The sequence below is a fragment of the Streptomyces sp. NPDC034103 genome (assembly GCF_055575395.1).
On sequence record NZ_JBVISS010000002.1, the window covers coordinates 1 to 111,803 of the forward strand.

General features: G+C 72.4%; 104 protein-coding genes and 4 pseudogenes (1 of these 108 running past the window's edge). 61 read left to right on the forward strand and 47 right to left on the reverse strand.

The window, feature by feature from the left end; all coding sequences use genetic code 11:
* On the reverse strand, positions 1-230 hold a 230-nt coding region (locus tag ACZ56U_RS03080), incomplete at its 3' end, for a cbb3-type cytochrome c oxidase subunit I (protein ID WP_469082284.1).
* Between the two features lie 106 nt (positions 231-336).
* On the opposite strand from ACZ56U_RS03080, the gene ACZ56U_RS03085 reads away from it, so the two are divergent.
* Positions 337-876, forward strand: coding sequence for an RNA polymerase sigma factor (locus ACZ56U_RS03085; RefSeq protein ID WP_469082285.1), 540 nt, complete (start codon positions 337-339; stop codon positions 874-876).
* Entirely contained in the window at positions 869-1,759 is an 891-nt protein-coding gene (locus ACZ56U_RS03090) for a CU044_5270 family protein (RefSeq protein WP_469082286.1), read from the forward strand. Before ACZ56U_RS03085 ends, ACZ56U_RS03090 begins: the two co-directional genes overlap by 8 nt.
* A gap of 196 nt (positions 1,760-1,955) precedes the next feature.
* Here the strand turns inward: ACZ56U_RS03090 and ACZ56U_RS03095 are convergent, their stop codons facing one another.
* A complete protein-coding gene (locus ACZ56U_RS03095) occupies positions 1,956-2,309 on the reverse strand; it encodes a nuclear transport factor 2 family protein (protein ID WP_469082832.1) in 354 nt (117 codons plus the stop codon).
* 169 nt (positions 2,310-2,478) lie between these two features.
* Here ACZ56U_RS03095 and ACZ56U_RS03100 point away from each other — a divergent pair, with 169 nt between their 5' ends.
* From ACZ56U_RS03100 to ACZ56U_RS03130, 7 genes are all read left to right on the forward strand, one after another.
* Entirely contained in the window at positions 2,479-2,775 is a 297-nt protein-coding gene (locus tag ACZ56U_RS03100; protein WP_469082287.1) for a hypothetical protein, read from the forward strand.
* A gap of 132 nt (positions 2,776-2,907) precedes the next feature.
* Positions 2,908-4,368 (forward strand): aldehyde dehydrogenase family protein, encoded by a 1,461-nt coding sequence (locus ACZ56U_RS03105; RefSeq protein ID WP_469082833.1) that lies wholly within the window; start codon positions 2,908-2,910, stop codon positions 4,366-4,368.
* 177 nt (positions 4,369-4,545) lie between these two features.
* On the forward strand, positions 4,546-4,809 hold the full coding sequence (locus ACZ56U_RS03110; protein ID WP_469082288.1) for a hypothetical protein: 264 nt from the start codon (positions 4,546-4,548) through the stop codon (positions 4,807-4,809).
* An 82-nt stretch (positions 4,810-4,891) separates the two neighbouring features.
* Positions 4,892-5,980 carry an S-(hydroxymethyl)mycothiol dehydrogenase gene (locus ACZ56U_RS03115; protein WP_469082289.1) on the forward strand — a complete coding sequence of 363 codons (1,089 nt, stop codon included), beginning with the start codon at positions 4,892-4,894 and terminating at the stop codon, positions 5,978-5,980.
* Positions 5,980-6,609: an MBL fold metallo-hydrolase gene (locus tag ACZ56U_RS03120; RefSeq protein WP_469082290.1), complete on the forward strand. Its 630-nt coding sequence runs from the start codon at positions 5,980-5,982 to the stop codon at positions 6,607-6,609. Before ACZ56U_RS03115 ends, ACZ56U_RS03120 begins: the two co-directional genes overlap by 1 nt.
* Positions 6,599-6,973 carry a DUF4180 domain-containing protein gene (locus ACZ56U_RS03125; protein WP_469082291.1) on the forward strand — a complete coding sequence of 125 codons (375 nt, stop codon included), beginning with the start codon at positions 6,599-6,601 and terminating at the stop codon, positions 6,971-6,973. Before ACZ56U_RS03120 ends, ACZ56U_RS03125 begins: the two co-directional genes overlap by 11 nt.
* 148 nt (positions 6,974-7,121) lie before the next feature.
* Positions 7,122-8,036 carry an SDR family oxidoreductase gene (locus ACZ56U_RS03130; protein ID WP_469082292.1) on the forward strand — a complete coding sequence of 305 codons (915 nt, stop codon included), beginning with the start codon at positions 7,122-7,124 and terminating at the stop codon, positions 8,034-8,036.
* Positions 8,037-8,082: 46 nt separating this feature from the next.
* Here ACZ56U_RS03130 and ACZ56U_RS03135 read toward each other — a convergent pair.
* Positions 8,083-8,529 (reverse strand): annotated as a pseudogene (locus ACZ56U_RS03135) (hypothetical protein); the annotation flags it as partial.
* Between the two features lie 24 nt (positions 8,530-8,553).
* On the opposite strand from ACZ56U_RS03135, the gene ACZ56U_RS03140 reads away from it, so the two are divergent.
* The gene (locus tag ACZ56U_RS03140; protein WP_469082293.1) at positions 8,554-9,342 is read left to right on the forward strand and encodes an SDR family NAD(P)-dependent oxidoreductase; all 789 of its coding nucleotides are present in this window, start codon (positions 8,554-8,556) and stop codon (positions 9,340-9,342) included.
* A 58-nt stretch (positions 9,343-9,400) separates the two neighbouring features.
* The gene (locus tag ACZ56U_RS03145; RefSeq protein ID WP_469082294.1) at positions 9,401-10,708 is read left to right on the forward strand and encodes an MFS transporter; all 1,308 of its coding nucleotides are present in this window, start codon (positions 9,401-9,403) and stop codon (positions 10,706-10,708) included.
* Here the strand turns inward: ACZ56U_RS03145 and ACZ56U_RS03150 are convergent.
* Positions 10,680-12,065: a pyridoxal phosphate-dependent decarboxylase family protein gene (locus ACZ56U_RS03150; protein WP_469082295.1), complete on the reverse strand. Its 1,386-nt coding sequence runs from the start codon at positions 12,063-12,065 to the stop codon at positions 10,680-10,682. The genes ACZ56U_RS03145 and ACZ56U_RS03150 overlap by 29 nt on opposite strands.
* A 62-nt stretch (positions 12,066-12,127) precedes the next feature.
* Here ACZ56U_RS03150 and ACZ56U_RS03155 point away from each other — a divergent pair, with 62 nt between their 5' ends.
* The 3 genes from ACZ56U_RS03155 (at position 12,128) to ACZ56U_RS03165 (ending at position 14,833) form a co-directional block, all read left to right on the forward strand.
* Positions 12,128-13,525: an aminotransferase-like domain-containing protein gene (locus ACZ56U_RS03155; protein WP_469082296.1), complete on the forward strand. Its 1,398-nt coding sequence runs from the start codon at positions 12,128-12,130 to the stop codon at positions 13,523-13,525.
* A gap of 94 nt (positions 13,526-13,619) precedes the next feature.
* A complete protein-coding gene (locus ACZ56U_RS03160) occupies positions 13,620-14,315 on the forward strand; it encodes a L,D-transpeptidase (protein ID WP_469082297.1) in 696 nt (231 codons plus the stop codon).
* Between the two features lie 356 nt (positions 14,316-14,671).
* Positions 14,672-14,833 carry a hypothetical protein gene (locus ACZ56U_RS03165; RefSeq protein WP_469082858.1) on the forward strand — a complete coding sequence of 54 codons (162 nt, stop codon included), beginning with the start codon at positions 14,672-14,674 and terminating at the stop codon, positions 14,831-14,833.
* Positions 14,834-15,011: 178 nt separating this feature from the next.
* Here ACZ56U_RS03165 and ACZ56U_RS03170 read toward each other — a convergent pair whose 3' ends face one another.
* Positions 15,012-16,400 (reverse strand): S1 family peptidase, encoded by a 1,389-nt coding sequence (locus ACZ56U_RS03170; RefSeq protein WP_469082298.1) that lies wholly within the window; start codon positions 16,398-16,400, stop codon positions 15,012-15,014.
* A 97-nt stretch (positions 16,401-16,497) separates the two neighbouring features.
* Positions 16,498-16,899: an SAM-dependent methyltransferase gene (locus ACZ56U_RS03175; protein WP_469082299.1), complete on the reverse strand. Its 402-nt coding sequence runs from the start codon at positions 16,897-16,899 to the stop codon at positions 16,498-16,500.
* A gap of 144 nt (positions 16,900-17,043) precedes the next feature.
* On the opposite strand from ACZ56U_RS03175, the gene ACZ56U_RS03180 reads away from it, so the two are divergent.
* Entirely contained in the window at positions 17,044-17,433 is a 390-nt protein-coding gene (locus tag ACZ56U_RS03180; RefSeq protein ID WP_469082300.1) for a PPOX class F420-dependent oxidoreductase, read from the forward strand.
* Positions 17,434-17,637: 204 nt separating this feature from the next.
* On the opposite strand, the gene ACZ56U_RS03185 is transcribed toward ACZ56U_RS03180, so the two are convergent.
* Positions 17,638-20,406 (reverse strand): hypothetical protein, encoded by a 2,769-nt coding sequence (locus ACZ56U_RS03185; RefSeq protein ID WP_469082301.1) that lies wholly within the window; start codon positions 20,404-20,406, stop codon positions 17,638-17,640.
* A 319-nt stretch (positions 20,407-20,725) separates the two neighbouring features.
* On the opposite strand from ACZ56U_RS03185, the gene ACZ56U_RS03190 reads away from it, so the two are divergent.
* On the forward strand, positions 20,726-21,196 hold the full coding sequence (locus ACZ56U_RS03190; protein ID WP_469082302.1) for a hypothetical protein: 471 nt from the start codon (positions 20,726-20,728) through the stop codon (positions 21,194-21,196).
* Positions 21,197-21,297: 101 nt separating this feature from the next.
* Here the strand turns inward: ACZ56U_RS03190 and ACZ56U_RS03195 are convergent, their stop codons facing one another.
* Together ACZ56U_RS03195 and ACZ56U_RS03200 are read right to left on the reverse strand one after the other, a co-directional pair.
* Positions 21,298-21,708 (reverse strand): Zn-ribbon domain-containing OB-fold protein, encoded by a 411-nt coding sequence (locus tag ACZ56U_RS03195; RefSeq protein WP_469082834.1) that lies wholly within the window; start codon positions 21,706-21,708, stop codon positions 21,298-21,300.
* Positions 21,709-21,887: 179 nt separating this feature from the next.
* Positions 21,888-22,634, reverse strand: a complete 747-nt coding sequence (locus ACZ56U_RS03200) for a TetR family transcriptional regulator (protein WP_469082303.1) — start codon at positions 22,632-22,634, stop codon at positions 21,888-21,890.
* A 220-nt stretch (positions 22,635-22,854) separates the two neighbouring features.
* Between ACZ56U_RS03200 and ACZ56U_RS03205 the strand changes: the two genes are divergently transcribed.
* The 7 genes from ACZ56U_RS03205 to ACZ56U_RS03235 all read left to right on the forward strand — a co-directional run bounded on the left by ACZ56U_RS03205 (position 22,855) and on the right by ACZ56U_RS03235 (position 31,277).
* A complete protein-coding gene (locus ACZ56U_RS03205) occupies positions 22,855-23,946 on the forward strand; it encodes a substrate-binding domain-containing protein (RefSeq protein WP_469082304.1) in 1,092 nt (363 codons plus the stop codon).
* Positions 23,947-24,081: 135 nt separating this feature from the next.
* Positions 24,082-25,389 carry an ABC transporter substrate-binding protein gene (locus ACZ56U_RS03210; RefSeq protein WP_469082305.1) on the forward strand — a complete coding sequence of 436 codons (1,308 nt, stop codon included), beginning with the start codon at positions 24,082-24,084 and terminating at the stop codon, positions 25,387-25,389.
* Between the two features lie 682 nt (positions 25,390-26,071).
* Positions 26,072-26,896: a carbohydrate ABC transporter permease gene (locus ACZ56U_RS03215; protein WP_469082835.1), complete on the forward strand. Its 825-nt coding sequence runs from the start codon at positions 26,072-26,074 to the stop codon at positions 26,894-26,896.
* Positions 26,893-27,816 (forward strand): carbohydrate ABC transporter permease, encoded by a 924-nt coding sequence (locus tag ACZ56U_RS03220; RefSeq protein ID WP_469082306.1) that lies wholly within the window; start codon positions 26,893-26,895, stop codon positions 27,814-27,816. Before ACZ56U_RS03215 ends, ACZ56U_RS03220 begins: the two co-directional genes overlap by 4 nt.
* A 62-nt stretch (positions 27,817-27,878) precedes the next feature.
* Positions 27,879-28,856, forward strand: coding sequence for a hydroxyacid dehydrogenase (locus tag ACZ56U_RS03225; RefSeq protein ID WP_469082307.1), 978 nt, complete (start codon positions 27,879-27,881; stop codon positions 28,854-28,856).
* Between the two features lie 70 nt (positions 28,857-28,926).
* Positions 28,927-30,372 (forward strand): HAD-IA family hydrolase, encoded by a 1,446-nt coding sequence (locus ACZ56U_RS03230; protein WP_469082308.1) that lies wholly within the window; start codon positions 28,927-28,929, stop codon positions 30,370-30,372.
* Between the two features lie 74 nt (positions 30,373-30,446).
* The gene (locus ACZ56U_RS03235) at positions 30,447-31,277 is read left to right on the forward strand and encodes an ATP-grasp domain-containing protein (RefSeq protein ID WP_469082309.1); all 831 of its coding nucleotides are present in this window, start codon (positions 30,447-30,449) and stop codon (positions 31,275-31,277) included.
* Here the strand turns inward: ACZ56U_RS03235 and ACZ56U_RS03240 are convergent.
* Positions 31,258-33,702, reverse strand: coding sequence for a polysaccharide lyase 8 family protein (locus ACZ56U_RS03240; RefSeq protein WP_469082310.1), 2,445 nt, complete (start codon positions 33,700-33,702; stop codon positions 31,258-31,260). The genes ACZ56U_RS03235 and ACZ56U_RS03240 overlap by 20 nt on opposite strands.
* Before the next feature lie 177 nt (positions 33,703-33,879).
* Between ACZ56U_RS03240 and ACZ56U_RS03245 the strand changes: the two genes are divergently transcribed.
* The gene (locus tag ACZ56U_RS03245) at positions 33,880-34,533 is read left to right on the forward strand and encodes a peptidoglycan-binding domain-containing protein (protein WP_469082311.1); all 654 of its coding nucleotides are present in this window, start codon (positions 33,880-33,882) and stop codon (positions 34,531-34,533) included.
* Positions 34,534-34,592: 59 nt separating this feature from the next.
* Here the strand turns inward: ACZ56U_RS03245 and ACZ56U_RS03250 are convergent, their stop codons facing one another.
* The 6 genes from ACZ56U_RS03250 to ACZ56U_RS03275 form a co-directional block, all read right to left on the reverse strand.
* Positions 34,593-36,965 (reverse strand): SpoIIE family protein phosphatase, encoded by a 2,373-nt coding sequence (locus ACZ56U_RS03250; protein WP_469082312.1) that lies wholly within the window; start codon positions 36,963-36,965, stop codon positions 34,593-34,595.
* Between the two features lie 76 nt (positions 36,966-37,041).
* Complete coding sequence (locus ACZ56U_RS03255) at positions 37,042-37,422, reverse strand: hypothetical protein (protein WP_391230680.1); 381 nt, start codon at positions 37,420-37,422, stop codon at positions 37,042-37,044.
* A gap of 441 nt (positions 37,423-37,863) precedes the next feature.
* Positions 37,864-38,787 carry a MurR/RpiR family transcriptional regulator gene (locus tag ACZ56U_RS03260; protein ID WP_469082313.1) on the reverse strand — a complete coding sequence of 308 codons (924 nt, stop codon included), beginning with the start codon at positions 38,785-38,787 and terminating at the stop codon, positions 37,864-37,866.
* A gap of 71 nt (positions 38,788-38,858) precedes the next feature.
* The gene (locus ACZ56U_RS03265) at positions 38,859-40,532 is read right to left on the reverse strand and encodes a phospholipid carrier-dependent glycosyltransferase (protein ID WP_469082314.1); all 1,674 of its coding nucleotides are present in this window, start codon (positions 40,530-40,532) and stop codon (positions 38,859-38,861) included.
* Positions 40,533-40,624: 92 nt separating this feature from the next.
* Entirely contained in the window at positions 40,625-42,559 is a 1,935-nt protein-coding gene (locus ACZ56U_RS03270; protein ID WP_469082315.1) for a phosphatase PAP2 family protein, read from the reverse strand.
* A 171-nt stretch (positions 42,560-42,730) separates the two neighbouring features.
* Positions 42,731-43,630 (reverse strand): N-acetylglucosamine kinase, encoded by a 900-nt coding sequence (locus tag ACZ56U_RS03275; protein WP_469082316.1) that lies wholly within the window; start codon positions 43,628-43,630, stop codon positions 42,731-42,733.
* A gap of 308 nt (positions 43,631-43,938) precedes the next feature.
* Between ACZ56U_RS03275 and ACZ56U_RS03280 the strand changes: the two genes are divergently transcribed.
* The 6 genes from ACZ56U_RS03280 to ACZ56U_RS03305 all read left to right on the forward strand — a co-directional run bounded on the left by ACZ56U_RS03280 (position 43,939) and on the right by ACZ56U_RS03305 (position 52,201).
* On the forward strand, positions 43,939-45,060 hold the full coding sequence (locus tag ACZ56U_RS03280) for an ROK family protein (RefSeq protein WP_469082317.1): 1,122 nt from the start codon (positions 43,939-43,941) through the stop codon (positions 45,058-45,060).
* Positions 45,061-45,334: 274 nt separating this feature from the next.
* Positions 45,335-46,657 carry an extracellular solute-binding protein gene (locus tag ACZ56U_RS03285; RefSeq protein ID WP_469082318.1) on the forward strand — a complete coding sequence of 441 codons (1,323 nt, stop codon included), beginning with the start codon at positions 45,335-45,337 and terminating at the stop codon, positions 46,655-46,657.
* A 124-nt stretch (positions 46,658-46,781) separates the two neighbouring features.
* A complete protein-coding gene (locus ACZ56U_RS03290; RefSeq protein WP_469082319.1) occupies positions 46,782-47,702 on the forward strand; it encodes a carbohydrate ABC transporter permease in 921 nt (306 codons plus the stop codon).
* Positions 47,699-48,601, forward strand: coding sequence for a carbohydrate ABC transporter permease (locus ACZ56U_RS03295; RefSeq protein WP_469082320.1), 903 nt, complete (start codon positions 47,699-47,701; stop codon positions 48,599-48,601). The genes ACZ56U_RS03290 and ACZ56U_RS03295 overlap by 4 nt, the downstream gene beginning before the upstream one ends.
* A gap of 2 nt (positions 48,602-48,603) precedes the next feature.
* Complete coding sequence (locus tag ACZ56U_RS03300) at positions 48,604-50,322, forward strand: hypothetical protein (protein WP_469082321.1); 1,719 nt, start codon at positions 48,604-48,606, stop codon at positions 50,320-50,322.
* Positions 50,323-50,371: 49 nt separating this feature from the next.
* Entirely contained in the window at positions 50,372-52,201 is a 1,830-nt protein-coding gene (locus ACZ56U_RS03305; RefSeq protein ID WP_469082322.1) for a hypothetical protein, read from the forward strand.
* Positions 52,202-52,236: 35 nt separating this feature from the next.
* Here ACZ56U_RS03305 and ACZ56U_RS03310 read toward each other — a convergent pair whose 3' ends face one another.
* Positions 52,237-53,082, reverse strand: a complete 846-nt coding sequence (locus tag ACZ56U_RS03310; protein ID WP_469082323.1) for an SDR family oxidoreductase — start codon at positions 53,080-53,082, stop codon at positions 52,237-52,239.
* 103 nt (positions 53,083-53,185) lie between these two features.
* Here ACZ56U_RS03310 and ACZ56U_RS03315 point away from each other — a divergent pair, with 103 nt between their 5' ends.
* A complete protein-coding gene (locus tag ACZ56U_RS03315; protein WP_469082324.1) occupies positions 53,186-53,554 on the forward strand; it encodes a winged helix-turn-helix transcriptional regulator in 369 nt (122 codons plus the stop codon).
* Here ACZ56U_RS03315 and ACZ56U_RS03320 read toward each other — a convergent pair.
* Positions 53,539-54,207 carry a nucleoside/nucleotide kinase family protein gene (locus ACZ56U_RS03320; protein WP_469082325.1) on the reverse strand — a complete coding sequence of 223 codons (669 nt, stop codon included), beginning with the start codon at positions 54,205-54,207 and terminating at the stop codon, positions 53,539-53,541. The genes ACZ56U_RS03315 and ACZ56U_RS03320 overlap by 16 nt on opposite strands.
* Positions 54,208-54,289: 82 nt before the next feature.
* On the opposite strand from ACZ56U_RS03320, the gene ACZ56U_RS03325 reads away from it, so the two are divergent.
* The 4 genes and pseudogenes from ACZ56U_RS03325 to ACZ56U_RS03340 all read left to right on the forward strand — a co-directional run.
* Positions 54,290-54,685 carry a YybH family protein gene (locus ACZ56U_RS03325; protein WP_469082326.1) on the forward strand — a complete coding sequence of 132 codons (396 nt, stop codon included), beginning with the start codon at positions 54,290-54,292 and terminating at the stop codon, positions 54,683-54,685.
* A 164-nt stretch (positions 54,686-54,849) separates the two neighbouring features.
* Positions 54,850-56,310: a hypothetical protein gene (locus ACZ56U_RS03330; RefSeq protein ID WP_469082327.1), complete on the forward strand. Its 1,461-nt coding sequence runs from the start codon at positions 54,850-54,852 to the stop codon at positions 56,308-56,310.
* 5 nt (positions 56,311-56,315) lie between these two features.
* On the forward strand, positions 56,316-57,251 hold the full coding sequence (locus ACZ56U_RS03335) for a lysylphosphatidylglycerol synthase transmembrane domain-containing protein (protein WP_469082328.1): 936 nt from the start codon (positions 56,316-56,318) through the stop codon (positions 57,249-57,251).
* Positions 57,252-57,261: 10 nt separating this feature from the next.
* Positions 57,262-57,555, forward strand: a pseudogene (locus ACZ56U_RS03340) (proteasome subunit beta); the annotation flags it as partial.
* Between the two features lie 114 nt (positions 57,556-57,669).
* Here ACZ56U_RS03340 and ACZ56U_RS03345 read toward each other — a convergent pair.
* The 5 genes from ACZ56U_RS03345 to ACZ56U_RS03365 form a co-directional block, all read right to left on the reverse strand.
* Positions 57,670-58,629 carry a hypothetical protein gene (locus ACZ56U_RS03345; RefSeq protein WP_469082329.1) on the reverse strand — a complete coding sequence of 320 codons (960 nt, stop codon included), beginning with the start codon at positions 58,627-58,629 and terminating at the stop codon, positions 57,670-57,672.
* An 11-nt stretch (positions 58,630-58,640) separates the two neighbouring features.
* Positions 58,641-60,113 (reverse strand): APC family permease, encoded by a 1,473-nt coding sequence (locus tag ACZ56U_RS03350; protein ID WP_469082330.1) that lies wholly within the window; start codon positions 60,111-60,113, stop codon positions 58,641-58,643.
* A 359-nt stretch (positions 60,114-60,472) separates the two neighbouring features.
* On the reverse strand, positions 60,473-61,876 hold the full coding sequence (sthA, locus tag ACZ56U_RS03355) for a Si-specific NAD(P)(+) transhydrogenase (protein WP_469082331.1): 1,404 nt from the start codon (positions 61,874-61,876) through the stop codon (positions 60,473-60,475).
* A 406-nt stretch (positions 61,877-62,282) separates the two neighbouring features.
* Positions 62,283-62,489 carry a hypothetical protein gene (locus ACZ56U_RS03360; RefSeq protein WP_469082332.1) on the reverse strand — a complete coding sequence of 69 codons (207 nt, stop codon included), beginning with the start codon at positions 62,487-62,489 and terminating at the stop codon, positions 62,283-62,285.
* Positions 62,490-62,741: 252 nt separating this feature from the next.
* Complete coding sequence (locus ACZ56U_RS03365) at positions 62,742-63,857, reverse strand: PP2C family protein-serine/threonine phosphatase (protein ID WP_469082333.1); 1,116 nt, start codon at positions 63,855-63,857, stop codon at positions 62,742-62,744.
* Positions 63,858-64,077: 220 nt separating this feature from the next.
* On the opposite strand from ACZ56U_RS03365, the gene ACZ56U_RS03370 reads away from it, so the two are divergent.
* From ACZ56U_RS03370 to ACZ56U_RS03380, 3 genes and pseudogenes are all read left to right on the forward strand, one after another.
* Positions 64,078-64,977, forward strand: a complete 900-nt coding sequence (locus tag ACZ56U_RS03370; RefSeq protein WP_469082334.1) for a GNAT family N-acetyltransferase — start codon at positions 64,078-64,080, stop codon at positions 64,975-64,977.
* A gap of 90 nt (positions 64,978-65,067) precedes the next feature.
* A complete protein-coding gene (locus ACZ56U_RS03375) occupies positions 65,068-65,436 on the forward strand; it encodes a hypothetical protein (protein WP_469082335.1) in 369 nt (122 codons plus the stop codon).
* Positions 65,436-66,416, forward strand: a pseudogene (locus ACZ56U_RS03380) (phosphotransferase enzyme family protein). The gene ACZ56U_RS03375 and the pseudogene ACZ56U_RS03380 overlap by 1 nt, the downstream one beginning before the upstream one ends.
* A gap of 6 nt (positions 66,417-66,422) precedes the next feature.
* Here the strand turns inward: ACZ56U_RS03380 and ACZ56U_RS03385 are convergent.
* Positions 66,423-67,316 (reverse strand): Gfo/Idh/MocA family protein, encoded by an 894-nt coding sequence (locus ACZ56U_RS03385; protein WP_469082336.1) that lies wholly within the window; start codon positions 67,314-67,316, stop codon positions 66,423-66,425.
* A 323-nt stretch (positions 67,317-67,639) separates the two neighbouring features.
* On the opposite strand from ACZ56U_RS03385, the gene ACZ56U_RS03390 reads away from it, so the two are divergent.
* Both ACZ56U_RS03390 and ACZ56U_RS03395 read left to right on the forward strand, forming a co-directional pair.
* Positions 67,640-68,497, forward strand: a complete 858-nt coding sequence (locus tag ACZ56U_RS03390) for an aldo/keto reductase (RefSeq protein ID WP_469082337.1) — start codon at positions 67,640-67,642, stop codon at positions 68,495-68,497.
* A 73-nt stretch (positions 68,498-68,570) separates the two neighbouring features.
* Positions 68,571-70,343, forward strand: coding sequence for an ABC transporter ATP-binding protein (locus tag ACZ56U_RS03395; protein ID WP_469082338.1), 1,773 nt, complete (start codon positions 68,571-68,573; stop codon positions 70,341-70,343).
* Between the two features lie 13 nt (positions 70,344-70,356).
* Here the strand turns inward: ACZ56U_RS03395 and ACZ56U_RS03400 are convergent, their stop codons facing one another.
* On the reverse strand, positions 70,357-70,689 hold the full coding sequence (locus ACZ56U_RS03400; protein ID WP_469082339.1) for a hypothetical protein: 333 nt from the start codon (positions 70,687-70,689) through the stop codon (positions 70,357-70,359).
* A gap of 256 nt (positions 70,690-70,945) precedes the next feature.
* On the opposite strand from ACZ56U_RS03400, the gene ACZ56U_RS03405 reads away from it, so the two are divergent.
* Complete coding sequence (locus tag ACZ56U_RS03405; protein WP_469082340.1) at positions 70,946-71,200, forward strand: DUF5133 domain-containing protein; 255 nt, start codon at positions 70,946-70,948, stop codon at positions 71,198-71,200.
* A gap of 26 nt (positions 71,201-71,226) precedes the next feature.
* Here ACZ56U_RS03405 and ACZ56U_RS03410 read toward each other — a convergent pair whose 3' ends face one another.
* Complete coding sequence (locus ACZ56U_RS03410; RefSeq protein ID WP_469082341.1) at positions 71,227-72,198, reverse strand: GlxA family transcriptional regulator; 972 nt, start codon at positions 72,196-72,198, stop codon at positions 71,227-71,229.
* A 178-nt stretch (positions 72,199-72,376) separates the two neighbouring features.
* Between ACZ56U_RS03410 and ACZ56U_RS03415 the strand changes: the two genes are divergently transcribed.
* Together ACZ56U_RS03415 and ACZ56U_RS03420 are read left to right on the forward strand one after the other, a co-directional pair.
* Positions 72,377-72,835, forward strand: a complete 459-nt coding sequence (locus ACZ56U_RS03415) for a DUF2269 family protein (protein ID WP_469082342.1) — start codon at positions 72,377-72,379, stop codon at positions 72,833-72,835.
* 102 nt (positions 72,836-72,937) lie between these two features.
* The gene (locus ACZ56U_RS03420) at positions 72,938-73,153 is read left to right on the forward strand and encodes a hypothetical protein (protein ID WP_391230713.1); all 216 of its coding nucleotides are present in this window, start codon (positions 72,938-72,940) and stop codon (positions 73,151-73,153) included.
* A gap of 3 nt (positions 73,154-73,156) precedes the next feature.
* On the opposite strand, the gene tgmB is transcribed toward ACZ56U_RS03420, so the two are convergent.
* From tgmB to ACZ56U_RS03435, 3 genes are all read right to left on the reverse strand, one after another.
* The gene (tgmB, locus tag ACZ56U_RS03425; protein ID WP_469082343.1) at positions 73,157-74,131 is read right to left on the reverse strand and encodes an ATP-grasp ribosomal peptide maturase; all 975 of its coding nucleotides are present in this window, start codon (positions 74,129-74,131) and stop codon (positions 73,157-73,159) included.
* A 16-nt stretch (positions 74,132-74,147) separates the two neighbouring features.
* Positions 74,148-74,339, reverse strand: coding sequence for a putative ATP-grasp-modified RiPP (gene tgmA / locus ACZ56U_RS03430; RefSeq protein ID WP_391230716.1), 192 nt, complete (start codon positions 74,337-74,339; stop codon positions 74,148-74,150).
* A gap of 178 nt (positions 74,340-74,517) precedes the next feature.
* Complete coding sequence (locus tag ACZ56U_RS03435; protein WP_469082344.1) at positions 74,518-74,793, reverse strand: YkvA family protein; 276 nt, start codon at positions 74,791-74,793, stop codon at positions 74,518-74,520.
* Positions 74,794-75,055: 262 nt separating this feature from the next.
* Between ACZ56U_RS03435 and ACZ56U_RS03440 the strand changes: the two genes are divergently transcribed.
* Positions 75,056-76,078, forward strand: coding sequence for a hypothetical protein (locus ACZ56U_RS03440; protein ID WP_469082345.1), 1,023 nt, complete (start codon positions 75,056-75,058; stop codon positions 76,076-76,078).
* 119 nt (positions 76,079-76,197) lie between these two features.
* Here the strand turns inward: ACZ56U_RS03440 and ACZ56U_RS03445 are convergent, their stop codons facing one another.
* On the reverse strand, positions 76,198-77,292 hold the full coding sequence (locus ACZ56U_RS03445) for a hypothetical protein (protein ID WP_469082346.1): 1,095 nt from the start codon (positions 77,290-77,292) through the stop codon (positions 76,198-76,200).
* A 439-nt stretch (positions 77,293-77,731) separates the two neighbouring features.
* On the opposite strand from ACZ56U_RS03445, the gene ACZ56U_RS03450 reads away from it, so the two are divergent.
* Both ACZ56U_RS03450 and ACZ56U_RS03455 read left to right on the forward strand, forming a co-directional pair.
* Complete coding sequence (locus ACZ56U_RS03450; RefSeq protein WP_469082836.1) at positions 77,732-78,094, forward strand: PadR family transcriptional regulator; 363 nt, start codon at positions 77,732-77,734, stop codon at positions 78,092-78,094.
* Entirely contained in the window at positions 78,091-79,092 is a 1,002-nt protein-coding gene (locus tag ACZ56U_RS03455) for a hypothetical protein (protein WP_469082347.1), read from the forward strand. The genes ACZ56U_RS03450 and ACZ56U_RS03455 overlap by 4 nt, the downstream gene beginning before the upstream one ends.
* Positions 79,093-79,136: 44 nt before the next feature.
* Here ACZ56U_RS03455 and ACZ56U_RS03460 read toward each other — a convergent pair whose 3' ends face one another.
* Positions 79,137-80,102 (reverse strand): DUF1152 domain-containing protein, encoded by a 966-nt coding sequence (locus ACZ56U_RS03460; RefSeq protein ID WP_469082348.1) that lies wholly within the window; start codon positions 80,100-80,102, stop codon positions 79,137-79,139.
* A gap of 89 nt (positions 80,103-80,191) precedes the next feature.
* Here ACZ56U_RS03460 and ACZ56U_RS03465 point away from each other — a divergent pair, with 89 nt between their 5' ends.
* A complete protein-coding gene (locus tag ACZ56U_RS03465; protein ID WP_469082349.1) occupies positions 80,192-80,824 on the forward strand; it encodes a GNAT family N-acetyltransferase in 633 nt (210 codons plus the stop codon).
* A gap of 112 nt (positions 80,825-80,936) precedes the next feature.
* Positions 80,937-81,935: a zinc-dependent alcohol dehydrogenase family protein gene (locus tag ACZ56U_RS03470; protein ID WP_469082350.1), complete on the forward strand. Its 999-nt coding sequence runs from the start codon at positions 80,937-80,939 to the stop codon at positions 81,933-81,935.
* A gap of 77 nt (positions 81,936-82,012) precedes the next feature.
* Here the strand turns inward: ACZ56U_RS03470 and ACZ56U_RS03475 are convergent, their stop codons facing one another.
* Positions 82,013-83,377: an FAD-dependent oxidoreductase gene (locus ACZ56U_RS03475; RefSeq protein ID WP_469082351.1), complete on the reverse strand. Its 1,365-nt coding sequence runs from the start codon at positions 83,375-83,377 to the stop codon at positions 82,013-82,015.
* Between the two features lie 210 nt (positions 83,378-83,587).
* Between ACZ56U_RS03475 and ACZ56U_RS03480 the strand changes: the two genes are divergently transcribed.
* Together ACZ56U_RS03480 and ACZ56U_RS03485 are read left to right on the forward strand one after the other, a co-directional pair.
* Positions 83,588-84,238, forward strand: a complete 651-nt coding sequence (locus ACZ56U_RS03480; RefSeq protein ID WP_469082352.1) for an RNA polymerase sigma factor — start codon at positions 83,588-83,590, stop codon at positions 84,236-84,238.
* On the forward strand, positions 84,231-85,229 hold the full coding sequence (locus tag ACZ56U_RS03485; protein WP_469082353.1) for a CU044_5270 family protein: 999 nt from the start codon (positions 84,231-84,233) through the stop codon (positions 85,227-85,229). The genes ACZ56U_RS03480 and ACZ56U_RS03485 overlap by 8 nt, the downstream gene beginning before the upstream one ends.
* Positions 85,230-85,254: 25 nt before the next feature.
* Here the strand turns inward: ACZ56U_RS03485 and ACZ56U_RS03490 are convergent, their stop codons facing one another.
* The 4 genes and pseudogenes from ACZ56U_RS03490 to ACZ56U_RS03505 form a co-directional block, all read right to left on the reverse strand.
* Complete coding sequence (locus tag ACZ56U_RS03490; RefSeq protein WP_469082837.1) at positions 85,255-86,055, reverse strand: chitosanase; 801 nt, start codon at positions 86,053-86,055, stop codon at positions 85,255-85,257.
* Between the two features lie 141 nt (positions 86,056-86,196).
* Complete coding sequence (locus ACZ56U_RS03495; protein ID WP_469082354.1) at positions 86,197-88,875, reverse strand: SpoIIE family protein phosphatase; 2,679 nt, start codon at positions 88,873-88,875, stop codon at positions 86,197-86,199.
* A gap of 72 nt (positions 88,876-88,947) precedes the next feature.
* Positions 88,948-91,407 (reverse strand): SpoIIE family protein phosphatase, encoded by a 2,460-nt coding sequence (locus ACZ56U_RS03500; RefSeq protein WP_469082355.1) that lies wholly within the window; start codon positions 91,405-91,407, stop codon positions 88,948-88,950.
* Between the two features lie 139 nt (positions 91,408-91,546).
* Positions 91,547-92,005 (reverse strand): annotated as a pseudogene (locus ACZ56U_RS03505) (serine hydrolase domain-containing protein); the annotation flags it as partial.
* Between ACZ56U_RS03505 and ACZ56U_RS03510 the strand changes: the two are divergent.
* Positions 91,991-93,220, forward strand: a complete 1,230-nt coding sequence (locus ACZ56U_RS03510) for a PP2C family protein-serine/threonine phosphatase (RefSeq protein ID WP_469082356.1) — start codon at positions 91,991-91,993, stop codon at positions 93,218-93,220. The pseudogene ACZ56U_RS03505 and the gene ACZ56U_RS03510 overlap by 15 nt on opposite strands.
* A gap of 109 nt (positions 93,221-93,329) precedes the next feature.
* Here the strand turns inward: ACZ56U_RS03510 and ACZ56U_RS03515 are convergent, their stop codons facing one another.
* Positions 93,330-94,532 carry an MFS transporter gene (locus ACZ56U_RS03515; RefSeq protein ID WP_469082357.1) on the reverse strand — a complete coding sequence of 401 codons (1,203 nt, stop codon included), beginning with the start codon at positions 94,530-94,532 and terminating at the stop codon, positions 93,330-93,332.
* Between the two features lie 112 nt (positions 94,533-94,644).
* Between ACZ56U_RS03515 and ACZ56U_RS03520 the strand changes: the two genes are divergently transcribed.
* Positions 94,645-95,574, forward strand: coding sequence for a LysR family transcriptional regulator (locus tag ACZ56U_RS03520; protein ID WP_469082358.1), 930 nt, complete (start codon positions 94,645-94,647; stop codon positions 95,572-95,574).
* Positions 95,575-95,588: 14 nt separating this feature from the next.
* On the opposite strand, the gene ACZ56U_RS03525 is transcribed toward ACZ56U_RS03520, so the two are convergent.
* Entirely contained in the window at positions 95,589-96,014 is a 426-nt protein-coding gene (locus ACZ56U_RS03525; protein ID WP_469082359.1) for an arsenate reductase ArsC, read from the reverse strand.
* Positions 96,015-96,075: 61 nt separating this feature from the next.
* Between ACZ56U_RS03525 and ACZ56U_RS03530 the strand changes: the two genes are divergently transcribed.
* Positions 96,076-96,390 carry an ArsR/SmtB family transcription factor gene (locus ACZ56U_RS03530; RefSeq protein ID WP_469082360.1) on the forward strand — a complete coding sequence of 105 codons (315 nt, stop codon included), beginning with the start codon at positions 96,076-96,078 and terminating at the stop codon, positions 96,388-96,390.
* Positions 96,391-96,417: 27 nt separating this feature from the next.
* Entirely contained in the window at positions 96,418-97,161 is a 744-nt protein-coding gene (locus ACZ56U_RS03535) for an aquaporin (protein ID WP_469082361.1), read from the forward strand.
* Between the two features lie 9 nt (positions 97,162-97,170).
* Here the strand turns inward: ACZ56U_RS03535 and ACZ56U_RS03540 are convergent, their stop codons facing one another.
* Complete coding sequence (locus ACZ56U_RS03540; RefSeq protein WP_469082362.1) at positions 97,171-97,506, reverse strand: hypothetical protein; 336 nt, start codon at positions 97,504-97,506, stop codon at positions 97,171-97,173.
* A gap of 132 nt (positions 97,507-97,638) precedes the next feature.
* Here ACZ56U_RS03540 and ACZ56U_RS03545 point away from each other — a divergent pair, with 132 nt between their 5' ends.
* Complete coding sequence (locus tag ACZ56U_RS03545; protein ID WP_469082363.1) at positions 97,639-98,805, forward strand: barstar family protein; 1,167 nt, start codon at positions 97,639-97,641, stop codon at positions 98,803-98,805.
* Positions 98,806-98,902: 97 nt separating this feature from the next.
* Here the strand turns inward: ACZ56U_RS03545 and ACZ56U_RS03550 are convergent, their stop codons facing one another.
* From ACZ56U_RS03550 to ACZ56U_RS03565, 4 genes are all read right to left on the reverse strand, one after another.
* A complete protein-coding gene (locus ACZ56U_RS03550) occupies positions 98,903-99,874 on the reverse strand; it encodes an NAD(P)-dependent alcohol dehydrogenase (RefSeq protein ID WP_469082364.1) in 972 nt (323 codons plus the stop codon).
* A 273-nt stretch (positions 99,875-100,147) separates the two neighbouring features.
* A complete protein-coding gene (locus ACZ56U_RS03555; protein ID WP_469082365.1) occupies positions 100,148-100,873 on the reverse strand; it encodes a DUF1775 domain-containing protein in 726 nt (241 codons plus the stop codon).
* A 121-nt stretch (positions 100,874-100,994) separates the two neighbouring features.
* Entirely contained in the window at positions 100,995-101,648 is a 654-nt protein-coding gene (locus tag ACZ56U_RS03560) for a hypothetical protein (RefSeq protein WP_469082366.1), read from the reverse strand.
* A 114-nt stretch (positions 101,649-101,762) separates the two neighbouring features.
* Complete coding sequence (locus tag ACZ56U_RS03565; RefSeq protein WP_469082367.1) at positions 101,763-102,488, reverse strand: carbonic anhydrase; 726 nt, start codon at positions 102,486-102,488, stop codon at positions 101,763-101,765.
* 327 nt (positions 102,489-102,815) lie between these two features.
* On the opposite strand from ACZ56U_RS03565, the gene ACZ56U_RS03570 reads away from it, so the two are divergent.
* From ACZ56U_RS03570 to ACZ56U_RS03585, 4 genes are all read left to right on the forward strand, one after another.
* Positions 102,816-103,475, forward strand: coding sequence for a YceI family protein (locus ACZ56U_RS03570; RefSeq protein WP_469082368.1), 660 nt, complete (start codon positions 102,816-102,818; stop codon positions 103,473-103,475).
* A gap of 240 nt (positions 103,476-103,715) precedes the next feature.
* The gene (locus tag ACZ56U_RS03575; protein WP_469082369.1) at positions 103,716-105,920 is read left to right on the forward strand and encodes an MMPL family transporter; all 2,205 of its coding nucleotides are present in this window, start codon (positions 103,716-103,718) and stop codon (positions 105,918-105,920) included.
* 96 nt (positions 105,921-106,016) lie between these two features.
* The gene (locus ACZ56U_RS03580) at positions 106,017-107,228 is read left to right on the forward strand and encodes a sensor histidine kinase (RefSeq protein WP_469082370.1); all 1,212 of its coding nucleotides are present in this window, start codon (positions 106,017-106,019) and stop codon (positions 107,226-107,228) included.
* A complete protein-coding gene (locus ACZ56U_RS03585; protein WP_469082371.1) occupies positions 107,225-107,902 on the forward strand; it encodes a response regulator transcription factor in 678 nt (225 codons plus the stop codon). Before ACZ56U_RS03580 ends, ACZ56U_RS03585 begins: the two co-directional genes overlap by 4 nt.
* A gap of 99 nt (positions 107,903-108,001) precedes the next feature.
* Here ACZ56U_RS03585 and ACZ56U_RS03590 read toward each other — a convergent pair whose 3' ends face one another.
* Together ACZ56U_RS03590 and ACZ56U_RS03595 are read right to left on the reverse strand one after the other, a co-directional pair.
* Positions 108,002-108,256: an EF-hand domain-containing protein gene (locus tag ACZ56U_RS03590; RefSeq protein WP_469082372.1), complete on the reverse strand. Its 255-nt coding sequence runs from the start codon at positions 108,254-108,256 to the stop codon at positions 108,002-108,004.
* 120 nt (positions 108,257-108,376) lie between these two features.
* Positions 108,377-109,312 (reverse strand): NAD(P)-dependent oxidoreductase, encoded by a 936-nt coding sequence (locus ACZ56U_RS03595; RefSeq protein WP_469082373.1) that lies wholly within the window; start codon positions 109,310-109,312, stop codon positions 108,377-108,379.
* A gap of 131 nt (positions 109,313-109,443) precedes the next feature.
* Between ACZ56U_RS03595 and ACZ56U_RS03600 the strand changes: the two genes are divergently transcribed.
* Positions 109,444-110,031, forward strand: a complete 588-nt coding sequence (locus ACZ56U_RS03600) for a TetR/AcrR family transcriptional regulator (RefSeq protein ID WP_469082374.1) — start codon at positions 109,444-109,446, stop codon at positions 110,029-110,031.
* A gap of 96 nt (positions 110,032-110,127) precedes the next feature.
* Here ACZ56U_RS03600 and ACZ56U_RS03605 read toward each other — a convergent pair whose 3' ends face one another.
* Entirely contained in the window at positions 110,128-110,880 is a 753-nt protein-coding gene (locus ACZ56U_RS03605; RefSeq protein WP_469082375.1) for a hypothetical protein, read from the reverse strand.
* A gap of 237 nt (positions 110,881-111,117) precedes the next feature.
* On the opposite strand from ACZ56U_RS03605, the gene ACZ56U_RS03610 reads away from it, so the two are divergent.
* A complete protein-coding gene (locus ACZ56U_RS03610) occupies positions 111,118-111,381 on the forward strand; it encodes a GlsB/YeaQ/YmgE family stress response membrane protein (RefSeq protein ID WP_469082376.1) in 264 nt (87 codons plus the stop codon).
* Positions 111,382-111,716: 335 nt separating this feature from the next.
* On the opposite strand, the gene ACZ56U_RS03615 is transcribed toward ACZ56U_RS03610, so the two are convergent.
* A protein-coding gene (locus ACZ56U_RS03615; protein WP_469082377.1) for a zinc-dependent alcohol dehydrogenase crosses the window boundary here: on the reverse strand, positions 111,717-111,803 show its 3' portion. The gene runs 945 nt beyond the window's last position; only the last 87 of its 1,032 coding nucleotides appear in the window; its start codon lies off the right edge, out of view; its stop codon occupies positions 111,717-111,719.

Below are 111,803 nucleotides of genomic sequence, written 5' to 3' on the forward strand. Positions count from 1 at the left end.
AAGCCCGCGAACAGCGGCGTCGCGAACATCAGCAGCATGATCGTGCCGTGCATCGTGAACGCCTGGTTGAACTGCTCGTTCGACATGATCTGCAGCCCCGGCCGGGCCAGCTCGGCGCGCATGAACAGCGCCAGCAGACCACCGATGCAGAAGAACGCGAAGGACGTGACCAGATACAGCGTCCCGATCGTCTTGTGGTCAGTGGTCGTCAGCCACTTGAGGTGCCTCATGCCCCGCCTGTGTCCGCGCCTGGCCGGGACGTCACACTTCAGGGACGCGACGAGAATCACGGAAGACGGCTGTGACGATCCCGAGGGTGCCGGACACGAACGGAACATGAGCGACGACGACAACTTCGCCGCTGCCTATCGCGAGCACTACTGGGCGGTCAGCCGCTATGTCGCGCGGCGACTGGACGGACGTACGAGCGAGGTCGAGGAAGTGGTGGCGGAGGTGTTCACCGTTGCCTGGCGCCGCCGGGCCGACCTCCCGGAGGCGCCCCTGCCCTGGCTGTACGGGGTGGCACGGAAGTGCCTGGCCAACGCGGTCCGCGGGCAGGGGCGCCGGCGGCGGCTGGTGCACCGGCTGGGCAACGACGACACCGCCCACGGGCGGCACATCGAGGCGGGCCCCGACGCGGAGACCCCCGGCGCGTGGGTGCACGAGGCGCTCGCCCGGCTGTCCCCGGCCGACCAGGAGGTGCTGCGGCTGACGGCCTGGGAGGAACTCGGCATCGACGAGATGGCGGTCGCCCTCGGCTGCGGCACCCGTGCCGCGGCGATGCGCCTGCACCGGGCGCGGCGCCGGCTCAGAGCCGAGATCGACCGCATGGGCCCCCCGATCACCGCCGCCCTGAAGGAGAACGGCCATGGCTGACGAACTCGAACTCCTGCGCCGCGCCAACCCGGTGCCCACCGACGGCCCCCACTTCGGCGACGGCCCCCTGGACCACCACGCCGAGCGGCGACTGAACCAGCTGATGCGGCACCGGCCCACCCGCCGCCCCCGGCTGCTGTGGGGGCTGGCGGCCACGGCGGTCGTGGGCGGGCTGGTCACGGCGCTGCTGTTCACCGGTCAGACGACCACGCCGGCCGCCGCCGCACCCCGCCCGCTGGTCGTACGCGCCGACTCCACCCCCGTGCCCCTGGCGACCCTGGCGCAGCGGGCGCGCGCGGTCGACAGCGCGCTCGGCCTCCGCAGGGGCACCCATGTGCGGACGTGGAGCCTGGGCATGAGCGAGGACAAGCCGCCGATCACGTTCCCCGAGGAGCGCGTCGTGCGGTGGAACGCCGACGCCAGCCACACGGAGACCGTCGACGACGGCCACGTCCGGACCACCCGGACCTACCCGCCCAGCTGGAGCGACGCTCCGCCCCAGTCGCCGCCCCCGCACGACACCGCCCGTCTGCGCGCCTACCTCCAGGAGGCCCTGCACATCGACTCCGCCCCGGACACCGGCGAACTCCTCGACGGTGTCAGGGTGCTCCTCGACCACTGGACCCTGGGTGCCCGGGAGGCGGCGACGCTCGTGCGGCTGCTGGCGGACGCCGAGGGGCTGCGGCCCGTCGGACAGGTCACCGACCGGCTCGGGCGCGGCGGACAGGCGTACGTGTACGAGCGGTCCGGCACCCGCCGGATGCTGATCATGGATCCGGCGACCGGGGCCGTCCTCGGCCTGGAGACCACCTTCACGAAGGCGGAGCCCGAGTACGGCGTCAAGGCCGGGGACGTCATGGACTACAGCGCCTGGACGCGCTGATCAGACCCCGAGTTGCCGGGCTGCCGGGGCCACCGTCTGCCGGCCCCGGCGAGGAAGTCCGCCGCCTGCGGGTGCACGGGACCGGGGCCGGCCACCTCCGGCCAGCGGGCGACCTGCCGCGCGGGCCCGTCGTGCCGCCCGTGCCGAGAAGGTCCAGCTCAGGTGGGTCGTGATCTGGACCTTCGGCGGCATCCTCCTACTCGTCCCATGCCTGGATCATGATCTGCTCGGCGATCTTCCCGTCGCGCAGTGTGATCATCGACTCGGACAGGACGCGCATCCCGTCCGCGTACTGACAGCTCTCGCTGAACGCGGCGTTGTCACCCTCCACGACGCAGTGCTCCACCTTGTGCGTCATGTCGCGGCTGTAGACGTCCTCGAGGACCTCGGCGATCTCGTCGCGGCCGTGCAGGACCCTCGGGTTGCTGGGCTGGGAGTTGCGGTCCACGACGCGCAGTTCGGCGTCGTCCGCGTAGAGCGACAGCAGATGCGCCGCCGTGTCTCCCTCGATGCTCCGACGCAGGGTCTCGGTGCTGAAAGCGGTGCCCATGATGACCTCCGGCGAGGCCCGCGGCCGTGGGGAGCGGGCCGCGTGGGCCTCTTTCACGAGCCTCCTCCGCCCTGTCGGGCTCGGCAAGTCCAGCGGCGGCACTGACCCTGACGGGTGAGCGGGACCCCGCGCCCGTGTCCGCCACGGGCCCGTCGGCGTTGCTGAAAACATGATCTCCACTCGACGTATCGCCGCTGTCGTCGGCCTCGCCGCCGGTGTCACCGGTCTCGCCGCCCCGATGGCGAGCGCGGCTCCCCTGGGCGGTCTCGACACGACCGCGCTGAGCCCGATCGCCACGCTCGACTCGCTGTCGGTCACGGACATGCCCGCGCAGTACAAGGGCGTCATCCCGCGCCCCTCCGAGCAGTTGGCACAGCTCAACCGGCTGAACGACCTGAACCAGGTGAGCCAGGTGACCGATCTGGCCGCCCCCGTCACCCAGCTGCTGCCGGGCATCCAGTACTGATTCACGCGCGTTTACGTCCACACCGAGGGCCGTCCGGGATTCCGGGCGGCCCTTGACATTGTTGTCGGCTAAACAGAGCATGCGGCTAAGAAATGAATCTTGGTTCACGTGGCGAACAAAGAGGTCCGCATCATGCCCATCACCCGCGAACTGTTCATCGGCGGCAAGGACGTACCCGCCGCCTCCGGCCGCACCACGGAGGACCTCGATCCCTACACCGGCGAGGTGTACGCGACCGTCGCGGCCGCGGGCCCTGAGGACGTACGGCGGGCGGTGGACGCGGCGGAGGCGGCGTTCCCGGGGTGGGCCGAGCTGGCACCCTTCGCCCGGCGTGCCATCCTGCTGAAGGCCGCCGACCTCCTCGACGGCAAGGGCGATGAGGTCGCCGAGTTGATGGCCCGCGAGGCGGGCGGCACCCGGCCCTGGGCGCACTTCAACGTCTACCTCGCCGCGAACATGCTGCGCGAGGCGGCCGCCGCCGTGACCGCCCCACGCGGCGAGGTGCTCACCGCCCAGGAACAGGGCGCGCTCGGCCTCGCGGTACGCGAACCGGTGGGCGTGGTCGCGGCGTTCGCGCCGTGGAACGCGCCGGTCATCCTCGGCGTACGGGCTGTCGCCGCACCGCTGGCCGCCGGGAACACGGTCGTCGTCAAGGCGAGCGAGGACGCGCCGATCGCCTGCGCCCTGTTCGTCGCCGACGTCCTGCGCGAGGCCGGACTGCCGGACGGCGTGCTCAACGTCGTCACCAACGCCCGTGAGGACGCCGCCGAGATCGCCGAGGCGCTCATAGCCGACGAGCGGGTGCGGGCGGTGAACTTCACCGGTTCCACCGGCGTGGGCCGGATCATCGGCGAGCACGCGGCCCGTCATCTCAAGCCCGCCGTCCTGGAGTTGGGCGGCAAGAACTCCGTCATCGTGCTGTCCGACGCGGACGTCGACTACGCCGTGGACGCCGTCACCTTCAGCGTGTTCATGAACGCCGGGCAGATCTGCATGTCCGGCGACCGGATCCTCGTCCACGAGTCGCTGGCCGAGGAGTTCACCCGGAAGTTCATCGCCAAGACGGCCTCGCTGCGGGCCGGCGACCCGAACGACCCGCACACGGTGGTCGGCCCGCTGGTCGCCGCCTCCGCCGCACAGCGTGTGGCCGCGCTGGTCGAGGACGCCGTCGCCAAGGGCGCCAAGGTCCTCACCGGCGGCGGGAAGCCCGACGGTGCGGTGCACCCGGCGACCGTGCTCACCGAGGTACCGAAGGACGCCGAGCTGTACCACACCGAGGCGTTCGGGCCGGTCTGCGTGCTCGAGACGTTCTCCGACGACGACAGCGCCGTCAGCGTCGCCAACGACACCGAGAACGGTCTGACCTGCGGCATCATCACCGAGAACGCCACCCACGGACTGGCCGTCGCGCGCCGGATCCGCACCGGCATCGTGCACATCAACGACCAGTCGGTGGCCGACGAACCGCAGGCCCCCTTCGGCGGCTTCAAGGCCTCCGGGTACGGCCGCTTCGGCGGACGCTGGGGTCTGGAGGCCTTCTCCAACACCCGCTGGGTGACCATCGCCACCCAGCACGCGCACTACCCGTTCTAACCCCGGGGAGCGAGGGCGGGCCGCGCGGCCCTCACAGCCGCTCGGCCGCCCGCGACAGTTCCGCGCGGAGCTCCGGGAGAGGCTTTCTCGCCGCGGCGTCCAGAAGAGCCCGGCGGGCCACCGACGGAAGGGACGCGGCCGGCCAGCCGTTCGGGCGAGCAGACCAGCCGCTCCCCGGTGCTGCGCGCCACCGCCGGGCTGGACCTGGCCGTGCTCTACACGACCACCGTCCGGCCCTTCGACGAGGTCGGTCTGCGCACGGCCGCACTCGCCGCGGACCGGGCGGACCTGGTGCTGGTCGAGCCGGGCCTGCCGGGGACATCGGCCCCGCAGGTCGCGCGGACGCTGGTCCATGTGCCGCACCGGCTGCTGGCCCTCGGCGGCGCGGACGTACGGGACGAGTCGGCGCTGACCCGGGCCGTACGGGGCTTCCTGCGGTGACCGGTCCGCTTCCGTGCCGTTACTGATCGGTTCCGCGTAGGGTCGAGGGGACGCACACCGCCGGAGGGAAGGGTTCACCACCATGGCGCAGGAAGTACGCGGCGTGATCGCACCGGGCAAGGACGAGCCGGTCCGGGTGGAGACCATCCTGGTGCCGGACCCCGGCCCGGGCGAGGCGGTCGTACAGGTGCAGGCGTGCGGGGTGTGCCACACCGACCTGCACTACAAACAGGGCGGGATCTCGGACGACTTCCCGTTCCTGCTGGGCCATGAGGCGGCCGGCGTCGTGGAGTCGGTGGGGGAAGGGGTCACGGACGTCGCACCGGGTGACTTCGTGATCCTCAACTGGCGTGCGGTGTGCGGCAATTGCCGGGCCTGTCTACGTGGCCGACCCTGGTACTGCTTCAACACCCACAACGCCGAGCAGAAGATGACCCTCGCCGCGACCGGCCAGGAACTCTCGCCCGCCCTCGGGATCGGCGCCTTCGCGGAGAAGACGCTGGTCGCGGCCGGGCAGTGCACCAAGGTGGACCCGTCGGTCGCGCCCCAGGTGGCCGGTCTGCTGGGCTGCGGGGTCATGGCCGGTATCGGTGCCGCCATCAACACCGGCAACGTCGGCCGGGGTGACACGGTCGCGGTGATCGGCTGCGGCGGCGTCGGGGACGCGGCGGTCGCCGGTTCGCGGCTCGCGGGCGCGGCGCGGATCATCGCCGTCGACATCGACGACCGCAAGCTGGACAAGGCCCGCTCGATGGGTGCCACGCACACCGTCAACTCCACGAACACCGACCCGGTGGAGGCGATCCGCGAACTCACCGGCGGCTTCGGTGCCGACGTCGTGATCGAGGCGGTGGGCCGTCCGGAGACGTACCGGCAGGCGTTCTACGCCCGTGACCTCGCCGGTACGGTCGTGCTGGTCGGTGTCCCGACCCCGGAGATGAAGTTGGAGCTGCCGTTGCTGGACGTCTTCGGGCGCGGTGGTTCGCTCAAGTCCTCCTGGTACGGCGACTGCCTGCCCTCCCGCGACTTCCCGATGCTCATCGACCTGCATCTGCAAGGCCGCCTGGATCTGGCGGCGTTCGTCACCGAGACCATCCAACTCGACGAGGTGGAGAAGGCCTTCGAGCGGATGCACGGCGGCGACGTCCTGCGCTCGGTGGTGGTGTTCTGATGACCGCGCGTATCGAACGCCTCGTCACCTCCGGGCAGTTCAGCCTGGACGGCGGCACCTGGGACGTCGAGAACAACGTGTGGATCGTCGGCGACGACCACGAGGCCGTCGTCATCGACGCCGCCCACGACGCCGAGGCCATCGCCGCAGCCGTCGGTGACCGCAGGCTCACCGCGATCGTGTGCACCCACGCCCACAACGACCACATCGACGCCGCCCCGGCGCTGGCCGACCTCACGGGCGCCACGATCTGGCTGCACCCCGACGACCTGCCGCTGTGGAAGCAGACCCACCCCGACCGAGACCCCGACGCCCACCTCCAGGACGGCCAGGTGATCGAGGCGGCCGGCGCCGACCTGCGTGTGCTGCACACCCCCGGCCACGCCCCCGGCGCGGTCTGCCTCCACGACCCCGGACTGGCCACCGTGTTCACCGGCGACACCCTCTTCCAGGGCGGCCCCGGCGCCACCGGGCGCTCCTTCTCCCACTTCCCCACGATCGTCGACTCGATCCGCGACCGGCTGCTCACCCTGCCGCCGGAGACCAAGGTGCTCACCGGGCACGGCGACAGCACGACCATCGGCGCCGAGGCGCCGCACCTCCAGGAGTGGATCGCCCGTGGCCACTGACGAGATCGTCCCGCTGCACGGAGTCAACGTGCTGCGCTGCGCCGCCGACGGCCCCCCGCTGGACGGAGAGCGTGCCGCACTCGATCTCATCGGTGACGCCATGGGACTCGGGGCGGAACTCGTCGCGGTGCCCGCGGAACGGGTCGACGAGGAGTTCTTCCGGCTGCGCTCGGGGGTCGCCGGGGCGGTGATGCAGAAGTTCGTGAACTACCGGGTCCGCCTGGCCGTCGTCGGGGACGTCTCCCGGCACGTGGAGGGCAGCGACGCGCTGCGCGACTTCGTCCACGAGACCAACCAGGGCGGCCACATCTGGATCCTCGCGGACTTCGACGCGCTGGACGACAGGCTCCGCCCGGCCGGATGACCGGTCGGCGAGGGGGACGGGCGACCCGTCGGCGGGACCCGAAACGGGGATCCGTCGTAAAACCGGACCCGCCGTAAAAGGTGACAGGAGATGTCCGGCTTACCCGGCACCGTGGAGCTTGACCACGGACACACGGGAGGCCGGACACATGTCACAACCGCTCAAGGGCAAGGTCGCACTGGTCGCGGGAGCGACCCGAGGGGCCGGACGGGGGATCGCCGTCGAACTCGGCGCGGCCGGCGCCACCGTCTACGCCACGGGCCGCAGCACCCGGGACCGGCGCTCGGAGTACGACCGGCCCGAGACCATCGAGGACACCGCCGACCTGGTGACCGAGGCGGGCGGCGAGGGCATCGCCGTACCCACCGACCACCTCGACCCCGCCCAGGTCCGCGCGCTCGTCGACCGGATCGCCGGTGAACAGGGCCGCCTCGACATCCTCGTCAACAACATCTGGGGCGGCGAGAAGCTCTTCGAGTGGGAGAGCCCCGTCTGGGAGCACAACCTCGACAACGGCCTACGGCTGCTGCGGCTCGCGGTCGAGACCCACGCCGTCACCAGCCACCACGCCCTGCCCCTGTTGCTGCGCCACCCCGGGGGACTGGTGGTCGAGATGACGGACGGCACCGCCGAGTACAACGGCACCACCTACCGCAACACCTTCTTCTACGACCTCGCCAAGACGTCGGTCCTGCGCATGGGCTTCGCCCTCGGCCACGAACTCGGCCCGCGCGGCGCCACCGCGGTCGCCCTCACCCCGGGCTGGCTGCGGTCGGAGATGATGCTGGAGCACTTCGGGGTGCGCGAGGACAACTGGCGCGAGGCCCTCGACCGCGTGCCCCACTTCGCCATCTCCGAGACCCCGCGCTACGTCGGCCGCGCGGTCGCCGCCCTCGCCGCCGACCCCGACGTGGCCCGCTTCAACGGCACGTCCCTCTCCAGCGGCGGCCTCGCCCAGGTCTACGGCTTCACAGACCTCGACGGCAGCCGCCCGGACGCCTGGCGCTATCTCGTGGAGGTCCAGGACGCGGGGAAGCCGGCGGACACCACCGGTTACCGCTAGGGCCTGTCGTCGCGCGGCAGGCGGGAAGGTGACGGCAAGGCCCGGATCAGGGCTCGCCGACCGTGGGCAGCTGCCACCGCGCCGAGTGGCCCGGTGGCAGCGCCAAGTCCTCGCGTACGGCGCTGTAGTAGTCGGCGCGAGCGGCGCGCTGCCGTTCCATCAGCGCCTGCCACGCCGCAGGATCACGCATCCCGTCCCGCAGGAACTGCTCCATCTCCATCACCACCGCCACCCAGGCCCGTGCCCTCTCCACCGCCTCCCGACTGCCCAGCATGAGCAGCGCCTCCCCGGACGGGTCCCGGGCCAGGGTTGCCTCGGCCAGCAGGGGCGCGGCCTCGGCGGGGGACAGCGGATGCGGATGGGGGTCGTTGCCGAGATGTGCCGCCACCCGGTACGTGAGGGTGACGGTCTTCTTCAGCGTGCGCGCGTAGTCGGAGTACACCGCGAGCCGCCGCTCCTCCCAACGGGCCGTCTGCTCGCGGCGGAAGCGGGCGCCGGGGCACTACGGTGCGTACCCATGACGGACACCACGCGTTTCGCAGGGTACGGAGTTCTCATCACCGGCGCCGCCCGCGGCATCGGCGCCGCCACCGCGCGCCGGTTCGCCGAGGAGGGAGCGCGGGTACTGGTGACCGACGTGGACGTCCCGGCGGCCGAGAAGACCGCCGGGGCTCTGCGCGAACGAGGGCTGGAGGTGAGGGCGTTCGGGTGTGACGTGGGGGACCGGGCGTCGGTCGAGGCGGCCGTCGGCCATGCCGTGGAGACCCTCGGCTCCCTCGACGTCCTCGTGAACAACGCCTTCCACTGCACCCCGGACGTCCCGCTCTTCGAGGACGAACCGGACGACGCGTGGGCCGCCGACCTCGACATCACCCTGACCGGCGCCTACCGCTGCTGCCGCGCCGCCCTCCCGCACCTGGCCGCGTCCGGTCATGGCGCCGTCGTCAACGTCGGTTCCGTCAACGGCCTCACCGACTTCGGCAACCACGCCTACAGCGCCGCGAAGGCCGGACTCGGCTCCCTCACCCGCACCCTCGCCGGGCACGCCGCCGCGCGTGGCGTACGCGTCAACCTGGTGGCGCCCGGCACGGTCCGCACCACCGCCTGGGAGGGCCGCGAGGACCGACTCGCCATGATGCGCGAGCTCTACCCCCTGGGCCGGGTGGGCGAGCCCGAGGACATCGCCGCGGCGATCACCTTCCTCGCCTCGCCCGACGCGTCCTGGATCACCGGCACCACCCTGCCCGTCGACGGCGGGATCACCGCGGTCGACACCGGGTTCCGTCAACTGCGCAGCAGGGCTTAACAATCGCTGTAGATCTTTTCACTTGTCCTTCGCGGACGGTGTCGGGCAGCGTTCTCGTGTGCCCGACACTCAGCCCGCAGCCCAGCCCGCAGCCCAGCCCGACACCCCGCCCCACTCTCCTTGGCGTACCGCCGACTTCCGTGTCCTCTTCGCCGCGAGCGCCCTCAGCCAGCTCGGCACGAACGTCAGCTACGTCGCCGTCCCGCTGCTCGCCGTCATCGCGCTGGACGCCGGGCCCGGACAGGTCGGTGCGCTGGCCGGCCTCAGCACGCTGGCGTTCCTGCTGCTCGGGCTGCCCGCCGGGGCCTGGGTGGACCGGATGCGGCACCGCCGGGTGCTGATCGTGGCGGACCTGGCGCGCGCGGTCCTGTACGCCTCCGTCCCCCTCGCCTGGTGGACGGACACCCTCACCCTCGGCCAGCTGTACGCCGTCGTCCTGCTGAACGGCGCCGCGACCGTCTTCTTCGACGTCGCCTCCCAGAGCACCCTGCCCCGGCTGGTGGGCCGTGAGGCCCTCGTCCCCGCGAACGCCGCCCTGGTCGGACTGCAGGCGGTCGGCAATGTCGCGGGCCGCGGCGCGGGCGGCGCCCTGGTCCAGGTCCTCACCGCTCCGGTGGCCGTCGTGTGCGCCGCGGTCACCTATCTGGCCTCCGCCCTGCAACTCACCATGATCCGAGGCAAGGAGAGCCCTCGCGGCCGCGACCGGCGGAGCACGCTGAAGGCGGAGATCGCCGAAGGCCTCCGGCACGTCTTCGGCAACCCGGAACTGCGCGCCCTCGCCCTCTCCGCCGCCCTCATCAACCTGGGCATGCAGACCGTGAACACCATGCTCCCGATCCTGTTCGTCCGCGAACTCGGCCTTCCCGCCGGCGCGTTGGGCCTCTTCTGGGCCGCGGGCGGCCTGGGCCTGCTGCTCGGCGCCCGGTGCGCCCGCCCCCTCGCCGCACGCCTGGGCCACGGCCGTGCCCTCGGGCTGGTCGGCGCGATCCTGGCGCCCGCCGCCCTCCTGGTCCCGCTCATCGACCGCGGACCGTGGCTGTGGATCGCCGGCCTGGGATGGACCCTGGTCCTGTTCAAGACCGGCACCGACAACGTCCTCGGCGTCAGCCTGCGCCAGCGCATGACGTCGGACGAACTCCTCGGCCGGATGAACGCCACCTACCGCTTCGTCCTGACCGGGATGCTCGCGATCGGTGCCGCCCTGTCGGGCGTGCTCGGCGAACTGGTCGGCGTACAGGCCACGTTGTGGGTGGGCGGGGTGGTGATGGCGGCAGCCTTCCTGCCGGTCTTCCTCTCCCCGGTCCGCCACCGACGTGAACTGCCGCGGTACGCCCAGGTCACAGCGCCCGCGCCACAGCCCCGCTGATCCGGTCCACGTCGGCCGCGGACGTACGCCAGTTGCTGAACGCGGCCCGCAGCCCGGGCGTCCCGCTGTACACGGTCGGCGTCACGAACGCCTCGCCGGTGGCCGCCACCGCCCGCGCCAGCGCGTCGACCCGTTCCTGCGTCGGATCGTCGGCCAGGGTGAAGCAGACGACGTTCAACCGGACCGGGGCGAGCAGCCGCAGCCCGGCCGTCGCGGCGAGGCGCTCACCGAGCTCCCGGGCCAGCGCCACGTTCCGCTCGACGATCTCGCGATGTCCGTCACGGCCGTACGCCATGAGTGAGAACCACGCCGGAAGGGCCCGCAGCCGCCGGGAGTTCTCGGGTGTCAGATGCACGAAGTCGGGCTCTCCCGTGGGGAGTCCGAGGTACGGCGAAGCGTTGTGGAAGACCGCCACCTGAAGATCCCGGCGGCGCGTGAACTGGACGGCCGCGTCATAGGGCACGTTGAGCCACTTGTGCAGGTCGACACAGACCGAGTCGGCGGCGTCGAGGCCGTCGACATAAGAGGCGTACGAGGGGGAGAGCGCGGCGAAGGCGCCGAACGCGGCGTCCACGTGCAGCCAGAAGTCGTGCCGCTCCCGGAGCGCCGCGATCGCGCGCAGATCGTCGAAGTCGACCGTGTTCACGGTGCCGGCGTTCGCCACCACGATCGCCGGGCGGCCCTCCAGCGCGGTGAGCGCGGCATCGAGCGCGGCGACGTCCACGGCCTCCCGGTTGCCGGCCAGCAGCGGCACCGCCCGCAGCCGGTCGCGGCCGATGCCGAGTACGGACAGTGACTTGCCGATGCTGGAGTGCGGGCTGCCGGAGAGCACGGGGACCTCACCGAGCGCGGCGGCCCCGTCCCGTGACACGGACACGCCGAGCCGCTCGCCCAGCCACTCGCGGGCGACGGCGAGCCCCACGGTGTTGGACGCGGTCGCCCCCGTGACGAACGCCCCGCTGTGCGCCTCGCTCAGCCCGAACAGCTCGCGCAGCCAGTCCACCGTCTCCCGCTCCAGCGCGGTCGCCCAGGACCCCACCGCCCCCGAGCCGTTCTGGTCGTAGGCGCTGGTCAGCCAGTCCCCGGCGACGGAGGCGGGCGTGGCGCCGCCGGTGACGAAGCCGAGGTAGCGCGGCCCGGCCGAGCCGGAGAAGCCGGGCGCCCACCGCTCGGCGAACCGCGCGAGGGCTCCCTGCGCCCCGGCGCCCCCGCTCGGCAGGCCCTCGCGGTCGGGGGCCCGGTCGAGGCGGACGACCGGCCGCTCGGCCAACCCCGCCAGTTCACGGACGGCCAGGTCGCGGGCGGATTGGAGGAGGTCGGGAAGCCGGGAGAGATCGTCGGCGAGAGAGCGGTGCATGAGCGGCAGGGTAGGCGGGGGCCGCCGTCCACGACCTGGTCCACTTGGGCGAAACTGGACCGATGAGCACCGGATTCGCCGCCGCCCTCGGCCCCTGGCGCGAGCAGCGCGGGCCCCTGGCACGGACCCTGGCCGCGGCCGTCCGTGAGGCGGTCGTCGACGGCCGGCTGCCCGCCGGGACCAGACTGCCGTCCGAGCGGGAACTCGCCCGTGTCCTGGGCGTCAGCCGCGGCACGGTGGTCGCCGCCCTGACCCTGCTGCGGGACGACGGCTGGCTGCACACCCGGCACGGCAGCGGCAGTCTCGTGCGGCTGCCCGCCCGCCTCACCGAACGGACCACGCCCTGGTCCCTGGACCGCGGCGGAGCCGATGACGCGGACCTCGACCTCACCCTCGCGGTCACCGCCGCGCCCCACGAGGCCTACCTCACCGCCCTCGCCCGCGCCGCCGGACGCAGCGCCGCCCTCCTCCTCGACTCCGGCACCGCCACGGCGGGCCTGCCGCGGCTGCGGGAACTCATCGCCGACCGGTACACACGCGCGGGCCTCGCGACCCGCCCGGAGCAGATCCTCGTCACCTCCGGCGCCCAGGCCGCCCTCACCCTGCTCCTCGACCACCTCCACACCGAGCGCGGCCGCCCCGTCGTGGTGGAGAGCCCCTGCTATCCGGGCGCCCTGGCGGTCCTGCGAGCCCGCAAGGCCCGTCTCCTGCCCGTCCCCGTGACCTCGGACGCCGGCTGGGACACCGACCGCCTCACCACCGCCCTACGCACCCGCGCTCCCCAACTGGCCTATCTCGTCCCGGACTTCCACAACCCCACCGGCGCCCACATGACCGCGCAGACCCGTGCGGGGATCGCGCGCCTCCCGCTCACCGTCATCGCCGACGAGACGATGCGAGACCTCGACCTGAGGACACCGCCCACCCCCCTGCCGCATCTGTCCGGACCCCGGGTGATCCAGATCGGCTCGGTGAGCAAGACCCTGTGGAGCGGACTGCGGGTCGGCTGGATCCGGGGCACCGCCGACCTCGTACGACAACTGCGCCAGGGCCCCCTCCAGGCGCAGCTGTCGCCCCCGCCCCTGGAACAGCTCATCACCGCCGAACTGCTCGGCGACGGTCTCACGGACGTGCTAGCGGACCGCCGGGCCAGGCTGCGCGCCCAGCGCGACCACCTCGCGAGCCTCCTCGACGGCACGGGATGGACGTACACCGTCCCGGACGGCGGCCTGTCGCTGTGGCTGCACCTCGGCGCGACCACCTCGGCCACCGACCTCGCCGCCCGCGCGGCCCGCCTGGGCCTGGCGGTCACACCCGGCCCGCACTTCGCCGCCGACCGCACCACCCTCACCCGCCACCTGCGGCTGCCGTTCACCGCGACACCGGATGTGCTGAGCCGTGCGACGGAGCTGCTGCGGCGCTGCGTCGGGCCGGAAGTTCACCGTTTCGTCACAGCCTGATCCGGGGTACAACCGCCACCCCCGTGTACCGGTCTAGTAGGCAGAACACCAAAGACACGACGTACAACACGACGTACAAGGGGAAGGGCCGACCATGGGGGACATCCGCAGACGAGGGGCCATCGCCCTCGGAATCACCGGGCTGATCGCACCGCTCACCCTGACGCTGGGCGCCGCACCCGCCCAGGCTGCCACCTGCACCACGCAGACCGGGCCGTACCAGAAGCAGGTCGAGAAGTTCCTCGGCCGCCCGGTCGACGGCAAGCAGTCCAGCGCCGACTGCAAGGCCACCCAGGCCTTCCAGACCAAGCACGGCATCAAGCCGAACGCCGGCTACGCGGGCTCCGTCACCTGGGGCGTGATGGACCTGATGAACAAGCAGAAGGCCGTCGGGAACAACCCCAACAAGGCCGGCAAGTGCCCGACGAACAAGGGCCGTATCGCCTGCGTCAACCTCACCCTCCAGCTGAGCTGGATCCAGGACGGCAAGGACCTCGTGTACGGCCCGGTGCCGGTCCGCACGGGCCGTGACGGCTACGAGACCCGCACCGGCCTGAAGAAGATCTACTGGCGCGACATCGACCACGTGTCGTCCATCTACAACGTCCCCATGCCCTACAGCCAGTTCTTCGATGGCGGCCAGGCCTTCCACTCCGTCGGCGTCAGCATGTGGAACCCGCCGGGCTCGCACGGCTGCACCAACATGACCACCAAGGACGCCAAGAAGTACTGGTCGCTGCTGAAGAAGGGCGACGACGTCTTCGTGTACGGCCGCAAGCCGGGCACCTGATCGGCGGCACCCGGCTCGGGGCGCGCGGTCAGCGCGTCACCGAGGCGCGTCCCCGAAGTCCGGGACCGGAAGCCGTACCCCGCCCTGCCGCGCGGAGTCGTGCGCGACGATGCCCGGCAGCCGTAACGGGCAGCCACCGTCCTGGCGATCCGGGTGCTGGTGCTGGTGCTGGTGCTGGTGCTGGTGCTGGTGCTGGTGCCGGGCGTGGCGGAAGCGTGAGTTCCGCCACGGGCGGGGTGTCCGAACTGCCCCACCTGCCTTTACAGATGGACGTGATCAGCAACACGGTCCTGAATGTCCGAATTGCTCGTACTTACTCACATCGCCTTCACCACTGCGGTCGTATGCTTCACATCATGTCCACCACTGTTGAACCCGCCGTCAGAACGGCTGACGAGGTCAACGAGGAGATCCGGGCCCTGTGGCTCCGGTCGGGCGGGACACTGAGCGGCGAGCAGCGCGAGGAGTACCAGCGGCTCGTCCTGGAGTGGGCCGCCGCGGCCCCGCAGCAGGTCTGATCGCCCCGCACCTCGAAGGCTCCACCCATGGCACCCGCCCGCACGGGTGCCTATTTCATGCCCGAACCGCCCCGGCGGGCCCGACCGCCCACGCTCGGGGGGCACTGGCCGCCGCGCGGGGCCGCCGCCCCACAGACGGAGCTCGCCCCGGCCCCCCGCCGCCTCTGCCCAGTGCCCCTCAGCCCCAGGTCGCCGAGTAGTACCGCTGGTACGCCTTGCGATCCTGCTCGGCGCGGATGTACCGGGTCGCCACCAGCGCGATCAGGCTGCCCCCGATCACCAGCAGTCCCGGACCGATGTTCCGGGTGTCCGTGAGCCGGGCCAGCAGTGTCCCGGTGGTCGTGCCGACGCCGCCCGCGGGAGCCGAGGACCCCGGCGAGGCCGCACCGGGGGCGACCGCGCCCTGTGTCGCCGCCGCGGACGGCGCCGGCGAGGCGCTCTGCTGCCCCGCTCCGGCCCCCGCCTGCTGCCGCGCGACGATCATCTGGACCCCGAGGTCGGTCATCGCCTTGGTCACCGGCTGGAAGTACGTCGTCCCCCCGGTCGTGCAGTCCCCGCTGCCGCCGGACGTCACCCCGAGCGCGATCCCCTCGGAGAACATCGGCCCACCGCTGTCCCCGGGCTCGGCACACACGTTGGTCTCGATGAGCCCGGTGACCGTGCCCTCCGGGTAGTTGACCGTGGCGTTCAGCGCCGTGACGGTGCCGTCGCGCAGTCCGCTCGTGCTGCCGCTGCGGAACACCCGCTGCCCGACGGTGGGATCGGCGACGCCCGTGATCCGCACACCGTTGCCGTTCCCGATGGCCACGACCTCGGCGCCGTCACCGGCCCGCCCGCTGTCGTAGCGCACCAGGGAGAAGTCGGCGCCGGGGAAGTTCTGTTCGACGGTCTTGCCGATCTGCGTCCGGCCCCGGTTGTCCGCGAACCAGACCGAGCCGGTGGGACCGCAGTGCCCGGCGGTGAGGATGAAGTCGGTCTGCCCGTCGGTCACGTTGAAGCCGGCCGAGCAGCGCCCGCCGGTCGACAGGATCGGCTGGGCGCCGTTGACGCGCGTCGTGAAGGTGCCCTCGGTGCGCTCCATGCGGACGAAGCCGCCGATGCCCTCGGCCAGTTCGGTCATCCGGGACCAGTCGGCGGCCGAGACGGTGCTGTCGGCCCGTACCACCACCTCGTTGGTCCGGTAGTCCATGGCCCAGGACGTGCCCGCCACCCGGGGCGCCGAACGCAGCGTGCCCGTGGCCGACTTGAGGTCCTTCATGCTGTGCTCGACCATCTTCGCGGTGGCCCCCGCACGCTTCACCTGGGCGGCCGCCCTCTCGTCGGTGACGGCGACCACCGGACGTCCGTCGGCGCCGATCCAGGAGCCCGCCGTGCGGGACGTGCCGAGGCGGGAGACCAGGTCGGAGCCGGTGTCGCCGGCCGACTGCGCGGTCGTGCGGGGCAGCGCGGAGGGGGCCGCGGGCTCGCTCGCCACGGCCTGCGTGACCATCGCCCCGCCCAGAAGGAGTCCGCCGACCGCGGCCAGCCGTGTCACTCGCCGGACCATCCGTCGTCGTGCGTGCCTCATGCATGGCTCCCGAACCCCGAACAGCACGGCATCAACACCGCGAGGCACTCCGGTAGTCGAGCACCCCCTTGTCATACGCGGCCAGGGGCGCCTTTGTTCACCTCTTGCGTCCCACTCCGCCGCAGAGGGCCACCTTCCGTGTCTCGGCGCGGTGTTGGTGCCCGGGACACCAGCGCGAGCAGGACCCCACCTCCGGCTCCAGGAAGTCGAGATGGCTGCCCGGGGCAACGCGTCCATGAGCCGCCGGACGATGCCGTACGGGTCCTCGTCGTCGCCCGGTGCCGATGTCGAGGACCTGGCGGACCCTGGCGTCACCGGCGTCCGTGACCAGATGGCGCACCGCCCGGCCGAGGAACTGCCGGTCGGCATGCGCGTACTCACCGATGCCCGGGTGCAGTTCACGGATCCGGTCGCCCGCCGCGGTTTGTTGAGGGTGCGGAGGCAACTTCCGTGAGCGCGGCCCGACTGCGTTCGTGCTCTGCACTGACGTCCGGCCCACGAACGGCCTCGGCAGCGGGACGAGTTCCGCCTCCGCCTGCCTGCCCGTTCAGCTCGTCGGAGGCCGGCTTGCGGGGGACGTCCCGGAAGGAGACCCGGAAGGAGACCCGGAAGGGCCACACTGCCGCGGCACTAGACTCCCCGCATGGACGACACGGCGCTGGACCGGCTCGGTGCCGGCAAATACCTGCTGATCACCAGCTACCGCAAGGACGGCACTCCGGTGCCCACCCCGGTGTGGGTGGTGCGCGACGGGGACGCCCTGGGGGTGTGGACGGTCGCCGACTCCTGGAAGGTCAAGCGGATCCGGGCCCGCGCCGATGTCCTCGTCGCCCCCTGCGACCTGCGCGGCAACCCGACCGGCGCCCCGGTCCCGGCGACCGCCGAGATCTGCGACCAACAGACCACCGCCCGCTACCGGCGCCTCCTCGCCCGCAAGTACGGCCTGACGGGCCGCCTCACCCTCCTCGGCAGCCGGCTGCGGCGCGGCCGTGAGGGCACCGTCGGCATCCGCGTCACGTTGCGCGCGAGCTGAGGCGGTACCTGCGCAGGAGCTGAGACGTCCCCTGCGCACGAGTTGAGACGTCTCCTGCGCACGAGCTGAGATGTCCCTTTGCCCCGCGCACTGAGCGGCACCTCGCGCGCGTTGCGCGCTGCCCGCCGCCCGCGTTGCGCAACGAGAGGGGGCACGAACCGGCCGGTCCGTGCCCCCTCGTTCCGCATGCCTCACACGGGTCGGCTACGAGGCGTCCAGCACCGTCCCGGTCAACACCGGCCGGTCGGGCAGGGGTTCGGCCTCGTCGTCGGTGAGCGCGAGGCGCATCGACTCGGTCGGTTCGGCCAGTTGGTCCCGGATCGTCACGACGTCGAAGTCAACGCTCGTGCTTCCGGCGGGGACGTTGAGCCACACCCACAGGTTCGCCCGCGACAGCGGTCGCTCGGGGTCCGGCCGGTCACCGGCGTAGTCCATCAGCCACCGCGGGTCCACGTCCTTCGTGGACAGTTCGCGGCCCTGCGTCACCGGCAGCACCCGGACGGGCTGCCAGAGGTCCACGGCCGCCGGTTCGGCCAGCGACAGCCGCCACTTGAGCGTCTCGCCCTCGCTGACCCGGTCGGTGACCGGCGCCAGCGTGACAACCGGCTCGGGGTCGTCGTTCTGCACGGTGATCCCGCCTCGGTGGGCTCCCACGACGGCGCCTCGCACCGCCTTCACCGCGATGTCCTGCTGCGTGTCGTAGCCGAAGGCGGTGTCTCCCTTGACGACGACCGGCACGTCGACGGTGTCGCTGCCGGGCCGCACCGTGACCAGCTTCTGGGTGCCGGTACCGGTGTCCGGGTCGAGGACGTACACGCGGACCTGGCCGCTGCCCTGCCCGGAGACCCGCACCGGGACCCGGTAGGTGACGGTCCCGGAGTCGCCCTCCTTGACGATGGTGCGGCCCACGTCGACGCGCGGCAGTGCCGCCGCCCTGACCGCCGGGGTGCCCGGCGCCCAGCCCCAGGCGTCCATCAGCCAGGCTTGTCCCGAGCCGGAACGCGGGGTCAGCGCAAGAGACTTGATGTGCCGGAGGTCGAGTCCGGCGCGGGTGGCCGCGGTGAGCGGGACCCGTAGCTCGCGCGCCCAGTAGGAGGCGGTGCGGTCGGTGCCCGGCAGTCCGTCCACGGTGACGCGGCCGAGGCCGACCCGGCGGCCAGAGGTGTCGGTGACGGACACGTCGAGCTTGGTGCCGGTGGTGTTCGGCGGGACGAAGACCCGCAGCGCGAGTTTCTGCGCACCGGCCAGCGAGAGCGGCTCGGCCGGGGTGATCCGGGCGGCCGCGCCCGGCGCCGACCACTTCAGGTGCACCGCGCGGCGCCCGGTCTCCCGCTCGGTCTCCCACCAGGCGAAGTGCGGAGAGGAGCCGGGCGTCTCGGGCTTGAGGCAGGACACGGCGGGGTCGGGATCGATCGCCTCGCACAGCCGGGCGCCGGTCACCTTCACCGGACCGTCCGGCAGGAAGCCGCCCGTGCGCCGGCCACCGACCGCGTGGGTCAGCACCCGGGCCGGGTCGGCGGACGGGGCCCGCTTGCCGGAGCCGTCGAGCAGCGGACGGACCCGGTCGTCGCCGGCGAGGAACAGCCGGGCTGCGGCGGCGATGTAGGTGGCGCCGGCCCTGTGCTGCCGGTCGGCGGTCAGCCTGGTCGCGGTGCCCGGGTCGCACACCCGGTCGGGGCGCTCCTCGTCCGTGCCGAAGTCGTCCCAGGCGGGCGCCTCGGCCTGGCCCGGGGTCCACTCGCTGTTGAAGTAGTTGTGGTTGGCGCCGACCATGTAGACCGCGCTGTGCAGGGCGCCGCCCTGGCTGATCCCGCGTGTCCCGTCGGCGTACACCTCGCCCTGGAGGTCCGACACATCGCCGTCGCAGCCCGGCAGGAGGGTCACGGACGGCACGTCCGCCACCGGATTCTGGCCGAAGATCGTCGGTCCGATGAGCACCGTGCCGCGCACCTTCCAGCGCACCGGCCCCCGGTAGCCGTCCTGGTCGGCGGGCGGTGCGTACAGGCTGTCCATCGCGGCCCGGTTGACGCCCTCGCCGCCGCGGGAGTGCCCGACGAGCAGAACCTTGGTGAGGTCGACCTTCGCCGCCTTGCGCACGACGGCCGGGGCGGTGCTCGGCCGGGCGCCCCAGCCGGCCCAGCGGGCGAGGTGCTGTCGCACCAGTGAGGAGCGCGCCTGGGCGCCCGCGTCGTCGGCGTCCGCGTCCTGGGCGTTGATGCCGTTCGCCGAGATGGACACCGTCACATAGCCCTGGGAGGCCAGCAGCCGCTGGTCGCGCTCGTATCCCCGGTGGCTGGGGATGGGCTTGAACCCGCTCGCGCAGGGCCAGTCGCCGGTCACGTCGTCCGCGGAGCCCGGCTTGTAGCAGGTGGCGTGGCGGCCGTGCAGGAACAGCGCGAGCGGACGGGCACCGGTGGCGCCCTTGGGAGCGATGACCTCCGCCCGCATCTCGATGGGCTCCTTGTAACCCGGCAGCCGCACCGGAGCCAGGTCGTACTCCCCGCTGACCGTGCGGTACGCACCGGGCTTGCCCGGGTCGACGGAGTTCGCCGGCAGCGCGGCCGACTGCTGCGGCGCGACCAGGGAGGGATTGCCCTTCTCATCGTCCCCGGCATCCAACCGGCGCCCTGCGGCGGTCACCTGAAGGTCCGTCAGCCTGCTGGCGGCGGTCTCCGCCAGGTCCAGCCGGAAGGTCCGGCCGTCCTTGGCCGGCTGCGGTACGCCGAGCAGCCGGCCCCCGGCCCGGAACTCCACGCGCGCGTCACCCATGGGCACGGGCCGCGGAGCGCGCCAGACCAGCGCGCGCACCGCCCCCTCCCCGTCGACCCGCCAGCCCGGTGGCAGCCCGTTGTCCTCACCAGCGCTCAACACCCCCGCATCGGGGGGCTGTTGGGCTTGGACAGGTCCGGGCGAGCCTGCCAGGGCCGCCAGCACCACCACGGCGGTCACACCTATTCGCCGGGCACGGATCAAGGTTCTCTCCTCAAAACCCAGAACGCAGGCGTCCCGTCCGTCCCGGGAGCCTCTCGCGTCACAGAGGACGGGACGGCAGGCCTGTGGGTTGTCTGTGAGCAGTGACGGATCGTGGCCGAACGACACGATCAAGCCAGCCGAGCCCGCGCCCGGAGTGGCACGCCGTACGACGGGAAAGGCCCCCACAATGAGTCGCGCAACGAGTCACCCGGCGAGCCGCCGACGAGCGGGAGCCCGTCACCATCGAGGACGACATGGCGGTCCTCGTGCGCTACGCGCGGGGCGCGACGATGACGTACCACCTCACCGCCTACTCCCCGTGGGAGGGCTACCGGGTCATGTTCAACGGCGCGCCGGGCGGCTGGAGCTCGGGGTCGAGGAGAGCCGCTGGCAGCGGCCGTCGAGGCGGATCACGTCCCGCAGCGGGGCGCTGCACGGGGACACGGCCGCGGAGCACGCCGGGGGAGCGCGGCTCGTACTGCGGCCGCTGTGGGCGCCGCCGGTGGAGGTCCCGCTGGTCACCGCGCACGAGGCGCACGGTGGGGGCGATCCGCGGATGCTGGACGCGCTCTTCGGGCCGGTGGACCCCGGTGCCGGTCGCGACGCGGACGTGGGTGCGGGGGCCGGCGGCTCGGCGCCATGGGCCAGGGGGCCCGGCCCGGTGGCGTCCCCCACGGCCACGGAACGCGACGCTGCCCGCGCGCTGGCCGTCGGGCTCGCCGCCAACCGGTGCTTCGAGACGGGGCGGCCGGTGGCGGTGCGGGCGCTGGTTCGCGGGGTGTGGGACTGAGAGGTGGGGAAGTGAGGGGCTTGGGGCAGAGGGGGGTTTGGGACTGCGGGGTCAGCGAGGGGCGCACGAGTGCCCGGAGGGCCGGGCTCGCGGTCCGGTCGTCAGGTCCAGGCGCGGTACTCGTCCAGCAGCTGGAAGACGGGCTCGCCGCGCACCGGGTCCTTGGCCGCGGACAGCCGCACCCGGTCGCCGCCGTGGATGCCGATGAGCGGGCCCATGACCCGGCCGCGCACGACGAAGCCCTCGGCCATCTCGATCATCGACACATTGCGCGCGGCGGGGGTGTTGCGGTGCACGACCGTGGAGTGGCGGATGACGCCCATGCCCTCGCTGCGTTCCGTGCGCAGGTCGCTGCCCTGGCAGACCGGACACAGCAGCCGGTGGTACATCGCGGTGCCGCACCAGGTGCAGCGCTGGAAGTGCAGGGCGTCGGAGGCGGGTGCCGACGGTTCGAGCAGGCCCGCTCCGGAGCCGAACCCCTGACGGGCAACGCTTGCTGAGTGGTGGTACACGCTGGTCAACTCCCTGCGCTCGGCCGGAATGCCACGTGCGCGGTCAGCTGTGCCACCGTGCACGGGCTCAGCGTATGGCACTCAGTGTCACTCGTAAAGGTACTGCGTACCCTCAATTTTTCGCCGAGGTCCAGAGGGGCCGGGGGGTATGAAGGGCGGGTCCTGAGCAGGCTCGCGTGCTACGAAGGCCGCTCGTCGCCGAGCGTGGCCTCGATCTCCTGGACCACCCGCCACAGGGGCGCCCCGCGCCGGGACACGAGGACCACCACGTCGTCGGGCTCCTCGGACCGGCCGGGGTGGGTGCGGGAGGCGTCGAACGCGGACTGCACGTATCCGAGCGCGTGGTCCATCTCGGTGCCCACGTCGCCCTCGCCGTCCGAACGCAGCCAGGAGCGCAGCGCGTTGTTGTGCGCCGCCGCGACGGCCGCCGCCACCACGTCGGCCCGCAGAGCCCCGTCGCGCTGCCCGTCCAGGCGGCCGCGGAGGTACTCGGCGAAGGCGCGCTCGTAGCGCCACACCACCGACAGCTCGTAGGCGCGCAGGCCCGGGACCTGCTTGGTGAGCCGGTAGCGCTGCACCGAGAAGGTCGGGTTCTCGGTGTACATCCGCAGCACCAGCCGGACCGCCTCGCAGACCCGCAGCACCGGCTCGTCCGTGTCGTCGCCGGCGGCGAGGAACGCCGTCACGTCGGCCAGACAGCCCTCGTGGTCGGGGAAGACCACGTCCTCCTTGGAGGGGAAGTAGCGGAAGAAGGACCGTCGCCCGACCCCGGCGAGCGCCACGATGTCGTCGACCGTGGTCTGCTCGTACCCCCGCTCCATGAACAGCTGGAAAGCGGCCGCGATCAGGGCGTCCCGCATGGGCGGCTTGGCGGCCGCCGCTTCCGTCTTCTCGCCGCGACGGGGCGCCGCGTTGCTGGAGCTCATGGACGGGAACGTAGCACCGGAGCGGTGCGGATGGCACTCAGTGCGTTCTCTTGGGGGACTGAGTGCTGCCTCAGGCGGCCGGGGCTCTCGACGGCCCCTTGCCTCGATCGTATTGATCGGAAGTGATCGATACGATTGTGGGCGTAGAGTGAGCGGTTCGGGATCACGCTCCGCGTCGGCCCGCAGATCGTTCGTCCGGACCTCGTCCCAGGGGGATTCCATGCGGCTCCATGTCGACCAGCGTCATGAGCGGGTGCTCGAACTAGTCCGGGAGCGGGGCAGCCTCCGGGTCGCCGAACTCGCCAGCGAGCTCGGCGTCTCGGCGGTCACGCTGCGCCGCGACGTGGAGGCGCTGGCGGCGCAGGGCCGGGTGCAGCGGCTGCACGGTGCGGTGGTGTGGCCGGGGGAGCAGGCCGTGGAGGCGCGGGAGCGGCCGGACGACTCCGAGGGCGTGGTGATCGGGATGATCGTGCCGACCACGAACTACATCTTCGCCGACATCGTCCGGGGTGCCCGGGAGGCCGTCGCCGCCCAGGGGGCCCGGCTCGTCCTCGGGGTGAGCGGATACGTGGACGCCGAGGACGCGGTGCAGGCCGAGCATCTGGTGGCCGGCGGTGCCGAGGGGCTGATCGTCGCGCCCAGCTGGTTCGGTGGTGTACCCGCGGACGGACAGGAGAAGTGGCTGCTGGCGCACGATGTGCCCGCCGTCCTGGTGGAGCGCTCGGCACCGCCCGCGAACCCGGCGGCGGTCCTGGACCGGGTGCGCACCGACCGGGCGCACGGGGGCGCGGTCGCGGTGAGCCACTTCGCCTCCCTCGGGCACCGCAAGGTCACCGCGGTGCTCCAGGAAGGGCCGCACGCCATGCAGATCTCGGAGGGTTTCCGCGAAGCCGTACGATCCCTGGGGCTGGAGGCCGACACGGCCGCCCCGAACGTCCGCGAGCACGGCGACTACGAGGCGAGCGTCGACTACCTGGTCGAGGTGGTGCGCAAGCGCGGCGTCACGGCGGCGCTGGTGCACAGCGACGAGGACGCGATCGTGCTGGTGCCCCGGCTCCAGGCCTGTGGCATCCGGATCCCCGACGACCTCGCACTGGTCGCCTACGACGACGAGGTGGCCGGCCTGTCCGACGTCCCGCTCACTGCTGTGGCCCCGCCCAAGCGTGCGGTCGGGGAGCTGGCCGCGGGGCTGCTGCTCCAGCGGCTCGCCGAGCGCAGGAGCGGACGGCGGCCCGGGGCGCGTCAACACCTCGATCTGCTCCCGGAGTTGAGGATTCGATCGTCCTGCGGCGGGCGGCCCTCGGCGAACTGACCGCCATCGATCGCTCGATGAGCGTTTGACGATCGTATTGATTGTATTGCGCGAACGCTCTTGACTCCGATCGTGTGCGCACAAAGGATGTCCTGCGACCGCCTCTTTCCGTACGAGGTCTCGTAGGAGCCGTACATGACGCGCACTTCACGATCGTTCCGCACCGCAGCCGTCGCCGCCGTCGCAGCGCTGGGCCTGTTCGCCACCGCCTGCGGCGGCGACGGCGACACGGCCGACTCCGCGTCCGACGGCAAGCCGGTCACCCTGGACTACTGGACCTGGACCCTGGGCGCCAAGTCGACCGTCGAGGCGTTCAACAGAACGCACAAGGACATCAAGGTCGAGTTCACCGAGATACCGAGCGGCACCGAGGGCTATAGCAAGCTCGCCAACGCCGTGAAGGCCGGCAACGCGCCCGACGTGGCCACCATCGAGTACCAGATGGTCCCGGAGTTCGCGAGCCAGGGAAACCTGATCGATCTGACCGAGTACGCCGGTGAAACGGTCAAGTCGAAGTTCCCGGAGTCCATCCAGAGCCTCGTGACCTTCGGCGGCAAGACCTGGACGGTCCCGTACGACGTCGCACCGCAGCTCTACTACTACCGCACCGACCTGTTCAAGAAGTACGGCATCGAAGTCCCCCAGACCTGGGCCGAGTTCAGGACGGCCGCCCATAAGGTCAAGAAGGAGGACGACGACGTTCGCCTGGCCTCGATGCCGAAGAGCGACCCGGCGCTGCTGGCGGCGCTGTCCTGGCAGGCGGGCGGCACCTGGTTCGCCACCGAGGGCGACGCCTGGAAGCCCGGCGTGAACGACACCGAGACCAAGAAGGTCGCCGCCTACTGGGACGGCCTGATCAAGGACGACCTCGTCCAGACCTTCACCGGCTGGAGCCCCGAGGAGACCAAGGCCCGCGCCTCCGGCAAGACCCTGTCCTTCCTCGGTGCCTCCTGGTCCGCAGGAGGCATGAAGACCTCCATGCCCGACCTCTCCGGCAAGTGGGCCGCGGCCCCCATGCCCAACTGGGGCACCGCCGCGAGCGGTAACTACGGCGGCACCTCCTACGGCGTCCTCAAGGGCAGCGACCACGCCGAGGTCGCGGCCGAGTTCATCACCTGGCTCACCACGGACAAGGCCGGCGTCGAGGCCCGGCTCGCCGACCTGGAGTCGCCCAGCAGCGCGCTTCCGGCCAACCCCGAGATGCGCGAGGTCGCGGCCGCCAGGTTCGACACCGCGTACCTGAACGGCCAGGACCTCTACGCCCTCGCCTCCGAGCAGGTCGACACCATCGTGCCCGGCTGGACCTGGGGCCCGAACCAGATGGACGTCTACACCGCCGTCCAGGACGCCACCGCCAAGTCCGGCTTCTCGGCGGGCGTCGAGGCGGGCCAGGAGAAGGCGGAGTCCGGCATCACCCAACGCGGCCTGAAGCTCGCGAGGTAACGCCGGGACCCGCTCGCGACCGCCCCACCGGACGCGCACCGCACGGGGCCGTGTCCCACCGGCGGGACGGCCCCGTCGCCTCCGGTGAACGGCCGCTCGCCCGGGGCATGGCCGCGCCGTCTCCGGTAAACGACCCGCCCTCTCGCGGCATGGCCGTGCAGTCACCGGCGAACAGCCGCCCGCGGGACGGCCCCGCCGCTTCCCGTGAACGGTGGCCCGCCCCCGACATGGCCGTGCAGTCACCGGCGAACAGCCGCCCGCGGGACGGCCCCGCCGCTCCCCGTGAACGGCGGCCCGCCCGACACGCCCCCGCCGCCTCCGGTGAACGGCCGCCCGCCCCCGACACGCCCCCGCCGCCCCCGGTGAACAACCGCCCGCCCGCCCCCGGCACAGCTCCGCCACCTCGCGAACGGCCCGCCCGTTCCCCCCTAGCCCCGCCGCCCGCCAAGGAGCCCCCGTGGCACTCTCCTCCGCCCGGCCCCCCGGCCGACCTACCGCCCGCAGCGCGCCCCGCAGCGCGCCCCGCCCTGCGCCCCACCCGGCCGACAGCCGACCCGCGGACCCGTCCCCGGAGTCGTCCCCCGGCCCGCCCCCGGCCCCCCGCCTCTCGCCGCTCCGGCGCAGCCAGCGCCGTACCGCCGCGCTCTTCATCGTCCCCTTCTTCGTCCTGTTCGCCCTGGTCATGGCGGCGCCGATCGGCTACGCGGTGTGGATGAGCCTGTTCCAGGAACGCTCCTCAGGACTCGGCTTCGGCGGCACCGAACGGGTCTTCGCGGGCTTCGGCAACTACGCCAACGCGCTCGGTGACGCCGGGTTCCGGAGCTCCTTCGCGCACATCGCGCTCTACTGCGCCCTGTACATCCCGGTGATGATCGGCGGCTCGCTCGCCCTCGCGCTGCTCGTCGACTCCACGCTCGCCCGCGCCAAGCGCTTCTTCCAACTCGCCCTGTTCCTGCCGCACGCGATCCCCGGACTGATCGCCTCGATCATCTGGATCTACCTCTACACCCCCGGCCTGAGCCCGGTGATCGACTGGATCGGCGCGCTCGGCGGCTCCTGGAACTTCTACCGCGACGACCATGTGCTCGCGTCGATGGTCAACCTGTGCGCCTGGCAGTGGATGGGCTACAACATGGTCATCTTCTACGCCGCTCTCCAGGCCGTGCCGCGCGAGGTGATCGAGGCGGCCGTCGTGGACGGCGCCGGCGCCTTCCGTACGGCTCTGCAGATCAAGGTGCCCATGATCGCCTCCGCGGTCGTCATGACCGTTCTGTTCACCTGCGTCGGCGCGATCCAGATCTTCACCGAGCCGAAACTGCTCAACCAGCGGGGCGCGCCCTCCATCGACACCGAGTGGTCGCCCACCCTCTTCATCTGGAAGGCCGGTTTCGTGCAGCACGACTACGGTCTGGCCGCCGCCGCGTCCCTGCTGCTCGCCGCGCTCGGCGTGGCCCTCTCCTACCTCGTGACCCGGTTCGGCAACCGGTGGAAGGCGGCCACGTCATGAGCACCCTCACCCACGACACCGCCCCCGACACCCGCCACGAGCCGGACCCCGGCACCACCGCGCGCCCCCGCCGCGGCACCTCGGCGGGCACCCTGCTGTCCAAGGGCGCCGTCAACGGCCTCCTCCTCGTCGCCGCGTTCTACACCCTCATGCCGGTCAGCTGGCTGCTGTTCGCCGCCACCAAGGACCACCGCGACCTCTTCGCCACCTCCGGGTTCGCCTTCGGCGACGTCAACCTGTTCGCGAACCTCCGGGACGTCTTCACCTTCAACGACGGCATCTACCTGCGCTGGTTCGGCAACAGCGTCCTGTACTCCGTGATCGGCTCCGCCGCCTCCACGCTGCTGTGTGTCGCCACCGGTTACGCCTTCGACAAGTACGACTTCAAGGGGAAGGAGAAGCTCTTCGGCCTGGTGCTGGGCGGCGTCCTCGTCCCCACCACGGTCATCCAGCTGCCGATGTACCTCCTCGCCACCAAGGCGGGGGTCGTCAACACCTACTGGGCGCTGCTGCTGCCCGCTCTGGTCAACCCCTTCGGCGTCTACCTCGCGCGGGTCTTCTCGGAGGGCTATGTGCCGAACGAGGTCCTGGAGGCGGCCCGGGTCGACGGCGCCGGTGAACTGGGCATGTTCGCGCGGATCTCGCTGCCCATGCTGGCGCCCGGCTTCATGACGATCTTCCTGTTCTCGTTCACCGCGAGCTGGAACAATTTCTTCGGCGCCCTCGTCATGCTCAACGACGACAAGCTGTACCCGGTCAACCTGGGGCTGTTCATGTGGAACAGCAACACCGTCCAGCAGCCGGAGTTCTACTCGCTCGTGATCACGGGCTCCCTCGTCGCGGTCGTCCCGCTGATCGTGGCGTTCGTCTGCCTCCAGCGCTTCTGGCGCTCCGGCCTGACCGCCGGGGCCGTCAAGTGACGCCGCCCGCCCCGGAAGGCACCCTCCTGAACAGCGTCCACACTCCGTCGACCCTCCTCGCCATGGGCGCCGGCATCCACCAGCGGCTGCTGGCCGAGGGCACCCTCGACCGGCTGCGTTCCGTCGCCCGCGTCGACACGGCCACCGTCGTCACCGACCTCGCCACCGCCGACGCCCGTCAACTCGCCGACGCCGAAGTCCTCTTCACCCACTGGGGGGCACCGGAACTCACCGAGGAGGCGCTGCGCAGGCTGCCCCGGCTGCGCGCGGTCGTCCACGCGGCCGGTTCGGTCAAGCACCATGTCACCGACGCCGTCTGGCGACACGGCATCGCGGTCTCCTCCGCGGCCGCCGCCAACGCCGTTCCGGTCGCCGAATTCACCCTGGCCGCCATCCTGTTCGCGAACAAGCGTGTCCTCGACGCCGCGCGCGTCTACGCCACCGCCCGCACCCGGCCCGACCTGCTCCCGTACTACAGCGGCCACGGCAACTACCACCGCACGGTCGGCGTCGTCGGCGCCTCCCGCATCGGCCGCCGGGTCCTGGAGCTGCTGCGCCCGCACGACCTCGACGTGCTCCTGTACGACCCGTACGTGGACGTCCGGCAGACCCGCGCCCTCGGTGCGGAACCGGTGGCTCTGGACGAACTCGTCCGCCGCAGCGACGTGGTCTCCGTCCACGCGCCCCAACTCCCCGAGACCCGCCACATGTTCGACACCCGCCGCATCGGTCTCCTCAGGGACGGTGCGACGCTGATCAACACCGCGCGGGGCTCACTCGTCGACACCGCCGCCCTCACCGAGCACCTTCTCGCCGGCCGGATCCACGCCGTCCTCGACGTCACGGAACCGGACGTGCCGCCGGTCGACTCACCGCTCTACACCCTGCCCAACGTGCTGCTCACCCCGCACATCGCCGGCTCCCTCGGCAACGAACTGCACCGGATGACCGACTGGGCCATCGACGAGGTCGCCCGGTACGCGCGGGGCCTGCCGTTCGCCCACGAGGTCGGCTCCGAGGACCTGTCCCGCTCCGCCTGAACACCCCACACAGCGCTCCCCCCCCCTCGAAGCCAAGTCCCCAACACCCCGCATCCGAAAGGGAGATCCCGTGCAGGATCGTGTCCTGGTCGTCGGCATCGACGGCGTACGCCTCGACGTGCTGCGCCGTCTGCCCACCCCGCATCTCGACGCCCTGGCCGCCGACGGCTTCCTCGCCCCCGTCGAGGTGGACGCGGACACTCCCACCATGTCGGGCCCATGCTGGGCCACCGTCGTCACCGGCGTGTCCGTGACCAAGCACGGCGTGTGGAGCAACGACTTCACCGGCCACCGCCTCGACGTCTTCCCCGACTTCGCCACCCGCCTCGCCGAACAGGACGGCCGCCGCACCTTCGTCGCCGCGGGCTGGGAGCCCCTGATGCAGGTCCGCGGCGGCGGTCCGCTCTTCCGCGCCCCGTCCCGGTCGGTGTACCTCGCGCCGACCGAGGACACCCCCGAGGCCTGGGAGGAGTGCGACGAGCAGATCACCGCGGCGGCCGCGCGCGTGCTCGCCGCGGACGATGTCGCGGCGTCCTTCGTCTACCTCGGCGCGCCCGACGAGACGGCGCACTTCCTGGGCTGCGGCGAGGCGTACGAGACCTCCGTCCGGCAGGCCGACGCCCGGCTCGGCCGGCTGCTGGCCGCGGTCCGCTCCCGGCCCTCCTACGCCGGTGAACGGTGGACCATCCTCGTCGTCACCGACCACGGCCATGTCGACGCGGGCGGTCACGGCGGTCGTACGACCGAGGAGCGCACGGCATGGCTGGCCGCGGCGGGTCCGGGCATCGGCGCGGCGCCGGCCGTCGTCCGCCACGCCGACGTCGCCGCCCAGGTGTTCGCTTCCCTGGGCCGCCTGCTCGACCGGCACTGGACGCTGGACGGCCGTCCCTTCGCGGCCGCGCCGCACGCGGTGCTGCTCGACATGGACGGCACCCTCGTCGACACCGAGTCGCTGTGGCTGCGCACGGTCCGCGAGAGCGTGCCCGACGCCGACCCGACCCAGGTCCTCGGCCGCTCGGTCGCCGCCACCGCCGCCCACCTGCACACCCGCACCGACACCGACCCCCGGGACCTCGCCGCGGAGTGGGAGGCGCGCTTCCTGGCGGCCGTCCAGCAGGAGGCCGCCGTGCTACCGGGCGCGCTCGACCTCCTGGACCTCCTGGAGGAGGCCGGTATCCCGGCGGCCCTGGTCTCGGCGTCCCCGCGGCCGGTCGTGGAGGCAGTCCTCGGGATCCTCGGCGCCCACCGGTTCCGTACGACCGTCGCCGAGGGCGAGACGCCCCGCACCAAGCCCGCCGCCGACCCCTACCTCGCGGCGGCCCGCGCGCTCGGTGTCGACCCGGCGGCGTGCCTGGCGGTGGAGGACTCGCCCACCGGCATCCGCGCGGCCGAAGCGGCGGGCTGCCGGGTGCTCGCCGTCCCGTCGTACGCGCCGATCGACCCCGGGCCCCGCCGGACCGTGCGGCCCGACCTGAAGGGGATCGGGGTCCGGGACCTGTGGAGCGCGGGGCTGTGACCTCGTAGACCGGAATTTTGTTCGAGGAACGTCTGACGCATACGATCGCTGCTCGCCGCCGCCGAGGAGCCCGCATGCCCCGCATCCTGTACGTCACCGACCTGGCCTACGAGGCGCGCGGGCGGCGGTACGGCGACGAGGACCTCTTCCTCACCGCACGCCTGCGCGACGACTTCGACCTCGCCCTGTGCGGCCCGCGGGACGCGGCGGCGCTGATGGACGCCTTCGACGCCGTCGTCGTCCGCAACAGCGGGCCCGTGCTCGCCTACCAGGACGCCTACGACGACTTCCGCGACCGGGCGCTCGCGACGGGGGCGCGCGTCTACAACCCGCTGTCCGGCAAGGCCGACATGGCGGGCAAGCAGTATCTGCTCGACCTCGGCGCGGCGGGCTACCCCGTGATCCCCACCGTCGACAGCGCCGAGGACCTGGACCGGCTGCCCAGGACGGACCGGTATGTCGTCAAGCCCAGGCTCGGCGCGGACTCGACGGGACTGCGGATCGTCTCCGCCGACGCCGTGCGCGACCTGGTCATCGGCGACGTACTCGTCCAGCCGTGCGTCGACTTCGCCTACGAGGTGTCCTTCTACTTCGTCGACCAGGACTTCCAGTACGCCCTGTACGCGCCGCACCCCGAGCGTCGCTGGCAGCTCGAACCGTACGAACCCGACCCGGCGGACCTGGAGTTCGCCCGCCGGTTCGTCGACTGGAACGCGCTCGGCCACGGCATCCAGCGCGTCGACGCCTGCCGCGCGCCCGGCGGAGAACTGCTGCTGATGGAGCTGGAGGACCTCAACCCCTACCTCTCCCTGGACGCGCTGGACAATGACACCAGGGGCGCCTTCGTCGCCGCGATGAAGGCGTCCCTGCACCGGTTCCTGGAGGTCAGCCCAGTCGGACGGTGATCTTCTGGGTGGCGCCGGCCGTCGCGGTCAGGTCGCCGAAGGTCAGCCGGAGCGCGGAACCCGTGCTCGCCGCGGTCACGGTGGACGGCTTCGACACCACCGACGTCACCGCCCGGTTCCAGGTGAGGGTCAGGCCCGTGTTCATCCGCTTCGGGTCGCTCACGCAGACCACCGCCGTCCCGTCGCTCCTCTCGCTGACGGTCACGGAGCAGGGGGCGCTCGCGGTGAGGGTGCCGACCGTGCCCCCGAACCAGAAGTTGACGCCGGTGAAGCCCAGCGAGGGCACCGACACGCCCTGCTGGTCGTCGGTGTTGGCGAGGACGGTCAGCCAGGTCGTGGCGGCGGCCCGCGCCTGGGTCTGCGCCACCGTGGCGCCCGGCATGAGCAGACAGGCGTAGGTGCCGTTCGTCGGGTCCGTGCCGTGGTCGACGTACAGGGTCAGGTATCTGCGGGTGAGGACGGTCGTGGCGCCGCCCTTGTTGATGTCGCTCCACCTGCCCTCACGTGCCTCCCGCAGCGCGCGGACGGGGGCCCCGCCGGGAAAGACGTAGCCGCCCATGCCGCCGATGTGCGCCCACCGCGCGCTGGTGAACGTCTCGGACCAGGGGTGGGTGACCGGCTTGGTCGTCCCGTCGACGGTGAGGGAATGGCCGCCGGTGGGGCCGAGGTTGCGGTTGTCGATGGTCGTCTCCACGGTCGTGCCGTCCGTGCACCTGATGCCGGCGCCGAGACAGACGATCGCGTCGTCCAGACAGAACCACGACTTCTTCGCCACGAGCGTGGACTGAAGTCCCTTGAGGTACTGCCCGATCGCGGCCCGCTGACCGTCGGTCGCCCCGCCCACCCAGTGCACGTCCGGCAGGGAGGCGCCCCAGTCGCCGCCGGCCGCGTCCGCGAGCACCGTGCGCGAAGCGGTGGTGCCGGGCAGCCGGTAGGGGTCGACGGTGGGCCAGAAGGCGTCGCTGTACTGGCCGTTGGCGAACGTGTCGCCCCACCAGTAGAGCATTCCGGAACCAGTGTGCCAGCCGCGCAGGTTCTCGCCGTTGCCCGTCTCGTAGTGCGTGATGCGCCGGTCGGCCATGCTGATCGACGCGGCCCAGCCGGGTCTGCGGTGGGTGGCCCGCGCCATGTCGGTGAAGAGCCGGTGGCCGGTCGGTTCGGGGAGCGCGGTGACCGTCGGGTCGTCCAGGACGCTTCTGATGCGGGCCAGCGCCGTCAGGCCGAGCGCCGGGTCGCTCATCGGCGGGCTGTAGTAGTCGCGTTGCGCCCAGCCCTTGACCAGACCGCGCCATCGGGCGTTCTCCGTGGCACTCGCGCCCTGCCCGAGCAGAACGATCGACGCGAGGATCGGATGGCCGCGCAGGTGATCGTCCTGCTGGATCTGCCGCGGGTCGGTCGCGGACAGGCCCCGGCTGATCGCCCGGCCCGACACCCCGTCCATCACGAGCCCGTTGTAGAGGAACGGCGCCCACGCCTTCTCCACGGCGTCGAACACGATCTGCCGGTTCGTGTCCGTCACCGCCCAGCTCGACCCGGCGAGCAGGGCGAACAGCATGCCGAGCCCGCCGAGCATGACGGAACCGTAGGAACCGGTGTACGGCACGGTCGTGTGCTGGATGAACGACCCGTCGGCGTGCAGTCCGTCGCCGCCGCTCACGTACGGGAAGACCGGGGAGAGGGCGTCCCTGGCCAGCGCGAGCTTCGCGGACGAGCCGCCGACGATCCCGCGCAGCGCCAGCACCCGGCACAGGTCGACCCGGTTGGCACCCGTGCTGGTGCCGGTGTAGTTCGCGACGGCCGAGTCGGGCACGAAGTGGTCGACGGCGGCGAGATGGCCGGCCAGCCGGGTCGCAGACAGGTGGTCGTACATCAGCACGCACACGTCCAGCAGGGCTTGCGGGGCGCCGATCTGCCAGCTGTACCAGTTGCCGTAGCGGGTCTGCGTGGCGTTGTAGACCTCGGTGTGCAGATGGTCGAGGCCGGTGAGGATCAAGGCCTTCAGGCCCGCGTCGCCGGTCAGCCCCGTGCCCGGCCGGCAGTGCGCCTGGGCGAGAGTGTTGAGCCGGTTGAAGCTCGCGTTCATGTTGCCCGAGTAGCCGTAGGACTCCTGGTCGGTGTCGGGCTCCGGATCCGCGTACACCAGGTCGGGCCACAGCGAACCGGAAGCCGGTGCCATGGAGGACTGCAACTGGGCGGCGGTGGCGCCCAGTTCGGCGAGTCGGCTCTTGAACGGCTCGGCGGTGGGACTGAACCCCGCACCGAGGATCAGGGTGCGCCACCTGGCGCGCAGCGTGGTGAACTCGTCCGCCTCCGCGGCCTGGAGGGAGGACGGTGCGGCGGCACTGGACCGTGTGGGTAGACCGGCAGCTACAGCGGTGCCGGTGCCGGCGGCCAGAAAGCCGCGACGTGACCAACGAGTCGTCATGACGGCGGTTTGTAGCACACGGTCGATCAAACGCTCAATAGTTCAATCACAGACGATCGTATCGATCGTTCGCTGTCGAGGGGATCGGCTGAACCCGCAGGGCCGTGGCCGCGTATCACTCCGCGAGCGGCGGGGCCCAGGCAAACGGCCCCGTGCACGGGACGGAAGGAGCGCGAGATGCCCATACGGCCGCCCGGGCACGGGCAGCGTCAGGACCCCCCACCCCTGGAACCGATCCGGGTCCTGCGCCCCCGCCGCACCGACGCGCTGGCGGAGCTGTTCAGAGAACCGCCGAGGGAGGGCGCCCATCATGAGGGCGCCGACTACGAGTCCTTCGTGCTGCCCCGACGGCCGGCCGACTGGGAGGACGAGACCCAGGAACTGCCACCCGTCCCCGCCCACGCCGGGCAAGGCCGGCGCCCGTTCGGCTTCGGCTCCGGTCTGCGCCGGGCCGCGATCGCGGTCGGCGTGAGCGCGGCTGCGCTCGTCGGCTTCGGCTGCGCCCTGCTGCTGCCCGGCCGCGGAGACGCCGCCGCCCCGCCCCCGCCCTCCGCGCCTCCCACCGCCGCCACGACACCGACCCCCTCCGCCGCCACCGATCCGGACGGCCCCGGCACCCTGCGCGAAGGCGACAGCGGTCCCGAGGTGAGCGACCTCCAGCACCGTCTGCTGCGCATCCCGAACGTCTACGACAACGGCCCCACCGGCGGCACCTACGACCCCGTACTCACCGAGGCGGTGGCCCGCTTCCAACTCTGGTACGGCATCCGGGGCGACGAGACCGGCGTCTACGGCGACGACACCCGGGCCGCCCTGGAATCCCGGACCTGACGGCAGCGGCCTGACAGGCCTGGTCGCACTGTCGGGACAGGACGGTGCCGCGGCAGGCGCTAGAGCTCGTCGAGCGGCACCCGGATGTCGACGATGCACACGTCGTCCCGCCGTTCGCCGTCGAGCAGGTCCGCCAGCATCGGTCCCAGCGAGCCAGGCTCGTCGGTGTGGTGGGCGAGCGCGGCCTCGGCCAGTCGCTTCAGGCCCCGGTCGATGCCCTCCGCGGGCCGTTCGACCAGCCCGTCCGTGTACAGCAGGAGCCGGTCACCGGGTTCGAGACGGCACTCCGCCTCGGTGAAGTGGGGCGTGGCGCTCGCCCCGAGGAGCATGCCGCTCGGCCGCTCCAGATAGCTCGCCTCGCCGTCGCGCAGCAGCAGCGGTGGCGGATGTCCGGCCTGCGCCCACACCATGCGGTGCTTGTGCTGGTCGTAGCGGGCCAGGACCATGGTGGCCGTGCCGTGCGAGTCGCGGGAGTGCAGCAGCAGCGTGTTGAGGCGGGCGAGCGCACCGGTCAGGGACGAGCCGGTGATGACCATGCCCTTGGCGGTGAAGCGGAGCTGGGCCATGGTGGCGACCGCGTCGATGCCGTGCCCGGCGACGTCGCCGACCACGAACAGGGCGTCGCCGTCGGGAAGTTCGATCGCGCTGAACCAGTCGCCGCCGACGTGGATCCCGGACTGCGCGGGCAGATACGTGATCTCCACCCGCAGTCCGGCCAGTTGCTGGGGCTTGGTGGGCAGCGGCAGCAGCGCGTGCTGGAGCCGTGCGGCCAGCGTCCGTTCGGCCCGCAGGATGTCGTGCTGCGTCACGATGGCCTGCTCGCTCTCCACGAGGGCGAGTTCGGCGCTGCGCTGCGCGGTCAGGTCCTGGAGGAAGCCGTGCACCTCGACGGGCGTGCCATGGATGTCCGTGACCGTCTCGGCGACGAACCGCAGGTGCCGCACCCCGTCGGCCGTCCGGATGCGGAACGGCAGGGCGCAGGGGAGACCTCGGCTCACCAGGTCCCCGACCGCCCGGGTCAGCAGGGCCACGTCCTCGGACAGCGTGAGGTCCGGGAGCGCGGTGATACGGACCGGGCCGTGCGCCGGATCGCGGTCCAGGACGGCGTAGACCTGGGACGACCAGGTGACCTCGTGCGTGATCAGGTTCCAGTTGGCCCAGCCGAGGTTGCCGAGGCGCTGGACGTCCGCCAGACGTTGTTCCTGCCGGTCGGAGGGGTCGTGCCGGATCCAGGTGAGGGCGAGCCGCTCGCCGAGCCGGGCCACGCGTACGGAGTACAGGGAGAGTTCCTCGACCCCGCCGACCATCGCCTGCTGGGCGAAGGGTTCGCCCTCGTACGGCTCCCCGGTCGTCAGGGTGTGCCGGCATCCGTGCCACAGGGGCTGCTCGTCCGACAGCGTCGGAAAGCACTCCAGGAGCCGCAGGCCGACGAGGTCACGGCCGGAGCGGCCGAGCAGGTCGAAGGCCGTCTCGGTGGCGGCGGAGATGCGGTAGTCCTCGATGTCTCCGGCGGGGGTGAGCAGGGGGCTGAGCAGCATGGTGGCGCCGGGCAGCGTGTCCAGCACCTTCTGCACGCTGTGCACGGCGTCGTCGAGGTCCGGCTCCTGCCGCGGGTCGAAGGCGCGCAGCCGGCCGGCGCAGAGCTGGGCCACGGCCAGCAGGTGTTCCCGGAACTGCGGGGAGAACGGGCCGCCCTCGGCGCGCAGCACGCCGATGCAGACGTCGGCCGAGTCCTGGACGACGACGGGAAGCCAGGCGCGGGACCGCCAGCGCTCAGGGGGATCGCCGATCAGCAGATACCGTTCGCGGTCCGCCTCGAAGTCCTCCAGCCAGCGCGGCTCGCGGTCCTGGAGGGCCTCCAACGCGGCGACCCCACTCAGGGGCGGCACCTGGCGCCACTGGGTGGCCAGGGTGTCCCCGATGCCGGCGTGCCCGACCAGTTCGAGGCCCCCGGCGGGCAGCCGGGCGAAGATCATGATCGCGTCGGCCGCCGCCTCCGACGACAGATGCTCCAGCAGGCACCGGGCGAGAGCCCGGGGTGTGCCGACGCGGACCAGCGCCTTGCCGAGGCGGCCCAGGCCGGGAGAGCGGTCCTCGGCGGCGGCCCGGGCGGTGCGGGCGGTCGCACCCCGGTCCGAGGCGGGCTGCTCGCCCTCCCGGAGCGGCCGGGCCAGACCTCCGAGGGTGATCCAGCACTCCTCCAGCAGCGTGTGGTGAGCGGCCTTGGCGCGCTGGAGCAGTTCCTCCCCGGCGGCGTCCGGGGAGCAGCCGGTCTGTGCCATCACGGCGCCCTTGGCCCGCTCCACGACGGCGGAGGTCGCCGCCTGGTCGCGCAGCCGGTCCAGTTCGGCGCGCTGGCGTGCGACGATCTTGGCCAGTGCGACCGTATCGGGGGCACCGGACTCAGCGGGGCTGGCGGGCTCGCTCGTCACGCGATGAGCATCGCACACCGGGACTGTCTCGATCGCTGCCTTGCCAGGAGAGGTTTCACTCGAAAGTGCGGTCTGCTCAGCGTCCCGCGTTGTGATCGATGAGGGCCTGCGAAACCGCCCGCACGCTGCGGGCGATGTGCTGGAGCTGGCGGACCTCGGCCGCGTAGAGCTTGATGGTGTGCTCGATGACCGACTCGGGCAGTCCGAGGCCCGGGAGGTCGGCCCGCGCCGTCTGCAGCGCGGTGCGGGCGACCCGGATCTCCTGCTGGACCTGGATGTGCGCGTGCCGGGCCAGCAGCACGGGGTGGCGGATCAGCGCGGGGTAGCTGGCGTAGCGCGCGGGCACCAGCTCGCGCAGCCACTTGGCCGCCGAGCGCTCCCAGTCGTAGCTGCCGGGCGTCTTGACCTGGCAGGGCCAGTCCGGGCTGAGGCGCGTGGTCGTCAGAGTCATGGCCATCTCTTCCGGGTGTGCGGCGTCAGGAGGGGTGGTCCGACGGGTAGGGGCGGCCCCGGCCTAGGGGATGACCGGGGCCGCCACGGGCGCTCGCGCAGGCGATGCCCGATCGAACACCCGCAACGCCGACGCGGGTAGGTGACGGCGGCTACGGATGTCCGCGCAGGGGCCCGGGACGGCAGACGGCGGATGCGCGGCGGATGGTGCGGCGTGCGCATGGGCGGACCGTCGGCTTTCTGCGGGCGATTGCGAGGGGTTGCGAGGGGTGGGGACGGGGGTGCGGAGCGGGGCCCCGGAGCGGTCGGGGGCGATCCGTGAGCAGTATTTATATATGCCGTCCGGTTTGCAAGACGTATGAAAACATTCATGCGTGACTTGAGCGGAATGGTCCCCGTGTGATGCGGTTCGTCGGATATGGCCGAAGGGGGCCGGAAGCGACCAGTGTCAGTCGCGCAGGAAGAACTGGTGCTGGTCGGAGATCTGCTCGTACTCCTCGAGCCGGGCCTGGGTCCGCTCGGGGTCGGCGTCGGTCATGGCCTGGAGCAGGGCCGCGGCCATCACGCCCGGGGCCGCGTAGGAGTCGAAGACCAGGCGGGAGCCGGTGCCGGTGGTGAAGACGACGTCCGCCTCGTCGGCGATCGCGCCGAGCGCCAGGTCCGTGATGAGCGCGACGCGCAGCCCCGCGCTGCGCGCGACCCGCACGGCCGTGAGGGTCTCCTGCGCGTGCCGGGGCATCGAGAACGCCAGCACCCAGGTGCCCCCCGCCTCGCGTGACTGCAGGAGCGCGTCGTAGGCGACGCTGCCGCCCAGGGTCACCAGTCGTACGTCGGGGTGGACGCGGCGCGCGGCGTACGCGAAGTACTCCGCCAGCGACACCGAGATGCGCAGCCCGAGCACGGTCAGCGGGGTCGACTCGGACAGCTTGCGCCCGATGTCGATGAGCTGGTCGGGGTCGGCGAAGTCGCGGCGCAGGTTCTCCAGGTTCTCGATCTCGGCGTCGACGGCGGCCTGGAGTTCGTTGCCGCTGTTGTCGTCGGCCGCCGCCGGGCCGCCCGCCAGGGTGCCGAGGGCGATCGACTGGAGCTTCTCGCGCAGCGCCGGGTAGCCGCTGAAGCCCACCGCCGCCGCGAACCGGGTCACCGAGGGCTGGCTCACGCCGACCCGCTCGGCGAGATCGGTGATCGACAGGAAGGCCGCCTCGGTGATGTGCTCGATCAGGTACTGGGCGATACGGCGCTGCCCGGGGGAGAGCCGGGGGCGGTCGAAAAGGGTCCTGAGCTGCGAGGTCGGTGAGACCTCGGCCTCCGGTACCGACTTGCCCGAGGTGATCGCGGATGCCTGTGCGCGTGCCTGCTGCGGCGATGGCACCGGTGCGCCTCCTTTGTCTTCCACAGTGCCTCAACATAGCCCACACACTGTTGTGACCAGGGGTTGTGCGGTCACCGCCGGTAGATCATGATCGAATGACCGACTTGATCGATCGGACGGCTGCTGTCGATCAACTCGGCCAGTTGTCCGGTCGCCTTGGCGACCGAGGAGTCCGACACCACCAGCAGACCCCGCACTTCGTCCGCCGGAACCCTGCGTGGATCCGCTGCCTCGATGCCGTAGTACGACGGCACACCGCTGCCCTTGTACACGAGCCAGACCCGCTCGCCCGGGTAGCGCTCACGCAGCCGGTCGGCGAGGCGCCCGAGGTCCTGTCCCCAGTCCACGTTGGAGTCGTGCAGCCGCAGATGCGTCCTGGCCGGACCGCCGAACGCCTCGTTGGAGTACGGCAGATAGAAGGGGAACGTGCGCACCGAGCTGACCGCGACGAACAGCACCAGCGCCCCCGCCGCGGCACCGGTCCACCGCCACCGCACCGCGAGCAGCGAGCCCGCGGCGACCGCCAGGAACATCGGCACGAACACGGCGTACCGGGTGCCGAAGTCCCGCGAGCCGGTCATCGCCGCGCCGAGCAGCACGGCGGTGGGGATTAGCAGATAGGGCGCCGCCGGCCGCAGCCGTCGCACCGCGAAGACCGCCACCGCGCCGGCGGCCCACAGCGCGAGCATCCCCAGCGGCGTCTTCACCAGCAGTGCGGCCGGCAGGTAGTACCAGAGGGAGCCGGTGTAGAGCCGCCCGAACAGGAACCCCTGCCACGGGTGGTTCTCGAAGCCGAACTGCACCCGCATCCCGTCCCGGTACGACTCCGGGAACGGCATCAGATCGACGAGCACCGCCCGCAGCCCGTGCACGACGGGCACGTGGTGGCGCGGACTCCAGCGCAACCACGGGTCCACCACGAGATACGACACCCAGACCACGGCGATCGCGACCACCGCCACGACGGCCGCCGCCGCGGCCGCCCGGGTCAGCGCCCGCCGCCGGTCGCGGGAGTCGTGACGCCACACCGACCAGGCGGCCAGCGCCAGCAGGACCGGTACCGCCGCCAGCGCGCTCATCTTCGTGGCGAGCGCCGCCCCGGCGGCCAGTCCGGCGAGCGGCACATACAGGTGCGGCCGCCGTCGGGCCCGCCACAGCAGCCACACCGAGGTCAGCAGGAAGCCGGCCGTGGGCACGTCGAGGGTGGCCAGGGAGCCGTGCGCGATGACGTCGGGGGAGAAGGCGTACAGGGCGAGGGCGACCAGTCCGCCCACGGGGCCGACGAGGTCCCGCGCGAAGGCGAGGACGACCAGCCCGAACGCCAGGGTCAGCGCGATGACCGGCAGCCGGGCCCACAGCATCACCCGCCAGGGATCGTTGCCGGACTCGTACAGCAGATGCCGGCCCACCTGCCCCTGGTCGCCGGCGAAGGAGGGGTCGTAGTGCGGGTCGCCGACGGCCACCCCGGCGGCGATGACCAGCTTGCCCAGCGGCGGGTGTTCGGGGTTGTAGCGGACCTCGTGCTCGCGCAGGTAGTCGGTCGCGGTGGCCACGTACACCGGCTCGTCGATGGTGGGGGTCTGCCGCACGGCGGTGGTCACCATCGCCACAGCCATCTGGGTGAGCAGCACGACGACGAGGAGCGGCACGAGCCACCGCCTGCCCGGCCTTCCCGTCGCGCGCGGAGCGGGTGTCCCGGGGAGCGCCCGCGGGGCCAGGACCGGGTGCAGTTCGCGTGTCATCATCCGCCCCGCGACGACAGGTGCCGAGCGGGGGCGGGAGGGATGCCGGGACGCCTCATGCGCCCACTGTGCATCAGCTCCCGCCCCCGGGGGTGTCATCGCCTCAGGAGTCGTACCGACAGACCTTCCGCCGTGTAGACGGGTACGGCCCGCAGCGTGTCGGAGTTCAGCTCCACGCGGTCGAACCGGCCGCGCAGCCCCGCGGCGCCGATCACGCGGACCACGCTGCCGGCCGTCGGCGGCCGGTCGGCGTCGAGCCGCAGGGTCAGCACGCTGCCCGTCCCCAGCACCACGCGCCGGGTGACCTCGAGGGCGGGGCCGCGTCCCGCGCGCAGCGTCACGTCGAGCGTCGAGGACTCCTGGGCGTAACCGCCGTGGATCTGGACCGACTTGCCCGTCGCGATCCGCAGGGTGCCGCCGCTGACGCGCACCGGGCCGTGGCCGAGGGCGTGGGCCGAGGCGGCGGACAGCACGCCCTCACGGACCACGGTGCCGCCGGTGTAGCGGTTGTGGCCGGTCAGGGTGAGGGACCCGGTGCCGCGCTTGGTCAGACCGCCGTCGCCGTCGATGTCGTTGCGCCAGGCGTCGGCGGCCGCGAACCCGCCGGCCGACGCGTCGAGGGTGACCGTCACGTCGGAGTCGAAGGAGCCGTAACCGTCCGCGGCGGCGAAGAGGTTGAGCCGCCCCCACTGCTCGAAGCCGTCCAGCAGGACGTACCCCGAGGGCAGCGCGGTGGTGCGCAGCACCTCGCGACGCTGCTCGGCGCTCAGGTAGGGCTGCCGGGTCTCCAGCAGCACTTCGGCGCCCTTGGGCACCGTCAGCGGCTTGCCGCGGCCGTGGCGGGTGAGGACGTACGTCAGCTTGGGCTCGACCAGGCAGGCGTTGGCCTCGCGGTCGGCGTACGCGTCCGAGGCGTCGGAGTGGGCGTAGGCGAAGAGGGTGTCCGCCGTCGTGCCGGTCCGCGCCTCGAAGTAGGCGAGGGCCTGGGCGCGTGCCGCCGCCTTGAGGTCGGCGTTCGCCGGGTCGGCGAGGGCGGCCGCGGCCAGGGCGGTGGCCATGACCCGGCCGCCGAGCACGTCGACGGTGGAGTGCATGCCGGACATGATCCGGGTGTGGCTGAGCTCGAAGGCGCGGGTCACCAGCTCCTGGAACCGCTCGGGGACGGCGTAGGCGAAGGCCAGGGCGGCGAGGTGGAAGGCGTTGGTGTGACCGCTGGGGAAGCCGCCGTCATCGGCCGCGTTGGTGCCGCGCTGGCGCAGGAGTTGGGTGACGACGACCACGTCCGAGTCGTACACCGGGAAGCCGAGGGCGTCGGTCCTGCCGGTGTCGACGACCTCGCTGTCCTCGTTCATGCGCCACGGACGCGGGTACTGGAAGGTGAACTTGGCCGGGTTGCCGGAGGCGAACGGGCCGCGCACGGTGTCCACCAGCCTGGCCACCTGGCCGAGGTCGGAAGTGTACGAACCGGCGCCGAGCGCGGATCCGGCGGGGGCGTCGGCCGGGACGGCGTCGCTGATCGTGGTCGCCGGGGTGGTGTCCGGGGCGGAGGTGATCGAAGTGACCGCCTTGGCGCCCGACTTGTACAGGTCGGCGAGCGGACCGAGCGCGGCGATCATCGCGTAGCTCTGGTGCTGGCGGTCGTAGACGAACGCCTCCTTGGCCTGCTCCTCCGTGCGCGCCTGGGTGATCCGGGCGCAGTACCGCATGTTGGCGCGCAGGATCTCGGGCATCAGGGGGGTGCCGGTGTTCCAGTCGCCGCCGGTCTTCCAGATCTCGGCGAAGCCGCCGAGGATCCGGACGACCGCGTTGGTCTCGGGCGTCCGGTTCGCGACGACGTTGGTCCTGTAGTCGTCGACGAACGCGGCGTAGGCGGTGGCGGCCTTGGCGTCGGCGGCGCCCAGCCAGGAAGCGACGGTCGGCGCGGCCAGCACACCGGCCGAGACGCCGAGGGAAGTCCGGAGGAATCCCCTTCGGTTCACGGCGAGTTCACTGACCGGCGAGTCGGAGCGGGGCCCGGCGGGTGACGGCATGCGTCTGCCTCTCATGAGTTCTTCGGCCGTGAGGGCCTGGGGGAGCGGTTGCGATGACAGCGCCGTAGGGCGTGCGGGGACGGGCGGGCCGTATGCGCTTTCTACGGCGTACGAGCGAAGATCTACGGGCGAGTTGTGTCGGACGGGGGTGAGGCCGGGGTCCGGCGGGTGTCATACGAGTGAACGCGCCAGCGCCACCGCCCCCTCGACCGGCGGCACCCGCAGCGTCCGGGGCCGCGCTGTCGGCACCCGGTCGGCGAGGGCGGCGGTGAAGGCGTCGTACAGGACGGGCTGGGCGAGGATCGTGCCGCCCGCCACCACGACGTCGTCGACGGGGACGTCGCGTGCGGCGAGCCGTTCGACCAGTGACGCCAGGAAGTCGCCGGCCTCGGCTATCACCCGGCGGGCGAGCGCGGAACCGGCCTCGGCGGCCGTGAACACGGCCGGGGCGTGCCTGCCCCACTCGGCGGATATGTCCTTGGCGCGCTCGAGCGCGGCGCCGAGGGCGGGTACCTCGGAGACCTCGAACGAGGCGACGAGCCCGGTCGCGAGGGCGTCGGGCTCCTCCCCGCGGTCATGGGCCGCCCATACGGCACGCGCGGCCTCGCGGACGAGTCCGGCCGCACCGCCCTCGTCGCCGAGGACCGCGCCCCAGCCGCCCACCTGCACCGGGCGACCGTCGGGAAGCCGGCCCACCGCGACGGAACCGGTGCCGGCGACCAGGCCCACCCCCTTGTCCAGGCCCGCCGCGGGGACGAGGAGTTCGGCGTCGCCCACGACCAGCGCGGGCGCGTCGAAGTGGAGTTGCAGGGCGGTGCGGATCTGAGCGCACTGGCGAGGGGTCTCACAGGCGTGGCCGCCCACGGCCAGGGCGGACGGGCGAACGCCCGCCGGCAGGGCGTCGGCGGCCAGGGCGGCGAGCCAGCCGGCCGCGGCCACGGGGTCGTGCGGCCGCCAGCCGCTGCTGGAGCGGACGTGATCGGCGACCGGGCTGTCGCCCGCGAAGGCGCGCAGCTGTGTCTTGGTGCCGCCCACGTCGATACCGACCACCAGGGGTACGGAGTCCTGCACGGGTCCTCTTTCGTCGGTGCGCTGTGCATGCGACGGCGGGCGAAACCGTGCCAGGAGGAAGGCAGTCGAAGAACTCGGGAAGCCCCGGGACGGGCCCCTGACGGACCACGGCAGGCGAGTACCGTGACGTTCGTTAGGAAGTTAACTAACGAAGTACAGTGCGTGTCAATAGGCGTCGCCCACCCGGCTTCCCCGGCTTGTCGTCCGGGCCCGCAACGCGCGACGCCAGGGCAACCCATCGCCGCCTCCCGCCGAGCCGACCGGCTCCGGAGAGTGGCCTGTGACCTGGGGGAAGTGTGGAACACGACGTGGTAAGAGCCCCCCGCCTGACCGAGAGCGCGAGTGCTGTATTCGCCGTACTCGCCCAGGCGGGCACCGCGACGCGGCCGCAGCTGGCGAGCCTCGCGCGGCTGTCCAAGCCGACGGTCTCCTCCGCCGTCGCCGAGCTGGAGGGCGTGCACCTGGCCGCCCACTCGGGCACCTCCTCCGGCGGTACGGGCCGCAGCGCCGCCGTGTACCGTCTGGGCCCCGCCGCGGGCGCCGTGCTCGCCGTCGACCTCGGCCCCGCCCTCACCCGGGTGCGCGCCTGCGCCCTGGACGGCAGCCTGCTCGCCGAGGCCACGGGCTCCCGCACGGACGCCGCCGACGTCGTACGGCAGGCGCTGTCCGCGCTGCCCGCGGACGCCCCGCTGCGCACGATCGTCGTGGCCGTCGGTGATGTCACGCCGCCGCAGCGGATGCGCCCCGCCACCGCCAAGGCCGGTCCCGTCTTCGACGCGGTCACCGTCGCGCTGCCGCCCGGAGTGCCCGTCCACCTCGAGAACAACGTCAACTGCGCGGCCCTCGCCGAACTGCACGAGGGCGCGGCCCGGGGCCGCCACACCTTCGGCTATCTGCGGATCGGCGTCGGTATCGGTCTCGGCATCGTCGTGGGCGGACAGGTGCTGGCCGGGGCCAACGGAGCGGCCGGTGAGCTGGCCCGGCTGCCCTACCCGTGGAACGACGACCAGGAGCCCCGCCACGAGGCCCTGGAGGAGTACATCGGGGCCCGCTCCCTGCTGCGCCGGGCCGCCGAGGCCTGGCCGGACACCGACGGCGACTGCCCGCGCACGGTCGAGCGGCTCTTCGCCCTGGCCGGGCAGGGCAACGCCGCCGCCCGCGCGGTTGTCGACCGGCACGCCGTGGACGTGGGCCGGCTGGCGGCCGCCGTGACGGCCGTACTGGACCCGGGGCTGCTGGTGCTGGGCGGCAGCACCGGAGCGTCCGCGCAGCTCCTGCCCGGGGTGCGGGCCGAGCTGGAGCGGCTGAGCTGGCCCACCGAGGTGGTCAGCAGCCAGGTCGGTGATCTCGGCACGGTCGTGGGCGCCGCCCGCCTCGCGGTCGCCCGAGGAGTCCAAACCGTGACCGAGGTGGCGCGGATGAAGGATTGACGGTTTCGGACTCGGTCTGCCAATGTCCGGACAAGCGCTTTCTAAGTCGGTCGGGACACCGGCTTGGGCGAGCGTCCCGCCCGTACTCGACGTACGGCAACCGCACCAGGGCGTGCTGGTGCGGCGACGGCCACAGCGGCCGGGGACCCTCGCTCGTCAGGATGACGCGGCCGGGCGAGGCCGCGCCCTCGGAAAGCGACCTTTCTTGCACAATGCACCCGTGCCGCCTCCGTCGGCGCCGTGCTGTGTCCCCAACCACGAAAAGGGATCGAAGATGACCACTGTGGGTGTGCGGCGCTCCCGCCGACTCGGCCGCGGCGGCGTGCGCCGCCTGGTTCCTCTCGCTGCCGTGGCCTCGGCAGGTGCCCTGCTGCTCTCCGCGTGCGGTGGGGGTTCCGACTCGGGCGGCACCTCCAAGTCGCTGACGTTCTGGATCTCCACGGTTCCGGGGCAGGACGCGGGCTGGAAGAAGATGGTGGCGCAGTACAAGAAGGAAACCGGCGTCGCCGTCAAGCTCGTCAACATCCCCTACGACGGCTACGACGCGAAGCTGCGCAACGCCGCGCAGGCGAACTCCCTGCCCGACGTGGCGGCGGTGCCGAAGCTGGACCCGATCTGGTCGAACAAGCTGATCGACCTCAAGGACATCGCCAACAACAAGTCCAACAAGATCAACGCCAACTTCCTCGCCAAGGACGCGTCCGGGAAGGTGCTGTCCATCCCCTCGGACGTCACCGCCTCCGGCCTGTTCATCAACAAGTCGCTCTTCGAGAAGGCCGGCGTCTCCTACCCGACCTCGCCCGCGAAGACCTGGACCTGGACGGACTTCATCAAGGCGGCGAACAAGGTCCGCGAGAAGACCGACGCCAAGTACTCCCTGACGTTCGACCAGTCGCCGTCGCGGCTGCGCGCCATGGTGTACGAGATGGGCGGCAAGTACGTCCACGCGGACTCCTCCGGCAAGTTCTCGGTGGACGCGGCCAGCAAGAAGGCCGTGGACACCTTCGTCGGTTGGAACGACGACAAGACCATGCCGAAGTCGGTGTGGACCAGCGGCGCCGACCCGTCGGCCATGTTCCAGAGCGGTGACGTCGTCGCCTACTGGTCCGGCGTGTGGCAGGTTCCCGCCTTCGCGGACAGCATCAAGAAGTTCGAGTGGGCGAGCGTCCCGACCCCTGCCGAGCCGGTGCAGGCCAGTGACGTCAACAGCGGCGGCATGACGGTCGGCTTCAACAACAACGCCGACGCGGCGAAGGCCGCGACGAAGTTCCTGTCCTGGCTGTACGAGCCCGCCCACTACCAGGCGCTGTGCGAGGCCTCCGGGTTCCTGCCGGTGGAGACCGGTCTGAACCCGAAGTACCCCTTCAAGTCCGAGGCGGCGCAGGCGGCGTTCAAGCTCTACAACGAGTCGATCCCGCTCTACGCCCCGATCTCCGGCTACTTCAACAGCGCGCAGACGAACTGGGTGCTGAAGGGCAAGAGCCTCACCGAGGACCCGACCAAGACGGAGCTCGGCAAGGCCATCAACGGCCAGCAGTCGGCCGACAAGGCCCTGCAGAACATCGTGGACGGCTACAACCAGCAGGTCGGTGGCTGAGCCCAGGCCGGCAGGTCCGGGCGGCGGGGTCGAGAACACCGCCGCCCGGCCTCGGACCCCACGCGATGCCGGGCTCAAGGCCTGAGCCCACAGGAACCCATACCACCAGCACGGAGTCAGGAAGATGACAAAACGCGCCCCGGACGTGTCCGCCGTGTCCGCGAGCCCGCCCAGGAGACGCAGCAAGTACACCCTTGCGCCGCTCGTCCTCATCGCGGCCAACGTCGTGCTCTTCGCGCTCTTCTTCCTCTGGCCGGCGGTGATCGGGCTCGTCTACTCCTTCACGAACTACACGGGGGTAGGGGCGTTCCAGTTCGTCGGACTGGACAACTACCAGAAGCTGGCCGGGGACTCGATATTCTTCGACGCGCTGACCCGGACGCTGCTGTACACCGTGCTCTTCGTCCCGCTGAACTTCGTGTTCTCGCTGCTCATCGCCAACCTGCTGGTGAGCAAGCACGCCAAGGGCGTCTCGGTCGCCCGCGTCTTCTTCTTCATCCCATGGCTGCTGTCGCCCATCGTCGTGGGTGTCCTGTGGCGCTGGCTGTTCGGTGAGAACTTCGGACTGGTCAACTACTTCATCGAGAAGTTCGGCGGAAGCGCCGTCCCGTGGCAGTCCAACGCGGACCTGTCCCTGCTGGTGGTCGTGGTGGCGGCGTCCTGGGCCTGGACGGGCTTCTCCATGCTGCTGTTCATCGCGGCGATCAAGAACGTGCCGCAGTCGTACTACGAGGCGGCCGCGCTCGACGGCGCCGGTGCGTGGCGCCAGTTCATCAGCATCACACTGCCGAGCATCGCGCCCACGTCCTTCATCGTCATCCTGCTCAACACGATCCACGCGATGAAGGAGTATCCGCTGTTCGCCTCCCTCAACAACGGCGGACCCGGAACGACGAACAACCTGCTTGTCCAGTACATCTACCAGACCGGCTTCAAATCGGGCCAGATCGGCTACGCGAGCGCCGCGTCGTTCGTGCTCATGCTCATCCTGATGGTCGTCGCGATCGTCCAGATGATGGTCAACCGGCGGGTGGAGAACCGATGACAACCACAGACATGCCGCGCAAGGTCGACGCCGACTCCGTACCGCGCGTCTCCAAGAAGGGCTCCGGCGGCGGGCACAGCGGTGGGCTTCGGCGCGCGGTGCCCGCGACGACACTGCTGTGGGTCCTGGCGGCCGTCTACGCGGTGCCGGTGCTGTGGTTCGTCCTCAGCTCCTTCAAGCCGGCGGGAGACCTGTTCTCCCTGCCGCTGACGCTGTTCCCGAACAACCCCACCGTGTCGGGGTACAAGGCGGCGTGGGACAGCGCCAACTTCTCCCAGTACTTCATCAACACGACCATCGTGTGTGTGATCGCGACGATCCTCACGGTCGGCGTCAGCTGCTGCACCGGGTACGCGCTGGCCAAGTACGACAACAAGTGGCTCAAGGTCTTCTTCGTCGGCATCCTGGCCACCACGATGTTGCCCGGCGAGGTCATGCTCGCCCCGCAGTTCCTGGTGGTCCGCGACCTCGGCCTCTACAACTCGCTCGCCGGCATCATCCTCCCGGCCGTGCTCACCGCGACCGGCTGCTTCATGTTCCGCCAGTTCTTCCTGACGGTCCCCGACGAGCTCATCGAGGCCGCCCGCATCGACGGCGCCCGCGAACTGTCGATCTTCCTGCGGATCATGGTGCCGATCTCCCGGCCCATCATGCTGACGCTCGCCATCCTGTCGTTCCAGTGGCGGTGGAACGACTACATCTGGCCGCTGCTGATGCTCAACGACCCCGAGAAGTTCACCGTGCAGATCGGCATCCAGAGCCTCGTCGGGGCGCAGAACATCAACTGGTCGGTGGTGCTCGGCGGATCGGTCATCTCCATGATCCCGCTGATCGTCGTCTTCCTGGTGTTCCAGCGGTACGTCATGAACGCCGACATCAACGCCGGACTGAAGGACTGACCTTGCCCGCCCCGCTCGACCACGAGTTCGTCCGCGCGGCGGCGCGCGCCGCCGACCGGACGGCCGCCCCGCTCGCGGCCGGCCCCGACGAGGAACCCGCCGGTGTGCCGCACCGTGGTCTGGCGCGGCGGGTGCGGACCCTGGTCGCGGCCTACCGGTCCCCGGACTCGGCCCTGCACGGCAGCGGGCAGGCCGTCGCCACCGCCCTGACCCACCTGCGCGCCCTTGGGGCCGTGCAGACCGGCAGCGGCCTCTTCGCCGGCGGCGACAACGTGCAGTCGCCGCCGGACTCCGCCTTCACCGTCAACGACGTGTGCGACGCGCACGTCCTCGCCGCCGGGGCGGGGCCGGAACTGCACGAGGTCACGGCGGCACTGGCCGAGATCGCCGAAGCCGCCACCGGCGCTCTCCTGACCGGTGGCGCGCACACCCCGAACCACCGCTGGGAGCTGTGCGCGGCGCTGGCCCGCCTGCACCGCTCGTTCCCCGACGACCGCCTCCTCGACCGCGTCGAGCAGTGGCTCTCCGAGGGCGTCGACATCGACGCGGACGGCCTGTACTCGGAACGCAGCGCCGTCTACGCGGCCCACGTCTCCAACCCCTCGCTGCTCCTGCTGGCCGACGTCCTCGGCCGCCCCGACCTGCACGGTGTCGTCGAACGCAACCTCGCCGCCACCCTGGACCTCATCAGGCCGGACGGCACGGTGGAGACCGTCCACTCGCGACGCCAGGACCAGAACCACCGCTTCCCGCTGGCGCCCTACCTGCCGCACTACCGGCTGCTCGCGATCCGCACCGGCCGGGGCGACTTCAGCCGCGCGGCACGGCTGGCGGCCGCGGGTGGCATCGACGATCCCGACCTGCTCGCCGAGACCCTCCTCACCCCGGACCTGTGCGGCCCCCTGCCCGCACCCACGGCGGAGACGCTGCCCCGCGCGCGGTACCTCACCACCGCGCGCCTCGCGGCACACGCCTCGGCCACCGCGCACACGGTCCTCTACGGCGGCTCCGACGTCCCCGAGCACCGGCACATCCGCTCGGGCCTCGCCTGCAACCCCACCTTCCTGCGCCTGTTCGCCGGTGACGCCGTGCTCGACGCGGTCCGGCTGTCGCGGGGGTTCTTCGACCTGGGCCCGTTCCGCGCCGCCGACATGCGGCAATTCGCCGACGGCCGCTACCGGCTCACCCAGACCCTCACGGCCGCCTACTACCAGCCGCTCCCGCCGGACCGCAGGCGGGAGGACGGCGCCTACCGGCTCGCGGACGAGGGCCGCTTCTCGGCCGCGATGGCCTTCTCGGACCGGCCCCGCGACGAGGTCTCGCACACCACCCTGGTCGAGGCGGACCTCCAGGAGGACGGCGCCGACCTGCGCGTCGACATCAGCGGACCACCGGCGCCCTGGGCGCTCGAACTCACCTTCCGGCCGGGCGGCGCGCTCGTGGGAGCCGAACCGATCGGCGACGGGCGCTGGTGCCTGACGACCGGGTCGATGACCTACCGGGTCGGCGACGACGAGATCGAGGTCGAGGTCGACGTGGAGGCGGGCGAACCGCTCGCCGGGCCGGACCGGACCGGCGTCCTGCGCTACGACCCGGGTGAGGACTACACGGTGACGGGCGGCACCGACGCCACGACCGGGGACCGCGTCCTCATCGGCGGACAGGGCCCGCATACCCTGACCGTCGCACTGCGCGCCCGCCGGCCCGCCCCCGCGGTGTGACCCCGACGCACCACGCCATGGCCACCCCAGGCATGAAGGACTGATCCCCGTGCACCTCACGCACCAGCGCGGCCCGCTGCACGACCTTCCGGACACCCCGGAGGCGTACGACGCCGTCCTCGCGGACATCGTCGAGCAGGCCCTCGCGCGCATGACGGACGAGGGCAACCTCGAACACCCCGACTGCGTCGACGACATCGGCGACACCTCGCTCGGCATCACCTCGCTGCTCGCGTTCGCCTGGCAGCGCACCAAGGACCCGCGGCTGCCGGACGCGGTCCGCCGCAGCCTCGCCTTCCATCTGCGCCAGCGGGTCTACACCGAGGACAACCCGGGCTACCCGAACCTCAAGGTCCGCAACAGTGGTCTGCCGTACGCCCGTTACACCCTGGCGGCGGGCGCGCACCCCATCGGGGACTGGCCGAGCACGGTGTGGGCACTGCTCCAGGCGGTCAATGTGCTGGACGCGGCGGACGGGCTGGTCGAGGACCGGCAGCGGGCCGAACTGGTCGAGGTGGCGCGCGGCTACTGGCGCTGGCTGACCGAGGTGACCTTCTTCAACCCGCAGGAGGCCGGCAACCAGGCGATCGGCTGTGTCGTCGGCGGCCTGATGCTGGCCGCCCATCTGCCGTCCCCCGAGCGGGAGTCGGTCCGTGGACGCGCGCTGGAGCTGTACAGGGACGAGATCCGGGCCCACCGGGTGCACGACCGGGGCGCGTCGCTGCCGCCCGAGCACGGCGGCGCCTACGACAACAACTACGGCCCGATCTCCCTGTCCTTCCTCGCCCAGGCCCACCGGGTCAGCGGCGAGGAGGTCTTCGCCGAGGACGGTGAGGCGCTGGCCCGCTACCTCGACGCCCGGCTGACGGGTGGCGGTTTCGACAACGGCGGCCCCCGCTACAGCGAGCAGCACTCCGCCTTCGAGTCGGTCCTGGGCCTGCGCTACTTCGGTGCCCGGATCGGCGCCGACCTGGGCCGCTACCGGGGCGACAGCCGCTGGGCCCGGCACGCGGTGAAGGCGGACGGCGGGGTCGACGGGCACTTCGCGTGGATGCTGGTCTGGCAGATCCAGGACCCGACGCGCTGGCACCGTACGCCGTCGACCGAGCCGGTGCGCCACCAACTCCGGTCCGGCACCGTGTCGGTGGCCTTCGACGACCACATGACACCCTCGGTCGTCGAGGCGGGCGGCACGTACTACCTGCCCGCCGCCGTGAACCGCCAGCACGGCCACGGGCCGGTCGTCGACGGCTTCCTGCTCTGCCGTCCCATGGGCCGGGTCCGCGTCCGCGACGTCCGCGCCGGCGGGCTGGCGGCCAAGCTGGTCACCAAGCCGGTCGTCGGGCGCGACCACGTCCTGCGGCACGTGCGGTCCCTGTACGTCACCGACGGCACCCGCCTGTGGGTGACGGTCGCGGTGGAACGCCTCCCCGGGACGCCGTATCTGCTCGCCGGGATGCCGTACGCCGCCGACGACGGCGACCAGGTGCTCAGGACGTCCCGCGCCGAGGTCGTCTCCGCCGGTGAACTGCGCCTGACCCACCCGGAGTCGGAGGGCGCCGACCACTTCGACGCCCGCTCCGAGACCACCCAGGAGCAGGCGGCCTTCGCCCTCGCCGAGGACCCGCGCGGGTACGGCAACCCCGACCTGGGCTGGAGCCGTCTGGTCTCCTCGACGGCCCTGGAGGCCGACCCGGTGCCGGGCGCCCCCGAGGGCCTGACTGTCTTCGCGGTGCGTTACGGCCCCGGCGGGGCGTTCCGGGCGGACCTCGCGGACGGGCCCGAGGGACTGACCGTCCGCACCGAGGCCTTCACCGCGGTGATCGGCGACACCAGCGGCGACGCCTTCGGAGAGCCACGGCTGACCGTCCACCCCTGAACGCGCCTCCAGGGCAGGCCTCCCGCGGCGCCTTCCTACCGGAAGGCCGCCGCGTGCCGTCGCGCCCAGTCGCTGAACGCGCCCGGCGCGCGGCCGGTGACACGCTCGACGGCCGGGCTGATCCGCTGCTCCGCCGGGGTCGGGGCGCCGAGGAACTCCAGCGTGGTGTCGGCGACCGGCTCGGGCAGGAAGCGCAGCAGGCCCGCGCGTGCCTCCTCCCGGCTCAGCTCCACGAACCGGACCGGCTCGCCCACCGCCTCGCCGATGGCCGCGGCCTGCTCGCGGGGCGTGACGAGGGCGGGCCCGGTCAACTCGTAGACCTCTCCGGAGTGTCCGTCCTCGCCGAGGGCCACCGCGGCGACCGCGGCGACGTCGGCGGGGTCGACCGTGGGCAGGCCGACGTCCCCGAACGGCGCGGCCACACTGCGGTGTTCGCGTACGGACTCGGCCCAGAAGAACGCGTTGGAGTGGAAGCCGACCGGCCGCAGCAGGGTCCAGTCCAGGCCGGACTGCCGTACGGCCTCCTCGATGGTCCGCGCCGTGCCGCCGTGCGAGGGCGAGTCGGGCCGGGTGACGACGCCGATCGACGACAGCAGTACGACCCGCCGGATGCCGCCGGCCTTGGCGACGTCCAGAAGATGCGCGGCGTCGAGCAGATGCGCGCTGGGCCCGCCGTCGTGCAGGAACAGCGCCTGCGCGCCGTCGAACACCGGACGCAGGCTCTCCGCGTCGGTCAGGTCCGCCCGGTGGTGCCGTACCCCCGCCGGCACGTCCGCGGCGGAGATCCCTCGGGACACCGCGCCCACCTCGGCGCCGGACTCCGTGAGCGTCCGGACCAGTTCACGGCCGACGTTCCCGGTCGCCCCCGTCACCACGATCATGTGCAACCCCCTTGTGACATCGGCCTTGTTGCCGACGAAGGGACGCTAACACCGTGGATATAGTAGGTACCTAGAGGAAAGTGACTACCCCGGAGGGATGTGCGTGGAGGCTCAGACGGACACGGTCGATCCGCAACTCGCCTGCCCGATCGGCCCGGTGGTGGACATCGTGTTCAGCCGCTGGACCACCCCGATCCTGTGGAGTCTGCACGCGCACGGTCGGCAGCGGTTCGTCGAGCTGGAGCGGCGGATCACGAAGATCACACCGAAGGTGCTGACGCAGCGGCTGCGGCAGCTGGAACGTGACGGTCTCGTCGTACGCACCTACCATCCCGAGGTGCCGCCCCGGGTCGAGTACGAGATCAGTGAGCTGGGCCGCAGCCTCGCCCCGCTCTTCGCGCACCTGGCCGAATGGTCCGCCGGCCACCTCGACGCGGTCGAACAGGCGCGGCGCGCCTACGACACCGACTGACGGCCCAGCCCCTCCAGTGCCGTGGCCGGCACGACCAGGTCGGCCCGGTCCCTGCTCGCCGCGACCAGTTCGGCGTTGGGCTGGTCCGAGCGCATCACCCACGCCACCGCCTCGTCGTGACCCTTGCCGAACCGCTCGTGCCGGGCGACCAGCCGCCGGATCCGCTCGGACTCCTCCAGTTCGCAGAACCACACCTCGTCCAACTGCCGCCGCACCCGCGCCCACGCGCCCGTGTTCAGCAGCAGGTAGTTGCCCTCGGTCACCACGAGACGGGCCGTGGGCGGCACCGGCACCGCACCCGCGATCGGCTGCTCCAGCTCCCGCTCGAAACCGGGGGCGTACACCACGTCGTCGTCCTCCGTCGCGCGCAGCCGCCGCAGCAGCGCAGCGTACCCCGCCGCGTCGAAGGTGCCGGGCGCGCCCTTGCGGTCGCGCAGACCGAGCCGGTCCAGCTCCACGTCGGCCAGATGGAAACCGTCCATCGGGACATGCGCCACCCACGGCTGCCCGCCGCCGTTCAGCTCCCGTACCAAGGTCCGCGCCAGAGTCGTCTTGCCGGCGCCGGGGCTGCCCGCGATGCCGAGGATCGCGCGCCGCCCGCCGTGGACGAGGGAACGGGCACGCAAGGCCAGGTCGTCGAATGTCAGAGGCACACGCACGAGTGTGTCACCCGCCGCCGCGCGGGGACCCACGGCGGCGGAGAGGATGACGAGCGGACACAGGAGGGAGGCCACCATGCCCGACGACGCCGCACAGATCCGCGCCCTCATCAGCGACTGGGCCGACGCCGTGCACCGGGGCGACCTCGACGGCGTGCTCGCCCACCACGCCGAGGACATCGTCATGTACGACGTGCCGCCGCCCCACCACGGCATCCGCGGCCTGGCCGCCTACAGCGCCACCTGGCCGCCGTTCTTCGCCTGGCAGGCCCAGGGCGCCTGCTTCGACATCGAGTCCCTCGACGTCACCGCCGGCTCCGAGGTCGCCTGGGCCCACGCCCTGCTGCGCTGCGCCACCCCCGAGGACCTCGCCGAGGACCCTGACCTGCGGCTACGCCTGACTTTCGGGCTGCGTAAGGAGGGCGGACGCTGGCTCGTCGCGCACGAGCACCACTCGTTCCCGCACGACTGACGCACGGTTGCGCCGATAATCGGACGAAATATCATGCGGCTGGCCGAACTGTGCGCTGCGTAATGATCGACGGCAGGTTACTTTGTCCCTGTTTTCTCCGTTTCCCCAGCTCGTGATCATGGGGTCCAAGGAACCCTGCGACACGTAGGGGTAAGGGGTGGATGATGGCGCACGGCACGAACGCCCTGCTCGTCGAGGGGTGGCGGCAGGGCACGGCGACCGCGCCCGGCGCCTTCCGGCGCCGGCGCGGGGACGCCCTGCTCGCCGTGGTGGCCGGTGTCTTCGTCCTCGCGCAACTGCTGCTCGTCCGCCCCGGGATGGGCCTCGGCTGGGACGAGAGCGTGTACGTCAGCCAGGTCGGCGAACAGGCCCCCGCCTCCTTCTTCAGCGCCCCACGCGCGCGTGGCATCTCGTTCCTGGCGGCCCCCATCGCCTCCTGGTCCACCTCCACCCCGCTGCTGCGCGTCTACCTCGCCGTCCTGTCGGGCATCGGCCTCTACCTCGCACTGCGCCTGTGGCGCGGACTGTTCCCCGCCCGCGTCCTCGCCGGCGCGGGCGCCCTCTTCGCCTCGCTGTGGGTGACGCTCTTCTACGGCCCGCAGGCCATGCCCAACTACTGGGTGGCCATCGGCACCCTGGTCGCCGTCGCCTGCTTCCTGAAGGACCGGGCGTGGGGCGTGATGGCCGGCGCCGCCCTCATGGCGCTGATGCGTCCGACCGACGCCGTCTGGGTCACCGTGCCCCTGCTCGTCCTCGCCGTGGCGACCCGCCGCGTACGCATGCTCGCCGCCCTTCTCGCGGGACTCGCCCTCGGCGCCGCCCAGTGGGTGATCGAGGCGTACGTCAACTACGGCGGCCTGGCCCAGCGCCTGCACCAAGGCTCCGAGATCCAGGGCGGCCTCGGCTGGAACTGGGCCGTCGACGACCAGATGCGCAGCCTCGTCGGACGCGCCCTGTGCCGGCCCTGCACCGGCTCGATGCCCCACCCCGCGATCACCGCCTGGTGGTACGCCCTCCCGCTGCTCGTCGCCCTCGGCGTCGCCGTCGCCGTCCGGGCCGGACGCCCCGCACGCACCCTCGTCCCGCTGGCCTGCGCCGTCTCGGCCGCCTTCCCCTACCTGTTCCTCATCGGCTACGCGGCGCCCCGCTTCCTGCTGCCGGCCTACGCGCTGCTGGCCATCCCGGTCGCCGACGGACTGCTCCACCTGGTCACCGCGCCGGGCGGCCGATGGCGGCCGGTGGCCACGACCCTGGTCGCGCTCGGCCTGACCGCACACCTCGCCGTGCAGTACAGCGTTCTCGACCGCACCGTCTCCCGCAACACCGCCGACCGGCGGGCCTGGGCACAGACCGCCGCCGATCTGCACCGACTGGGCGTCCGGCCCCCCTGTCTGGTCACCGGGCACGAGGCGCTCCCCATCGCCTTCTACGCCGGCTGTTCCTCGGCCGCCGTCAGCGGATCCAACGCCAACTCCACGCCGGCGCGGATCCGCGAGACCGCCCGCCGCATCCCGGTCGCCCACCTCGTCGCGGAGGACGGCAGCCCCGCCGGGTACGCCCGCGACTGGAGGCCCTACCGGCTCGACGGGAAGGACATCCGCATCGGGCCGGCGGGGGAGGGCTGAGGGGCATGACGACCGAGCGGGTCCTCCTCGCCCCCGGCCGAAGACGCCTCTACTGGCACACCGCGTTCACCCTCGCCGTCCTGGTCGGCGCGGCCTGCCTCGCCCACCGGCACTGGCCGGTGCTGGAACGCGGTGCCGTGCGCCTCGCGGTCGCCGACCAGGGCTGGCTGCTGGTGGGCGCCACGGCCGCCGCGGCGACCTGGGTCTGCGCGGCACTCGCCCAACAGGGGTCGGTCGTGCGGCGGTTGCCCCAAGGGCGGCTCGTGGCCACGCAGTTCGCCGCGAGCGCGGCCAACCACCTGCTGCCCGCCGGACTCGGCGCGGGCGCGGTGAACCTCCGCTTCCTGATGCGGTGCGGGCTCTCCGCCGGCCGTGCCGCGAGCGCCCTCGCCGTCAAGGGCACCGCCGCCGGGGTCGTCAGGACCGTCCTGATCGTGGCGCTCGCGGTGGTCTGCCCCGGGGTGCTGCGGTTCCCGCGCCCCTCCGCCGGCATCCTGGCCGCCGTGCTCGCGGCCGCCGTATGCCTGGCTGTGCTGCTGACCCGGTCCCGGTGCCGGCGCGCCCTCACGGTCGTGGTCGCCGACATCAGGGCCGTACACGCCAACCCGCCCCGGGCCGCTGCCCTCTGGGGCGGTTCGCTGGCCTTCACCGCCCTGCACGCCGTGGTCCTGATCGCCGTCGCCCAGGCCGTGGCCCTGCCGCTGCCCCCGGTCCGGGTGGCGCTGCTCTACCTCGCCGCCAGCAGCGCCGCCGCCCTGCTGCCCACCCCCGGCGGGCTCGGCTCCCTCGACGCGGCCCTGGCCCTCGCCCTCACCGTCTCGGGCACCCCGGGCTCCGCCGCCGCCTCCGCGGTCCTCGGCTACCGGCTGCTGACGGTGTGGCTGCCGCTGGTACCGGGCCTGATGGTGCTCGCGGTCCTGGTGCGGCGCAAGGCGCTGTGACGGGACGCGCTTCCACGCCGAGGGCTCCGGCTCGCCCTATGCCCGGGGCGCGCTGAAGAAGCTGTTCCACCGGGGGATGTCCCGCCGCGACGCAGCGCTCGCCGCCCTCCAGGCCGCTGTACGACGCGGCGGACGACGACCTCGCGACCGGCGGCCCGGACCTCAACTGCCGGATCCTCCCGATCGTCTCGGTCATCACGAGGACGGCTTCGAGCGCCTGCCCGAACCGGAGACGGAGGAAGTCACCCGCGAGATGGTCGAGCACCGCCGGTCCCGGCCGGACGGCCCGACGGCCACGCCCTGACCGACGGGGCGCGGGGTCCGTCGAGCGGAGAGCCGGGGTCCTGGTGGATGCCCGGTCGCAGGGCCCGTCGGCGGACCACCGGGGTCTGTCGGAGCCCGGTCGGAGGGCAGCCCGTCAGATCCGCGGTCCCACCTCCTTGCGCCACCTGACGATCTGCTTGTCCGGATCGCCGGTGTACGACCAGGGCGTCCGGGTCGCCCGCCGCCCCAGCATCAGTAAGAGCGGTCCCGCGATGTCCGGCAGATCCGCGAGACAGGCCGCGTGCGTCAGGTAGTTGAGGTCGCGCAGCTCGGCGGGGGCGACCTCGCCCGGAGGCCGGTCCTTGAGCCAGCGCTCCCAGGTGCGGCGTACGTCGCTCGCGGCACCGTCGTTGCTCCAGTGCTGGGCGAGACCCACCGAGGACTGCCGCCCCTTGGCCGCGTCGAGTGCGAACCGGTACTCCTCGACGCGGGCGTACTGCACCAGCACCGGAAGCGCGCACCCCGGCGGTGCCACTCCGGCCGCGTCGCGGGCGAAGTCGTACATCAGACCGTGGGTGCCGTGCCAGCGGGCCGAGTAGTAGTGCAGCACCTGGAGATGGCCCTCCACGCTGTACGGGTCGCGCCGGTGCAACTCGTCCCACCAGCGCGCCAGTTCCTGCCTGCGGACGCCGGCCGGGTAGAGCCGGGCCACCGAGATCAGCGAGATCCACGGGGTCGGGTCGTCCGGGTCGGCCTCGGCCGCCCGCAGACTCGCCAGCACCGCGGTGTCGACGCGGTGCTGGTCGATCGGCACCCCGCGGCCCGCGGCGATCGCCAGGTTGAACGCCCGCGCCGTCTCGGTGGCCGCCCGCAGCACCAGCGCGTCGGGGCTGTGCGGTTCGGCGGCCAGCCATGACTCCACCGTCGAACTGCCCGCGCAGGCCTGGGCGAGCAGCCGGACCCGGTGCCCGCGCACCGGCCAGTCGGGGCCGGTCGCCCGCAGCAGTTCCCGAAGTCCCTGCCAGCGCCCGATGACGATGTCCTGGCGGGCCGTGGTGAGGGGAAGGTCCCCGCAGTCGGGGTCGAAGTCGGGGGCGAAGCGGTCTCGCGCCATCGTGATCCCCCTCAGAAGTCGGTCGGGAGACCCTCGTGGACACGGGACTGCGTGGGCACGACCCCGCCCGGGACGTAGTCCACCTCGACGGTGCGGGTGGCGTCCAGCCTGGCGGGCCGGTAGTAGTCGCTGCCCTTCCTCCAGTACCAGAGCATCGGGAACAGGCCGAGGGCCAGCCCGCCGACGCCGATCGTGACCGCCGCGGAGCTGAGTTCGCCGAGCGACTCCACGAAGACCCAGAACATGAACAGCGAGCCCAGCAGCGGCCACAGCCCGCCGAGGACGAGGTCGGCCGCGGACCTCAGCAGCATCTTGCGGTAGGCGACGACGGCCGCGAGACCCGCCAGACCGTAGTAGACGGCGATCTGCAGTCCGATCGCCGAGATCGCGTCGGAGAGGATGTCACCCACCGTGCCCAGGGCGTTGGAGGCGATGAACAGCACCAGCGCCACCCCGCCGACCACGGCGATGGCGACCCAGGGCGTGTTCCACTCGCGGTGCACCCGGCCCAGCGCGGACGGCATCGTACGGTCACGGCCCATCGCGAACAGCGAGCGGGTGACCTGGATGAGCGTGGTCTCCAGGGTGGCGATGGTGGACAACATCACGGCGACGACGAGCAGTTGGCCGCCCCAGCCCGGCCAGATCTCCTCACCGAGCACCGCCAGCACGTTGGCCTCGTTCTCATGGACCTGCCTCGAGGACAGCACGACGTTCACGGCGATGGTGAACACCTCGAACAGCAGGAAGACGACGCCGACCCCGATCAGGCCCGCCAGTCCGGTCGTGCGACGGCTGTCGCGGGTCTCCTCGCTGAGGTTGCTGGTGACGTCCCAGCCCCAGTAGTAGAACGCGGCGATCAGCGCGCCGGAGGCGAACCCGGCCATGCCGTCGAACTGGCCGAGACCGAGCCAGGACCAGTCGAAGGCACGGGCGTTGTCGGTGTGGAAGAAGGACAGGACCGCGAAGAGGGCGAGTATCGCGAGTTCGACGCCGGACATCAGCAGCTGCGCGCGGACGGTGAGCCGGGCGCCGCCGAGCACCACCAGGAGCATGACCACGAACCAGACGGCGCCGACCAGGGTGGACGACGCCGTGTCGTCGGCGAGCCCCTCGTCGAACAGGGCCAGCGTCATCGCCCCGGCGGGCAGCGAGCCGGCCACCATGAAGATGGTCGCCGACACCACCAGCGCCCAGCCGCTGAGGAAGCCGAGGAAGGGGTGGAGCGTGCGGCCCACCCACGAGTAACTGGCGCCCGCGTTCACGTCGATACGGCTGAGACGGCTGAACGCCAGCGCGATGCCCAGCATGGGGATCGCGCAGTACAGGAGCGCGGCCGGGCTGGCGAGGCCCACCGCGCCGACCAGGACCGCGGTGGTCGCGGCGATCGAGTAGGCCGGGGCGCTGCCCGCGACCGCCATCACGACTGTGTCGAACATGCCGAGGGCGTTGGCCTGCAGCCCTCTGCCCCTGCTGTTGCTCATGCTCAAGCTGCTTTCCGTCATGCACGACGCGGGGACGACCAGGCCCCGACGGCGTAGGGGGGTGTGGGGGGTGGAGCCCGCCTCGGACGGAAGAGGGATGGCCTCGGTCAGAAGCGGCACATGGGGGGCGGCGGACACCGTTCAGCACAGCGTCGGCAGACGGTCACACCGTGTGTGCGAGTGATGATAGCCCTACCGGATCTCCTTTCAAGATTGACCGGAGGGTAATCTCCCGCATCCAACTGCGCCGCAGCTCAGGGGCATTGACGAAGCACCAAGAGCGCAGACCGTCCTGCGCCGGACGCGGGCCGAGTCGGGCGACGCGGCACCCTCGACCAGGGTGTCCGGGGGCCGGTCCCTCAGTCGCCGATGCGGTCGATCTGGCGGAGTCGGTTCGTGGCGTCCAGGGCGGCGACCTTGTAGGACTCGGCGAGGGTCGGGTAGTTGAAGACGGCGTCGACCAGATAGTCGACCGTGCCGCCGCAGCCCATCACGGACTGACCGATGTGGATCAGCTCGGTGGCGCCGGTGCCGAAGCAGTGCACGCCCAGCAGAGTGCGGTCCGTGGGAGACACCAGCAGCTTCAGCATGCCGTGCGAGTCGCCGATGATCTGCCCCCGGGCCAACTCCCGGTAACGCGAGATGCCGACCTCGAACGGCACGCTGTCCTCGGTGAGTTGATCCTCCGTCCGGCCCACGAAGCTGATCTCGGGAATGGTGTAGATGCCGATCGGCTGGAGCTGGTGCATCCGTCCGACGGGCTCCCCGAAGGCGTGGTAGGCCGCCGCACGGCCCTGCTCCATCGAGGTCGCGGCGAGCGCGGGGAAGCCGATGACGTCGCCGACGGCGTAGATGTGCGGCACCTCGGTGCGGTAGTGCTCGTCGACCGTGATCCGGCCGCGCCGGTCCGCGGTCAGTCCCGCCTTGTCGAGGTCGAGGTCGTCGGTGAGGCCCTGTCGCCCCGCCGAGTACATCACCGCGTCGGCGGGAATCTTCTTGCCGCTCTCCAGGATCGTCAGCGTGCCCCGGGAGTGCCGCTCCACCGCGGCCACCGTCTCCCCGAAGCGGAAGGTGACGGCGAGGTCCCGCAGGTGGTACTTGAGCGACTCGATCACCTCGACGTCGCACAGGTCGAGCATGCCGGCACGCTTCTCCACCACGGTGACCTTGCTGCCGAGCGCGGCGAACATGGAGGCGTACTCCATGCCGATGACCCCGGCGCCGACGATCACCATCGACCGCGGCACCCGCTCCAGGGCGAGGACGTTGTCCGAGTCCATGATGGTCCGGCCGTCGAACTCGACACTGTCCGGGCGCGCGGGCCGGGTGCCCGTGGCGATGACGATGTGCTCGGCGCTGATCAGCCGTTCGTGGCCGGTCGGCTCGCGCAGGGCGACGGTGTGGGCGTCGACGAAACGGCCGGTGCCGGCGTACAGGGCGATGTGGTTGCGGGAGAGCTGGTTGCGGATGACGTCGACCTCGCGGTTGACCACGTGCTGGGTGCGGGCGGTCAGGTCGGCGACGGTGATGTCCTCCTTGAGCCGGTAGCTCTGGCCGTAGAGGTCGCGCTGGGTGAGACCGGTGAGGTACAGCACCGCCTCGCGCAGGGTCTTGGAGGGGATGGTGCCGGTGTGGATGGAGACCCCGCCGACCATGTCGGGGCGGTCTACGACGGCCACGCGGCGGCCCAGCTTGGCCGCGGCGATGGCGGCTTTCTGGCCACCCGGACCGGATCCGATGACGAGCATGTCGAAGTCGGGCACCCTCCGCAGTCTGGCAGCCCAGGTGCCCGGTTCGGAAGGGTGAACCGGCAGGCACGCCGTGTCCGCCGCCCGCCGCGTCCGGACCTGGCCGGTCTGCGGGGGCGTTCCCACCTCGGGCTTGTCGCCGGCAGCCGTGGGGGACGGGGATTGCGCGCCCGTGGTCCTGCTGGACGCCGCGCTCCACCCCGTGGCCGTGGGAAGGCCGCGCCCGGTCCGGGCGGACGCCGGTGACGCCTGACCTCGACGGCGACACCGGCAAGCAGGTGGGGCGGCGCCGACACCCTGGTCCAGCGGACGCCGGTGCCGGCCTGGCGGCGTGTGCCCGGACGAGGACGCGACGAAGTGACGGCACCCGGCGGGACGGGCGCCGCCCGAGGGGCCCGGCCGGGACCGGGCCCGACAGGGCTCAGGGCAGCAGCTTCTCCAGAGCGGCCGGTCCCTCGGCCTCCAGCTTGCGCCGGGCCCATTCCAGATTCTGGGGGGTCAGGTCCCGGCCTGCGGCGAGGACCACGTCCTCGGGCGACACCTCGGTGCCGGTACGGGTGTGGAGCAGGGCGTCCGGGGTCGCGTGGTCCTCGGACGGCCCGGACGCGTCGGGCTGTGACGTCGGCATGATCTCTGCTCCTCGGGTCGTCAGCGGGTCCGCTATCACCATTCACCCCGGAAGCGCCGTGTGCATCCCGAGGGGACCCCGTCGGGGTGCCGAGGGCCCTCGTCGGGAGACCGCGGGGCCGGGACGGAGGGGTGCGCCCGCCTCTGCGTGTGGGGCGTCGGCGGAGCGTGTCGACCGGCGCGACCGTCGTCCGGCTGCTCACCGTCGTACACGTGGCTGCTCACCCTCGTACGCCGCTCATGGTCCCGGCCGTCACGCCCCTGCTTCGGAGGACACGTTCACCCGGGGACTGAGGACCAGCATCGTCACATCGTCCAGGACGGTCCCGCAGTACCCCGTCAGATCGCGCCACACCCGCTCCACCAGGTCCGCGGGCTCGGCGCCGGCGAAGCCGGGGAGCCGGTCCGCCAGGGGGTAGAAGGCGCCGTCCGCCCCGCGGGCCTCGGAGACCCCGTCGGAGGCGAGGAAGAGCCGGTCACCAGGCCGGAGCGGCACGGTGACCCCCGCCGGGGCACCGGTCCCGGACAGCCCCAGCCCCAGCGGTACCCCCGCCGGCACCGCGAGCTCCCGCACCCGGCCCTCGCGCAGCAGCAGCGGCGCCGGATGCCCGCACACCACGATCCGCACCTCCCGAGCGTCGGCGGCGAACTCCAGCACCACCGCCGTGGCGAACAGCTCGGCGTGCGGCACGTCCGCGGAGTCCACCTCCAGCCGGCGGTCGAGCCGCGCCACCACCGCCTCCGGACCCGGCTCGTCCAGCACCGCCTCCCGGAACGCCCCCAGCAGTGAGGCGACCGTCGCCACCGCCGACAACCCGTGTCCCTGCACATCCCCCATCACCGCGCGCACACCGCCCGGTCCCTGGCGCACGTCGAAGAAGTCCCCGCCCACCAGCGTCCCGCTCTGCGCCGCCCGGTACAGCCCCGTGCACCCCACCGGCCCCACCCGTTCCGGCAGTGGCGGCACCACGGCACGCTGGGCGGCCTCGGCGACCGCCCGCTCGGTGTCCAGCTGGGCGTCCCGGTGACTGCGGACGAAGGACACCAGCACGCTCAGCGCGGCGACGAAGGCGACGGTCAGCAGATCGGTGGTCCCGGGGTCGTTGAGCCGGAACGCCGGGACGACCAGCACGGTCACCACCAGGCCGCCGAGGAGCGCGGTCGCCACCGGGCCGTACGACAGCACGGCCAGCGGCGGGATGGCGCCCAGCACGAAGCCGATGTCCAGGGGTTCGGGGCTGGTCAGGGTCGCCGCGCAGACCGCCGCGAGCAGGGCCGGTGGCAGCACCCGTACCCAGCCGGGCGGCGGTGCCCCGCGCAGCCAGCCGCGCCGCTCCCGGCGGTCCCGTGTGACCCGCGCCTCTCCCACGTCTCCACGGTCCACCGACCGGGGGCGCGCCGCACGCCGGAAAAGCGCTGGACGCCCGCCGGGACGGGCCCTTAACGTGAGCATGTCACGCCCCAGACGAGCGGAAGGAGGCGAGTGCCGTGCGGTACACCGACATCCAGCGCTCCCTTCCCGTCGTCCCCGGCGTGCGTCCTTGAGCTTCCCGGGAGCGCTCCCCGCAGTACGCATCCCGGAGGAATCCATGACCGCACTGGTCATCCGCCAGCTCGACGACAGCACCGCCCATGAGTTCGACTCCCTGCCCGACCCGCTCGGTGTCCGCGCCGCGCACCCGCTGACCCGGCACCGGCCCGACTGGCAGCGGGTGGCGCTGCGCGACGGCCGGATCGTCGCCCGTGCCGCCTGGTGGGGCGGGCCCGAGGACACCGAACCCCTCACCGTGGACCGGTTCGACTTCGCCGAGGGCGAGGAGGAGGCCGGTACCGAACTCCTGCGGACGGCCCCCTGGCAGGTCGGCATCGACTTCAGCCTGCCGCCCGGCTGGGGCGAGGACCCGGCACTCCGCGCCGCCGTGGAGGCCCGCTTCTCCGCCGCACGGGCGGCCGGGTACGAGCTTCTCGTGGAGCGCTTCACCTACCGCTGGACCCCCGAGTGCGGCCTGCCCGAGCGACCGGGGCGCCTGGTCTTCGGTCCGGAACCCGACGACTCGGTGTTCTTCGAGGCGCTGCGCCGCATCCACTCCGTCACCCTGGACGCCCACGCGCGCAAGGCCGTCGCCGAGGGCGGCGCCGACCGGGCCGCCCAGGAGGAGCTGGACTTCTTCCACTGGTGCCCGTCACCGCGCGAGTGGTGGCAGACCGCCCGGACACCGGACGGAGAGCTGGTGGGGATCCACATCCCCGCACGCAACCACCAGTCCCCGATCGTGGGGTTCATCGGCGTCGTGCCCGAGCAGCGCGGCCACGGCTACGCCTACGACCTGCTGACCGAGTGCACGCACTTCCTCGTCGCCCAGGGCGCCGAGGCGGTCGTCGGCGCGACCGACCAGGGCAACTTCCCCATGGCCGCGCACTTCGCGAAGGCCGGCTATCCCGTGACGCGGGAGCGGGTCAACTTCCACCTCCCGGTGGACGCGGGGTAGCCGAAGCAGGTCGCGCGGTGCGCACGCCGCCGCTGTCAGTGCCGGATGGCAGGGTGTCCGGAACAGCCGGCAGCGGGTGACGGAGGCGGAGTGGGCGGGTTCGAGGGCCAGGTCTGGCGACTGCACAGCGGTGACGAGCCGATCGGGGAGATCCTGATCGACGACGCCGACTTCCCCTGGCTCTCGGGCCGCTTCCGCGCCACCCCCGCCTTCGCGCCGCTGCGCGAGCTGTTCGCACGCGAACTCGCCCTGATGGAAGGGGAGGAGATCGAGGAGTGGGAGCGGGTCTACGACGAGGTGCGCCGCCGGGTGTCACTGACCTCGCCCGACGGCCCGGTCCCCGAGTTCCTGCTGCACATCGAGGGCGACGCCGCCTGGTTCCGGTGGAGCGACAAACCGTTCGACGACCAGCCGCCGCCCCTGCGACCTTGGGTCCCGGGACCGTCGAAAGGACCTTGATGCAGAGCGACTTGATCGCCCACGCCTACGCGCTCGGCGCCGGACCGTGGACGATGACACGCGTGGCCCGCGGCGCGCTGGGACAGATCTGGAAGCTGTCGGGGGACGACGGCGGCGACGGCAGTGGCGGCGAATCCGCGTGGGCGGTGAAGGAGTTACTCTTCGGCTGCGACGAGGAACAGGTCCGCCGGGAGGCCGCGCTGCGCGGCGCCTCGGAGCGCCTGGGCATCTCGGCGCCGAGGCTCCTGCCCGACCGCGAGGGGGCGTACGTGACCCGGTTCGGCGGATCCCATGTGAAGCTCTACGACTGGGTCGACGGCACCGAGGCGGACCCGTGTGACCCGGAGATCCTGAGCTGGTGCGGCAGGACCCTCGCCCTCCTGCACCGGGCGGGGGAGGGCACGCGCGAGACCCCGGACGACTGGTACGAGACGTGCCCGGCGGAGGCGGACTGGGCCGCTCTGTAGCCGCGGATCCGCCAGGCCGGGGTGCCCTGGGCGGACGAGCTGGGGCGGTTCCTCGACACCCGGGTGCCGGCGTTGGCGCGGCACGTCACGCGGTCGGGTCCCCACGGCGTCGTGCTGTCCCACCTCGACATGCAGCCGCAGAACGTACTGGTCGGCCCGGCCGGTCCGACGCTCGTCGACTGGGACAACGCGGGGCCGGTCGCGGCGGACCGTGAACTCGCGCGCGCCGTGTACTTCTGGGCGGGCCGGAACGACTTCTCGGCCGAGTCGGCCCGGCTGCTCGTGCGCGTCTACCGGGACGCCGGGGGCCCGGCGGTGGTCGGCGGCCTCGACGCGTTCGCGATGCTCTTCGCCACCGAGCTGAACTTCGTGCGGGTCCAGGCGGAGTGCGCGATCGACCCTGACGTGTCCGAGGGACAGCGCGAGTTCGCCGCCGCCAGGGTCGTCGACAGGCTGGTCTCCCTGCCGGATCCGGCCGCGGTCGCGCGGCTCGCGGACGTCCTCGCCGGCTGAGCGGGTTCAGCCGAGGTCGCCGTCGCCGCCCAGCAGGCGCTCGGCCGCCGCGAGGATCTCCGTGACCCGTAGTCCGAACGCGGCGTCACACGGGTGCGGACGGCCGGTGCGCGCCGCGGCGAGCAGGGCGTCCGCGGCCCGCCCCAGCGCGGGGACCGCCCCTTCCGGGCTGCGCGGCAGGAGCGTCACCCCCGACTCGCCCCGCAGTTCGACGGCGGCGCCCGCCGCCGCGGGCGGAGCGGTCAGGCTCAGGGTGAGGGTGCTCGACGCGCCCCCGGTGTGCTCCAGGACCAGGTGCACGGTGTCCGCGGGGCCGTGCGCGGCCGCCGCCACCTGTCGTACGTCGCCCAGGACCGGCAGCAGCACCGACAGCGCGTGCGGCCCGACGTCCCACAGGGCGCCCTTCTCCCGCCGCCACGGCGAGGCCCCGAACGGGCTGTCCGTGGTGAACACCGCGCCGAGCCACTCGGCCCGCGCGGTGAACCAGCCGTCGGCGGCGGCCTGTTCGGTGATCCACGCCTCGGTCACGCTCTGGAAGCGGGTGGTGAAGAACACGACCGAGGCGACACCGGCCTCCCGCACCGCCGCCACCACGGCCCGGCCCTGCTCGACCGTCGGCGCGAGCGGCTTGTCCAGCAGCAGATGGCGGCCCGCGCGCGCCGCCCGTACCGCCAACTCGGCCTGGACGGCGGGCGGCAGCGCCACCGCGACGGCGTCCACGTCGGCGATCAGCTCGTCGACGTCGTCGTAGGCCCGCGTGCCGAACCGGTCCGCCAGCTCCTTGGCGGCCTCCGTACGGCGGCCCCACACCCCGGCGAACTCCAGCTCGCCGTGTGCGCTCAGGGCGGGCGCGTGCGCCCCCTCGGCCCATGGACCGGTGCCGAGCAGTCCGATACGCATACCCCCGCCTTTCCGTGCCCCGAAGGTCCAGGGTGAGCGTGCGCCACGGACCGCGGGCCGCGCAACCGGAATGCCCGCACAGGTCGATGAGCTGCCAAGGCGTGCACCCGGGCGTCCGGTCGCGTCCCGGACGGCGCGGTTCCGATCGGCGCCCCGGAGAGCGGGCGATTCAGTCCTCCCGCTGCTGAATGCGTTCGCGTTCTTCTATTGGACCGCGGGGGTGGGGCGGGTTCAGGCTGGTGTGCGTCCCGTGCAGGTGGAACCGCTTGCCGCACGCGGGCACCCCATCGTCCCGCGCGACAGCCGGAAAGAGGGCACGAGGCATGCACACGCGACGCATCGGTGACGTGGAGGTCAGTGCGATCGGACTGGGCGGGATGCCCATGTCGATCGAGGGGCGGCCGGACGAGGCACGTTCGCTCGCCACGCTGCACGCCGCCCTGGACGCCGGAGTGACGCTGATCGACACCGCGGACGCCTACCACCGGGACGCCGACGAGGTCGGGCACAACGAGTCCCTGATCGCCAAGGCCCTCGCCTCCCACGACCGGGGCGCCGACGTACTGGTCGCCACCAAGGGCGGCCATCTGCGCCCCGGCGACGGCAGCTGGACCCTCGACGGCAGCCCGGAGCACCTGAAGGCGGCCTGCGAGGCGTCGCTGCGGCGGCTCGGGGTGGAGGCCATCGGGCTGTACCAGTTCCACCGCCCCGACCCGCGCGTGCCGTACGCCGAGTCGGTCGGCGCGATCCGGGACCTGCTGGACGAGGGGAAGATCCGGCAGGCGGGCATCTCCAACGCGAACCCGGAGCAGATCAGGCAGGCGCGGGACATCCTCGGCGGACGGCTGGTCTCCGTGCAGAACCAGTGGTCCCCGGCGTTCCGTTCCAGTGAGCCGGAGCTGCGGCTGTGCGACGAGCTCGGCATCGCGTTCCTGCCCTGGAGCCCGCTCGGCGGCATCTCCCGGGCCCGCGAACTGGGTTCCGCCTACGCGCCGTTCGCCCGGATCGCCGAAGGGCACGGGGTGAGCCCGCAGCGGGTGTGCCTGGCCTGGATGCTCGCCAAGTCGCCGGTGGTCGTGCCGATCCCGGGCGCCAGCCGCCCGGAGACGATCGTGGACTCGGTGGCCGCGTCCGAACTGACTCTCACCGCCGCGGAGATCGCCGAACTGGATGCGGTGTAACCCGGGACGACGGTCGGCGAAAGCGCGTCTGCCAGAGCTCATGTGACCCGGCCCCCGGAAGGAACCGCCGCCAATGGCCTCGCCGTTGGAGAGACCGCTCGACCACCGTTACCGAGGCGAGCATCCCGTCCGCACACTCGCCTACCTCTTCCGCGCCGACCGCCACCGCCTCGCCGGCGCGGTCGGCGTCTTCGCGGTCAAGCACAGCCCCGTGTGGCTGCTGCCGCTGATCACCGCGACCATCATCGACACCGTCGTGCAGCACCGGCCGATCTCCGAACTCTGGCTCAGCACCGGGATCATCCTGTTCATCCTGCTGGTCAACTACCCCCTGCACCTGCTCTACGTACGCCTGCTGTACGGCAGCGTGCGCCGCATGGGGACCTCCTTGCGCTCCGCGCTGTGCACCCGGATGCAGCAGCTGTCCATCGGCTACCACTCCCGCGTCAGCGCCGGCGTGCTCCAGGCCAAGGTGGTCCGGGACGTGGAGACCGTGGAGCAGATGGTGCAGCAGACCGCCGAGACCGGGCTCGGCGCGGGCACCGTGCTCATCGGCGGACTCGTCATCATCGGCATCCGCACACCGGAGTTCCTGCCGGTCTTCCTGGTCGTCGTGCCCGCCGCCGCGCTCGTCGTCGCCCGCCTGCGCGCCCGGCTGCGCACCCACAACGAGCACTTCCGGCACGAGGTGGAGACCCTGTCCTCCCGCGTGACCGAGATGACCCGCCTCATTCCGGTCACCCGCGCCCACGGCCTGGAGGGCAAGGCGCTGCGCCGCATGGACGGCACCCTGCACCGGCTGCTCACCTCCGGCATGCGCCTGGACCTCGTCAACGGCCGCTTCGGTTCGCTGGCCTGGGTGGTGCTGAACGTCGTCGGCGTGCTCGTCCTCGCGGGCGCCGCGCTGGTGTCGTACTACGACGTCTGGGGCGTCACCGCGGGCGACGTCGTGATGCTCAGCGCCTTCCTGACCACGCTCACCAACTCCACCACCACGCTGGCGGGCCTCGCCCCCGTCATCACCAAGGGGCTGGAGTCGGTCCGCTCGGTCGGCGAGGTCCTCCAGGAACCGGAACTGGAGGACAACGAGGGCAAGTCCGAGGTCGCCGAGGTGCGCGGCGCCGTCACCTTCGAGCAGGTGGGGCACGCGTACGGGGCCGGTGAGCGGCCCGCCGTGCACGACGTCACGCTGTCGGTGCGGCCGGGGGAGACCATCGCCCTGGTCGGCGCGTCCGGCGCGGGCAAGTCCACCGTCCTCAACCTCGTCATCGGCTTCATCCGGCCGACGTCGGGCCGGCTGCTCCTCGACGGCACCGACATGAACACCCTGGACCTGCGCACCTACCGGCGGTTCGTGTCGGTCGTGCCGCAGGAGTCGATCCTCTTCGACGGCACGATCCGCGAGAACGTCGCCTACGGCATGGAGGACGAGGCCGACGAGGAGGCGGTGCGCGCGGCACTGCGGGACGCCAACGCGCTGGAGTTCGTGGACCGGCTCCCGCAGGGCCTGGACACCCTCGTGGGAGAGCGCGGGGCCCGGCTGTCCGGCGGGCAGCGCCAGCGCCTCGCCATCGCCCGCGCGCTGATCAGGAACCCCAGGGTGCTGGTGCTGGACGAGGCGACCTCGGCACTGGACACCCGTTCCGAGGCGCTGGTCCAGCAGGCGCTGGCCAGGCTGCTGGCGGGGCGTACCACGTTCGTGGTGGCGCACCGGCTGTCCACCGTGCGGGGCGCCGACCGGATCGTGGTGCTGGGTGACGGCCGCATCCAGGAGATCGGCACCCACGAGGAACTCCTGCGCCGGGGCGGGGCGTACACCGCGCTGCACGCGGGCCAGGTCGCCTGACCGCTCCCGTCCGTCAGGCGGCGCTGCTGCGCGGGACGCGGCGGGAACAGGCCACGTCGTGCTGCGTCCCGCAGCTCGTCCACCAGGGTTCACAGCACGCGGCGTCGAGCTCGGCGCGCACGACGGCGTCGGTGGCGGCGGGCCCCGTGCCGCGCGGCCGCGGTCCGGCCGCCGGCTCGCGGGCCTCGGTCTCGCGGACGAGGGCGATCAGCGGGACCAGGCTCGCCAGGGCGAAGAGACACGCCGCCCACCAGGGACCGTGGCTCACCTCGACGACCGTGGTCAGGGCGAGGCCGGCGCTGGTGGTGACGTAGAGCGCGCAGAGCAGGCGCTGGGGGCAGTTCATGGGCGTACACCGTTCGTGCGTTCATGCGTCCGTGCTGAGGGGCTGCCCCCTGTTCAACTGTTCACGCCCGCAGGGGAAGCGGTTCGGTTCCATAGTTGCGGGAACGTCACTCCTGCGGGTCCGGCCCCAAGCGGATTCGAGCGTCAGTCGGGTCCGCGCCGAAAGGATTCCGTCAATCGTGAGCCGGAGAGCGGCAGACGTGATTGGTCTCGCATCGCCCGGGCATACGCAGCGAAAATCGAGAGAGGGGCTCTTCGTGCTCGTTCCGGATCCGAAGGTCGTCAGAGAGATGTTGACGCGGTACGCATCGCTGCGGATCGCTGACGCGGAGCGGGGCAACCCGGCGACGACAAGGGAGTTGGAGGACGTCAGCTACACGCTGTGCGTCATGATGGGCACCACCTGTGTCCACGAGGCCGTCGCGAAGGCGGACGCTCTGCTCGTCGGTGTCGGCCGGGCGGCGGACCTGTCGGAGGAACCTGCCGGGCGCGGCGGTCTGTTGGCGGTGTGAGGGTTCGCCGGCACCGGCCCGCGGGTTCAGACGCGGGCCGCCCGGGAGTCCGGGCTCCCGTGGAAGGCCGCGCGGTAGGCCTGCGGACCGGTGCCGACGACCTTGCGGAACCGCTCGCGGAACGCGGTCGGTGAACCGAACCCCGCCTGCCGCGCGATGCGTTCGATCGGGTGGTCGCTGCTCTCCAGCAGGTACTGGGCACGCCGCACCCGCGCCCGCAGCAGCCACTGGAGCGGTGTGGTGCCGGTCTGCTCGCGGAAGCGCCGGCTGAAGGTCCGCTCGCTCATGCCCGACCGGGCCGCCATCGCGCCCAGGGTGATCTCCCGGGAGAGGTTGTCCTCGATCCACTCGAGGACCGGTTCGAGTGTCGAGCCGCGCGGCACCGGCGGGTGGTCGTGGACGATGAACTGGGCCTGGCCGCCCTCGCGTTCCAGGGGCATGACGGACATCCGGGCGGCGTCCGCGGCGACCGCGGAGCCGAAGTCGCGGCGGATCATGTGCAGACACATGTCGAGGCCGGCGGCGGCGCCCGCCGAGGTGAGGATCCTGCCGTTGTCGACGTAGAGGACGTCCGGTTCGACCCGTACGTCCGGAAAGCGGCGTGCCAGCTCCTTCGCGGCCACCCAGTGGGTGGTGGCGCGCAGCCCGTCCAGCAGCCCGGCCTCGGCCAGGACGAAGGCGCCCGCGCACACCGAGGCGATCCGGGTACCCGCCGCGGCCGCCCGCCGCAGCGCCTCCAGGACGGGCGCGGGTGTCGGCCCGGCCTCGGGCGAGCAGCCCGGCACGATCACCGTGTCGGCGTCCGCGAGCGCCTCTAGGCCGTGCTCCACGCGCAGCGAGAAGCCGCAGTCGGCCCGGACCTCGGGCGCCGCGGCGCACAGCCGGATCCGATAGGGGCTGCGTCCGTCGGGCAGCCGCGTCCAGTCGAAGACCTGCATCGGCGCCGCCATGTCGAACGGCACCACCTGGTCCAGAGCCAGGATCGCCACGGTGTGCATGACCGCCACGATAGGCGGGTTCCCGCCAGCGCCACCAGCTGGGTCCGAGGAAAAACCCGCTGGTCACGGCAGTTGGCGGGAATCCGTTGGAAGCTGTCGTTTCAGCCTCTGTGCTCGCCGGTGCGGAGATCCCTAGCGTGGCGGCCGAACCCCTTCGAACGATCCTGGACGCCACCTCATGACCAAGTTCCTGCTGTCCCTGCACGTCCTGGCCGCCATCGTCGCCATCGGCCCCGTGACGGTCGCGGCCAGCATGTTCCCGCCCGCCGTGCGCCGAGCGGACCCCGCCTCCCCGGCGGCGTCGGGGACCGTCGCCCTGCTGCACCGCATCTGCCGGATCTACGCCCGCCTCGGCCTGGCGGTGCCGGTCCTCGGCCTCGCCACCGCCGCCGCGATGGGCGTCCTGGGTGACGGCTGGCTCATCGCCTCCATGACCCTGACCGCCGTGGCCGCCGGTTTTCTGGTCGCGTTCGTCCTGCCGCGTCAGGAGGAACTCCTCGAGGCGCTGGACGGCGGGCAGCCGGTCGAGCGCGGGCAGACCGTCCAACTCGCCATGTTCACCGGCCTTTTCAACCTGCTGTGGGCCACGGTCACCGTTCTCATGATCGTCCGCCCCGGCTCCACGACGGGAGCCTGAGTCAAGCCGAACGGTGGAATTCACCCCGCAGGGTGCAGTGGCGCCTAGACTCGGCAGCTGCGCCCATACCTGTGGGCCCACACACGAAAGGCACGTTGACGGGTGTTCCAGGATTCCCCCATCTATGACCGACTCATCGCGGAGCGCGGCGACGTACCCACTCAGGTTCGCAGGGAGGCCGAGCGAGTCAGCAGGGAACTGGAGTTCGTCATGCAGCCCCTCCACTCCATGGGCCGCACCCACCTGGGCGATCTGCCGCCCGCCCCGCCCGCCCCGCAGTGGCAGCGGGCGGCCCTGCCCGGCCCCGGGCAGCTGTGACACTCAAGGCACCGCGGTGTCCCTGCCGTTGACCCGCCCGGCGGGGCCCGGCTCGGGACGGGCCAGCCATGCGGCGACGCTGTGGGCGATCGGCTGACCCGTCTCCACCTCGACGAAGCCGAACTGCCCCGACTGGTTGCACTCCAGGAACCACCAGGTCCCGTCGGCGTCCTCGGCGAAGTCGAAGGCGCCATAGGCGAGTTCGGCGTCCCGGAGATAGGCGCGTACCGCGTCGGCGACGCGCGGCGGCACGTCGGTGGGCGTCCACGGGGTGGCGGGGGAGGCGAACCGTACGTCCACGTCGTCGTCCTCCGCGGCGGCCTTGCGCGCGGCCAGCATCCGCTCGCCCACCACGGTCAGCCGTATGTCCGCCCGCTTGGCGACCCGCCGCTGGAGCAGGGTGGGGCCGAAGGCGACGGCGGAGAAGTCCGTGTCCGGCGCGACCCTGCTGGTGGGCACCGCCCGCGGCGGGTCCTGCGGATGCGCCCCGGAGACCGGTTTGACCACCAGGTCCGGATAGCGCTCGGAGAACTCACGGGCGGCCTGCGGGAAGGTCGTGATCAGCGTGGCCGGCACGGGCAGCCCGCAGTGCTGGGCGAGCCGCAGCTGCCAGGGCTTGTGCCGGGCCCGTGCGGCCGCGTCGGGATGGTTCATCCAGCGTGCCCCCGAGCCGCGGAGTACGCCGTACAGCGCCTGTGACGACTCCTCGGTCAGCCAGGCGGAGGGTGCGGCGGCCCGGGCGCCGGGGGCGCCGGGCCGCCGCACCCAGACCGACCGCAGCCCGCTGATGCTCACCAGCCGGCCCCCCGAGGACAGATGGCCGCGGAACGAGCCGTGCACGTACTCGGCCGACAGCGACACCCCCTCCGTGAGGTCGGCCGGGTCGAGCCGGACCACCGGAGTTCCCGTCGCGTTGAGATGGACCACCACCATGTCGGCGGTGACGTCCTCTTCACAGGTCAGGATCAACACGGTCATGTGCGTCCGCCCGTGTTCAGTCGTCGAAGTGCGTCTTCGACCCCGCCGTGGAGGTCGTGGTCCCGAGTTCCCTCAGCAGCGCCTGGTCGTGGGCGGCGATCCGCCCGTCGGAGAGCACGTTCAACTGCCGCCCGGAGTCGTAGACATACGGTGCGGTGCCCTCCGACTGTGCTGCCGGACGTGCGTAGTTGAGCGCGAACGGTTGCATCGTCTCTCCCTCGTGGGTCCTGCGCCGATCCAGCGATGGTCACCTTGCGCCGTCGCCCGGTCCACCGACTTCCGTCGGCTTCCTGAGACTTATACGAATCGAACGGGTGATTGGTTTCCCTACGCTGCGTAGTCATCTGCGGTTCACGGTCCGCACAACGGAGGAGACGTGGGTGAACTCACACAGGTTCACTGCGGGAGCTCTTGCGCATGGTCCGCAACGCCAGGAGCAGGACGCCGATGTCATCGAGGTACACGGGATCGGGCATCAGGTCGGTCGGCAGGAAGAAGTACGCGAGGGCACCCCAGAAGACCCAGCGCGGGCCGGTCGGAAGCCCGGCCTGCCGCAGTCCGCGCCGGGCTCTGACCAGGCGTACGAACACCGCGACGGCGACGGCCAGGACGGCCGCCGCGACGAGTGCGGCGACGGCGATCCACTGGGTGCTGATGTTCACCAGCCCTCCTTGCCTCCGGGTGCCGCGAAGTGGGCACAGAGTCGGATTCCCCTTCAGGGCCCCGGTATGGCTCGCGGCGGCCGAAGCGGTGCGCTCGACCACCGGTGAGAGGGGAAGGGACGGGACGCCGGGCGGCGTCATACCCGTGGCCCACCCGAGTGGCACGGCCCGGCGAGGCCGCCTACTAATGGTCACCGTAACGTCGCGTGTCGCGCGTCGGGGGCGCATCAGCGGCGGCCGCACCCATCCTTTGGAGCCCCGCATGACCACTAGTCCGCCAACCCCGCAGTCGAACGAACCCGCCATACCCGCCACGGAGAACACCGGCTCCCTGAGCCCGTGGCCCGTCGTCGCGAACGCGAGCGGTCCGGCGTACGGCGATCCGGTGGACGGCCTCGTGCGTGCCGCCGTGGCCGACCGGCCGCTGGAAGAGGTGGCCCAGCTCATCACACTTCTCGAACAGTCCCCGCTGTACGCGCGGGCCACGGTGGACGCGCTCCGCGCGGTCGGCGCCAACCGTTCCGTGGACGACGTCACCCGGCTGGTCGTCCTGCTCACCCGCCCGCCCAGAGACGCGGCGAGCGCCGACGAGGCGATCCGCGCCGCCGTCGAGACGCGTCCCGTCGAGGACGTGACCCGGCTGATGGCCCTGTTGCAACAGGCGCCGCTGGAGCCCCGCTGCGGGCAGGAGGCGCTCAGGGCGGCCGCCACCGGCCGGCCCGTCGAGGAACTCGTGGAGCTGATCGGCCGTCTGGCGGAGGAGCGCCACGACTCCCACCCGCCCCAGGCGGCGGAGCCGTCCGCACCGGCGGACGCCCCCCACCCGGGGCTGCCACCGATCCCGACGGAACTGCCCGGCCTGGTGCGTGCCCGGTCCGCCGGGCCGCCGGCCTGGCCCGCGCGGCTCACCGCTCTGGCCCTGCTAGTGTGCGCCGTCGCCCACTTCCCGGTGTACCAGGAAGGGGTGTCCCTGCCCCGCTTCGGCGTCGTCCTCGGCCTGTCCGGCCTGTGTCTGCTGCTCGGAGCGCTGGTGGCCGCGCGTCCCGTGGCGCTGGTGCTGTTCCCGGCGGTCGTGCTGCCCGCGGCCCTGGTCGGGGCCCAGCTGTACGCGAGCCGCTCCGGCCTGGGTGAGCTGTCGGCCGCCCTGGACCTGTCGCTGGCACCGGCCTGGGCCGCCGGGCTCGCCGCAGGCTGCGCCGCCCTCGCGGCGCTGACCGCGCTGGTCGTCCGCCTGGCCACGCCCGCACCGAGGCGGAGCGTGCCGAACCGGCTGCTGGCCGAGTAGCGGGGGCGGGCGCCCTCGTAGGGCGGTGAGCGGACCGCCTTCCGCCGCGGCGCTCAACCGACGCGTAAGCCGTCGGCCGGGCCCTGGGAGCCCGAGCGCTCCGAGGGCCCGGCCGCCGTTCAGCCCGTGCCGTCCTCGTCCCGAGCGGGCCGGCGGGGTTTGAGGCGTTCGAGGGTGCGGGTCAGCTGCTGCAGCGGCGAGCCCGCCGGTTCGGCGGGCGGTCGGGGTGGCTCGACGCCGGCCTCGCGGTAGGCGGCCAGCGCCTCGTTGGCGCGCTCGGCGGCCTCCCGGTACAGGTCCCGGGACTTCGTCATCGCCTCCAGCGCCTCGGCGTACATGGCGACCAGCTCGCGCTGGCGGACGAGTTCCTCCTCGGCGGTCAACAGCCGCCACTGCTCGCGCAGGGTGGCGATCGCGTCCGCGGCGCCCTCCGGCAGCGGCCTCGGCAGCTCCGCGAACCGGGTCACCGCGTCGACCAGCTCCGTGGGCCGGGTGCCGTCCAGGAAGACGCTGCGGACGGAGAACTCGTCGCCGGTGTGGCCGGGCGGCAGCGGGGGCAGCACGACGGCGCCGCCGCGCGGGACCTCTACGTCGAACTCCTTCAGCGCCCAGTTGACGGCCCGGAACTGGTGCGGCGCGGCGCGGTGCTCCACCACGCGGTGCCGCAGGCCCGGCGGGAGGTGCTCGGTCAGTGAGCGGCGGCCGCGCTCGTCGGGGGTCATGGCCTCGTGGACGACGAGATGGACGGCCCAGGAGTCGCGCACGCAGTCCCGGAGCAGCCGCCGCAGGTCCTTGTCGTCCTCGGGCAGCCGGTTGACCTCCCGCAAGCGCAGGTCGGCGACGGTGTCGTGGTCCCAGCCCGCGTCCGGGTCGAGCGGCCAGAACATGCCTACGGGGCTGGCCCAGGCCGCTTTCCAGGGCTGCTCCGCCTCGGCTACCAGGACCCACCGCGCGCCGGGTCGCGGGGTCTCGCCGGAGCGGGGGGCCTCCTCGGGCCGGAGCGTCAGCCGGGCCCGCACGGTCACCTCGCCGTCGACCCGCCAGCGGGCCTCGAAGGCCTGCTCCTCCTTCAGTTCCAGGAAGTCGTCGACGACCGCGCCGTCCTTGAGCTGCTGGAGGTTCACGCGCAGGACGTCCGCGGCGGCGGGTCCGGCATGGCGGCCGCGGGCCGGCCACACGGTGACGGGCAGGGTGGCGGGGGAGGAGGTCTGCATGAGTCCATCTGTGGGCGGGGGAGCGTGCGCCTCCCAGTATCGTCACGGCACTTCCGACGAGCTCGGGCGGGGGTGGGCACCGGTCCCGCGGCGGGCGCCGCGCCTGAACCTCGCGCCGGAGCGCGCCCGAGTGATCCGCGCACCCGGGGTGTGCGCGATCCACTTCGGGAGGCCACCGTTCACCCGTGTCCGGCGCGTGCCCCGTCCACCACAATGACTCGGACGAACGGGGCCCGCTCACCATCCGCATTGGGGCGGGCCCCGTTCACCGGCCCCACGGCCAGGGCCCCCACCCCCACCTCCACCCCCACCTCCACCCCCACCTTCCCGGCACGCGCCGGACACGCCCCCCGCGCCCCGACGCGCCGGGCTCCAGGTGTGTCAGGCTCGCGTAATATATCGGCAGCCGATATATATTGGTCGCATGGCATCGAGGAACATGACACAGGCGGCGTTCTTCGTCCTGACCGCCTTGGCCGACGAGCCCCGACATGGGTACGGCATCCTGCGGGAGGTCGAAGAACTCTCCGACGGCGCGGTGCGGCTGCGAGTCGGCACGCTCTACGGCGTGCTCGACCGGCTCACCGCGGACGGCCTGCTCGTGCTGGACCGCGAAGAGGTCCAGCAGGGCCGGCTGCGGCGCTACTACCGCCTCACCGACGACGGCATGCGGGCCCTCGACGCCGAGGCGGAGCGGATGGCCGCGGGCGCCAGCGCCGCCAAGCAGCGGATCGCCGAGGGGCGCAAGGCCACCGGCGCCCCGCCCGTCACCGGACCGGGACTCGCGGGAGGCCTCGCATGACGACCCTGCTCGAAGCGCGCTACCGGACGGTGCTGCGCCTGCTCCCCGCCTACTACCGCAGGGACCGGGAGGAGGAGATGGTCGAGGTCTATCTGTGGGACGTCGACCGCGACACCCAGGACCAGAGCAGGCCCACCCTCGGCGAGGTGGCCAGCATCGCCGTCCTCGCCGTGCGCACCAGGCTGGCGACCACCGGCGCACCCCGGCGCTATGTCCTGTTCGGCTCGGCGGTCCGGCACTTCGCGCTGTACGCCGTACTGCTCCAGGCGGCCGCCATCGTCTCCGACGAGATCCTGCGGGTGACCTGGTCGGCCACCCGCGGCGCGCGGGAATGGGACCTGTTCCTCACGGGCTTCACCGGTCCCGACCCGCTGTCGGCCGTCGTCGCGATCGCCGGCTGGGTCCTGCCGCTGCTGTGGACGGTCGCGTTCTTCGCCCTGGTCCATGACCGTCGGCGCCTCGCCCGGACCGCCGTCCTGCTGGCCGGCCTTCCCTCGCTGTGGCCGCTCGTCGGCCCGCTGGCGAGCGACTGGTCGGCGTCGGACCCGTGGTTCGCCACGGCCAACGCGCTGTTCGCCTGGCTGCCCGCCCTCGCCGTGTGTGCCGCGTACCACCGCGACGCCCCGCGGGCCACGCTGCCCGGCGACGCCCCCGGCCTCGCCTTCCTGGCCTGCTGCGTCGTCACGGGCGCCTCCGTCGCCGTCGTGCCCGCCATGGCCGACATCGCCTGGGCGCCCGCGACCTGCTTCGTCCTCGCGGTCCTGGGCTGGCTGCTGCTGCGTACCCGCCGCGCGGTTCCGGGCGCAGGGAGCAGTGCCCTGGCCCTGGCCGTACTGGGCCTGTTGATCCTCGCGGTGCGGGTGGCGGCACTCTTCCCGTGGCTCGGCTTCCCCCTGCCCGCCGTGTTCCTCGCCGGGGCACTCGCCCAGGTCGCCGCGCTCACGCTCCTGGTCGTGGTGCTGGCCGTGGTGGCCAGGCGCGACCTCGCCCCCCGCTGACAGTGCCGCGCCGCGCGCTCGGCTGTGGGATGTGCGTGACCAGGTCAGTGCGGATACGCCCGCGGGGGCCGCTGGCGGGGCAGTTCGTCGCGGAACTCCGCGATCACGGAACTGATCTGGCGCATCAGCGCGGTGTTCTCGAGGCGGTCGAGGTAGAGGTTGTGGCGGGCGAGGGTGGGGGCGTCCACGCAGAAGTAGAGAGCCATGAGCGGGTTGACGAACAGCTCGCTGTTCCGGGTGCGCTCGGTGAACCGGACGTCGCCGAAGTCACCGCGTACGGCGGCGGCGACGGAACCGTTGACGATGCTCGGGTGCTCGGGCGTGGACTCCTGCGCGTGTGCCACCGCGTCGAGGTACAGCGCGCCCTCCCGGCTCTCGCGCGGCAGGGAGAACGCGCCGAGATAGCCGCCGTCGCGGTCCAGCGCGGCCAGGTTCTCCAGCACCAGGGCGTGGTTGACGCCGTGATAGGCGTCCACCCCGAAGCCGAGGCAGGCCACGAGTCGTTCGGGTATCGCGTCGAGCCCCGCCACCACCGCCAGGCTCGCCATGTCCTCCTCCGGTGTGCCCAGCCCGTGTTCGTCGCCGCGCAGGAGGATGTCGGTGCCGCCGTCCACCAGCACGATCGCGTCCACCGGCCCGAGGTGGTCGAGCAGGGTGCGGTAGGCCTCCCGCAGCGGCTGGACGCCGGAGCGCGGGAAGGCGTACACCGTCGAGGGCAGCCCCTGGCGGTCCAGCCATCGGGAGAGGGCCAGTTCGGGGAAGTAGTCCCCGCGGGCCACGGTGTCGGGGCGGACGGCCGCGACGTCCCGGTCGAGCCACACGTCCGTGGCGAGGCCGTACAGGTCCGCGAACGACAGGTTGGCCAGGTGCACCTCCTTCCCGGCCGACCGCAGCGCGAGGGCCAGGGGAAGGCCCGCGTAGATGTCGAAACCGCCGCCCGCGCCGGCGACGAGCACCCGTCGCGCGCCGCGCAGGCGGGTGAAGAGGGCAGGCTCATGGAGGGAGAACACCGCAGGACGCTAACAGGGCGCCTGTCCGTCCGGCGATCTTTTCTTCCACGGGCTTGTGGGAGCGCTCCCATGCAGGGCAGGATGCTGCGGTGACTTCGCCAGCCGTGATCCGCCCGTACCGTCCCGAGGACCGAGCCGCCCTCGAGGACATCTGTATCCGCACCGCGCACAACGGCCAGGACAGCCGCCCTGTCTACGCGGACCCCGCCATCCTTCCTGTGATCTTCGCGACGCCCTACGTCGAGTTGGAGCCGGAGCTCGCGTTCGTGCTGGACGACGGGCGCGGACAGGCGGTCGGCTACATCCTCGGCACCGCCGACACGCCTCGCTTCGTCGACGCCTTCCGTGCCAAGTGGCTCCCGTCGGTCGCCGACCGCTACCCGGAGCCCAGTGGCCCGCCCGCCACCCCCGACGAGGCGATGATCCCGCTGCTGCACCACCCCGAGCGCATGCTCGTCCCCGAACTCGCCGCCTACCCGGCCCACTTGCACATCGACCTGCTTCCCGAGTGGCAGGGGCGCGGCCATGGCCGCGAGCTGATGCGGACCTTCCTGGGCGCCCTCGCCGAGCGCGGGGTCCCGGCCGTGCACCTCGTGATGGCGGTGGCCAACACCCCCGCCCGGGCCTTCTACGACCGCCTCGGCTTCGAGGAGATCGCCGTACCCGACCCGGGCCCGGTCGCGTGCCTCGGGCGGACGACAGGAGCGCTCGACGAGCTGTAGCGCCCGCCGAAGCGCACTCCCTCGCGCTGAAACCCGAAGAGCACCTTGCTGAAGTTCGACGACCATCGTAGTTTGAAGCCCGTCGTACTTTTCTGCGCGAGGGGGATGCGTGATGGTCAGGACCGTGCGGTTCCACGAGGTCGGCGGACCGGAGGTGCTGCGTCTGGAGGACGTGGCGGTGGGCGAGCCCGGCCCCGGCCACCTGCTGCTCCGGGTCGACGCGATCGGCCTCAACCGGGCCGAAGTGCTGTTCCGCAGCGGGCAGTACATCGAACCCGTCAAGGAGTTCCCCGCCCGGCTCGGCGCCGAGGCCGCGGGTGTCGTCGAGGCCGTCGGCCCGGACGTGACCGGCTTCGAGGCCGGCCAACAGGTCAGCGTGGTCCCCGCGTTCTCCATGAACGACCACGGCGTCTACGCCGAGCGCGCGATCGTGCCCGCCGCGGCCGTCGTGCACCGCCCCGAGGGGCTGGACGCGGTCGCCGGCGCCGCGGTGTGGATGCCGTACGTGACGGCCTACGGCGCGCTCGTCGAGGTCGGCGGGATGCGCGCCGGGGACACCGTCGTCCTCACGGCCGCCTCCAGCAGCGTCGGTCTGGCCGCCATCCAGGTCGCCCGCAGCGTCGGCGCGGTCCCCCTCGCCACGACCCGGACCCCTGCCAAGCGGGAGGCGTTGCTGAAGGCCGGCGCCGCCGCGGTGATCGTCACCGGCGAGGAGGACGTCGTCACCCGGGTGAGCGAGCTGACGGCGGGCCGCGGCGCGGAGTTCGTCTTCGACGCCGTCGCCGGACCGGGCGTGGTGGACCTCGCCCGGGTGGTCGCGCCCGGGGGCACGCTGTTCCTGTACGGCGCGCTGAGCGGGCAGCCGACGCCCTATCCGGGGTTCGAACTCGGCATGCCCGCGCTGAACATGCGGACCTACACCCTCCACGAGACGACCAGGGACCCCGAACGGCTGCGCCGCGCCGAGGCGTTCGTCGCCGCCGGTCTCGGCACGGGGGTCTTCGCGCCCGTGGTGGACCGTGTCTTCCCGTTCGAGGAGATCGTCGAGGCCCACCGGTACCTGGAGTCGGGCGCGCAGGTCGGGAAGATCGTCGTCACCGTTGGACACTGAGACGCGGAACGAGGTCGAGGGAAGACACCCTCGGCCCCGTCACGTCGTCACGGCACACGTCCTCCGCGGCCGGTCGCCTACGCGCCGCTCGCCTTGAGCATGTCCTCGCGCTCGACGAGCTTCACGCGCTCGCGGCCCTGCGGCTCACCCAGGGCCTTCTCGGCGGCGTCCAGCTTGTACCAGCCCTCCCAGGTGGTGAAACGCAGCTCGCGCTCGGCGAGGAACGCCTCCACGGCCTCCGGCTCGGGCGAGGCCGGCGTCTGGAGACGGCTGTGGGCGAAGTCGTCCAGCAGGTTCGCCACGGTCTCGTTGGCGTCGCCCTTGGTGTGACCGATGAGACCGACCGGGCCGCGCCGGATCCAGCCGGTGACGTACACCGACTGAAGGTGCTCGCCGCTCTCTTGGAGGACCCGGCCGCCCGCGTCCGGCACGGTGCCCGAGTCGATGTCCCAGGGCAGCTTGGGGAGCTTGTCGGAGAGGTAGCCGACCGCGCGGTAGACCGCGTCGACGTCCCAGTCGGTGAACTGGCCGGTGCCCTTGACGTTGCCGGTGCCGTCCAGTTCGGTGCGCTCGGTGCGCAGGCCGACGACCTTGCCGTCCTCGCCGAGGATCTCGACCGGCGACTCGAAGAAGTGCAGGAACAGCTTGTGCGGGCGGTCGCCGATGTCGCGGATCGCCCAGTTCTCCAGGGTCTTGGCGACCATGTCGACCTGCTTGTTGCCCCGGCGCTCGGCGATCGAGCCCTCGTCGTAGTCGATGTCCTCGGGATTGACGATGACCTCGATGGTGGGGGAGTGGTCCAGCTCGCGCAGTTCCATCGGGCTGAACTTCGCCTGCGCCGGGCCGCGTCGGCCGAAGACGTGGATCTCGACGGCCTTGTTCTTCTTCAGGCCCTCGTAGACGTTCGGCGGGATCTCCGTCGGCAGCAGTTCGTCCGCGGTCTTGGCGAGGATGCGGGAGATGTCGAGCGCCACGTTGCCCACGCCGAGGACGGCGACCTTCTCCGCCTCCAGCGGCCAGGTGCGCGGGACGTCCGGGTGGCCGTCGTACCAGGAGGCGAAGTCGGCGGCGCCGTAGGAGCCGTCGAGTTCGACACCGGGGATCTTCAGCTCGCGGTCGGCCATGGCGCCCGTCGAGAAGATCACGCCGTCGTAGAAGGCGCGCAGGTCGTCCAGATTGATGTCGGTGCCGTAGTCGACGTTGCCGAAGAGGCGGACCTGGGGCTTGTCGAGGACCTGGTGGAGGGCCTTGATGATGCCCTTGATGCGGGGGTGGTCGGGAGCGACGCCGTACCGGATCAGCCCGAACGGGGCGGGCATCCGCTCGAAGATGTCGATGGACACACCGGGCTCGGTGGCCACGTCGGACTTGAGCAGAGCGTCGGCGGCGTAGATGCCGGCCGGGCCGGCGCCGACGATGGCTACCCGCAGGGGGCGGGGCATGATCAGGTTCCCTTCGAGAGGCGACAGGCGATCTCGTCGGGAAGCCTAAACTAAGGCAAGCCTAAGCTGGTACGCGGGTCCGATCTATGAGCTCATAAGGCTACTTTATGACCCGGGCGGGCTGTGCGAGCACTCTCTCATGGCGGACGGGAACTCGTTCGGGGTCATCGGCCAACAGCTGTCGACCATGCCCATGACTTAGGGAACCGCATGCAATCGACAGGCGATCCGTGCGTCGAAGACCGTCCCGACGTCGTCCCCAGCGACGACGTCCCCTCCGACGCCTTCGTCGTCGAGCGGTCGTGGGAGGAGCCCGATGCCTTCGAGATCCTCTTCCACCGGTACGCCGACGACATCCACCGCTATGTGGCACGACGGCTCGGCGCCGAGGTCGCCGACGATCTGATGGCCGAGACGTTCGTCATCGCGTTCCAGCAGCGCCGCCGCTACGACCTGTCGCGGCCGCGGGCGCGCCCGTGGCTCTACGGGATCGCCACCAACCTCGTCGGCCAGCACCGGCGGTCCGAGGCGCGGCGGTTGAGGGCGTTCTCGCGCGTCGCCTCCACGGGCGGTGATGACGGCGAGGCGCTCGCCGACCGGGTCGTGGCGCGGGTCGGTGCCGAGCACACCCGCGCCCAACTGGCCGGTGCCCTGGCGAAGTTGCCCGCGCGGTACCGGGACGTACTGCTGGTGATCGCCTGGGGCGATCTGGACTACGCCGAGGCCGCGGAGGCCCTCGGCATCCCCGTGGGCACGGTGCGCTCACGGCTCAACCGGGCGCGGACCAGGCTGCGCGCCGCACTGGGCGGGGTGGACCCCACCGCCCTTCACGAGCAGAACGAGGAGACCGATCGTGGATGACCTCACCGTGGTGCGCGAGTTCGAGGCCGACGTGGCCCCGCTCACCGACGACGCCCGGAGCGCCGCCCGCGCCCGGCTGCGGCGCGCGATCGTCCAGGACGGCCGCCCGAGCGCGCTGTCGCGGCGCCTGATGATCAGGGTCGCGGTGGTCGGGACCGCCACGGCGGCGGCCGCCGGTGGCGTCGTCGTCGCGGGCCGGCACGACGACGGCGGGGGTACGGACGCCCCGCGGATCGCGACACTGAGTGCGGCCGAGCTGCTGCACAAGGCCGCGGCGCGATCCCGTGCCGACAGCGCCGGGACGCCGGTTCCGCGTGACGACCAGTACGTGTACACCAAGATGTTCGTCACCCGGACCTATGTGAAGGGCGGCAAGCGCAGGACCTGGACGGACGAGAGCTGGATGTCCGTGGACGGCTCCAAGCCCTCCAGGCGCCAGGAGTACGGCAAGGTCCACCGCGATCCGCCGCTCGGCAGGCACGAGGTGAGGTGGCCGCCGACCGAGTACGCCAAGCTGGCGGAGTGGCCGACGGACCCGGACAAGCTCCTGGACACGCTGCGGATGGGCCAGGGCACCGACCACAGGTCGGCGAAGACGTCGGTGGGATCGGACAAGGTCCACGCGGCGCCGATGACCCAGGAGGACATCGACAGGCTGGCGTTCGTCAACGCCGTCCAGTTCTTCGTGGTCCCGCGGATCATGCCGCCCGGGCTGGAGGCGGCCACCTTCGAGGCGGTCGCCCGGATCCCCGGCATCCGGATCGACCGCGAGGCGGTGGACGGCCTCGGCCGCAAGGCAGTGGCCGTCTCCTACCCGGCGTTCGACTCCGCGTTCCTCTTCGACGCGACGGACTACACCTACCTGGGGCTGCGGTTGAAGGGGAGCACCGCGGACTGGGTCGACGGGAAGTTCAAGCATCGCGACCGGTACCACGAACTGCGTGCCCGGGAGCAGCTGGGCGTCGTGGACCGCGTCGGTCAGCGCCCGTGACCGGGACCGCGGTGCCTGGGGGCGGTCAGCCGATGTGGTAGCTGTCCCCGTACACCTTCCAGTCCAGCGGCGGGTTCAGGTCGAGGTTGCCCGCGCGCAGGAAGACCCGCTGTGCGGTGTCGACCCGGCTGGTGTCGCTGTGGGCCTCCTCCTGCTTCATGGCCCACACCCGCGCGTCCAGGAACGCGTTCAGCCACGCGACCTCGTCGCCGCCCTGGGCCGGGGGCCGGGCCCGGTTCAGGGCGCGCCCGCGGATGTTGCGGAAGCTGGTCGGGTCGCTGCCGTCGCCGTGCATGACGATGGCGTCGTAGTAGGCGAACTGGCCGAGGACCCGCACCCCGTCCGCCTTGCCCTGCCGTACGGCCGGGCCGAAGTAGACGCGGTCGCGCTCGTCGTTCTGGGCCTGCTGGAAGGCCGGGTCCTGGGCGGCCCGGCGCCAGTCCCGGGGGAAGTTCGGGTCGAGGCCGGAGTGGGAGTCGGTGCCGTCGACCCGGCGCAGTGCGGGGAGGTACGGGGCGAGGACGTTGCCGGGGCGGCGGGCGGTGTAGAGCTCGACGAGGTCGAGCATGTCGCCGGTGCCCGAGCAGAAGCCGATGATGCCGGCGGTGTAGCCGCGACCGTCGCCGATGTCCTCGATGTACCTGTACTGCGCCTTCCAGTCGAGCGAGGAGTTCTCCGCGCTCGACACCAGTTGCATGGCGATCTCCTTCTTCGCCGGGTCGTCGAGTCCGACCGCGCTGGTGCGGGCGGTGGCGGACGCGGGGGCGAGCAGGGGGACGGTGACGGCGGACGCGCCCAGCAGACGGAGGAGAGCGCGGCGGGACATGTGTTTCACGGCGGCTCCAAAAGGAGGTGGGGGGTGGGGAGTTGGCCGTACGTGAACTGATAGGAAGGTTTACTATCAGAGCCGCGACACAATGAGAACCCGTTGCGTCAAAGGTTCGTACCTATGAACAAGCAGCCGCCGCTACGGCAGCGGCTGCTCCGCCCAGATGACCTTGCCCTCCGGCGTGTACCGCGTCCCCCAGCGCTCGGCGAGCTGCGCCACCAGGAACAGACCGCGGCCCCCCTCGTCCGTCATCGCCGCGTACCGCAGATGGGGCGAGGTGCTGCTGCCGTCGAACACCTCGCAGATCAGACTGCGATCGCGCAGCACCCGCACCCGGATGGGCTCACCGCCGTACCGGATCGCGTTGGTCACCAGCTCGCTCAGCACCAGCTCGGTGGTGAACTCCAGTTCCTCGAGCCCCCACAGGGCCAGCTGCCGGGAGACGTCGGCACGGACCCGCCCGACGGCCGCCGGGTCCGAGGGCACGTCCCACTCGGCGACCTGGTCGGCGCCGAGCGCCCGGGTGCGCGCCACGATCAGCGCGATGTCGTCGCTCGCCCGCGAGGTGAGCCGTGCGTCGAGCACCGCCCGGCAGGTGTCCTCCGGCGAGTCGCCGGCCCGTGCCAGCGCGGTCCGCAACAGCTCAAGCCCCACGTCGATGTCCCGCTCCCGGTCCTCGACCAGCCCGTCCGTGTACAGCACGAGACGGCTGCCCTCGGCCAGGTCGAGATCGGCCGTCTCGAACGGCAGACCACCGAGTCCCAGCGGGGGACCGGCGGGCACGTCGGGGAAGTCCACCGTGCCGTCGGGACGGATCACGGCCGGCGGCGGATGGCCCGCACGGGCGACCGTGCAGCGCCGGGTGACGGGGTCGTACACCGCGTACAGACAGGTCGCGCCGGTGACCGGGGCGCTGTCGCCGTCCGGCGTCTCGTCCTGGTCGATCCGGCCGACCAACTCATCCAGCAGCGCGAGAAGTTCGTCGGGCGGGAGGTCGAGCGCGGCGAAGTTGTGGACCGCCGTGCGCAGCCGGCCCATCGTCGCCGCCGCGTACAGGCCGTGCCCGACGACGTCGCCGACGACGAGCGCCACCCGGGCGCCTGACAGCGGCAGCACGTCGAACCAGTCGCCGCCCACGCCGGCCTGCGCGGGCAGATAGCGGTAGGCGATGTCCAGGGCGTTCTGCTCCGGCAGGTTGCGCGGCAGCAGGCTGCGCTGGAGCGTCACCGCCATGGTGTGCTCGCGGGTGTAGCGGCGGGCGTTGTCGATGGACACCGCGGCCCGGGCCACCAGCTCCTCCGCCAGGGCGAGTTCGTCGGCGTCGAAGGGCTGCGGCTTCTCGGAACGCCAGAAGTTGACCACGCCCAGCACCAGTGCTCCGGCCCGCAGCGGCACCGCGATCAGCGAGTGGATGCCGAACTCCAGGATCTGCGCGGTGCGTTCGAGGTCCTGGGCGCGCCAGCCCGGAGCCTCGGCCAGCCGCGCCTCGAGGACCGCCTGACCGGAGTGCAGCGAACGGACCTGCGGGGAGGACGCGACGAGCCGCATCCGCTCGCCCACCGCGTGCAGCGGCGCGTCCTTGCGGATGCCGCTGAACGCCGTACGCCGCAGATCGGTGCCCGCCTCCGGCTGGCCGCCGCTGAGCACCGCGTCGAACAGGTCGACGGTGACGAAGTCCGCGAACCGCGGCACGGCCAGCTCCGCCAACTCCTCGGCCGTGCGGGTCACGTCCAGGCTGGTGCCGATGCCCACACCGGCGTCGTACAGCATGTTCAGGCGCTCCCGCGCCGTCTCCGCGCGGCCGGACAGGGCGCGCAGCTCGGTCGAGTCGCGCAGCGTCGCCACACTGCCGGCCGGGCCGCCCTCCAGGTCCGTCAGGCGCTGGTTGACGGCCAGCAGCCGGTCGCCCACCAGATGCACCTCGTCCGTGGCGACCCGGCCGGAGGCCAGCAGGTCCGCGGCGTCCGCCGGCAGGCCGAGCTCCAGGACGTTCCGGCCCTCGGCGTCGGCGGGCAGATGCAGCAGCCGCTGCGCCTCGTCGTTGGCGAGCAGCAGCCGGCCCTCGCCGCTGACGATGATCACGCCCTCGCGGACGGCGTGCAGCACGGCGTCGTGGTGTTCGTACATCCGGGTCATCTCGTGCGGACCCAGGCCGTGCGTCTGCCGTCGCAGCCGTCTGCTGACCAGTGCCGTGCCCGCCGTGGCCAGGGCGAGGCCGCCGGCGGCCGCGGCCAGCAGGAGCGGCATCTGCTCGTCGGCGGTGCCGCCGACGTGCTCCGTGGTGATGCCGGCCGACACCAGCCCCACGACCTTCCCGTCGGCCCCCTTGACCGGCACGACGGCCTGCACCAGCCGGCCGATGGTCCCGTCGATCTCCTCCGTCACCACCTGCCCCGCCAGCGCGGGTGCCAGCGTGCCGACGAACTTCTTGCCGATCCGGTCCGGCTTGGGATGCGTGTAGCGGATCCCGTCGGTGCCGAGGACCACGATGAAGTCCACGCCGGTCGCCTTGCGCGCCGCCTCGGCCCGGGGCTGGAGGACGGCTGTGGGATCGGGGGTGCTCAGGGCCTCACGGGTGCCCGGCGCGTTGGCGAACGCCTCGGCGACGGCGACCGAGCGGTTGCGGGCCTCGGTCGTGCTGTCGTGCCGCACCTGGAGCACCAGCGTCACCACCGCGGCGACGACCAGCAGCAGCACGATCACGACCTGCGAGAGGAACACCTGCCCGGCGACACTGCGCCAGCCCAAGGTCGACCGCACCTCGGCGACTCGCCCGCGCCGCGACCGGCCTGCGTCACGCTGCGAGAGTCGGGCCATGTGCCATGTCTACACTGCACGGCCGCGTGAGGCGAGGGGCGTCACACACTGTGATACGTCGGATACGTCACCTCAGCGCTGTCTGCGGCGCGTGGCGAGCAACAGGGCGATGTCGTCCGGCCGGTCGGCGGCGTGCCGGGCCGCCGCCGTGAGCCAGTCGGCCACACCCGCCAGCCGGGCCCTGGGGGCGCCGGCCCGGGCGAGGGCGACACGCAGCGCGCTGATGCCGTCGTCGATGTCCACCCCGGGCCGCTCGACCAGCCCGTCGGTGTACAGCGCGAGGACCGCGCCGGGCTCGATCCGTACCGTCGTGACCGGGTAGCGGGCGCCCGGGTCCACGCCGAGCACCACGCCACCGGGCACGTCGAGCACACGGGTGCTGCCGTCGGCGTTGCGCAGCAGCGGCGGTGGGTGCCCGGCGCGGGCCACCCGGGCGAGCCCGGTGACCGGGTCCAGACGGATGTAGCAGCAGCTGGCGAACTGGCCGGGATCGAGGTCGATGAGGAGATGGTTGGTGCCGCTCATCACCTCGTCGGGAGGGTGGTCACCCAGCGCGAACGCCCTGACGGCGCTGCGGAGCTGGCCCATCGTCGCGGCGGCCTGCACACCGTGCCCCTGCACGTCCCCGATGACCAGCGCCAGACCGTCGCCCGCCTCGACGACGTCGTACCAGTCACCGCCCACCTCCATTCCCTGGGTGCCGGGCAGATAGCGGCCCGCGGTCTCCACCAGCGGATGCTGTGTCAGCCGCCGGGGCAGCAGCGCCTGTTGCAGACCGCGGGCGAGCGCGGCCTCGCTCTCGTAGCGCTGCGCCTTCGCCATCGCGTGGGCGATCAGTCCGGCGAGCGCGGTGAGCACCGACCGCTCCTCGCCGCTGAAAGGGCGGGGGCGGTCGAAGCCGAGGATGCAGGAGCCGACCGGCCGCCCGGAGGCGATCAGCGGCAGGAAGGCGCGGGCACCCTCCGCCGCGTCCAGCGGAAGCCCCGGGTAGGCGTCGGTCAGCTGCTGCATCGAGTCGAAGAACAGGGGGCGGCCGGTGGTGAGGGTCTCGACGCCCGGCAGATGCTCGTCCAGCCCCACACCGTCGAACGGGGCGAGGAAGCCCGGCGGGAACCCGGACTCCCACGCCAGGTACAGATGGCGGTCCTGAAGCAGGTAGATCGCCAGCCGGCGCCCGCCGAACACGGGCAGCAGCTCCTTCATCACCACCGCGGACACCTGCCGCGCGGTGACCGCCTCCGTCAGCGCGATCGCCAGGACGATCGGCCGGTACAGCGGCGCCAGCGACGACGTACCGGCCCCGTCGGCGGCCGGGTCCGCCGCCGGCTCCGGCACCCGGCTGGTCGGCTGCACCGTGCAGGTCAGCACGTCCGGGCCGGGATAGACCGACAGCGCGAGCCAGTCGCCCTCGTAGGCGGGGTCCTGGTCGGGCGGCCGCCGCACATGCAGATGCACCGGGTCGGGGGAGAGCAGGGCGCCGCGCAGGTGGTCCTCGACGTCGGGCTGGTTCAGCCACGGCACGACCTCCCACAGCGGGCGGCCCAGGAGGACGTCCCGCGGGCGGTGCAGCAGCTGGGCCGCCCGCGGATTGACGTAGGCGACCAGCCCGAGCCGGTCCAGGCAGAACACGCCCTCCGGCAGCAGGTCGGCGGCGGCGTCGCCCGCCGAGCCGGGACCGGGGTCGAGCACGAAACCCCGCACGGGCCGCGCGCCCGACCCGGCCGGGGAGGTCTCCGGGGTCCAGAACTCCATGAGCCGCAGCCCGCCGTCCGCGACCCGCACGTACAGCGGCAGCGACGGCGTGCTCGCGGCGGCCTCCCGCAGCGCGGTCAGCACGCGCTGCGCGTCGCCGGGGGCCACGGCCCGCGCCAGCGCCTCCACGGTGCCGTCGAACTGCGCGGGCGCCACGCCCAGCAGGGCGTGCAGATGCGCGTCCGCCGTGACCACGCCGGTCGCCGGGTCCCAGGCGAAACGGCCGAGCCGTCCCGTCGACGGGTGCGTGGCGGGCGGCCGCACGCACAGGGGCTCGGTGTCCCAGACGACCGGGCCGGCGCCCCGCAGATCCTCCAGGCGCCGGGCCAGTGCGGCGGCCACCCCCGCGACCCGCTCCCGCTCGGCCAGCACCTCGTCGGCGTCCGCAGCGGCCGGCCGCAGCACGATCAGCACCCCGAAGGTCGTGGACGTTCCTACGACCGGCACGTAGAGCGACCCGAACTGGAACGGCAGTCCGGCCGCGAACTGGGGGTAGCAGCGCATCGTCTCGGTCGCGTTCGGCAGCACCACCTGCCGTCCGAGGCGATAGGCGTCGGCGACCGGGAAGGGACGGTCGGCATGCAGGCGCCACCAGGGCCGGAACAGCGGCCCCGGGAGTCCGGCCAGGACGGCGAGGCGGAGCATGCCGGAGGTGCTCGAACGCAGGTAGATGCCACCGGCATGACCCCCGGCGGCGCTGATCGCCTCCGTCGAGGCGTTGATCAGCAGCGCGGCCAGTCGTCCCGGCGCCCGGTGCGTGTCCTCGCCGCTCCCAGTCATCGGCCTGCCTCGTCCTCACGCCGCCCCACAGGCGACACAGCAAGAATGCGCCACGAGGGGTGTGCGGCGCATCCGGGTGGACGGGGGTGGTCGTGCGCCCCGCCCCCGCGCGACCCCAGCCCACGTGCCCGCCCCCACCTCAGCCGCGCCACCCCTGCATCCCCTCGTACGCGGCCATCACCACCTCCGGTCCGCGATGGTCGGCGCCCGGCTCACGCGTCTGGTTCGTCACGTAGGCCACCGTCATGCGGGCCGCCGGGTCGATCATCACGAGTGACCCGCCCCGTCCGCCCCACCCGTAGGTGGTCCCGAAGCGGCCGTAGCCGAGGCCCCAGCTCACCGTCATGCCCATGACGCGGTCCTCGCCGCTGTACTGCTCCTCCCAGGCCCGCGCGCACCCGCCGGGGGACAGCGGGCGCACCCCGCCCACCGTTCCGGCGCAGGCCATCACCGACTGGACGAGGGCGACCGAGTGGGCGTTGCCGAAGCCGCTCGCGGCGGGTCGGGAACCGCGAGGCCCAGCGAAGCCCCAGGGCTCATATCGTGGGAAGTGATGCGATACCGGCAGTGAGGCGGCAGAGCCATGGCGGACCCGGAGATCGACTACGCGGCGGTGTTCCAGGCACTGCCGGGCATGGTGGCGCTGCTGACACCGGAGCTGGTGTACGCGGACGTCAACGAGCAGTTCGTCCGCATGTCCGGCCGCAGCCGTGAGCAACTGGTCGGCAACTACCTGTTCGACGTCTTCCCCGACAACCCCGACGACCCCGCCGCCTCCGGCATGCGCAACCTGGCCGCCTCCCTCCACCGGGTCCTCGCCACGGGCGAGCGCGACACCATGGCCGTGCAGCGCTACGACGTGCAGTCCCTGGAGCGGCCGGGCCGCTGGGAGGAGCACTACTGGAGCCCGGTCAACGCTCCGGTGCTCGGTCCCGACGGCGAGGTCGCCCTCGTGGTGCACCGGGTGGAGGAGGTCACCGAGTTCATCCGCGACCGGGGCGGCCCCATCGGCACCCGGGCCCGGGCGCTGGAGGCCGAACTGTACCTGCGCGCGCGGGAGTTGCAGGAGGTCAACGAGCGCCTGAGGCGGGCCCACGCCCGCGAGCGGGAGGTGGCGCTGGCCCTCCAGGAGGCGATGCTTCCCACCCCGCGCCTCAAGGGACCCCACCGCGCCGCCGTCCGCTACCGGCCCGCGATCGGCGCGCTGAACGTGTGTGGCGACTGGTACGACCTCGTCGACCTGGACGACGGCGACTGCATCGTCGTCGCGGTAGGCGACGTCGTCGGCCACGGGCTGGCGGCGGCCTGCGCGATGGGCCAGCTGCGCAGCGCGCTGAGCGCCGCGTCGCGGGTGGCCGACGGTCCGGCGCAGGCCCTGGACGTCGTGGGCCGGTACGCGCGCGTGGTCGCGGGCGCGGAGTCCGCCACGGTGGTCGTCACCTTCATCGACTTCGCCGCCCGCACCATCACCTACAGCAGCGCCGGTCACCTCCCGCCCGCCCTGGTCCACCCGGACGGCACGGTCGAGTTCCTCGACGGCGCGACGGACCCGCCGCTGGACGCCAGCCCCGACCCCGTCCCCCGGCCGCAGGCGACGGCCGGCTTCACCGACGGCGCCACCCTCGTGCTCTACACCGACGGCCTGGTGGAACGCCGCGGTGAGGACATCGAGTCGGGCCTCGAACGCCTCGCGGACTCCCTCGCCCGGCACCGCGACCACGATCCGGAGACCTTGGCCGACGTGGTGCTGGGGGAGCTGCTGCCCCCGGCGGGGGCGACGGACGACACGGCCCTGATCGTCGTACGGCTGTGAGGGGCTCGGTGGGGCGGTGGGGCGGTGCCGCGGGCTTGAGGGCTCACGGGGTTGGGGGCCTGCGGGCTTGTGGGTCCGCGGGCGGTGCCCGTTCTGAGGCGCCGTCGGGTCAGCCCCGCGGCAGTACGCGCCTGCCGAGCAGGACGGGCGTGGCGAGGAGCAGGAGACCGGCCGCGGCGAGGGCGGCGCGGGGCGTGGTGAGGGTGGCGAGCAGGCCCCACAGGGCGGTCAGGGCGGCGATGGTCAGTTTGCTGCTGATGGACCAGGCGGACAGGGTGCGGGCGAGACGGTCGGTCGGGGTGTGTTCGAGGCGGAGGGTGGCCAGCACCGGGTTGAAGACACCGATGCAGGTGATGAGCCCGAGTTCGATCACCATCACGAGCAGCAGCCCGGGGACGCCGGGGCCGATGAAGGCCAGGCCGAGCGGCCAGCAGGCGCGCAGGGTCCCGGCGGTGACCAGGACCTTGTGCCGTCCGTACCGGGCGACGAGCCGCCGCGAGAGGCGGGAGCCGATCAGCCCGCCGACGCACGGCACGGCGAAGGCGACGCTGAACTCCCAGGGCGCGAAGTGCAGCGGGCCCAGCATCAGGACGGAGAGCAGGGGGGCGCCCACCATGATGAGGCCGTTGACGAGGAGGGCGTTGAGGAACAGCGGTCGCAGTACCGGGTGGGTGAGGATGAAGCGCCAGCCGTCGAGCAGGTCGCGGGCCTTGAGCCGGGTGCCGGGGGCGGGGCGTGCCGGGCGACTCTCCTGGTGGCCGCCCATGGCGCGGATCCCCACCGCCGACAGCAGGTAGCTGACGGCGTCGGCGGCGATGGTCACCACGGGGCCGAACAGGCCGATGGCGGCGCCGCCGAGGGGCGGTCCGACCATCGTGGTGGTCCACATCGTGGCCTCGAACCGCGCGTTGGCGACCAGTAGATCCCGCTGGGGCAGCAAGCCCTTGAGGCAGGCGCCGGACGCGGAGGTGAAGGTGATGTCGGCCGCCGCGACGAGCACCGACACAACCAGGAGTTGTGCGAAGCTCAGTCGGCCGAACGCGTACGCGACCGGGACGCTGAGCAGCAGGGCGAACCGGGCCAGGTCCATGGCCATCATCACCGGCCGTTTGCGGCGGAACTCCACCCAGGGGCCGAGCGGGACCGCCACCACCGCCCCGACCGCGAGCCCGGCGGCCGCCAGGGCCGACACCTGGGCCGGACCGGCGTGCAGGACCAGGATCGCGACGAGAGGAAAGGCGTTGAGGGCCAGCGCGGTGCCGAGCGCGCTCACCGAGTACGCCGCCCACAACCACCCGAAGGACCGTCCCATGCCGCCGCCTCTCTCGTGACCCCCGGACATCCAAGCGGTCGACGGATCCGCAGATCAAACAACCCCGAGTGGATCTGCCACAACTGGTGGTTGTGTCCTTAGGATGGCGGCCATGGACCTAGACGCCGTGCGGACGTTCGTGACGGCCGCGGAGACGGGGCGGCTCCAGGATGCCGCCACCGCCCTGTCGGTCACCCAGCAGGCGGTCTCCAAGCGGGTCGCCGCGCTGGAGCGGGAACTCGCGGTACGGCTGTTCACGCGCACCGCGCGCGGAGTGCGGCTCACCATCGACGGGCAGGCGTTCCTGCCCCATGCCCGGGCACTCCTCGACGCCGCGGAACGCGCGCTGGCCTCCGTGCGCCCCGGCTCCCGCGCCCTGCGCGTGGACGTGATCGGCCGCCGCCTCGGTCCCGCCGCCCTGCTGCGCGACTTCCACCAGGCCCATCCCGAGGTCGAACTCGACGTGGTCACCCTGTTCGACGCCGAGGAGGCGCTGGCCGCCGTGCGCCACGGGACGATCGACGCGTCCTTCCGCGCCGTCACCGTCCCCGCCCGGCAGTTGCCCGACGGCATCACGGCGGCCCGGGTGCACGACGAACCCGTCCAGCTGCTGACCGGACCGCGCCACGCCCTGGCCACGGCCCGCGAGGTCACCCCCGCGCGGCTCGCCGGGCACCGGATCTGGATGCCGGGCCTCGTCGCCGGTACCGAATGGGCGGCGTACTACGACGAACTAGCCACCGCCTTCGGCCTCACCATCGAGGCGACCGGCCCAGACTTCGGCATCGACCCGCTCCTGGACACGATCGCCGACTCCCCGCACCTGGCCACGCTGGTCGGCGAACAGACCCGCATGGTGTGGCCCGCCGGCCAGGACCTGCGCCGCATCGCGCTGCGTGACCCGACGCCCGTCTACCCGCACTCACTGCTGTGGCGGTCCGACAATCCCCACCCCGCCCTCAGGGCACTGCGCGGGCATCTCGACGCCGCGCGGCGCGGCCCCGTCGGCACGGGGAGCTGGACGCCGCACTGGGCGTGGTGAGACGACCGGCGCCGTCAGAGGGTGGATCCCGGCCGGGCGTCGATCTCGGCGATCAGGGCCTCGACCCGGGTCCTGATCGCGTCCCGGATCGGGCGGACGGCCTCGACGCCCTTGCCCGCGGGGTCCTCCAGGGCCCAGTCCAGGTACGTCCTGCCGGGGAAGACGGGGCAGGCGTCGCCGCAGCCCATGGTGATGACGTAGTCGGACGCCTGGACGGCCTCGGTGGTGAGGATCTTCGGCTCGGCTGCGGAGATGTCGACGCCGACCTCGCGCATGGCCTCGACCGCGGCCGGGTTGACCCGGTCGCCCGGGGCGGAGCCGGCGGAGCGGACCTCGATCCGGTCGCCGGCGAGATGGTGGAGGAAACCCGCGGCCATCTGGGAGCGGCCGGCGTTGTGGACGCAGACGAACAGCACGGAGGCGAGCGGGCTTGAGGGCATGAGGGGGTCCCTTGGGAGCGAGGCGGGGTATCAGCGCGGAGTGATGTGAAAGTATCAGTCCATGCTGACGTCAGTCGACACTGATCTGATGCGGGTGCTGGCCGACCCGCTGCGCCTGCGGATCGTCACCCTGCTCGCGCGGGAGACCCTCTGCACCACGCACCTGATCGAGGAGACCGGGGCGAGACAGACCAACCTCTCCAACCACCTGAAGGTGCTGAGGGAGGCGGGCGTGGTCGAGACGGAACCGTGCGGCCGCTTCACGTACTACCGGCTCAGACCGGAGGTCATCGCCCTGCTCGCGGAGCAGTTCGCCGAACTGGCCAGGACCGCGCAAGCCACCGCCGCGGACAACGTCAAGCGCTCCTGTCCCTGATCCGCGAGAACTCTCGGAGGAGTCCCGTTGACCGTCACCGATGCGTGGCCCGTCCCGCGACCGGACCTGCCCGCCGCCCCTCGCCCCGCACCCCTGACCGCCCGTGCGACGGCCGAACTGGTCGGCACCGCGGCACTGGTCGCCGTGGTGGTCGGCTCCGGCGTCCAGGCGACCGAGCTGACCCGGGACGTCGGCGTCCAACTCCTCGCCAACTCCCTGGCCACCGTCTTCGGCCTGGGCGTCCTGATCCTGCTGTTCGGCCCGGTGTCCGGGGCCCACTTCAACCCGGTGGTCACGCTGGCCGAGTGGTGGACGGCACGACGGGACGGCGGCGGCCTCCCGGCGCGCGAGGTCGTGGTGTACGTCGCCGCGCAGGTGACCGGCGCGATCGCGGGCGCGGTGCTGGCGGACGCGATGTTCGGCGAGCCGTTGGTGCGCTGGTCCACCCACGAACGCTCGGCCGGCCACCTGCTGCTGGGCGAGGTGGTGGCCACCGCCGGCCTGATCCTGCTGATCTTCGGCCTCGCCCGCACCGACCGTCTCCGCCTCGCACCGGTCGCGGTGGCCTCGTACATAGGCGCGGCCTACTGGTTCACCTCTTCGACGTCCTTCGCCAACCCCGCGGTGACCGTCGGCCGCGCCTTCACCGACACGTTCGCGGGCATCGCGCCGGGCTCGGTGCCGGGGTTCGTCGGCGCCCAGCTCCTCGGAGCGATGGCCGGACTGACACTGGCCGCGATCGTCTTCGGCCGTGGCCGGACCGCCCGGTAGCCGCCCCGGTCAGTCGCCCACGAACACCAGATGGCTGCCGGGAGTCGTGGCACAGGCCTCCAGGAACGCGGCCAGTTCCCGCACCGCCGCGGTCTGGGCCGCGCCCGTGCAGCGGCTCAGCAGGCCGGGGATCTCGCGCAGCGCCGCCTCGGCCACCTGCTCGTTGAAGACGGTGTCGTTGTAGGGGGCGACCATCCAGAGCTTGCCCGAGGTGCTGCCGGGCAGCCCGGAGAGCAGCCCGGCCAGCACCTCGCCATGCTCGTGGGACTCGCGGACGAGCGTCGGCTCGCGGCGCCGACCGGACCGGCGCGGGGGCCCGCTGTGCAACTCGAGGTCTATCCCCATGGGGCGATTCTTCCCCGGCCGCCGCCGGTGCCGGTACGTAATTCGGGGGCGCGCACGGCCGATGGGTGACACGCTGCCGTCGGTCCGGTCCGAGGCGTGGGCCGGACGTGGTGGTCGGAGTGTGGGGGACGGGTGCGGGTCGCGGAGCATGCGGTCTGGGAGCGGGACTTCCCGGTCAGGTATCTGCTGGTCCAGGAGGACCTGGACGGCGAGGAGTCGTACTGGGGGCGGTGTGCCGGTGTCGAGGGGCTGTTCGTCGACCAGCCGCCGCCGGCGCGTGAGGTCCTGACGCTGCGGGGCTGCGCCCCCGAAGGCGCGCTGCGGGAGGCCCTGGCGCCGGACGGCGCGGCCACGGCACTGCTCGGTGACATGTGCGTCGAGGTCTGGGACGAGGAACAGCCGCTCCAGTGGTGGACCCTCGTCGACACCGTCGTCCTGGCACAGCGGCCGAACCGGCAGGATCCGGCCCTCGTGGACGTCGTCGTGGGCGCGGGCGTGGAAGCGGAGACCGCGTGGAACCACACCCTGCCGGACCGGCCCGCGTTCAGGGTGTTCGCCGGAACCACGGTGTCCGCGGCTCCCGCCGGTCAATGCCTGGACGTGGAGGGGCTGTTCGTCCTCCGCGGCGGCCGGAGGCCGGTCCCCCTGCACCTCGTCGGCTGCGAGCCCGCCGAGCCGCTGCGCACCGTGCTGGGCCGACGGCGGAAGGACGACCGAGACTGGGTGCAGTTGTGGGCGCTGGACCGCAGCGGCCGGGTGATGTACCGGCACAACGTGCTCCTGCGCATGGAGAAGGCCCGCCCCTCCGTCCTCGGCGCCGACCTGCTCGACATCACCCTCACCGACGGCGGCGACCAGCGTCCCCTCCTCGCCCGTCCGGTCTGGGAGACCTGGTACCGCGGAGCCCCGACGGCCCCCAACCAATGGGCCCCGCTCGACACCGAGGCCCGGCGCGAGTGGCTCGACCTCACCGTCACCGGTCTGCGCGACCGACCCGCCGACCGTGCGGGCGGTGTCCACCACCTCGACGGCACCTTCGTCACCGACCGGCCAGGCCTGCACTGCGCGATGGCCGAGGCGCTGGTGGGGCCCGGCAACTACTTCGGACGGGAGTGGCAGGCCTTCAGGGACTGCCTCGGCGGCGGCTTCGGCATCGCCACCCCTTTCACCCTGGTCTGGCACGACTCCCACATCGCCCGCCGCGCGTTCGAGGACGACGTCTCGGACGAGGGGCTCACCTACTTCGAGGAGATCGTCCACCTCCTGCAACGCTGCGGCGTCACCGTCGAACTGCGCTAGGCGTGTCGGCCCGCGGCGTTGTGCACGCGGATGATGGGCGCCCGGCCGCCGTGTGCGGTGTGGCGGCGTGGTGGTAGGTGTGAGGGACGCGTGCCCGTCAGATCGTGATGACCAGCTTGCCTCGTGGATGGCCCCGCTCCAGATGCCGTACGGCGTCCGCCGCCTCGGCCAGGGGATACGCGCGGTCGACGACGGGGGCGATCGCCCCGGACTCGACGAGTGCCTTCAGGGTGAGCAGGTCCTGGTGCCGGGTGGTCGCGAACAGCGGTCGGATGCGCTGGCCCACGAAGGCGGAGAGCACCAGAGCGCGGACCCACCGGTCCAGTCCGCCGAGCACGGGTCCCGCGTCCTCGCCGCCCACGAGGACGGCGGTCCCGCGGGGCGCGAGAACGCGGCGCAGTCGGGACAGGGAGCGGTTCCCGGCGGCGTCGAGGACGACGTCGTAGCGCACCGGACGGGCGGTGATGTCCTCCCGCGTGTAGTCGATCGCGTGGGCCGCGCCGAGCGAGCAGACCAACTCGACCCCGGTGGGGCCGCACACGCCGGTGACCTCGGCGCCGTAGTGCGCCGCGAGCTGGACGGCGTACGTCCCCACCCCTCCCGACGCACCGATGACCAGCACCCTCTGCCCGGGGCGCGGGCGCGCCACGTCGAGGCACTGGAGGGCGGTGGCGCCGGAGACGGGCAGGGCGGCGGCCTGCTCGAAGGTGAGGCTCGCGGGCTTCGGGGCCAGTTGTTCGGCCTTGCCGCACGCGTACTCGGCGAAGGAGCCGTCGCACTGGCCGAAGACCTCGTCACCGGGCTTGAAGCCGGTCACCTCGGCCCCCACCGCCGCGACCCGTCCGGCGGCGTCCCAGCCGCGCACGGTGTGGGCGGGCCGACGTACCCCGAGCTGCGGACTGAGCCGCGCGATATAAGGCCGTCCGGTCATCAGATGCCAGACGCTCGGGTCGACCCCGGCGGCCCGCACCTCGACGAGGACCTCGTCGTCGCGCGGGACCGGAGGGTCGATCTCCCGCAGGCGCAGGGTGTCGGTGGTGCCGTAGGCGTGCTGGACGATGGCCTTCACAGGGGCCCTCCTTGACCGCCGGATGGTCGGGATGCCCTCGGATCGTCGCGGGGAACCGTGCCGTGGGCCAGTGTTCGGGGGAGGACTGGGCCGGGAGTCGAGGGGAGGGTGGACGCGATGCGCAGGGTTTCCGGCCGGGCCGTCCAGGTGGGTGGGGCTCCGGCCGCGGTGGCGGTCGCACTGTCGGCGGCGACCTGGCTCGTCAGGAACGTCTGGGGCGGGCCCCCGCGTCACGAAGTGCCGTGGACGCGGGGGCCGTTGGGGCGGAGCCGACTAGCGCTGAGCGCTGCCGCGTCGGCGTACGGCGAAGGCGATCGCTCCGGCGGCCAGCAGCACCGCCGCCGCGATGCCGATCCATGCGCCCGTGGACAGGCCGCTGTCGTCGTCCTGCTCGCTGTCCGCGGCCTGCGGGGTGGCGGAGTCGCCGCTCTGCGTGGCGGTCGGCGTCGGCGCCGGGGTCGGGCTCTGTGAGGGGCTGGGGGTGGGGCTGACGGTCGTCGCGCCCGGTGCGGCCGGCTCGAGTTCGAGGACCGGGGCCTCGTTCCCGTGGCCGTGTCCGTGCCCGTCGTCCGACTCGCCCAGCTCGATCCAGCGGTCGACCTTGCCGTCGCTGTACGTCTGGAGCGTCTTGAACGCCAGCTCCTTCGCGTCGGGCAGCTGTCGTACGACGACGGAGTGCTCGGCGTCCGCGCCGGTCTTCAGGGCCGGGCCCTTGACGGTGTAGCCGTCGTCCGTGGCGGCGAACTTCCAGCCGTCCGGGCCGTCTTCGTACGTCACATCGGACGGGCCGATGCCCTTGGGCAGGATCACCCGGAGCTGGGTGATGCCGGCGGTGGCGGACTCCGACTCGGCGGTGAAGGTGAGTTGGACGTTCTCGGCGAGGGCTTGTGCGGTGTCGGCCTCGACCTCGACATGCGCTGCGGCCGGAACGGCGGTGAGCAGAACGGCGGTCGCCGCGGCCGCCGTGGCGACGGCGAGACGGCTGATGGTGCGGGACATGGGTGTCTCCAGGCAGGGGGTGCCGGGGCAGCTGTCACGAGCCTCCCGGCGGATGCCGGGGCGGCCGTCACGAGCCTCCCGGCAGGCGCCAGGGGAGGGCGTAACGGACTTCCAGGCGTGGTCAGTTGACGAGAAAAGGCCTGGAGAGGGGAGGGCCGCGCCGTGTCACCGCATGGGCGAGTACCAGGCCGACGACCTTCGCGCGACCGGCGTCCACCGGCACGCGAACCGGTGCTGCGAGCCGTACAGGCATCCACGGTCGCGTGAACAGCTCGCGCGCGGCGGCGACATGGGCGCGCGCCGTGTCGAGCACGCCGGCGGCAAGGTCGCGGACGAGCGTCCAGCAGGCGGCGTCGGCGCGGTGCAGCAGTACGGCGACGAGCGCGGCAGCCAGCGCGTGGGTCGCGGTCATGGCGAGCGCGTCGTAGGAGTGCGTGGAGGCGCCGCCCCGCAGAAGTCGGCCGTGGTGATGGGCGGGCGGTCGCACGTGGGCGCCCAGCGTCAGCCACAGGTGCAGTCCGGACTGGCCCGCGACGCTGCAGACCACGACCGTGCCGACGTGGCGGGGGCGCCGTGCGCCCACCAGCCCCAGGGCGAAGAGCCCCGCGGCCACCGCCGACCCCTGTCTCCAGGGCACGGCGCCCTCGGCGGCCAGATGATGGGCGCTCACCCCCAACACCGCACCGACTACGGCGAACACCGCGGCCCGCAGGACGGGCAGGGGCGCTGGGCGGTCAGTGGGGGGCCGGTGCATGACCTGCTCATCTTGGGCCATGGGGCGCGGGGTGCGCAGGTCGGTCGGCAAAGTGGGGCCAGGTGCGGGGGACCGCGTCGGTGCGGTGCGGGGCGCCGCCGGTGAATTCACCCGGTGGCGCCCCCGGGTGCGGGGTCAGGAAAGGCGGCGCACGCGCTGGGTGGTCAGGTCGTAACGGGCGCCGACGACGGCCAGTTCACCGGTGGCGACCTTCGCGGCGAGGTCCGGCTCCGTCGCTATCCGGGAGCGTATGGCCCGGACGTTGGCGTCGATGGTGGCGTCGACGCGGGCCCCGCCCTCCTTGGTGCGGTCGATGTTGGGGCGTATCTGATCGGCCAGGTACTGGATGTGGGCCGGGAGCTGGGCGCCGGAGGCGTCGGTCTCGACGGCCGCCTTCACGGCGCCGCAGGACTGGTGTCCGAGGACCACCACCAGGGGGATGGCGAGTTCGAGCACCCCGTAGGCGACGCTGCCGAGCACCGCCTCGTCCAGTACCTCGCCCCCGCTGCGCACGGTCATCAGGTCGCCGAGGCCCTGGTCGAAGACGAGCTCCGGGGGGACCCGGGAGTCGATACAGCCGAGGACGAGGGCGAAGGGGTGCTGAGCCGTCGTCAGGCTCTGGCGCACGGCCGGTGACTCGTCCGGGTGCCGCTCCCGGTAGGTGCGCCAGCGCAGGTTGCCCGCCGCCAGTTCGCGCAGGGCCTCGTCGGGGGTGCTGGGGCGAGGACGGCCCGCGGTGGGGGCGGCGGAGGCGGGGCCGGAGCCGAGGGAGAGGCCGGCGCCGATGACCGCGGCACCGGTGAGCCCGGCACGCAGCAGTGCGCGGCGCCCGGCTCTGTCGGAGGTGTCTTGAGAGTTCACGGGGACGAACGTATGACCGAGTCCGACGAGGGGCACTCTCGTTGCCGAACCATGGTGAAGTGAGGTGTAAACGTTGCGAGTTGATGGACGGTTCTTGGTCTTCTCCAGTCCGTTCCTTGATCAACCTCGCGCCCGTCACCCGGCTGTGTCCCGACCTCGTCGTGACATCTGAAAAGACGTGATGTCCCGTCCGGCCGGCTTCTGCGACGTCGAGGTGCGCACCCTCGGCGCGGTGAATCAGGCGATGTCATGGCGGACTTGTGGAGTTTTCGTCCGGCCTTGATCGGGGGTTGCGGTGGCAACTTCCGTAAAGTAATCAGGTGAATCATGAAATTGTTCAGCCGTGACACCTCGGTCCGTCGCGTGGAGCGCACCGACACGCCCCAACGCCCCACGACGTCACCGGCCGCCGGTACCGCGCTCCTGCCGGATCCGGCGCTGGCGCCCCTGACCGGCGAATGGGTCATCGACCCGGCCCACAGCAGGATCGGCTTCTCGGTCCGGCACGCGATGGTGACCACGGTCCGCGGGTCCTTCGCGGAGTACCAGAGCCGTCTGTACTTCGACGGCCGCGATCCCTCCCGTTCGCAGGCGGAGATCGTGCTGTCGACGGGCAGCGTCGACACCGGCGTGGAACAACGCGACGCCCACCTCGTGGGCCGGGACTTCCTCGACGCCCGGAACTACCCACGGATGCGCTTCACGAGCACCGCCGTGGAGATGGTCGGCAACGATGTCTACCGGATGACCGGCGACCTCACCATCAAGGCCGTCACCCGACCCGTGGTCCTGGACCTGACGTACATCGGCCATGTCACCGATCCCTTCGGCTACCAGCGGGCGGGCTTCGACGGCACCACCACGATCAACCGCTGCGAATGGGGTCTGGCCTACAACTCCAGACTGGCCGAGGGCGGTGCCATGGTGAGCGAGAAGGTCCGCCTCCAGCTCGATATCGCGGCGATCCGCACCGCACCCGTCGGCTGACGCGCTCCGGCGGCCTGGGTCGAAGCGCGGCGCGCGGACGACTGCCGGCCGCGTACGCCGGGCACCCCGTTCCGTCTCCTCCGCAGGCAGCACGGAGTCCTCCTCCTTGAGGAGGACAGCGGCGCCGTGGCTCGTGCAGCGTCACCAACGCGAAGTGGCACCACCCGCACGATGCCCCGGCACACCTCGAACGGCCAGGCTGGTGATCCACCCCGAACCAGACCTGGAGATCCGTTTCTCGTGGCTACCTTCCTGTACCGGACGGGCCGTACCGCCTTTCGAAGGCGCTGGCTCGTGGCGCTGCTGTGGGCCCTGCTCCTCGGCGCCGTCGGTGTCGGCGCCGCCAAGGCACCCGCCGCCTCCGACGACGGCACGTCGTTCATGCCGGGCATCGAGGCGCAGCGGGCGTTCGACCTGATCGGGGAGCGTTTTCCCGGCTCGGACGCCGACGGCGCGAACGCCCGGGTCGTGTTCGTCGCCCCCGACGGGGACAAGGTGACCGCGGCCCGCCACCGCGCCGCCATCGACACGTTCGTGGCGCGGGCGGCCCACGCGCCGGAGGTCTCGCGCGCGGCGAGTCCGTTCACGGCGGGCGCGGTGAGCAAGGACGGCTCCACCGCCTATGCCACCGTGGACTACAAGGTGCAGGCCGCCGATCTCACCGACGCCGACAAGGCCGCGCTGGAGAAGGCCATCAGCGCCGCCCGCGGCTCAGGACTCACCGTCGAGGTCGGCGGCACAGCGCTGGCCACCCAGCCCGCGGCGGGCGGCGCCGCCGAGGGCATCGGGATCGCCCTCGCGGCCGTGGTCCTGCTCATCACCTTCGGGTCCCTGGCGGCGGCCGGCCTGCCGCTGCTGACCGCCGTCGTCGGTATCGGCGTCAGCATGGCCGCGATCCTGGCCCTCGGCAGCACCTTCGGCCTCTCCCTGACCACCGGCACGCTCGCCACGATGCTCGGCCTCGCGGTCGGGATCGACTACGCCCTCTTCGTGGTCTCCCGCTACCGCGAGGAGCGGGAGCGCGGGCACGACCCTGCCGAGGCGGCAGGCCTCGCCGTCGGCACGGCCGGCTCCGCCGTGGTGTTCGCCGGACTCACGGTCGTCATCGCGCTGGCCGGGCTGACCGTGGTCGGCGTGCCGATGCTGGCCAAGATGGGGCTGTGTGCCGCGGGCGCCGTCGTCGTCGCCGTACTGGTCGCGCTCACCCTGGTCCCGGCGCTGCTGGGGATGTGGCCCGAGGCCGTGCTGTCCCGCCGTACGCGCAAGAAGGGCCCCACGAGCGAGTCGGCCGACAACGCTGGTTCGCGGTGGGCGCGGTTCGTGCTGCGGCGCCCGGTGGCCGTGCTGGTGACGGGCGTCCTGGGCCTCGGTGTGCTGGCACTGCCCGCCGCGCAGTTGGAGATGGGGATGCCCGGCGCCGAGTCCAAGCCCGTCTCGTCGACGGAACGGCGTGCCTACGACGCGCTCGCGGACGGTTTCGGCGCGGGCTTCAACGGGCCGCTGACGATCGTGGTGGACGTCCGGGGCGTCGCGGAGCGCGAGGCGGCCGTGCGCGGGGTCGCCGAGGCGATCGGTGCCACCCGCGGCGTGGTGACCGTCTCACGGGCCCGGTTCAACCCGGCCGGTGACACCGCACTGCTGTCGGCGGTGCCGGCCACGGGCCCCAGCGACGAGCGGACCAAGGACCTCGTCCAGGCGATCCGCGGGGAACGCCCCGGCCTGGAGCGGACCACCGGCGCCACCTTCGAGGTCACCGGCAGCACCGCGATGAACATCGACGTCGCGCAGGCGCTGAAGGACGCGCTCGTGCCCTACCTGACCGTCATCGTCGTGCTGGCCCTGATCCTGCTGCTCGTGGTCTTCCGGTCCGTGCTCGTGCCGGTCAAGGCGGCGCTCGGGTTCCTGCTGTCGGTCCTGGCCTCGCTCGGCGCGGTGGTGGCGGTCTTCCAGTGGGGCTGGGGCGCGCACCTGCTCGGCGTGGAGCAGTCCGGCCCGATCATGAGCCTGATGCCGATCTTCCTGGTGGGCATCGTGTTCGGCCTGGCCATGGACTACGAGGTGTTCCTGGTCTCACGGATGCGGGAGGCCTACGTGCACGGGGAGCGGCCCGCCGAGGCGGTCGTCAGCGGCTTCCGGCACAGTGCCCGGGTGGTCGTCGCCGCGGCGGTGATCATGATGGCGGTGTTCTCCGGGTTCATCAGCGCCCAGGAGGCGATGATCAAGACCATCGGCTTCGGTCTCGCCGTGGCGGTGCTGTTCGACGCCTTCGTCGTACGCATGGCGCTGGTCCCGGCGGTGCTGGCCCTGCTCGGGGACAAGGCCTGGTGGCTGCCCGCCCGCCTCGACCGGCTGCTGCCCCGCGTCGACGTCGAGGGCACGGGACTCGCGGCACCCCCGGCGCCGGAGGCCGGGGAGGCGCCGGCCAAGGAACCCGTCCGCACCTGATCTCCCGTACGACGGGTCGCGGCGCCGGGACACACCACGGCGCCGCGACCGGCGATGTGTGAGCATGACTGTCCTCGGACCCCTTCCCGGAGCGTGATGAGCAACATCTGGCAGCGGCGGGCGGCGACCCGTCCCCAAGCCGTCGAGGCCACCAAGCTGGCACTGCTGGTCGCCGTCACCGTCGCCGGTGTCCTCCTGACCCGGTCGGCGATGTCCGAGGTGCCGCCTCTGGGGCCGGGCCTCGCGCTCGCCGCCGTCGCCTCTGCCGCCCTGCCCTGGCGCCGCGGCCACCCGCTGCCCGTCCTCGCCACGACCACGCTGTGCACCATGGCCCAGGGCGCCCTCGGCTATCTCCTGACCGCCGGACTGCTCGGCCCGCTGCTGCTCGCGCAGTACTCCACCAGCGCGCGGCTCCCACGCCGCACCGGCTGGAACAGCGCGCTGGTGGCAGCCGCCGGCCTGGTCGCCGTCGGACTCCTCGTCCCCTCCCTGCACGACTCGCCCATCCTCGGGATCGTCAACCCGGTGGCCATCGTGCTGCTGTCGGCGGCCCTCGGCGCCTATGTCCGGGTCCGTCGCCAGTACGCCGTCGCCCGCGCCGAGCACGCCGTGCACGAGCGCGAGGAGGAGGCCCGGCACCGGGTGATCCAGGAACGGATGCGCATCGCACGGGAGTTGCACGACGTGGTCGCCCATCACCTGACCCTGGCCGACGCCCAGGCCGGCACCGCGGCCCACCTCGCCCGCACCCACCCGGACCAGGCCCTGGAGATCATCGCCGCGCTGCCGGACGCCACCGCCGCCGCACTGCGCGAACTCAAGGCCACCGTAGGGCTGTTGCGTCAGGACAACGACACCTCCGACCTCACTCCCGCGCCGGGACTGGACCACCTGCCCGACCTGGTCGACGCCTGCTCGCTGACCGGCCTGGAGGTGACGGTCGCCGTCGAGGGGGAGCGGCGCGCGCTGCCGCCCGTGCTCGATCTGACGGCCTACCGGATCGTCCAGGAGGCACTCACCAACGTCACCAAGCACGCCGCGACCCGCACCGCCCAGGTCCGGCTCGCCTACACACCCCACTACCTGACCCTGACCGTCGCCAACGCCGCGGCCCCGCACGGCCCGTCGGTCTCCTCGGCGCCCGGAGGCGGCTTCGGGCTGCTCGGCATGCGCGAGCGTGCCGCGGCCGTGGGCGGCACCTTCCACGCCGGCCACCGTCCGCACGGCGGCTTCGAGGTCGCCTGCACCCTGCCGCTGCACAGCGACGCCCCCCTGCCGCCCCACCCCCACGAGAGCCCCGCCCCATGACCATCCGTGTTCTGCTCGCCGACGACCAGGCCCTGCTCCGGGCCACCTTCCGTATCCTCATCGACTCCGTCGAGGACCTGACCGTCGTGGCGGAGGCCGCCGACGGCCGGGAAGCCGTCGACCTCGCCGCCGAGCACCGGCCCGACGTGGTCCTCATGGACATCCGGATGCCGAACCTCGACGGGGTGGCCGCCACCGCGGCCATCTCCGCACGGCCGGAGCTGGCGGGCACCCACATCCTCATCCTGACCACGTTCGAGAACGACGAGAACGTCGCCAAGGCGCTGCGCGCCGGCGCCGGCGGCTTTCTCGGCAAGGGCGTCCGGCCCGAGGAGCTGCTGGCGAGCATCCGCACGGTGGCGGCCGGTGACTCCCTTCTGTCGCCCGCCGCGACCCGGGCCCTGATCACCCGCTTTCTCGCCGCCCCCGACACCGACGGCTTCGTCGCCCTCCCCGAAGCGGTCAAGGCCCTGACCGACCGCGAGCGCGAGGTCACCGCGCTGGCGGCCTACGGCAGGTCCAACGCCGAGATCGCCGAGCAGCTGGTGCTGAGCCCGCTGACGGTCCGCAGCCACATCCAGCGGGCCATGACGAAACTGAACGCCCGTGACCGCGCCCAACTCGTCGTCGTCGCCTACCAGAGCGGTCTGGTGAAGCCGCGTCCCATGAGCTAGGGCGGCGACTTCGGCGCCCGGGCGGGCAGGCATGTGTGGCCCCGCGTGCGTGGTCCCGTGTGTACGCCCGGCGTGTGTGCCCGGCGTGTGCGCCCGGTGTCAGTGCCAGCCGAACCGGCGGTCGACCACGGCGGAGAACTCCTCCAGCGTCAGCACCGCGTCCCCGTTCTGGTCGGCGGCGTCGAACAGCGCGGAGGAGGCGTCGGCGTCCCCCAGACCCCAGAACGGCAGCGCCCCCGACGCGGCGAGCGTGGGACCCTTCGTCCGTAGGGCGCTGATGACCTCCACCCGGGTCAGTGTCCCGTTCCGGTCGAGATCCAGGGCTTCGAACAGGATCCGAGCCTTGTCGCTCATGGGGCAGTCCTCATTCTCTCCACCGGAGGGTGGGCTCACGGAGGGTCAGCTGACCGTCAGCTCCCCGGAGGGTCAGCTCCCCGGAGGGCCAGCTCCCCGGAGGGTCAGCTCCCCGGAGGGTCAGGGCCCTCCTTCCACTCCCTCATCACAACGCCTCCGTACGGGCTCCCGGTTCCCCGGCGCGCCGAGGGCGGTGCGCGTCTCCAGCGCGTGCAGTACCGCCACCATGTCCTCCCGGCCGTGGCCCTGGTCCACCGTCTCGCCGAAGAGGGTGTGGCAGACGTCCAGGAGCGGGGAGGCGATGTCGGCCTTGCGGGCGGCCTCGGCGATGAGCGCGTTGTTCTTGAGTACGTCCGCGGCGGCCGCCTGGGCGCCGAAGTCACGGGCCAGCAGCTTGGGCGCCTTCATCCGGGACACGGCACTGGCCATCGGGCCCGCGTCCAGGACGTCCCGGAGCAGACCCTGGTCGAGCCCGTGCCGGTCCGCGAAGTGGAACGCCTCCGTGAGGCCGGTGACCTGGGTGATCAGGAACAGGTTCACCGAGAACTTCATCAGCAGCGCGCCGGGCACCGCACCGCACGCGAACGTCTGCCGGCACAGGGGTGCCAGCACCGGCCGTACCGTCGCCACGGCGTCCTCGTCACCCGCCAGCATTCCCACCAGCTCGCCGCGCTCGGCCGGGGCGCGGGAGCCGGAGACGGGCGCCTCCACATAGCGGCCGCCCGCGGCCCGGATGTCGTCCTCCAGAGCGCTGGAGTACTCGGCGGAGGTCGTCCCCATGTGGACCACGACATGCCCGGCGACCCGCGCGGCGAAGTCGGGGGCGCCGCGTCCGAGGACCGCGTCCATGGCCGCCTCGTCGGCCAGCATCAGGATCACGGTCCCGGCCCGTTCGAAGACCCCGGCCGCGCTCGCCGCGACCTCCGCTCCCGCGGCGCGCAGTGGTTCACAGCGGCCGGGCGTGCGGTTCCACACGATGAGCGGTGTCCCGGCGCGGACGAGGTTGAGCGCCATGGGCCGGCCCATGAGCCCAAGGCCGATGAATCCGACGTACACGATGTGCCGCCTCTCCGGCTCACCCCGCAGCCGAGCCGCCCGTACCGGTTATGACAGTGGTCATAGTAGCCGTCGTTATGACGGCGGTCATAGGGTGGTGTCGCACCGCTCGACGAACGGGAGACCGAGGAATGTCCGAACGAGGGCCGCGCGAGCGGATGGTCTTCAGCGCGGCCCAGCTCATCCGGCGCGACGGGGTCTCGGCCACCGGTATGCGGGACGTCGCCGCACACGCCGGAGCGCCGCGCGGGTCGCTCCAGCACTACTTCCCCGGCGGCAAGGAGCAGCTGGTCAACGAGGCGGTCGGCTGGGCGGGGCGGTACGCGGGCAAGCGCGTGGCCCGCTTCCTCGGCGCTCTGGAGGAACCGACGCCCAGCGGGCTGTTCGCCGCGATGGTGCGCCAGTGGACCGACGAGTACGAGACCACCGGCTTCGACGGCGGATGCCCGGTGGCCGCCGCGATCGTCGACTGCGCGGAGTCCACCTCCTCCACGCGGGAAGCCGCCTCGGCCGCGTTCGCCGCCTGGCGGGAGCCGGTGGCGGTGGCCCTGGCCGACATGGGCGTGCCCGAGGGGCGGACCGTCGCGCTCGCCACGCTGATGATCAGCACCTTGGAGGGCGCCCTCCTGATGGCCCGAGCCGAACGGGACGTTCGCGCCCTGACGACCGTGGCACGAGAACTCGGCCCCCTTCTCGACGCGGCGGCGAGGGCCGATTGAACGGCGGTGACGCCGCGGTTGCCGGAGCGGGCGACCCACACTGAAGACCCTGCTCGGCAGGGGCACTTCGGCGCTCCCTGGATGGCTCCGGGGGCGTCACCGACTCCGGTGCGGCCGCGGTCGCATCAGGTCCAGGTCCGCGCCCCAGTCGTCCAGCACCGCCCCGTGCCCGGCCTCACGGGCCGCCGCCTCGACCCGTGCGAACAGACTCCGCTGTGCGGGCACGTCGCCGGTGCGGCAGATGTGGTCCACGGCCTCCAGAAGCGGGCCGGTGTCCCAGCCGGGCAGGGGGTGCCGGGCCAGTTCCCACTCCAGGTACCTGTTGTAGGGACGGGGGCGGCGGTCCAGGGCGAAGAGGAGTTCCAGCAGGAACCGCAGGCTGTCGGCGGCGTCCAGACGGGCGGCGAGAGCGTGTCCGTCGCGGGCGTTCTTGATCGACCGGTAGAGGGAGTTGGCGTAGGCGTCGAGGTGGCCCGCGGCTTCCCGGGCCGCCACCTTCGCGTCCAGGTGGGCCGCGGCGGCCAGGATCCGGGCGATGCCTCCTGCCGACCGGTCCAGCACGATCCGGGCACGGGCGAGGGCGTAGCGCTCGAACCCGTGCAGAGCGGTGGCGCGGAACTCCGCGAGGGGGAGGACGACGAGATCGAGCCCGGGGCTGCGGTGGCCGTGGACGCGGGCCAGGTCCGTGGGCACGGCGTCGGCGAGGATGACGTACAGGTCGTGGTCGGAGTGCCGGGTGACCATGTCGTGGTGGGCTCGGGAGCCCTTGAGGACCAGGCCGACGACGGCGGGGTCGGCGGTGGCGCGGGCGACGAAGGCGTCGTAGGTGAGCGGTGGGCGTGCGGTCATGTGCGGTCCCTCTTCCGGGGGCTGACGGCATGGCAGCGACGGGCGGCCCGTGCAGGGGGGCGCCCGTGTCGTCCGCGGCGGCACGAGCCGCCGCTCGGAAGATCAACGCACAGCCGGACGATAGGCCCTGACCGGCCCGGGCCGCACCGGAATTCGCCTCCACGCGACGGAGCGGAGTGCTATCGATCCGAACGGGCACTCGTATGTCACCGACAAGTGGGGGGTGGCCTACCGCTCATGGAGATTTCAGGCGTCATCAGTGCGATCGTGATCGGCATCGTGATCGGTGTGCTCGGCCGGCTCGTCATACCCGGCCGCCAGCGCATCGGTGTCCTGTGGACGATCGTGATCGGCATCGTCGCCGCGTTCATAGGAACCGGCATCGCCGCTGGCCTCGACGTCGCCGACACCGACGGCGTCGACTGGGTCGAGTGGCTCATCCAGATCGCTCTCGCGGCCATCGGCGTGGTGGCGATCAGCAAGGTGAAACTGCGCCGCTGACGGCGCACGGTGAGGGCCGCACCCCGGATGGGTGCGGCCCTTCGCCATGACGGCGATCGAGGCGTGCGGGGTGTCGGGGTGCACAGTTCGTGGCCGGCGTCGGCGGGGAAGTGCCGCATGCGGTTTCCGGTGCGCCGGTGTTCGGCGAGCGCGGGCTCGACATCGGCGCACGCCGTGGGTCGAACGACACCAGTTGGGTGGTCAGGGCCCCGACGGGCTGGCCGCGCTCGTTGAGGAAGCCGAGGTCCGTCGCGCACCGCTCGTGCGCCCCTGGGCCCGTCCTGGCCTCGTTCGGCGGCGTCGGTGAGGCCCTGCTCCAAGTCCCCAGGTCTGCGTCAGGCGTGGTCGCTTCCGCCGAGCCGAGGGTCGACGTGGATCTTGGGTCCCGGGCCCGCCCCGGACGGGCGCTGCCCGGCGAGTAC

What these genes read in the sequence shown, in the direction of transcription:
- ACZ56U_RS03450 (WP_469082836.1), top strand. Translation starts at nt 77,732, where the DNA reads ATGACACAGGCGGCGTTCTTCGTCCTGACCGCCTTGGCCGACGAGCCC.
- ACZ56U_RS03555 (WP_469082365.1), bottom strand. Translation starts at nt 100,873, where the DNA reads ATGTCCCGCACCATCAGCCGTCTCGCCGTCGCCACGGCGGCCGCGGCG.
- tgmB (WP_469082343.1), bottom strand. Translation starts at nt 74,131, where the DNA reads ATGACCGTGTTGATCCTGACCTGTGAAGAGGACGTCACCGCCGACATG.
- ACZ56U_RS03240 (WP_469082310.1), bottom strand. Translation starts at nt 33,702, where the DNA reads ATGACGACTCGTTGGTCACGTCGCGGCTTTCTGGCCGCCGGCACCGGC.
- ACZ56U_RS03120 (WP_469082290.1), top strand. Translation starts at nt 5,980, where the DNA reads ATGACCGCGCGTATCGAACGCCTCGTCACCTCCGGGCAGTTCAGCCTG.
- ACZ56U_RS03440 (WP_469082345.1), top strand. Translation starts at nt 75,056, where the DNA reads ATGACCACTAGTCCGCCAACCCCGCAGTCGAACGAACCCGCCATACCC.
- ACZ56U_RS03150 (WP_469082295.1), bottom strand. Translation starts at nt 12,065, where the DNA reads ATGCACCGCTCTCTCGCCGACGATCTCTCCCGGCTTCCCGACCTCCTC.
- ACZ56U_RS03215 (WP_469082835.1), top strand. Translation starts at nt 26,072, where the DNA reads ATGGCGGCGCCGATCGGCTACGCGGTGTGGATGAGCCTGTTCCAGGAA.
- ACZ56U_RS03140 (WP_469082293.1), top strand. Translation starts at nt 8,554, where the DNA reads ATGACGGACACCACGCGTTTCGCAGGGTACGGAGTTCTCATCACCGGC.
- ACZ56U_RS03600 (WP_469082374.1), top strand. Translation starts at nt 109,444, where the DNA reads ATGTCCGAACGAGGGCCGCGCGAGCGGATGGTCTTCAGCGCGGCCCAG.
- ACZ56U_RS03445 (WP_469082346.1), bottom strand. Translation starts at nt 77,292, where the DNA reads ATGCAGACCTCCTCCCCCGCCACCCTGCCCGTCACCGTGTGGCCGGCC.
- ACZ56U_RS03325 (WP_469082326.1), top strand. Translation starts at nt 54,290, where the DNA reads ATGCCCGACGACGCCGCACAGATCCGCGCCCTCATCAGCGACTGGGCC.
- ACZ56U_RS03285 (WP_469082318.1), top strand. Translation starts at nt 45,335, where the DNA reads ATGACCACTGTGGGTGTGCGGCGCTCCCGCCGACTCGGCCGCGGCGGC.
- ACZ56U_RS03090 (WP_469082286.1), top strand. Translation starts at nt 869, where the DNA reads ATGGCTGACGAACTCGAACTCCTGCGCCGCGCCAACCCGGTGCCCACC.
- ACZ56U_RS03180 (WP_469082300.1), top strand. Translation starts at nt 17,044, where the DNA reads ATGGACGACACGGCGCTGGACCGGCTCGGTGCCGGCAAATACCTGCTG.
- ACZ56U_RS03520 (WP_469082358.1), top strand. Translation starts at nt 94,645, where the DNA reads ATGGACCTAGACGCCGTGCGGACGTTCGTGACGGCCGCGGAGACGGGG.
- ACZ56U_RS03510 (WP_469082356.1), top strand. Translation starts at nt 91,991, where the DNA reads ATGGCGGACCCGGAGATCGACTACGCGGCGGTGTTCCAGGCACTGCCG.
- ACZ56U_RS03490 (WP_469082837.1), bottom strand. Translation starts at nt 86,055, where the DNA reads ATGTCCCGCCGCGCTCTCCTCCGTCTGCTGGGCGCGTCCGCCGTCACC.
- ACZ56U_RS03130 (WP_469082292.1), top strand. Translation starts at nt 7,122, where the DNA reads ATGTCACAACCGCTCAAGGGCAAGGTCGCACTGGTCGCGGGAGCGACC.
- ACZ56U_RS03500 (WP_469082355.1), bottom strand. Translation starts at nt 91,407, where the DNA reads ATGACTGGGAGCGGCGAGGACACGCACCGGGCGCCGGGACGACTGGCC.
- ACZ56U_RS03470 (WP_469082350.1), top strand. Translation starts at nt 80,937, where the DNA reads ATGGTCAGGACCGTGCGGTTCCACGAGGTCGGCGGACCGGAGGTGCTG.
- ACZ56U_RS03225 (WP_469082307.1), top strand. Translation starts at nt 27,879, where the DNA reads ATGGGCGCCGGCATCCACCAGCGGCTGCTGGCCGAGGGCACCCTCGAC.
- ACZ56U_RS03105 (WP_469082833.1), top strand. Translation starts at nt 2,908, where the DNA reads ATGCCCATCACCCGCGAACTGTTCATCGGCGGCAAGGACGTACCCGCC.
- ACZ56U_RS03205 (WP_469082304.1), top strand. Translation starts at nt 22,855, where the DNA reads ATGCGGCTCCATGTCGACCAGCGTCATGAGCGGGTGCTCGAACTAGTC.
- ACZ56U_RS03095 (WP_469082832.1), bottom strand. Translation starts at nt 2,309, where the DNA reads ATGGGCACCGCTTTCAGCACCGAGACCCTGCGTCGGAGCATCGAGGGA.
- ACZ56U_RS03310 (WP_469082323.1), bottom strand. Translation starts at nt 53,082, where the DNA reads ATGATCGTGGTGACGGGGGCGACCGGGAACGTCGGCCGTGAACTGGTC.
- ACZ56U_RS03560 (WP_469082366.1), bottom strand. Translation starts at nt 101,648, where the DNA reads ATGGCCCAAGATGAGCAGGTCATGCACCGGCCCCCCACTGACCGCCCA.
- ACZ56U_RS03085 (WP_469082285.1), top strand. Translation starts at nt 337, where the DNA reads ATGAGCGACGACGACAACTTCGCCGCTGCCTATCGCGAGCACTACTGG.
- ACZ56U_RS03290 (WP_469082319.1), top strand. Translation starts at nt 46,782, where the DNA reads ATGACAAAACGCGCCCCGGACGTGTCCGCCGTGTCCGCGAGCCCGCCC.
- ACZ56U_RS03220 (WP_469082306.1), top strand. Translation starts at nt 26,893, where the DNA reads ATGAGCACCCTCACCCACGACACCGCCCCCGACACCCGCCACGAGCCG.
- ACZ56U_RS03570 (WP_469082368.1), top strand. Translation starts at nt 102,816, where the DNA reads ATGAAATTGTTCAGCCGTGACACCTCGGTCCGTCGCGTGGAGCGCACC.
- ACZ56U_RS03265 (WP_469082314.1), bottom strand. Translation starts at nt 40,532, where the DNA reads ATGATGACACGCGAACTGCACCCGGTCCTGGCCCCGCGGGCGCTCCCC.
- ACZ56U_RS03170 (WP_469082298.1), bottom strand. Translation starts at nt 16,400, where the DNA reads ATGAGGCACGCACGACGACGGATGGTCCGGCGAGTGACACGGCTGGCC.
- ACZ56U_RS03410 (WP_469082341.1), bottom strand. Translation starts at nt 72,198, where the DNA reads ATGCACACCGTGGCGATCCTGGCTCTGGACCAGGTGGTGCCGTTCGAC.
- ACZ56U_RS03515 (WP_469082357.1), bottom strand. Translation starts at nt 94,532, where the DNA reads ATGGGACGGTCCTTCGGGTGGTTGTGGGCGGCGTACTCGGTGAGCGCG.
- ACZ56U_RS03165 (WP_469082858.1), top strand. Translation starts at nt 14,672, where the DNA reads ATGTCCACCACTGTTGAACCCGCCGTCAGAACGGCTGACGAGGTCAAC.
- ACZ56U_RS03360 (WP_469082332.1), bottom strand. Translation starts at nt 62,489, where the DNA reads ATGCCGACGTCACAGCCCGACGCGTCCGGGCCGTCCGAGGACCACGCG.
- ACZ56U_RS03350 (WP_469082330.1), bottom strand. Translation starts at nt 60,113, where the DNA reads ATGAGCAACAGCAGGGGCAGAGGGCTGCAGGCCAACGCCCTCGGCATG.
- ACZ56U_RS03475 (WP_469082351.1), bottom strand. Translation starts at nt 83,377, where the DNA reads ATGCCCCGCCCCCTGCGGGTAGCCATCGTCGGCGCCGGCCCGGCCGGC.
- ACZ56U_RS03345 (WP_469082329.1), bottom strand. Translation starts at nt 58,629, where the DNA reads ATGGCGCGAGACCGCTTCGCCCCCGACTTCGACCCCGACTGCGGGGAC.
- ACZ56U_RS03585 (WP_469082371.1), top strand. Translation starts at nt 107,225, where the DNA reads ATGACCATCCGTGTTCTGCTCGCCGACGACCAGGCCCTGCTCCGGGCC.
- tgmA (WP_391230716.1), bottom strand. Translation starts at nt 74,339, where the DNA reads ATGCAACCGTTCGCGCTCAACTACGCACGTCCGGCAGCACAGTCGGAG.
- ACZ56U_RS03155 (WP_469082296.1), top strand. Translation starts at nt 12,128, where the DNA reads ATGAGCACCGGATTCGCCGCCGCCCTCGGCCCCTGGCGCGAGCAGCGC.
- ACZ56U_RS03385 (WP_469082336.1), bottom strand. Translation starts at nt 67,316, where the DNA reads ATGCGTATCGGACTGCTCGGCACCGGTCCATGGGCCGAGGGGGCGCAC.
- ACZ56U_RS03530 (WP_469082360.1), top strand. Translation starts at nt 96,076, where the DNA reads ATGCTGACGTCAGTCGACACTGATCTGATGCGGGTGCTGGCCGACCCG.
- ACZ56U_RS03255 (WP_391230680.1), bottom strand. Translation starts at nt 37,422, where the DNA reads ATGGCCATGACTCTGACGACCACGCGCCTCAGCCCGGACTGGCCCTGC.
- ACZ56U_RS03605 (WP_469082375.1), bottom strand. Translation starts at nt 110,880, where the DNA reads ATGACCGCACGCCCACCGCTCACCTACGACGCCTTCGTCGCCCGCGCC.
- ACZ56U_RS03160 (WP_469082297.1), top strand. Translation starts at nt 13,620, where the DNA reads ATGGGGGACATCCGCAGACGAGGGGCCATCGCCCTCGGAATCACCGGG.
- ACZ56U_RS03525 (WP_469082359.1), bottom strand. Translation starts at nt 96,014, where the DNA reads ATGCCCTCAAGCCCGCTCGCCTCCGTGCTGTTCGTCTGCGTCCACAAC.
- ACZ56U_RS03390 (WP_469082337.1), top strand. Translation starts at nt 67,640, where the DNA reads ATGCACACGCGACGCATCGGTGACGTGGAGGTCAGTGCGATCGGACTG.
- ACZ56U_RS03480 (WP_469082352.1), top strand. Translation starts at nt 83,588, where the DNA reads ATGCAATCGACAGGCGATCCGTGCGTCGAAGACCGTCCCGACGTCGTC.
- ACZ56U_RS03245 (WP_469082311.1), top strand. Translation starts at nt 33,880, where the DNA reads ATGCCCATACGGCCGCCCGGGCACGGGCAGCGTCAGGACCCCCCACCC.
- ACZ56U_RS03540 (WP_469082362.1), bottom strand. Translation starts at nt 97,506, where the DNA reads ATGGGGATAGACCTCGAGTTGCACAGCGGGCCCCCGCGCCGGTCCGGT.
- ACZ56U_RS03200 (WP_469082303.1), bottom strand. Translation starts at nt 22,634, where the DNA reads ATGAGCTCCAGCAACGCGGCGCCCCGTCGCGGCGAGAAGACGGAAGCG.
- ACZ56U_RS03455 (WP_469082347.1), top strand. Translation starts at nt 78,091, where the DNA reads ATGACGACCCTGCTCGAAGCGCGCTACCGGACGGTGCTGCGCCTGCTC.
- ACZ56U_RS03295 (WP_469082320.1), top strand. Translation starts at nt 47,699, where the DNA reads ATGACAACCACAGACATGCCGCGCAAGGTCGACGCCGACTCCGTACCG.
- ACZ56U_RS03370 (WP_469082334.1), top strand. Translation starts at nt 64,078, where the DNA reads ATGACCGCACTGGTCATCCGCCAGCTCGACGACAGCACCGCCCATGAG.
- ACZ56U_RS03495 (WP_469082354.1), bottom strand. Translation starts at nt 88,875, where the DNA reads ATGGCCCGACTCTCGCAGCGTGACGCAGGCCGGTCGCGGCGCGGGCGA.
- ACZ56U_RS03415 (WP_469082342.1), top strand. Translation starts at nt 72,377, where the DNA reads ATGACCAAGTTCCTGCTGTCCCTGCACGTCCTGGCCGCCATCGTCGCC.
- ACZ56U_RS03115 (WP_469082289.1), top strand. Translation starts at nt 4,892, where the DNA reads ATGGCGCAGGAAGTACGCGGCGTGATCGCACCGGGCAAGGACGAGCCG.
- ACZ56U_RS03580 (WP_469082370.1), top strand. Translation starts at nt 106,017, where the DNA reads ATGAGCAACATCTGGCAGCGGCGGGCGGCGACCCGTCCCCAAGCCGTC.
- ACZ56U_RS03210 (WP_469082305.1), top strand. Translation starts at nt 24,082, where the DNA reads ATGACGCGCACTTCACGATCGTTCCGCACCGCAGCCGTCGCCGCCGTC.
- ACZ56U_RS03330 (WP_469082327.1), top strand. Translation starts at nt 54,850, where the DNA reads ATGGCGCACGGCACGAACGCCCTGCTCGTCGAGGGGTGGCGGCAGGGC.
- ACZ56U_RS03335 (WP_469082328.1), top strand. Translation starts at nt 56,316, where the DNA reads ATGACGACCGAGCGGGTCCTCCTCGCCCCCGGCCGAAGACGCCTCTAC.
- ACZ56U_RS03400 (WP_469082339.1), bottom strand. Translation starts at nt 70,689, where the DNA reads ATGAACTGCCCCCAGCGCCTGCTCTGCGCGCTCTACGTCACCACCAGC.
- ACZ56U_RS03610 (WP_469082376.1), top strand. Translation starts at nt 111,118, where the DNA reads ATGGAGATTTCAGGCGTCATCAGTGCGATCGTGATCGGCATCGTGATC.
- ACZ56U_RS03235 (WP_469082309.1), top strand. Translation starts at nt 30,447, where the DNA reads ATGCCCCGCATCCTGTACGTCACCGACCTGGCCTACGAGGCGCGCGGG.
- ACZ56U_RS03590 (WP_469082372.1), bottom strand. Translation starts at nt 108,256, where the DNA reads ATGAGCGACAAGGCTCGGATCCTGTTCGAAGCCCTGGATCTCGACCGG.
- ACZ56U_RS03270 (WP_469082315.1), bottom strand. Translation starts at nt 42,559, where the DNA reads ATGCCGTCACCCGCCGGGCCCCGCTCCGACTCGCCGGTCAGTGAACTC.
- ACZ56U_RS03100 (WP_469082287.1), top strand. Translation starts at nt 2,479, where the DNA reads ATGATCTCCACTCGACGTATCGCCGCTGTCGTCGGCCTCGCCGCCGGT.
- ACZ56U_RS03395 (WP_469082338.1), top strand. Translation starts at nt 68,571, where the DNA reads ATGGCCTCGCCGTTGGAGAGACCGCTCGACCACCGTTACCGAGGCGAG.